This window comes from Micromonospora jinlongensis (genome assembly GCF_013410645.1).
Taxonomy (GTDB): Bacteria; Actinomycetota; Actinomycetes; order Mycobacteriales; family Micromonosporaceae; genus Micromonospora; species Micromonospora zamorensis.
The window spans coordinates 6,671,653-6,785,370 of sequence record NZ_JACCHK010000001.1 but is presented as its reverse complement, the minus strand read 5'-3'; the positions used below and the strand labels follow the sequence as shown (position 1 = coordinate 6,785,370).

The window sequence follows — 113,718 nt, the reverse complement described above, 5'->3', positions numbered from 1 at the left end:
TTGAGTGCGCTCTCGTACTTGAACTTGCCGAAGTCCATGAGCTTGCACACCGGCGGGCGCGCCATCGGCGCAACCTCGACCAGGTCCAGATCGACGTCCGCGGCCAGCTGAAGAGCGCGCTCCAGCGGGACAATGCCCACCTGCTCACCCTCTGGGCCGACCAGTCGGACCTCACGTGCCCGGATCTGCTCGTTCACGCGTGGTTCGACGCTGATGGGGCCTCCTCGAGTCGCTTCTGCTCAGTGCCGACCCCCGCGGCCCCCGGATGGGAACCAACCCGAAAAGCAGAAGGCCCCGGCGCATGCCAGGGCCCGCTCGACCGGTCAGCACGATCACAGGATCGCGCATCCGGCGCCGGGACATGCCCGGAACCGGTGACCGGACCCGGCCACCGTAGCGGCGACTCGGGTGGGAGCAGGCGCTCCGCTTTCAAGGCTGTCTGCTCGCACGCGGAGACAGCCTGGTCGACTCGACAACACTACACCGGCGCCCCGTCCACCCCCAAACCGGGCACCACCTGAGGTCAAGGCGCCGGTCGCGCTCGGTCGTGCCGGGCGGGTCGGGCGCGCTCGGGCGGGTCGGGCCGGCGCCGGCCAAGATCCGCGCAGTTTCCCGGAAAGTGCTGCCTCCGGCGACGCCGAGACAGCAGTTTCGGGGAAGTTGTCCAGATCTTGCCGATGGGGTAAGGGCGGGCGCGTCGGGGCGGGGCGGTCCGACCGGACGGTGCGCGGCAGGCGCGGGCACACGCCGCGACGCGACGCAGACGCCGACTCGGAGCCGCGCAGTCAGGTGCGGGTCAGCGGCCGAGGGCGCGTTCGGCGAGGCGGGCCTGGTGTGCCTCGTGCAGTCGCCGCAGCGCACGGACCCCGTCGACGGCCAGCTCCTTGTCGGCGGCCTGGAGGGCGATCATCGGCAGGAGGTCGTCGTCGTGCAGGTCCAGGCTGGCCCACGGCGCGCCCCGGTCGAACCGGACTCCCCGGACAACCTCCCAGGGCAGCTCGTAGGAGCTGATGATGTTGCGCACCCGGACGCCACGCGCGTCCGCCTCCACCCGCGGACGGGTGAACAGCAGGAAGCCCAGCGCCCCGAAGATGCCCAGGCCGACCATGGCGATCTGGTCGCCGCGCTGGAAGCTGCCGTAACCGTCGCCGGTCGGCCCGCTCAGCGAGGTGGCGACCAGACCGAACACCACCACCAGCGCAACCGCCGCCGACCAGCAGACCACGCGGATGCGGCGGGGCTTCAGTCGGACCAGTTCGGTTTCACTCACCCCACCAGTCTGCCACCCGCACCCGCCCATCAAACGCACCACCCGCCGAGCCACCACCGCGAGCCCACCCCCGAACCCGGGCCCGGTTCGCAGGGGTCCACGCCCGAGGCCTCAAGATCGTGCTCGATCCAGGATCTAGTGGCCTCCGTCGAGATCGACACCACTACTTCAATGATCGAGCGCGATCTTCCCGGTCGGGGCACGGCCGCCAGAGGTTCCTCGCCTCACACCCGCTCCAGGACGCGACAGATCCACTCGGGCTTCGTGAAACGGGGGTGTCCTGGCGCGCGGACACCCCCGTTTCAGCGAACCCGAGTTGATCAAGCGCCGGGCGGCCCGCCGGACGAACCGGTCAGAGGCGACAGGCGTGGATGTTGGTGACGAGGATGGCGCGGGCGCCCAACTCGTACAGCTCGTCCATGATCCGGTGGACGTCGTCGCGGAGCACCATCGCCTGCACCGCCACCCAGCCCTCGCGGTGCAGCGGCGAGACGGTGGGCGACTCGATGCCCGGGGTGAGCCCGCTGGCGCGGTCCAGCAGGCCGGCCGGCACGTCGTAGGCGAGCATCACGTAGCGGCGGGCCACCAGCACACCGTGCAGGCGGCGCAGCAACTGCTCGGCCTGCGCGTTCGCGGGCGCACCGGCACGCCGGACCAGCACCGCCGAGGAGCGCAGCAGCGGCTCCCCGAACACGACGAGGCCCGCCTGGCGCAGGGTGGCGCCGGTCTCCACGACGTCCGCGATCACGTCGGCGACACCGAGGCGTACGGCGTTCTCCACCGCACCGTCGAGGCGGATCACGTCGGCCTTGACTCCCACCTCGCCGAGGTGCCGCTCGACCAGCCCCGGGTACGCGGTGGCGATCCGGTGCCCGCCGAGGTCCTGGACGGAGGCGATGTCGTCGGGGCGGGCGGCGAAGCGGAAGGTGGCCCGGCCGAAGGCGAGGTCGACGACCTCTTCCGCCGGCGCGGCCGAGTCGATCAGCAGGTCCCGGCCGGTGATCCCGAGGTCGAGGTCACCGGAGCCGACGTAGGTGGCGATGTCCTTGGGGCGCAGGTAGAAGAATTCGACGTCGTTGGGCTCGTCCCGGCAGACGAGGTCCTTGGGGTCGGTGCGCTGGCGGTAGCCCGCCTCGCGCAGCATCTGGGCGGCCGGCTCGGCCAGGGTGCCCTTGTTGGGGATGGCGACACGCAACATGACGGAGTGCTCCTTCGATCCGGATGGCGATCAACGGGTGGGGGCACTCACAGATGTCGGTAGACGTCCTTGAGGTCGAGACCACTGGCGAGCATCAGCACCTGGACCTGGTAGAGCAGTTGGGAGATCTCCTCGGCGGTGCGCTCCGGCCCCTCGTGCTCGGCGGCCATCCACGACTCGGCCGCCTCCTCGACGACCTTCTTGCCGATGAAGTGCACCCCCTTTTCCAGGGCGGCGACGGTGCCCGAGCCCGGGGTGCCGGCGGCGGCCTTGGCCTGCAGCTCGGCGAACAACTCCTCGAACGTCTTCACGGGAGAGGATTCTTCCAGCCGGTCGACTCGCACCGTACGTCCGGGTCCGCCAACACCCAGTCAGCGGGACTTCGAGGCGGCAATTCCCTATCGGCATGGTAGGACAATCTTCGATCGATGCTCATGGAGCTCTACGCTGTCGGCCATGGCCAGCAGCTCACGTCTCCTCGCGCTCACCCTCGCCGGTGCCGCCGTCGTAGCCACCGCCGGATGCGCGCCACAGAAGGAGCTACCTACCCCCACTGTCACCACGGGTCCGTCCTGCGCCAAGGACAGCCTGCCCACCCGGACGCCGGGCAAGCTCACCATCGCCACCGACCAGCCCGCGTACGAGCCGTGGTTCTCGAAGGACAAGCCGGAGAGCGGCGAGGGCTTCGAGTCGGCCGTCGCGTACGCGGTGGCGGAGAAGCTCGGCTACGCCCGCGCGGACGTCACCTGGACCCGGGTGAAGTTCGACACCGCGATCGCGCCCGGGCCGAAGGACTTCGACTTCGACATCAACCAGTTCTCCATCACCGAGGAGCGCAAGCAGGCGGTGGACTTCTCCGCGCCGTACTACCTGGTGCGGCAGACCGTCGTCGCGTTGAAGTCCTCGAAGATCGCCGGCAAGACGTCGCTGGCCGATCTTCGCGACGCGCGGCTCGGCGCCCAGGTGGGCACTACCAGCTACCAGGCGATCACCGACGTGATCAAGCCGTCGGCCAAGCCGCAGGTCTACAACAGCAACGACGACGCCAAGAAGGCCCTGCAGAACGGGCAGCTGGACGGGCTCGTGGTGGACCTGCCGACCGCCTTCTACATCACCGAGGCGGAGATCACCGACGCGACGATCGTGGGGCAGGTGCCGCAGGTCGGTACGCCCGAGGCGTTCGGGTTGCTGCTGGACAAGAACTCCCCGCTGACCTCCTGCGTGACCGGCGCGGTCGGTCAGCTCACCGCGGCCGGCACGCTGAAGCAGTTGGAGCAGACGTGGCTCGCTCAGGCGGCGGGGGCGGCCGAGCTGCGGTGACGCTCCTGGATCACGTGCCCTCGGAGGCGCAGCGGCGACGGTCGGCGTACCGGCATCGGCAGACCGTCTACAGCGTGGTGGTCGCGGCCTGTTCCACGGCGGCGCTCGGCACGCTGCTCGTCGTCGCGGTGACCGGTGCGCCCGGCTGGGACCGGGTGCGGCAGTCGTTCCTGGACCCGGAGATCGCCCGGGACGCGTTGCCGGCGGTCCTGAGCGGGCTCTGGCTCAACGTCCGGCTGCTGGTGTGCTGTGCGGTCGGCGCGCTGCTGCTCGGGCTGGTGATCGCTGTGCTGCGGACGTTGCGCGGCCCGGTCTTCTTCCCGGTCCGGGCGCTGGCCGCCGGCTACACCTACACCTTTCGCGGCCTGCCGCTGATCATCGTGCTGTACCTGCTCACCCTCGGCGTGCCCGGCCTGCGACTGCAGGGGATGCCGCCGGTGCTGGTGCTCGGTGGGGCCGCGTTGGTCCTCACCTACAGCGGTTATCTCGCCGAGGTGTTCCGGGCCGGCATCGAGTCGGTGCACCCCAGCCAGCTCGCCGCGGCGCGCTCGCTGGGCCTGACCTACCGGCAGACGATGCGCCACGTGGTGCTGCCGCAGGCCGTCCGCCGGGTCGCGCCGCCCCTGCTCAACGACGTGGTGGCGTTGCAGAAGGACGTCGGGCTGGTCTCGCTCGCCGGGCCCATCGACGCGGTCCGCGCGGCTCAGATCGCGACCGCCCAGTCGTTCAACTACACGCCGTACGTCGTGGCGGGGGTGCTCTTCGTGCTGCTCGCGATCCCGCTGATCGCGGTCACCGACTGGGTGACGCTGCGGGCGGCGCGTCGACAGTCGGGAGGCTGAGGATGGCACTGCTCCGCTGCCGGGGTCTGCGCAAGGAGTTCGCCGGTCAGGTGGTGCTCGACCAGCTCGACCTGACCGTCTCCGAGCATCAGGTGGTGGCGCTGATCGGCGCCTCCGGGTCGGGCAAGTCGACACTGCTGCGGTGCGTGAACCTGCTGGAGGAGTTGGACGACGGCACCATCGAGCTGGACGGGGAGGACATCTCCGATCCCCGGGTGGACCCGGACCGGGTCCGTCGGCGCATCGGCATGGTGTTCCAGGCGTACAACCTCTTTCCGCACCTGAGCGTGTTGGAGAACGTCACCCTCGCCCCGCGCCGCGTACACCGGCGGGGCCGGGCGGAGGCGGAGGCCCAGGCCCGGGAGCTGCTCGACCGGGTGGGGCTCGGCGCCAGGGCGGACGCCTACCCGGACCGGCTCTCCGGCGGGCAGCAGCAGCGGGTGGCGATCGTCCGGGCGCTGGCGAACTCACCTCGGCTGATGCTGCTCGACGAGGTGACCTCCGCGCTGGACCCGGAACTCGTCGGTGAGGTGTTGGCGATGATCCGGGACCTGAAGGCCGACGGGATGACCATGGTGCTGGCCACCCACGAGATGAGCTTCGCCCGGGAGGTCGCCGACGAGGTGTGCTTCCTCGACGCGGGTCGGGTCGTCGAGAGCGGCCCGCCCGAACAGGTGCTGGGCGAGCCGACCCAGCCGCGCACCCGGCAGTTCCTGCACCGGATCATCGAGGCCGGCCGGCTCTGAAGCCAGCCGGTTCTCAAGCCGGCCGCCGGCAAGGACAGGGCGGCCGCCGGCATGGACAGGGCAGCCGCCTGCGAGGATGCCTCAGCCGCCGAAGCCGACCCGCTGGGCGCTGCCGGCGGCGACGGTCCGGACGGCCAGCGCGGCGTCGAGCGCGGCGACGGTCGCGGCCCAGCCCTTGTCCTCCGCCGAGCCGGGCAGACCGGCGCGGTCCCGGGCCTGCTCGATGGTCTCCACGGTCAGCACCCCGTGCGCCACCGGCTTGCCCTCGTCCAGCGCCACCCGGGTCAGCCCATCGGTGACCGAGCGGCAGACGTAGTCGAAGTGCGCGGTGGAACCGCGGACCACCACGCCGAGCGCGACCACCACGTCGCAGCGGCGCGCGAGGGCCTGGGCGACCACCGGCAGCTCGACCGAGCCGGCGACCCGGGCGACCACGGACCGGGCCCCGCACGCCTCGGCGGCCGCCAACGCCCGCTCCAGCATGTGGTCGGTGAGGTCGCCGTGCCAGCGGGCGGCAACAACCCCGACGGTCAGCCCCGCGGCATCCACCGCGTCGACTCCCGGCTCACCGAAACCCGCCATCGTCATGCTCCGATCTCGTCGTTGGCGACCGGGCGCCCCAGCGGCGCCTCGGACAGCTCGTCCAACTCGTCCAGCAGGTGACCCATCCGGTCCCGCTTGGTGCGTAGGTAGCGCAGGTTCTCCGGGTGCGCGCCGGCCGGCAACCCCTCCCGGCCGGTGATGGTCAACCCGTACCCCTCCAACCCGGCCCGCTTGGCCGGATTGTTGGTCAGCAGCCGCATCGAGCGCACGCCCAGGTCGTAGAGGATCTGCGCGCCGGTGCCGTAGTCGCGGGCGTCGGCCGGCAGGCCCAGGTCGAGGTTGGCGTCGACGGTGTCGCGACCGGAGTCCTGCAACTGGTACGCCTGCAGCTTGTGCAGCAGCCCGATGCCGCGCCCCTCGTGCCCGCGGACGTAGAGCACCACGCCCCGGCCCTCCCGCGCGACCCGGGACAGTGCGGCGTCCAACTGCGGCCCGCAGTCGCAGCGCAGCGAGCCGAACACGTCCCCGGTGAGGCACTCGGAGTGCACCCGCACCAGCACGTCCTGGCCGTCGCCGAGGTCGCCCAGCACCATCGCGATGTGCTCGGCCGGGTCGTGCTCCGCGCGGTAGCCGAGGGCCCGGAACACGCCGTGCCGGGTGGGCATCCGGGCGTCGGCGACAAGCTCGACCTGCTTCTCGGTGCGCCGCCGGTAGGCGATCAGGTCGGCGATCGTGATCAGCGTGAGGCCGTGCTCGGCGGAGAACTTCTCCAGGTCCGGCAACCGCATCATGGTGCCGTCGTCGTTGACCAGCTCGCAGAGCACGCCGGCCGGGCGCAACCCGGCCAGCCGGGTCAGGTCGATCCCCGCCTCGGTGTGCCCCGGGCGGCGCAGCACCCCGCCTTCGCGAGCGCGTAGCGGCACGACGTGCCCGGGCCGCGCCAGGTCGGTCGGGTCGGTCGCCGCTGCCGCGAGCAGCCGGCTGGTGTGCGCGCGGTCGGCCGCCGAGATGCCGGTGCTGACGCCCTCCCGGGCGTCCACGGTCACCGTGTACGCGGTGCCGCGCCGGTCCTGGTTGGTGTGGTGCATCGGCGGCAGGTCGAGGCGGTCGGCCTCGCTCTCGGTCAACGCGACGCAGACGTACCCGGAGGTGTAGCGCACCATGAACGCCATCAGCTCCGGCGTGGCCAGCTCGGCCGCGAAGATCAGATCGCCCTCGTTCTCGCGGTCGGCGTCGTCGACGACGACCACCGGCCGACCGGCCGCGATCTCGGCGACCGCCTGCTCGATGCTCCCGAAACTGCTCACGCCACGGCCTCCCGGTAGATGGGCGTACGGGCGAGGGCCGCGGCGCGCGAGGTGCGCCACCAGGCGGCGAAGCCCCAGGCGCAGAGGGCGCCGTAGATCAGGTACATGACCGCCGACGGGTAGAACCCGCCGCGCAGCAGCAGCGGCACGCCGACCGCGTCCACCGCGATCCAGAGCAGCCAGAACTCCACCCAGCCGCGCGCCATGCCGTACGTGGCCAGCAGGCTGCCGGTGAGGATCCAGGCGTCGGGCAGCGGGCCCCACGAGCCCAGCGCCTTGAGCACCGGGTACGCGGCGGCGGTGCCGACCACGGCGGCCAGCAGCAGCATCAGCCGCTCCCGCCCGGTGGCCCAGCGCGGAACGACCGCTGCCTGACCGGCGTCGGCGCGACGGTTGCGCTGCCAGCGCCACCAGCCGTAGACGCTGACCGCGAAGAAGAACACCTGTCGGCCGGCCTGCCCGTACAGGTCGTGCGCCTGCGGGGTGGCGAACACCCCGCCGAGGAAGACGGTCAGGAGCAGCGCGTTACCGACCATGCCGACCGGCCACGCCCAGACCAGCCGGCGCAGCCCGAGCAGCGCGGAGACCAGCCCGAACGCGTTGCCGACGATCTCCCGGGCCAGCACCGGCGAGCCGCCCACCTGCACCTGAGCGTCCAGCAGCCAGCTCAGCGGGCCCATCAGGCCACCCCGCCGGTGATCGAGGCCACCCCGGTGCCGTCGGTGCCGGTGAGCCGGTCGCCGAGAAGCCGCTCGACGTACTTGGCCAGCACGTCGACCTCCAGGTTGACCGGGTCCCCGACGCTCTTCGCGCCGAGCGTGGTCAGCTTGAGCGTGGTCGGGATCAACCCGACGGCGAACTCGTCCGCGCCCACCTCGGCCACGGTCAGCGAGACACCGTCGATGGTGATCGAGCCCTTCTCCACCACGTACCGGGACAGGGCGGCGGGCAGCCGGAACCGGACCGTCTCCCACTGCTCGGCCGGCTCCCGGGAGAGCACCGCGCCGACGCCGTCCACGTGGCCCTGCACCAGGTGCCCGCCGAGCCGGCTGCCGAGCGCGGCGGCCCGCTCCAGGTTGACCGGGTCGCCGACGCTCAGCGCGCCCAGCGCGGAGCGGCGCAGCGTCTCCCCCATCACGTCGGCGGTGAAGACCCCGTCGGCCACGTCCACCACGGTCAGGCACACGCCGTTGACCGCGATGGAGTCGCCGTGCCGGGCGTCGGAGGTGACCAGCGGACCGCGTACGCCGATCAGCGCCGAATCGCCCGCTGTCGGCGTGACCCGGACGATCTCGCCCAACTCCTCGATGATGCCGGTGAACATCTCAGCCCTCCCTTTTGCGGGGCAAAGCGGTGATCCGGAGATCCGGACCGATCTGCGTAACGTCGACGAACTCCAGATCGATGGCCTCAGCGATGGTGCTCACTCCGGCGTCGACCAGGGCGGTCGGGCCGGCGCCGAGCAACCGGGGCGCGACGTACCCGACGATCTTGTCGACCAGGCCGGCCCGCAGGAACGCGCCGGCCAGCCGGGGGCCGCCCTCCAGCAGCACCGCGCGGACCCCGCGCTGATGCAGCGCCGCGAGCAGCGCCGTCAGGTCGACCCGGCCGTCCGGGTCGGCGCCCACCTCGTCGGCGGTCGCGATCCACGTCCGCGCGGCGCCGTCGCGGACCCGGGCGTCAGCCGGGGTACGCCCCGAGCTGTCCACCACCACCCGCAGCGGCTGCCGGATGGCCAGGCTGCCGTCGCGCAGGTTGCGAGCGGTCAACCGGGGGTCGTCGGCGAGCACGGTGCCCACCCCGGCGAGCACCGCGTCGACGGTGCCACGCAGGGCGTGCACGTCGATCCGGGCCGCCTCCGAGGTGATCCACATGCTGGTGCCGTCGAGCGCGGCGGAGCGCCCGTCGACGGTGGCGGCGTACTTCCAGATGACGTACGGCCAGCCCCGGCGCATCGAGGTCAGCCAGGCGACGTTGCCGGCCTCGGCCTCCTCGCCGCGTACCCCCAGGTCGACACGGACCCCGGCGGCGCGCAGGGTGGCGGCGCCGCCGGACGCGACCGGGTTGGGATCGGGCACGGCGATGACCACCCGGGCGACGCCGGCCTGGACGAGCGCGGAACTGCAGGGGCCGGTGCGACCGGTGTGATCGCAGGGTTCGAGAGTGACCACGGCGGTGCCGCCCTTGGCCCGCTGCCCGGCCTGCGCGAGGGCGACGATCTCGGCGTGCGGCCCGCCGGCGTACGCGTGGAAGCCCTCACCCACGACCTGGCCGTCGTCGTCGAGCAGCACGCAACCGACCACCGGATTGGGGCTGGTCGTGCCGAGCCCGCGCGCCGCCAACTCGATCGCACGCCGCATCGCCTCATCGACGGAGACGCTGGCCATCGCGCTGCCCCTGCCCTCTCACTCGCCGGTCCGCGCGCTGGCGGTCAGGGAGGCTGCGGCCATGGGGCCGCGGGCAGGCGGAGGCGGAGTCCGGGAACGGCACAGCCGCCCCGGGGGGCTCGGCACGGCACGCTGAAGCCAGCGGCCGGCTCGAACCCGTCCGTCCCGCGCGCTGTCTCCCATCCGGACTGTCTGGGCGCGGACGAACCGCTCCCAACCGTCGGCCCCGGACTTTCACCAGGTCCACCGGGCGGCCAGAGCCGTCCGGGTCGCGGGCTGACCACGGTTGGACCGTGGATCACCGCCGGTTCGGAATTTCACCGAGTCCCGCCAGCGCGTGGTGGGTTATACCGGCAGTCTTACACGCCGATGCGGGTGCGCCGCCACCTAGGCGAGGTACTTCACAGCGGGATCACGCGTCAGGTGACGCCGCGACGCCGGTCCACTGCCACGTACGAGCCCGGCTGGCTCTTGGCGACCGTCTTCATCTCCGAGGCCACCGCGATCGCTTCGAGGGGGTCGGTGAACCGCTTGCCGGCGTCGGAGAGGGACACCCCGATGGAGAGCGTGACCAGGGCAGCGCGCCGGATGTTGCCGCGCCGGTCCTTCAGCTCGACGAAGCCGCGCTCACGGTCGGTCGCGTCGTAGAGCGTGTCGGCCGACTTCTCGAAGTCGACCACCGCCCGGGACGTCAGCGGGCGGACCTGGTCCGGGGCGCAGACGATGACGAAGTCGTCGCCGCCGACGTGACCGAGGAAGGCCGGTGGCAGCCCCACCGCCACCACCGCCCGGTGCAGGCTGCGGGCCAGCGCGGAGATGAAGTCGTCGCCGCGGACGAAGCCGTACCGGTCGTTGACGCTCTTGAACCGGTCGATGTCGATGTAGCCGACCGCGTAGTCGACACCGTGGCGGACCCGGTCGCTGATCTCCCGACGGATCCGGCTGTTGCCGGGCAGCCCGGTCAGCGGGGAGACCTCCCGGAACTCCTTGTTGCGGCGCAACGTGGACGAGACCCGGGCCACCAGCTCGGCGGTGTCGAACGGCTTGACCAGGTAGTCGTCGGCGCCGGCGCTGAGACCGTGCACCTTGTCCACCGTCATGCCCTTGGCGGTCAACATGATCACCGGAATGGCGGAGGTCATCGGGTCGGCGCGCAGCCGCCGGGTCAGCTCCAGCCCGTCGATCCGGGGCATCATCAGGTCGATCACCGCCAGGTCCGGACGCTGGCGTTCGATGACCTCGAGCGCCTCCTGGCCGTCGCTGGCGTGGATCACCTCGAAGCCGTGCAGCCGCAGGTTGAACTCGACGAAACGAGCGATGTCGTCGTCGTCGTCGACGACGAGGATGATGTCCTTGCGGTCGTCGTCGGAGTCCACGTCAGGCGCCTGGAGCCGCGCGTTCCGCCAGTGCCCGCAGGTGCCGTACGGCCTCCGCCGGGTCGGCGGCGCCGTACACGGCGGTGCCGGCCACGAACGCGTCGGCGCCCGCGGCGGCGGCCTGCTCGATGGTGTCGGCGGCGATCCCGCCGTCCACCTCGATGCGCAGCTCCAGGTGCCCGGCCGAGATGTGCCGGCGGGCGGTACGAACCTTGTCCAGCAGTTGCGGGATGAACCGCTGCCCGCCGAAGCCGGCCTTGATCGTCATGATCAGCAGGGTGTCGAAGCTGGGCAGCAGGTCGAGGTACGGCTCGATCGGGGTGTCCCGGTCGATGGCCAGGCCAGCCTTCGCACCGGCCGAGCGCAGGTCCTTGGCCAGCGCCACCGGGTCGTCGGACGCCTCGGCGTGGAAGGTGACGTTGTACGCCCCGGCGTCGGCGTAACCGGGGGCCCAGCGGCGCGGATCCTCGATCATCAGGTGCACGTCGAACGGCATCGCGGTGACAGCCCGCAGGCTCTGCACGACGGGCAGCCCGATGGTCAGGTTCGGCACGAAGTGGTTGTCCATCACATCGACGTGCAACCAGTCCGCGGCGTCCTCGACGGCACGGACTTCTTCGGCGAGGCGGGCGAAATCGGCGGCCAGAATGCTCGGCGCGACGATCGGCGGCGGTACGGTCACGTGGTCAGTGTACGAACGTTGCGGCCCGCAACCCGCATCGCGGCACCAACACCGACGCGCTGTGACCCAGCAGTGACCAGTGGTGCAGAATGGCTCGCTCCGGACCGCCAATTCCGGACGAACAGACGTCAGTGGCTGGCCGATCGACGGAAAGGCGACGACACTCCAACCGGGACTGTGCCGTAGGCTGCACGCCCGCCGGGGTCTCGCCGCGGGGCGCGGTGACCGGCCGCCAGCTCCCGGAAGGGCGGACGATGCGACGGTGGCTTCCAGCGCTGGCGCTGGCCGGCGTCACCACGATGCTGCTGGCCGGCTGCGCGCCGGCGCGAGGCGCGGACGGTGACCTCACCGACGACTGGCCGGCGCTGCGGGTCCCGAAGCCGTTCGCTCCCGCCACCGACACCTGCCTGCCCCGGATCATCCCGGTGGTGCAGGCCAGCACGTACGAGACGGTGGACTGCGCGCGTAACCACCTGGCCGAGACCATCCACGTGGGCACGTTCGTCGGGCCCGACGCGCTGACCGAGACCCGACCCGAACCCGGGTCGACGGCGCTGCGCACCGCCCGCGCCGAGTGCGACCAGCGGGCCCGGGAGGTGCTCGGCGGCGACTGGCACACCGCCCGGCTGGCGCTGTCGCTCGCGTTGCCGTCCGCGCCCGCCTGGTCCGGCGGCGCGCGCTGGTTCCGCTGCGACCTCAGCGAGACCGGCAGCATCGACAACACCCGCCCGGTCAACCGCACCGGCAGCCTGCGCGGTGCGTTGATCGGCGACAACCCGCTGACGCACCGCTGCTTCGACCCGAAGCTGATCGGCGACAACCTCAACTACATGGCGCCGGTGCTCTGCACCGAACCGCACCGGGCCGAGTTCGTGGGCGTCTACGAGGAGCGGGACATGAGCTGGGCCGACTTCAACAAGTCCCCCGCGCAGGCGCACCAACGTTGCATGCGGTTGATCGCCGAGTTCGCGTCCGTGCCGAACAACAGCGACCTGCCGTACCGGGCCGGGTCCATCTACTACCCACCGTCGCAACGCGAGTGGGAGGAGGGCGACCGGGGCGTGCGGTGTTTCCTGTGGAGCGACGACCGCAAACTCACCCGCTCGATGCGGGGTGCCGGCCCGGAGGGACTACCGGCGATCTGAACATCGGTGCCGTATGCTGCTGCGCCGTGGCGCTACCGACCGACGAGGTCCGGCCGGAGGCCACCAGCGGCGGGAGGTCGGGGATGCGACGGTGGTTGGCGGCGTTCGCCGGGGGTGCGGCCCTGGCCCTGGCACTGGCCGGGTGCGGCGCACCCGCCGGAGTCGACACTGACCTCATCGACGACTGGCCGGCGCCCGTCGCGGCGCAGCAGTTCGTTCCCGCCGCCGACGTCTGCCACCACTCCTCCCAGCAGGTTGGCTTCCTGAGCGGTTACAACCCGATGCCGTGCACCGAGGCGCACCGGGTGGAGACCATGCACGTCGGCACCCTCACCGGCCCGGGCGCCGAGCGCGACGCACCGCCGCAGGCCGGGTCGGTGGGCATGCGGGCCGCGCAGGCCGCCTGCGACACCGAGGTCAACAAGGCGCTGGGCGCCGACTGGCGGTCCGGGCGACTCGGCGTGACCGTCGTGCTGCCCTCGCCGCAGGCGTGGTCGGGCGGGGCCCGCTGGTACCGCTGCGACGTCACCGAGATCGCCAGCATCGACGACACCGCTGTCGACCTGCGCACCGGCAGCCTCCGGGGCGCGCTGTCCGGCGCGGCGCCACTGGCGTACCGCTGCTTCAACCCGAAGCTGGTCAAGGACGACGTCGACGAGATGGTGCCGGTCTCCTGCACCGCCAAGCACCACGCCGAGTTCGTCGGGGTCTGGCAGGCGCCGGACATCACCTACGCCGAGTTCTCCCGCACCATCAAGCGCACCCACCGCGCCTGCCAGTCGATGATCGCCAAGTACGCGAAGGTACCGGACAACTCCCAGCTCGACTTCCGCGCCGGGACGATCTACTACCAGCCGTACGAGGAGGAGTGGAAGAACGGCAACCGTGGCGTGCAGTGCTTCCTCTGGATCTCCGACCGCAACCTGACCCGTTCGATGAAGAACGCCGGCAACAAGGGTCTCCCGGTCACCTGAGCTGAAGGAAGGGCCCCTCGGGGCCCTTCCTTCACGCGTCGGGTGTCGGTGCGACTCAGCCTCGGCGCAGGACGGCGAGGAACATCGCGTCGGTGCCGTGGCGGTGCGGCCAGAGCTGCACGGTCGGCCCGTCGCCCAGACCGGGCATGCCGGCCGGCAGCAGCGGCCGGGCGTCCACGAAGTCCACCGCAACCCCGCTGCGGCGGGCCGCCTCGGTCACCGTCACGTGCGTCTCGACCGTGTGCGGCGAGCAGGTGACGTAGGCGACCAGCCCACCGGGGCGGACCGCCCGCAGCGCCGCGCCGAGCAACTCCCGTTGCAGCCGGGTCAGCGGCGGCAGGTCGGACGGCTGGCGACGCCAGCGCGACTCCGGCCGGCGGCGCAGCGACCCCAGCCCGGTGCACGGGGCGTCGACCAGCACCCGGTCGAAGTGCTGCTCCGGCAGCTTCGGGTCGCCGCCGACCTCACGGCCGTCCATGGTCAGCACGGCCACCGGCAGGTCCCGGGTCGCCAGGGAGACCAGCCGGGCGCGGTGCTCGGCCACCTCCACCGCTGTCACCCGGGCACCACGTTGCGCGGCCAGCGCGCCGAGCAGGCCGGCCTTGCCACCCGGGCCGGCGCACAGGTCCAGCCAACGCCCGTCCGGGCCGTCCAGCGGCGCGTCGGCGAGTGCGGCGGCCACCAGCTGAGAGCCCTCGTCCTGGACGTGGGCACGGCCGTCGACCACCGCCGGGATGTCGCCCGGCGCGCCGCCGGGCAGATAGACGGCGTACGGCGAGAAGGCGCCGGGCGCTCCGCCGACCTGGTCGGCCAACTCGACCGGGTCGATCAGCCCCGGCCGCGCGCACAGGTGCACCGGCGGGCGCTCATTGTCCTCGATCAGCAGTCGGGCGGTCTCACCCAGATCACCGTCGAGCGCCTCGGAGAACGCCCGCACGATCCACTGCGGGTGGCTGTACGCCAGTGCCAGGTGCCCGACCGGGTCGGTCTCCATCGGCGGGGCGAGCTTCGCCACCCAGGCGTCCGCGTCCCGGGTGGACACCTCGCGCAGCACCGCGTTGGCGAAGCCGGTGGCACCCGGTGCGACCGAGCGGACCAGGTCCACTGTCGACGAGACGGCGGCGTGCGCCGGCACCCGGGTGTGCAGGAGCTGGTACGCCCCGAGCCGCAGCGCGTCGCGGACCGGCGGGTCGATCCGGGCCACGTCCCGGCCGGCCGCGTCGGTCAGGATCGCGTCCAACGTGCCGAGGTGGCGCAGGGTGCCGTAGGTCAGTTCGGTGGCGAAGGCCGCGTCCCGACCGAACAGCCCCTCCTCCCGCAGGATCATGGGCAGCACCAGGTTGGCGAACGCGTCGTCGCGGTGCACCGCGGCAACCGCCTCGTACGCCGCACGACGCGGTCGGTCCAGTGGTGGCCGGACCGGCCGGCGGTCCCCGCCACGACCCGCGGGCGGGCCGGAGCGGGTGGGGCGGGTGCCCTCGGGGGCTGTCACGCGAAGTCCTCTCCAGTGCCGACCCGGACGCCGCGCGCCCAGTCGGTCGCGCCCATGGCCCGCTTGCCCGCGGCGCGGACCTCGCCGAGGCGCACCGGCACTGTCGCCGTGCCGCTCAGCACCCGGGACTTCTCCACCAGCAACTCCCCCGGCTTCAACTCTGGGCCGTCGGGCACCGGCACGACCGGGCCGAGCTTCACCCGCTCGCCCCGGAAGGTGGTCCAGCCGCCCGGGGCCGGGGTGCAGGCCCGGATCCGACGGTCCACGGCGAAGGCCGGGTCGCTCCAGCGCACCCGGGCGTCGTCCACCGTCAGCTTCGGCGCCAACGACACCCCGTCGACGGGCTGCGGCTCGGCCCGGGCGGTGCCGTCGGCGATCGCGTCGAGCACCGCCACCAGCAGACCCGCACCGGAGTCGGCGAGCCGCTCCAGCAGGTCACCGGAGGTGTCGGCGGCCCGGATCTCGTCGGTCAGGGTGCCGTAGACCGGGCCGGTGTCCAGGCCCTCCTCCAACTGGAAGACGCTGGCACCGGTCAGCTCGTCGCCGTGCAGCACGGCGTGCTGCACGGGTGCGGCACCCCGCCACGCGGGCAGCAGCGAGAAGTGCAGGTTGATCCAGCCGTGCCGGGGGATCTCCAGGGCGGCCGGCGGCACCAACGCGCCGTAGGCGACCACCGGCACGCAGTCCGGCGCGAGCGCGCGGAGCCGGTCGAGGAACTCGGGGTCGCGGGGACGGGCCGGCGTGAGCACCTCGACGCCGTGCTCGTCGGCCCACTCACCGACCGGGGACCGGGACAGGCCACGCCCGCGTCCGGCGGGCGCGTCGGGCCGGGTGACCACGGCGACCAGCTCGTGCCGGGAGGCGGCGACGGCGGCCAGGGCGGGAACGGCGACGGCCGGCGTGCCGGCGAAGATCACGCGCATCCGGTCACCGACCCAGACCGAACGGGTCGCTGAGGTGCGGGCTGAGCTTGACCGTGGGCGGGGCTGCCGCGTCGTACCAGTCGGCCTGGCGGATCGCCTTCATGGCCTCCTTGCGCCCGGCGGCGTCCAGCCGGTCGAGGAAGAGCACACCGTCGAGGTGGTCGGTCTCGTGCTGCACGCAGCGGGCCATCAGGCCGGTGCCGACGATCTGCATCGGGTCGCCGAACGAGCTGAAGCCCTTGGCGATGACGTTCTGGCGGCGCTTGGTGTCGAAGTAGAGCCCGGGGATGGACAGGCAGCCCTCCGGGCCGTCCTGCTCCTCCTCGTCGGGGAACTCGAGCACGGGGTTGACCAGGTGCCCGAGCACGTCGTCGACGTCGAAGGCGAACACCCGCAGGCTCACACCGAGCTGCGGGGCGGCCAGGCCTGCGCCGTTCTGCTCACGCATCGTGTCGGTGAGGTCGGCGACGAGCCGACGCAGCTCGGCGTCGAAGTCGACCACCGGATCGGCCGGCGTGCGCAGCACCGGATCCCCAAACAGACGGATGGGCTGGACGGTCACGCGGGGTGGCTCCTTCATGGGTCGGACGGGGGTGCCGTACCAGTCTACGGAGTGCCCCGCCACATGCCGGCCGGCGTACCTCGATCGGCGACGGCCGGTGTGCCCAGCGTCACCAGCAGGCTCTCGTAGCCACGCAGGGTCAGCCGGGTCCGGTGCCGGGGCTGCTCGGCGAGCGCCAGGTCGGGGAGGCGGCGCAGCAGCATCGGGAAGGCCAGTTGCGCCTCCAGCCGGGCCAGGCCGGCGCCGAGGCAGTAGTGCGGGCCGGCGCCGAAGGACAGCGGGTGCGCCTGGTCACGGGTCGGGTCGAAACGCTGTGGATCGGGAAACCGGCGCGGGTCCCGGTTCGCCGCGCCGAGCAGCAGCAGCGTCGTGCTGCCGGCCGGCAGGTCGAGCCCGCCGCAGCGCACCGGCGCCGTGCTGTTGCGGGTCGTCAGTTGCACCGGCGAGTCGTAGCGCAGCAGCTCCTCGACGTACGCCGGGGCGAGCGCGGGATCGGCGCGCAGCTCGGCGGCGGCGGCCGGGTGGTCCAGCAGCACGACGAGACCGTTGCCGAGCAGGTTGGTGGTGGTCTCGAAGCCGGCCACCAGCAGCACCACCAGGTTGGCCAGCAGTTCGTCGCCGGTGAGCCGGTCGCCGTCGGCGTCGTGCACCTGGACCAGCGCCGTGGTCAGGTCGTCGGCCGGTGCCCGCCGCCGGGCGACGATCAGCTCGACGAAGTAGTCGCGCAGCTCGGAGGCCCCCGCGTCGGCGACCGTCAACTCCTCGGGGGTTATCTCCGGCTCCAGCACCCCGGTCAGGTCACCGGCCCAGCGGCGGAAGAGCGGCCGGTCGGCGGCGGGTACGCCGAGCAGCTCGCAGATCACCCCGACCGGCAGCGGGTACGCGAAGTCGGCCAGCACGTCAACCGGAGCGCCGTCCTCGGCCCGGGAGACCATCGCGTCGAGCAGTTCCTCGGCCTGCGCCCGCACCACGTCGCGCATCCCGGCGATCCGACGCGGGCTGAACGCCCCGGCGGCCAGCCGACGCATCCGGCTGTGGTCAGGCGGGTTGGTCCGCAGCATGGACCGGGCGATCGACGACACGGCGGGGCTCTCCCGCCAGTTCGGCCAGACCTGGTCGCGCAGCGCGTCGTCGAGCACCCCGAGCCGGGGGTCGCGCAGCAGCTCGTCGGCCTCCGGGTAGCCGGTCACCACGTACAGGCCCGGCAACGCCTGCACCACCGGCCCGTGGGCGCGCAGCCGCTCGTACGTCGGGTACGGGTCGACGCGTCCCTGCGGCGACATGAGCAGTGTGAGCGCTTCGGCAGCCTCCATGGCTGGCCTCCCCCGTCGATGCGTCGGAGGTTCCATCATCCCGGTGCGACCGCCATCCGACAGCCCTCGGCGCCGAGCAGTCGACGCCGAGCACACAGGCACCGACGACTCAGGCGCCGACGCCCAGAGCTCAGGCGCCGACGCCCGGGGGTCAGGCGCTGGCGGCCGGGTCCCCGGCGAGCACCGCGTCACCGCGGAGCAGCGCGGGCTCGGGCAGCGGCAGCTGGATCTTGTGAGCCGCCTCCCAGTCGTAGATCAGGCCGGGGCGGACCTGGGCGGCGAAGTAGTCGATCGCCGTCATCCCACCCACGACCGGCTCGTCGACCTCGGCGACCAGCTGGGCGGGGACCATGGAGAACCCGTTCTGGAGGGCGGCGCTGAGGCGGCGGTGACCGTCGACGACGAAGAAGTACTCGCCGGTGAACCCGATCTTCAGGGGTTCGAGGGCCTCGTCGCCAGCCTCGGCCACGTCGCCGACGAAGTCGGTGTCCCACAGATCGCGCAGCGTGGCGATGTCCTCGGTCGGGTAGACGCGGGCCGGGTCCAGCAGCAGCAGCGGCGGGCCGTCACGCAGCACCTCGGCGCCGAGCTTCCCCTCGTACGCGGCGACGATGTGCTCGATCACCTCGGTGGCGGACGCGCGGGTGGTGTCACAGATCAGGTCGTAGTTGCGCAGCCGGGCCTTGTCCACGCCGTAACGGACGATGAACCGGCTGCGCTCGCTCGCGCTGCGCTCACGGAGCTTGGCCTTGGCCTCCTCCAGCGAGGCGTAGCTCTCCGCCGGACCGGAAGGGCGGGCGAGCACCCGACGGGCCGCCTCGCCCGGCTCGGTGATCATGTGGACCTTGAGCGCGTCGGTGAAGAAGTGCCAGGCCAGCCGGGAGTCCATGATCAGGCGCTCACCGGAGGCGGCGATGTCCCGCTGAAGCTGGTCGACGTAGCCGTCGACAGCCTGGTCGAGCTCGGCGTGCAGGTTGAGCTGCAACGCGGTCATCTGCCGCTGCTGCGCCATCTCCCGGTAGAGGTCCCCCACGCTGACCCGGCGCATGCCGAGCCGCTTGGCGATCTCGACCGACACGGTGCTCTTGCCGCTGCCGAGGTCGCCGTTGAAGACGATCGATTGTCCAACGGTCACGACTGGTCCACCCCTGATCACCGGATCATTGACATCATCGACATCGCGCCCGAGCAACGCGTTACCGCCATTGTCGCGCCATCCTGCGGCGGCCCCGACTCGGCGCGTCCGACGCTCCGTCGCGACCTGGAGCCGCCGTACGCCTCGGCATGACGGGCGATGCTACCACTCTGACACCACCGCTCCGCCGGACGCGGTGTGCGGGGGCTACCCGGCGGACGGGCTGCGGCACCGCCGGCACCGGCGGAAACGCCTCAGAAGAGGCTCAACGGATCGACCTGGAGACGGACCGGGTCGGCGGCCTTGCGGGCGGCACGAACACCGGCAGCCGAGTGCAGCGCCTCGGCGAGCGCGGCAGCCCGGGCCCGGGGCACCCGGACCAGCATCCGCTCCCGGCCCTCCTCGGCCGGCACCGGCCCGAGCACCTCGGCGTCCGCGGGCAGCCGGGCAGCGGTGAGCAGGTCCGCCACCGCCTCGGCCGGGCCGGTGACGCTCGCCATCCGTACCGCCGGCGGGAAGCCCAACTCCCGGCGCTCGGCCAGCTCCCGGCCGGCGAACCAGGCCGCGTCCCAGCGCAGCAACGCCTGCACCGGGGCGAGCGCGCCGTCGGCGACCACCACCACCCGGCCGGCCGGCGCCGGGCGGGCCAGGGCCGCCGCGGCCAGCCAGCGCCGCAGGGCCTCCTCCCCGGCCCGCAGGTCGGCCCGGGTCAGCAGGGCCCACGAGTCGAGCAGCAGCACCGCGCCGTAGCCGCCCTCGGCGACCGGCTCCGCGCCCGGCGTGGCCACCACCAGGGCCGCGCCGCCGGGCACGTCGGTCAGCACCTCCTCGCGCCCCGAGGTGCGCACCGGGACGTCCGGGAACGCCCGGCCCAGCTCCTCGGCGGTCCGCCGGGCGCCGGTCACCGCGGCCCGCAGCCGCCGCCCACCGCACTCCGGGCAGGCGTACGCGGCGGCCACCCGCGCACACCACCGGCAGGCCGGGGTGCCGCCGGCCGAGGGCAGCGCGAGCGGGCCGGCGCAGTGCGCGCAGCGCGCCGGGGTGCGGCAGTCGGCGCAGGAGATCGACGGCAGGTAGCCGCGCCGGGGCACCTGCACCAGCACCGGTTGGTCCTGCCGGAGGGCGTCGCGGGCGGCCGTCCAGGCCAGGCTGGGCAGCCGGGCGGTGGCGGCCCCGGGGTCGCGGGCCAGTTGGGGGTCGTCGCCGGTCGGCGCGATGGCCGGGATGCGGGCCCGCACTGTCGCCCGGTCGGCGACCACCTCCCGAGCCCAGCCGGTCTCCAGCAGCAGCTGCGCCTCGGAGGTCCGGGCGTACCCACCGACCAGCGCCCCGGCCTCGGCGAGCTGGACGCGGGTGAGCAGCACGTCACGGGCGTGCGGGTAGGGGGCCCGGGGTTCGGAGTGCAGGTCGTCGCCGTCGTCCCAGATGGCGACCAGGCCGAGCCGGTCCACCGGGGCGAACATCGCCGCCCGGGTGCCGATCACCACCGGCACCTGCCCGCGGCTGGCGGCGAGGAACGCCCGGTAGCGTCGGGCCGGCCCGAGCGCGGCGGAGAGGCTGACGTGCCGTCCCGGACCGAGCACGCCGGTGAGCGCGGCGTCCAGCCGGTCGAGGTCACGGGCGTCGGGCACCACGACGACCGCGCCACGCCCCCCGGCGACGGTGGCGGCCACCGCGTCGGCGTAGCGGGCCGCCCAGTCCTCGCCGGGCAGCGCCGACCAGACCGCGCGCGGTGCCCGGCCGTCGGTGAGCGCGCGCAGCAGCGCGGGGCCGGTCGGGTAGTCCCGCCAGCCACGCGGGTCGACCGCTGCGGCCCCGGCGGCGGCCGTCGGGCCGGGTTCGTCGTCGCGGGGCTCCTTCTCGACCCGCGCGTGCCGGGGCGGCACGGCGAGCCGGAGCACGTCGGCGAGGTTGCCCGCGTACCGGTCGGCGACCGCCCGGGCCAGCCGGGCGACCTCGGGCGCCAGCACCGGCTCCGGCGAGACCACCTTCTCCAGGTACGCGAGGCGGCCGGTGTGCCCGGAGTCGTCGGCACGGGACAGCAACCACCCGTCGACGAGCTGCCCGGCGAAGCGCACCTTCACCCGGGTACCGGGCACCGCCACCTCGTCCAGCTCGGCGGGCACCAGGTAGTCGAACGGGCGGTCCAGGTGCGCCAGTCCGACATCCACGCAGACGCGCGCGACCGGCGACCCATCCGCGGGTCGCCGGTCGCTGCGCCTGGTGGCGGTCAGGCTCCCGCGGCCGACTTGAGGTCGGCGGCCCGGTCGGTGCTCTCCCAGGTCAGGTCCGGCAGCTCCCGGCCGAAGTGGCCGTACGCGGCGGTCTGCTGGTAGATCGGGCGGAGCAGGTTGAGGTCCCGGATGATCGCGGCCGGGCGCAGGTCGAACACCTCGGTGACGGCCTTCTCGATCGAGGAGACCGGCACGGTCTCGGTGCCGAACGTCTCGATGAACAGGCTCACCGGGTGCGCCTTGCCGATGGCGTAGGCGACCTGCGCCTCGCACCGCTCGGCCAGGCCGGCGGCGACCACGTTCTTGGCAACCCAGCGCATCGCGTACGCGGCCGAGCGGTCCACCTTGGACGGGTCCTTGCCGGAGAACGCGCCACCGCCGTGCCGGGCGTACCCACCGTAGGTGTCGACGATGATCTTGCGGCCGGTCAGGCCGGCGTCACCCATCGGGCCGCCGATCTCGAAGCGGCCGGTCGGGTTGACCAGCAGCCGGTAGCCCTCGGTGTCCAACCCGAGGCTCTCCAGCTCCGGCGCGATGACGTGGTCACGCACGTCCGGGGTGAGCAGCGAGTCCAGCGAGATGTCCGCGGCGTGCTGGCTGGACACGACCACGGTGTTCAGCCGGACCGGGCGCAGCCCCTCGTACTCGATGGTGACCTGGGTCTTGCCGTCCGGACGCAGGTAGGGGATCGTGCCGTCCTTGCGGACCGCGGCGAGCCGGCGGGCCAGCCGGTGGGCGAGGGCGATCGGCAGCGGCATCAGCTCGGGCGTCTCCGAGCAGGCGAAGCCGAACATCATGCCCTGGTCGCCGGCGCCCTGCGCGTCCAGCGCGCTCTCCGACGCCCCGGTACGCAGCTCGAAGGCGTTGTCCACGCCCTGCGCGATGTCCTCGGACTGCGCGCCGATGGAGACGCTGACCCCGCAGGAGGCGCCGTCGAAGCCCTTCTTCGACGAGTCGTAGCCGATGTCGAGGATGGTCCGGCGGACGATCGTCGGGATGTCGGCGTACGCCTTGGTGGTCACCTCACCGGCGATGTGCACCTGGCCGGTGGTGATCATGGTCTCCACCGCCACCCGGCTGTGCGGGTCCTCGGCCAGCAGCGCGTCGAGGATGCCATCGCTGATCTGGTCAGCGATCTTGTCCGGGTGGCCTTCCGTGACCGATTCGGACGTGAAGAGACGGCGTGTCACGGCACTCCTAAGCGTGTGAGGTCGTTCCGCGGCAGTCTAATCACCACTGCGGCCGGTGTCGGGATCGGTCGCGCCGATTACCACTCGTCAGGAACTGCCGGGCAGCCGCGCCACGACGAGATCCCAGACGGTGTCGGCCACGGCCTCCTTGGCCTGCTCGGGAAGCCGGCTGACCGAGCCGTCCGCCCCGATGACCGTCACCGTGTTGGTGTCGGCGCCGAAGACCTTGTCGGGGCCAACCTCGTTGATCACGATCAGGTCGGCCCGCTTCCGGGCGAGTTTTGCTCGGCCGTTGGCCTCGGCGTCGCCGGTCTCGGCGGCGAACACCACCAGCAGCTGCTCCGGTCGCTTGCGCTGGCCGAGCTCTGCTGCGATGTCGGGGTTCGTGACGAGCTCGATGGTGGGCGCGACACCATCGTCGGACTTCTTGATTTTGCCAGCCGCGTACGTCGCCGGCCGGAAATCGGCCGGAGCCGCAGCCATCACCACCGCGTCGGCGTCGACGGCGGCCTTCACCGTCGCCTCCCGCAGCTCGGCGGTGGTGCCCACCCGGATCAGATCGACCCCGGCGGGGTCGGGCAGGGAGACGTTCGCCGCGATCAGGGTGACGCGGGCGCCCCGGGCCACGGCGGCACGGGCGAACGCGTAACCCTGCTTGCCCGAGGAGCGGTTGCCCAGGAAACGGACCGGGTCCAGTGGCTCCCGGGTGCCACCCGCGGTGACGACCACCCGACGGCCGGCCAGGTCGGTGGGGGCGACGTCGCCCCGGGCCAGCACCTGACGGGCGATGGCGAAGATCTCCGCCGGGTCGGGCAGCCGCCCCTTGCCGGTGTCGACGCCGGTGAGCCGGCCGACGGCGGGCTCGATGACCCGGACGCCCCGGGAACGCAGCGTGGCGACGTTGGCGACGGTGGCCGGGTGCTCCCACATCTCGGTGTGCATGGCGGGGGCCAGCAGCACCGGGCAGCGGGCGGTCAGCAGGGTGTTGGTCAGCAGGTCGTCGGCGAGCCCGTGCGCGGCCTTGGCAAGCAGGTCGGTGGTGGTCGGCGCGACGACCACCAGATCGGCCTGCTTACCGAGTCGGACGTGCGGCACCTCGTGGACGTCGGTCCAGACATCGTCGGCGACCGGCTGGCCGGAGAGTGCCGCCCAGGTCGGCGCCCCGACGAACCGGAGCGCCGACGCGGTCGGCACGACACGGACCCGGTGACCTGATTCGGTGAAGAGTCGCAGCAGCTCGCACGCCTTGTAGGCGGCGATGCCGCCGCCGACCCCGAGGACGATCGAGGCGGACATCGGCCGGCGAGTGCTTACGGCTGGTCGGTCGGCTCGGCGGTGAGCAGGCCCGAGTTGATCTCGCGCATGGCGATGGAGAGGGGCTTCTCCTGCGGGGTGGTCTCGACGAGCGGGCCGACGTACTCCAGCAGACCCTCACCGAGCTGGCTGTAGTAGGCGTTGACCTGGCGCGCGCGCTTGGCGGCGAAGATGACCAGCGCGTACTTCGACGTCGTCTTCTCGAGGAGCTCGTCGATCGGCGGGTTGGTGATGCCTTCGGGGTTGGCGATGGATCCCACGAATTAACCTCTGCGTCTTTCGAGCCGCGCGGACGCGGTGCTGAGTCTCAACAGCGGCCGACCGTCAGCCGCGCACTCGCGACCAGGTCGGATCCGGATAAGAAGAACCGAGTAAGCCTACCAGCTCGTCGGCGACCCGCTCGGTGAGGTCGTGCGTGAGCGTGTGCTCGAAGGCGGCCGCCACCACGGCGTCGGGGTGATACCCGGGTGGGCTCAGCAGCACCAGCCGCGAGTCGGGCAGGCGCGCACGCACCAGCGGGGCGCCGGGCAGGTCGAGCGGGAGAAGCACCGGCTGCCCGGCGTCGAGCCGGGCGCGCAGCGGTTGGTACGGGGTGCCCCGGCGGTACGAGCCGATCCGGGACCACTCCAGCAGCTCGCCGGCGACGAGCCGGCGATCGAACTCGGCGGGGGCGAGGAAGACGCGGTCAACGCCGTCGATTTCCGACTCCCGGCGCGGCCGTGTGGTCGCCGGCACCGGCAACCACACGGACGGAGAACGCGCCCGGACGAGCTCGACGACACTCTCCCTGCCGGAACCCGAAGGTCCAGCCAGGACAGTGAGCCGAGCCGCCGGGCGCGCCTCGTCATCCGTGCTCACTGCTTGTTTCTACACGCTGCCAGGTTCAGTTGGCGGCGAACTCTCCAAGCAGTGCCTTGCGCTGCTGCTCGCCGAGGCCACGCAGGCGACGGCTGTCGGCGATCTTGAGCTTCTCCATGATCTGGGTAGCCCGGATCTTGCCGATACCCGGCATGGCCTGCAGGACGGCCGAAACCTTGAGCTTGCCGACGACGTCGTCGCTCTCGGCGCGCTCAAGGACAGCACCGAGGGTGGTCTTGCCCTGCTTGAGCTGCTCCTTCAGCTGAGCACGGGCCTTGCGGATCTCCGCGGCCTTCTCGAGCGCGGCAGCGCGTTGTTCGGGGGTCAGTGACGGGAGCGGCACCAGTTCTCCTCAGGTCCCTATCGCGGCGGGCGGGGCGCACCGCCGCATCTGTGAAACGTGGTGTCGCTGTGAACCAAGGGGTCCGTGGTTCCCAGCGCGGGGAAAACTAGCGGTCAACGGAGCTTTCGGCAACGTGGGGGGCCCATGATCAACGCACAGTGACCGACCCGTCAGTCAGTCACCGGGCAGGCAGAACGGCCCGACAGTCGGCCAGAACCCGGTCCGCGGCGGCCCGCAGGGCAGCGACGTCGGGGCCCGCCGAGAGCACCTCCCGGGAGTACGACGGGAGCACCGAGCCCAGGCTCGAACCGAAGACGGTACGCAGATCGGCTGCCCCGGCACCCTGCGCGCCGAGGCCCGGGGCGAGCAGTGGACCCCCCACGCCGGCGAGGTCGTGGCCGGTGTCGCCGATGGTCGCCCCGACTACCAGACCGAAGCTCCCGAGCGGGGTCACACCCCTGTTGAGCTGGGAAATCTCGTCGATGACGGTCTGCGCCACGGTGCGGCCGTCGGCCGTACGGGCCCGCTGCACGGCCGCGCCCTCGGGGTTGGAGGTGAGGGCGAGCACGAACACCCCGCCGCCGTGCTCGGCGGCCAACTCGAACATCGGCGCCAGCGAACCGACCCCGAGGTAGGGGCTCGCGGTGACCGCGTCGACATACAGCGGGCTGGATGGATCAAGGTACGCGGAGGCGTACGCGCTCACCGTCGAGCCGATGTCGCCGCGCTTGACGTCAAGGAGAACGAGCGAGCCGGCATCCCGTAACTGTCGGATAGTTGACTCAAGAATCGCCACGCCGTGAGACCCGAACCGCTCGAAAAAGGCCGACTGAGGCTTGACCACCGCAACCCGGTCACCGAGGGCTTCCACGACGGTTTGGGTGAAGCGGTCAAGACCCTGAAGGTCGTCGGCGAGGCCCCAGCGGGCCAGTAGACCGGGATGCGGGTCGATGCCGACACAGAGCGGCCCCCGCTCGTCAATCGCCCGGTGCAGCCGGCTTCCGAAGATCTCCATCCGGTACTCCCTCTCTCCTCCTGCCGGGCGGCGAACCGCCTCCCGGGTACCCGTCGACCACGACCGGTTCAGCCGGCCGCCACCGCCGCCGCGACGCCGGCCGCGATCCGAGCCAGGTCGACGTCGTCGGTGACGTACGGCGGCATCGTGTAGACCAGGTCGCCGAACGGGCGCAACCACACCCCCTGCTCGGCCGCGGCCCTGGTGGCCGCGCCGAGATCGACCTCGTGATCGAGCTGCACCACCCCGATCGCGCCGAGCACCCGCACGTCGGCGACGCCCGGCGTGCCGCGCAGCGGCTCCAGGCCGGCACGCAGACCGGCACCGACCCTGGCGACCTGCCCCGCCCAGTCCCCGGCCCGCAGCAGCCCGATGGAGGCGTTGGCCACCGCGCAGGCCAGCGGGTTGCCCATGAACGTGGGCCCGTGCGCCAGCACGCCGGCGGCGGAGATGCCACGGGCCACCTCCGGGGTGCAGAGCGTCGCCGCGAGCGTCAGGTAGCCCCCGGTGAGGGCCTTGCCCACGCACAGCACGTCCGGGGTCACCCCGGCGTGCTCGGCCGCGAACATGGCACCGGTACGGCCGAACCCGGTGGCGATCTCGTCGAAGATCAGCAGCACCCCGTGGGCGCGGGTCACCTCGCGCAGCACCCGCAGGTAGCCCGGGTGGTGGAAGCGCATCCCGCCGGCGCCCTGGACGACGGGTTCGACGATCACCGCGGCCAGTTCGTCGGCGTACCGCTCGACGGTCTCCACCAACGCCGCCACGTACGCGTCGTCGGGCGGGTCGTCGAAGCCGCCCGGCGGGACCGGCGCGAACACCTGCCGGGGCAGCACGTCGCCCCAGAGGTGGTGCATGCCACCCTCCGGGTCGCAGACGCTCATCGGGTGGAACGTGTCGCCGTGGTAGCCGCCCCGCCAGGTCGCCAGGCGGCGTCGCTGCGGCCGCCCGACGGCCCGCTGGTACTGCAGGCACATCTTCACCGCCACCTCCACGCTGACGGAGCCGGAGTCGGCCAGGAAGACGTGCTCCAGGCCCTCCGGGGTCAGCTCGACCAGGGTCCGGGCGAGCTGCACGGCGGGCTCGTGGGTGAGCCCGCCGAACATCACGTGACTCATCCGGCCGAGCTGATCGGTCACCGCCGCGTCCAGCACCGGGTGCCGGTACCCGTGGATCGCCGCCCACCAGGACGACATCCCGTCCACCAGCTCCCGCCCGTCGGCCAGCCGCAGCCGTACCCCCTCGGCGCTGGACACCACGTACGGCGGGTTCGTCGGCGGCAGCGCGGCGTACGGATGCCAGACGTGCGCCCGGTCGGCGGCCAGGATCTCCTCGGGTGTCACACGTACTCCTTTCGGGGCGCGAACCGGCCGAACGGCGGTCGTCCTTCGGCCGGTCGAACCACTCCGTCGCCGCCTTTGCTCTGCACCCACGGGCGCGACACCCCAGGGCGCGACACCCCAGGACGCGACACCCCAGGACGCGACACCCGGCGGCCGGATGCCGCGCTCCGGCGGGCGGTGGTGCACCGACGGGTGCAGAGCAACCGGGTGGTGGTGGTGCACCCACGGGTGCAGAGCAACCGAGTGACGGCTGTGGTGCATCCGCGGGTGCAGAGCAAAGGGTCCGTAGCAGGGGTGGTCTCCTTGGCGCGGAGCCGGCTCGGCGCCGGGTCGGGCCGGGCCGGCACCACGCCGTGTGCGGTCACCGGCCGGCGACCGGATCCGGTGTCACCGCCGTGGCACTCGCCCGGGCGGCGGCCCGGACCAGGGCCGGGCCCCGGTAGATGAAACCGGTGTAGAGCTGCACCAGGGACGCCCCGGCGTCGAACATCCGCGCCGCGTCGTCCGGGTCGAGCACCCCGCCGACGCCGACGATCGGTAGCCGGCCACCGGTCTCGGAGTGCACGAAGGCGACCACGTCGCGGGCCCGCCCGGTCAGCGGTCGACCGGAGAGACCACCCGCCTCGGCGCCGCGCTCAGCGTCCACAGTGGCCAACCCGGTACGGGCCAGGGTGGTGTTGGTGGCGATCACCCCGGCGGCGCCCCGGGCCAGGCACACCTCCAGCAGCTCGGCGATCGCCGCCTCGGTCAGGTCCGGCGCGATCTTGACCAGCACCGGCTTCTCCCCCACCAGGGCGCCGAGCAGCGCGTCCAGGTGGGCGCGGTCCTGCAACGAGCGCAACCCAGGGGTGTTCGGTGAGGACACGTTCACGGCGAAGTAGTCGCCATGCCCGCGCAACGCCCGGTACGAGGCGAGGTAGTCCTCGACCGCCTCGTCGAGCGGGGTCACCTTGGACTTGCCCAGCGAGATACCCAGCGGCACCCCGAGCGGGCGCGGCAGCGCCGCCAGCCGGGTGGCCAGCGCGGCGGCCCCGGCGTTGTTGAAGCCCATCCGGTTGACCACGGCCTCGCTGGCCGGCAGGCGGAACAGCCGCGGCCGTGGGTTGCCCGGCTGGGCGTGCGCGGTGACAGTGCCGACCTCGACGAAACCGAAGCCGAGCGCCGGCCAGGCCGGCAGCGCCGCCCCGTCCTTGTCCATGCCGGCGGCCAGCCCGACCGGGTTGGGGAACCGCACGCCGAACACCGTGCGCGGCGCGTTGACCGCGTACCGGGCCCGCAGCGCGGCGAGGGCCACCGGACGCCGCGACAGGGCGCTCAACCGCCGCAGTGTCCACTCGTGCGCCACTTCGGCGTCCCCACCGCCGAGCCGGAACAACTGGGGCCGCACCACCCGCTCGAACACTGTCACTGGGCCGCCCGCAGGGTGGCGTGCAGATCCTGCAGGGGGCGTACCTGCATGTCACCGCGGATCCGCGCCTCGATGCCCATCACGGCCGCGGCGGCGCCGGGAACCGTGGTGATGCAGGGGATGTCGGCGGTGACGGCCGCGCTGCGGATCTCGTAGCCGTCGGATCGGGCGCTGGCACCCGAGCCCTGCGGCGTGTTGATCACCAGCGCCACGTGGCCGCCGCCGATCAGCGACACCGCGTCGTCGCCCTCACCGGCCTGGTAGTGCTTGCGGATCTGCTCGCAGGCGATGCCGTGCCGGCGCAGCACCTCGGCCGTACCGGCGGTCGCGACGATCTCGAAGCCCAGATCGGCCAGCCGCTTGATCGGGAAGATCATGCCGCGCTTGTCCCGGTTGGCCACCGACACGAAGATCTTCCCGGCGGTCGGCAGCGAGCCGTACGCGGCGGACTGGCTCTTGGCGAACGCGTGCCCGAAGTTGGTGTCGATGCCCATCACCTCACCGGTCGACTTCATCTCCGGCCCGAGCAGCGAGTCGATCCCCTTGCCGGCGCGCGTCCGGAAGCGCTTGAACGGCAGCACCGCCTCCTTGACCGCGACCGGCGCGTCGGCGGGCATCGTGCCCCCGTCCCCGGTCGCCGGCAGCAGGCCCTCGGCGCGCAACTCGGTGACGCTCGCGCCGAGCGCGATCCGGGCCGCCGCCTTGGCCAGCGGCACCGCCGTCGCCTTGGAGACGAACGGAACGGTCCGCGACGCCCGCGGGTTGGCCTCCAGGACGTAGAGCACGTCGTCCTTGAGGGCGTACTGCACGTTGAGCAGACCGCGGACGCCGACGCCACGCGCGATGGCCTCGGTGTAGCGGCGCACCTCGGCCAGGTGCGAGCCGGCGAGGGTGATCGGCGGCAACGCGCAGGACGAGTCACCGGAGTGGATGCCGGCCTCCTCGATGTGCTCCATCACGCCGCCGATGTAGACCTCGCCGTCGGCGTCGCAGAGCGCGTCCACGTCGATCTCGATGGCGTCGTCGAGGAACCGGTCCACCAGCACCGGGTGATCCGGGGAAATGTCGGTGGCCCGTCCGATGTAGTCGCGCAGCGTCGGGTCGTCGTAGACGATCTCCATGCCCCGCCCGCCCAGCACGTACGACGGCCTGACCAGCACCGGGTAACCGATCTCGTCGGCGATCGTCTTGGCCTCGTCGTAGGACGTGGCCATGCCGTGCGCCGGCGCGCGCAGCCCGGCCCGGGCCAGCACCGCGCCGAACGCGCCCCGCTCCTCGGCCAGGTGGATCGACTCCGGGGAGGTGCCGACGATCGGCACACCGGCGTTCTTGAGCCGTTGCGCCAGGCCCAGCGGCGTCTGCCCGCCGAGCTGTACGACCACCCCGACCACGCCCGGCCCGCCGGCCGCCCGGCCGGACGAGTCCTCCGCGTGCCAAACCTCCAGGACGTCCTCGAAGGTCAGCGGCTCGAAGTAGAGCCGGTCGGCGGTGTCGTAGTCGGTCGAGACCGTCTCCGGGTTGCAGTTGACCATGACCGTCTCGTAGCCGGCGGCCCGCAGCGCCTGCACCGCGTGCACGCAGGAGTAGTCGAACTCGATGCCCTGCCCGATCCGGTTCGGGCCGGAGCCCAGGATCAGCACCTTCGGCCGGTCCGACGGCACGACCTCGGTCTCCAGGTCGTACGTCGAGTAGTGGTACGGCGTGGTGGCCTCGAACTCGGCCGCGCAGGTGTCCACCGTCTTGTAGACCGGGCGCACGTCGAGGCGGTGCCGCAGGGTCCGTACGCCGTCCTCGGCGGCCAGCTCCGGGCGCAGCGCGGCGAGCTGCCGGTCGGACAGCCCGGCCCGCTTCGCCACCCGCAACAGGTCGGCGTCGAGCACCGGCGCGTCCACGATCTCCGTGCGCAGCTCGATCAGGGCGGCGATCTGGTCGAGAAACCACGGGTCGATCCCGCCGGAGGCCTCGACGACCTCGGCGATCGACGCGCCGAGGCGCAGCGCCCGCTCGACGGTGTACAGCCGGCCGTCGTGCGGGATCCGCAACGCGGCGAGAGTGTCCGCGAGGGTGACGCCAGCCGGGTCCGGCACGGTCCAGAAACCGGCGGCCTTGGTTTCCATCGAGCGCATCGCCTTGTTCAGCGCCTCGGTGAAGTTGCGCCCGAGGCTCATCGCCTCGCCCACCGACTTCATCGTGGTGGTCAGCTCCGGGTCCGCGCCGGGGAACTTCTCGAACGCGAACCGGGGGATCTTCACCACCACGTAGTCCAGGGTCGGCTCGAACGCCGCCGGGGTCTTCAGGGTGATGTCGTTGGGGATCTCGTCGAGGGTGTAGCCGATGGCCAGCTTCGCGGCGATCTTCGCGATCGGGAAGCCGGTCGCCTTGGAGGCCAGCGCCGAGGAGCGCGACACCCGGGGGTTCATCTCGATCACGACGATCCGGCCGTCGACGGGGTTGACCGCGAACTGGATGTTGCAGCCGCCGGTGTCCACCCCGACCTCGCGCAGCACGGCGATGCCCAGGTCACGCAGGCGCTGGTACTCCCGGTCGGTGAGCGTCATGGCCGGGGCCACGGTGACGCTGTCGCCGGTGTGCACACCCATCGGGTCGATGTTCTCGATCGAGCAGACCACCACGACGTTGTCCCGCCGGTCACGCATCAGCTCAAGCTCGTACTCCTTCCAACCGAGCACGCTCTCCTCGATGAGCACCTCGTGCACCGGGCTGGCGGACAGGCCGTCGCCGGCGATGCGGGCCAGGTCCTCCGGGGTGTGCGCCATGCCGGAGCCCAGGCCACCCATGGTGAACGACGGCCGGATCACCACCGGCAGACCCAGCTCGGCGACGGTCGCCTCGACCTCGTCCATCGAGTGGCAGACCCGGGAGCGGGGCACCAGCCCGGTCGGGTCGTCGACGCCCAGACGGACCCCGGCCTTCGCCACGATCTCCTTGAACAGCTGCCGGTCCTCGCCGCGGTTGATGGCGTCGATGTTCGCGCCGATCAACTCCACGCCGTACTTCTCCAGGACGCCGCCCTCGTGCAGGGCGACGGCCGTGTTCAGCGCGGTCTGCCCGCCGAGGGTCGCCAGGATCGCGTCGGGGCGCTCCTTGGCGATGACCAGCTCCACGAACTCCGGGGTGATCGGCTCGACGTAGGTGGCGTCGGCGAACTCCGGGTCCGTCATGATCGTCGCCGGGTTGGAGTTGACCAGGCTGACGCGGATCCCCTCACTGCGCAGCACCCGGCACGCCTGGGTGCCGGAGTAGTCGAACTCGCAGGCCTGCCCGATGACGATCGGCCCGGAGCCGATCACGAGGATGTGCTTGAGATCGGTCCGCTTAGGCATTGCTGCGCCCCCTGCTGTGGGTCCGGCCCTCACTGGGCCGCCGGTCGAGGGCACGGCCCTCGATCAGATCGGCGAATCGGTCGAAGAGATAGTCGGCGTCATGCGGGCCGGCCGCCGCCTCCGGGTGGTACTGCACCGTGAACGCGGGCACGTCCACGGCCCGCAGCCCCTCGACCACGTTGTCATTGAGGCAGACGTGCGACACCTGGACGCCGCCGAAGTCGGTGTCGATCACCTGGTCGGGGACCACCGCGCCAGCGCCCGCGCCCGGCACCTGCACCGCGAAGCCGTGGTTGTGGCTGGTCACCTCGACCTTGCCGGTGACCCGGTCGAGCACCGGCTGGTTGATCCCCCGGTGGCCGTAGCCCAGCTTGTAGGTGCCGAAGCCGAGCGCCCGGCCGAGGATCTGGCTGCCGAAGCAGATGCCGAACAGCGGCACCTCCCGCCGCAGCGCCTCCCGGGCCAGCGCCACCGGGGCGTCGGCGGTGGCCGGGTCGCCCGGACCGGGCGACAGGAAGATCGCGTCGGCGCCGGTGGCGAGCAGGTCGTCGATGCTCGACGAGGCCGGCAGCACGTGGGTGGTCACCCCACGGCTGGCGAGCCGGCGCGGCACGTTGCGCTTGATGCCCAGGTCGAGGGCCGCCACGGTGAACCGGTGCTCACCGAGGGCCTCGACGACGTACGGCTGGGCGGTGGTCACCTCGGCGGACAGGTCCGCGCCGACCATCTGCGGCGCCTGGCGGACGCGGGTCAGCAGGCTCTGCGGGTCGTTGTCGACGCTGGAGATGCCCACCCGCATGGCGCCACGCTCGCGCAGGTGCCGGGTCAGCGCCCGGGTGTCCACCCCGCTGATGCCCACCACACCCTCGGTGGCGAGCCGGTCCTCCAGGCCGCCGGTGGCGCGCCAGTTCGAGCCGATCCGGGCCGGGTCACGTACGACGTAACCGGCCACCCAGATCCGGCCGGACTCGTCGTCCTCGCCGTTGACTCCGGTGTTGCCGATGTGCGGCGCGGTCTGCACCACCACCTGCCGGTGGTACGACGGGTCGGTGAGCGTCTCCTGGTAGCCGGTCATGCCGGTGTTGAAGACCGCCTCACCGAAGGTCTCCCCGACGCTGCCGTACGCCTCACCGGGGAACGTGCGCCCGTCCTCGAGGACCAGGATTGCGGGTCTGCGCTTGACCATTACTTGACAGCCTTTCCGTCCAGGACCGTCGGCTCGCCACGCAGGAAGGTCGCCACGATGCGACCCGGCAGCGTCATGCGGGCGTACGGGGTGTTGCGACTGCGACTGGCCAGCTCCGCCGGCTCGATGGTGCGGCGGGCTGCCGGGTCGATCACTGTCAGGTTGGCCGGCACGCCGGGTGCCGGGTCGACGCCGTGCCCGGTCAGCCCCGCGATGCGGGCGGGGGTGCGCGACATCCGCTCGGCGATCAGGTCCCACTCGGGCCCGAGCACGTCGAGCGCGATGGACAGGGCCGTCTCCAGACCGAGCATCCCCGGCCGGGCGTACGCCCACTCGCACTCCTTGTCCTCCACGGCGTGGGGGGCGTGGTCGGTGGCGATGATGTCGATGACCCCGTCGGCGAGCGCGGCGCGCAACGCGGCGATGTCCGCGGCCGTCCGCAGCGGCGGGTTCACCTTGAAGACCGGGTCGTAGCTCTCCGCACGCTCGTCGGTGAGCAGCAGGTGGTGCGGGGTGACCTCGGCGGTGACGCGTACCCCGCGTGCCTTTGCCTGGCGCAGCACCTCGACGCTGCCGGCGGTGGAGACGTGGCAGACGTGCAGTCGGCTGCCGACGTGTTCGGCGAGCAGCACGTCGCGGGCGATGATCGCCTCCTCGGCGACCGCCGGCCAGCCGATCAGCCCGAGCCGGGTGGAGACCTCGCCCTCGTGCATCTGGGCGCCCTCGGTGAGCCGGGGCTCCTCGGCGTGCTGGGCGATGATCCCGTCGAACGCCTTGACGTACTCCAGGGCCCGGCGCATCAGCAACGGGTCGGCCACGCAGTGCCCGTCGTCGGAGAAGATCCGCACCCGGGCCGCTGAGTCGGCCATCGCGCCCAGCTCGGCCAGCCGCTCGCCGGCGAGCCCGACGGTGACCGCGCCGATCGGCTGCACGTCGACCAGCCCGGCCTCGCGGCCGAGCCGCCAGACCTGCTCGACCACGCCGGCGGTGTCCGCGACCGGGGAGGTGTTGGCCATCGCGCAGACCGCCGTGTAGCCACCCATCGCCGCCGCGCGGGACCCCGACTCGACGGTCTCGGCGTCCTCCCGGCCGGGCTCACGCAGGTGGGTGTGCAGGTCGACGAGGCCGGGCAGGGCGACCAGCCCGGTGCCGTCGACGACGGTGGCATCGGGCGCGGACAGGCCGACGCCGACCTCGGCCACCACGCCGTCGCGGATCAGCAGATCGGTCGGCGGGCCGCCGACGACGCTCACGCTGGTGATCAGGTACGCGCTCACCGGTTGTTCCCTCCGAGCAGCAGGTAAAGGACGGCCATCCGCACGGAGACCCCGTTGGTGACCTGTTCGACGATGGTGGAGCGGGGTGAGTCGGCGACCTCGGGGGTGATCTCCATCCCCCGGTTCATCGGGCCGGGGTGCATGACGATCGCGTGCTCCGGCAGCCGGCGCATCCGCGGGCCGTCCAGCCCGTAGCGGCGGGCGTACTCGCGCGCGGAGGGGAAGTAGGAGTCGTTCATCCGCTCCCGCTGCACCCGCAGCATCATCACCACGTCGACATTCGGCAGCACCGAGTCCAGGTCGTAGGAGACGTCGGTGGCCGGCGCCAACGCTCCGGCGATGTCGACCGGGATGAGGGTGGGCGGGCCGACCAGGGTGACCTTGGCGCCGAGGGTGGAGAGCAGCAGCACGTTGGAGCGGGCGACCCGGGAGTGCAGGACGTCCCCGACGACCGCGACGGACAGGCCGGCCAGTCGGCCCAGCCGGGACCGCATGGTGTACGCGTCCAGCAACGCCTGGGTGGGGTGCTCGTGGGTGCCGTCGCCGGCGTTGACGACCGACCCGTCGACCCAGTTGGCCAGTCGGTGCGGCGCGCCGGAGGCCGGGTGCCGAACGACGACGGCGTCGGCGCCCATGGCCTGCAGGGTCAGCGCGGTGTCCTTCAGGCTCTCGCCCTTGGTGACGCTGGACCCCTTCGCGGAAAAGTTGATCACGTCGGCGCTGAGCCGCTTCGCCGCCGCCTCGAAGGAGATCCGGGTGCGGGTGGAGTCCTCGTAGAAGAGGTTCACCACGGTCCGGCCGCGCAGCGCGGGCAGTTTCTTGATCTCCCGGCCGGCGACGGTGGCCATCTCGGCGGCGGTGTCCAGGATCTCGGTGGCGGTCGCGGCGTCCAGGTCGGCCCCGGAGAGCAGATGCTTGATCATGAGGTGGGTCCCCCGTAGAGCTTGACCTCGTCCGTTCCGTCGGTCTCGGCGAGCGTCACCTTCACGCTCTCGGCGAGCGAGGTCGGGATGTTCTTGCCGACGTAGTCGGCGCGGATCGGCAGCTCCCGGTGGCCACGATCGACCAGGACAGCGAGCTGCACGGACGCTGGGCGGCCCACGTCGTTGAGCGCGTCGAGCGCGGCCCGGACGGTGCGGCCGGAGAACAGCACGTCGTCGACGAGGATGACCCGCTTGCCGTCGATGCCGCCGGGCGGCAACTCGGTCGGGCCGATCGCGCGGGTGGCGTGCCGGCGCAGGTCGTCGCGGTAGAGGGTGATGTCGAGCACACCGACCGGAACGGCGACGTCCTCGAAGGTGCTGATCCGGTCGGCGAGCCGCCGAGCGAGGGGGGTTCCTCTGGTGGGAATCCCAAGAAGCACCGTGTTGGCGGCGCCCTGGGTCTTCTCCAGGATCTGGTGGGCGATGCGGTCGACCACGCGTTGCACGTCGGCGCTGGCGAGGATCACCTTCACCGAGGGTTGTCGCGGTGGTGACGAGCGGGCAGCCGGTGGGTATGCCACGGCGGACCTCCTTCCCCGCCTCACTGGACGGGTCGTTAAAGGATGTCGGGCACCTCCGGCCGGACCGCAGAGCGCTCCTGAGCCGGGGCTTCACGCCACGTTACCAGTGGTCACCGGGCCGATGGACGGCGGCCACTGACCACCGGATCAGCACCACGAAAAGGGGATAACTTCCCAGACGCTCCCCAACGGTAGGGTCACGACCACTTGACCAGGTGTCCCATTCCCCGTACCGTCACGCTCCGTAGCGATCGACGGGAGAACCCCGAGCAGCACTGGGAGTGTCCGAATGCCCTCTGAATACGCCAAGTCTCTGGGCGCCCGCCTGCGCTCCATCCGCCAACAGCAGGGTCTCTCCCTGCAGGGTGTGGAGGAGAAGTCGAACGGGCGGTGGAAGGCCGTGGTGGTCGGCTCGTACGAGCGTGGCGACCGGGCCGTGACGGTGTCCCGTCTGGCCGAGCTGGCCGAGTTCTACCGTGTCCCCGTCTCGGAGCTGCTGCCTGACGGCAGTGGTGTCCGTCACGAGCCCACCAGCAAGATCGTCCTGGACCTGGAGCGGCTCTACGACGAGGCCTCGGAGGACCTGGCCTACGTCGCGCGCTACGCCCGCGCCATCCAGCAGCAGCGCGGCGACTACAACGGCCGGGTGCTCTCCATCCGCGCCGACGACCTGCGGGCACTCGCGATCGTGTACGACGCCTCACCGTCGGGCCTGATCGAGCGGCTCACCGAGCACGGTGTGCTGGTGGCCGACCCCCGGGCGTTCTTCGCCTCCTGATCTGCTGCCTCACCTGATCTGCCGCAACACCCGAAAGGGCCCGTGCCGGATGGCACGGGCCCTTTCGCGTTGCGGCGTTCGTCGGTGCGACGCTCAGCGGGTGGCGTACTCGGCGATCCGGCCGAGCACCCCGTTGAGGAAGCGCGGCGAATCGTCGGTGGACATCTGCCGGGCCAGCTCAACGGCCTCGCTGATCGCCACCGCGTCGTCGATCTCGTCGACGTAGAGCAGCTCGTAGACGGCGATCCGGGCCAGATTCCGGTCGACGACCGGCATCCGCCCCAGCGTCCATCCCTCGGCGTAACTGGCGATGAGCTCGTCGATCCGGTCGAGGTGCTCGGCGACACCCTCGACCAGGCCCACCGCGTAGCCCAGGTGCTCCGGTCGGGGCTGCTCGATCCGCTGCACGTAGCCGGCGAGCACCTCCACCGGAGGCTTGTCTCGTAGGTCGGACTCGTAGAGGACATCCAGCGCCCGCTTGCGCGCCTTGCGGCGCGCCGGCATCTGCTGCTTGGAACCCTCAGCCATCAGGCGCGGCCGAGGTAACGGCCGTCGCGGGTGTCGACCTTGATCTTCTCACCGGTGGTGATGAACAGCGGAACCGGCACGGTGGCGCCGGTCTCCACGGTCGCCGGCTTGGTGCCACCGGTCGAACGGTCGCCCTGCAGGCCCGGCTCGGTGTAGGTGACCTCCAGCACGACACTGGTGGGCAGCTCGATGTAGAGCGGCACCCCCTCGTGCTGGGCGACGGTCGCCTCCGCCTCGGGCAGCAGGTAGTTGGCTGCCTCACCGACGGTGCCACCGGGCACGGTGATCTGGTCGAAGGTCTCCAGATCCATGAAGACGAAGTCTTCGCCGTCGGCGTACAGGTATTGCATCGTGCGCTTGTCAACGGTCGCGGTTTCGACCTTGGTGCCCGCGTTGAAGGTCTTGTCGACCACCTTCCCGGACAGCACGTTCTTCAGCGTGGTGCGCACGAAGGCACCACCCTTACCGGGCTTGACGTGCTGGAACTCGACGACGGCCCAGAGCTCGCCGTCCAGGTTGAGAACCAGGCCGTTTTTGAGGTCGTTGGTGGAGGCCATTTCCTGCCTTGATCATCAATTGGCGGACAGACCTGCCGAGTCTACTAGCTGCGCCGACCGGGTGACCTGCCGTGGTTCGCGCATCGACGCCACACCGCCAAGCCGGAGACGTCAATGGTGACATCGAGTCACTTTCCGGCCGGCCCAACCCCCGACCCGCACATCCTTTGCTCTGCACCCACGGATGCGACAGTCACCCTTCGTGGCGGGAGTGTGCCCGGGCCAACCCAGGCGAACATCACAGATCCGCAGCTCAGCACCTCTGGTGCATCCGTGGGTGCAGAGCAAAGGATGTGGGTAGCGGACGGCGGCCCGGTTGGCGGGTCACCCAAGGGAAACCCACGGTAACGGTGACAGGCGGTAAGGGCTGCGAATGTCAGTTGGTCGTGGCAGCCAGATGGTGCAGGGCGAGGCGATAACCGTCGATGCCCAGACCGCAGATGACCCCGGTCGCCACCGCGGAGACCACCGAGTGGTGTCGGAACTCCTCGCGGGCGTGGATGTTGGAGAGGTGCACCTCCACCAGCGGCCCCCGCAGCATCGCGCAGGCGTCCCGCACCGCGTACGAGTAGTGCGACCAGGCCGCCGGGTTGAGCACCACGGCGGCACCCTCGTCAGCGGCGCCGTGCAGCCAGCCGAGCAGCTCGTGCTCGGCGTCGGTCTGCCGGACCGTCACGTCCAACCCCAGCTGCTTCCCGGTGTGCTCGCAGAGCGCCACCAGGTCGGCGTAGGTGGTCGCGCCGTACACCTCGGGCTCGCGGGTGCCCAGCCGGCCCAGGTTCGGCCCGTTCAACACATAGACCTTCACGCCGCAGAGACCTCCTGGTAGGCGGCCTCCAGCAGCGCGTCGTCCGGGCCCTCCAGCATCGCCGGGCGGGCCAGCCCGTCCAGGACCACGAAGCGCAGCCGACTGCCCCGGGTCTTCTTGTCCACCCGCATCGCGGCCAGCAGCTGCGGCCAGGCGTCGGCCGGGTAGCTCACCGGCAGACCGAGCGCGGTCAGGGTGACCCGGTGCCGGTCGGCGGTCGGGGCGTCGAGCCGGCCGGCGAGCCGGGCCAGCGCGGCGGCGTACACCAGACCGACGGCGACGGCGTGACCGTGCCGCCAGCGGTAGCCCTCGTTCTGCTCGATCGCGTGGGCGAGGGTGTGACCGTAGTTGAGCACCTCCCGCACGCCCGACTCGCGCAGGTCACCGGCGACCACGTCGGCCTTGACCCGGATCGCCCGCTCGATCAGCTCCCGCGTCACCGGCCCGCGCGCGTCGGTGGCCGCCTCCGGGTCGCGCTCGACGAGGTCCAGGATCGTCGGGTCGGCGATGAACCCGCACTTGACCACCTCGGCGAGCCCGGCCGCCAGGTCGACCGCGGGCAGACTGTCCAGGGTGGCCAGGTCGGCCAGCACACCGACCGGCGGGTGGAACGCGCCCACCAGGTTCTTGCCGGCGGCCGTGTTGATGCCCGTCTTGCCGCCGACGGCGGCGTCGACCATGCCCAGCAGCGAGGTCGCCACCGGCACCCAGCGCACCCCGCGCAACCAGCAGGCCGCGACGAACCCGGCCAGATCGGTCACCGCGCCGCCGCCCACCCCGACGACCGCGTCGGTGCGGGTGAAGCCGGCCGCCCCGAGCCGGTCCCAGCAGGAGGCGGCCACGTCGATCTGCTTGCCCGACTCGGCGTCGGGCACCTCGATCGGCAGCGGCTCGATGCCGGCGGCGCGCAGCCGCCCGCCGAGCGCGTCCGCCAGGGCCTTGAGCGGGGGCGCGTGCAGCACCGCCGCACGGCTCGCGCCGGGCAGCAGGCCGGGCAGCGCGCCCAGCAGGTCACGCCCCACCAACACGTCGTACGGCCGCTCGCCGCCGACCGGAATCCGGGTCACCTCGTCCATCGCCGGCAGCCTAGTCGAGCGGACGACGCGGTGGAGGCGGCTGCCCACCTGCTGGCCGGGCCGCCCAGTCGGCGAGCAGTCGGGCGTGCTCGGCCACCGCGGCGCGCAGCGCGTCCGGATGTCGCACCGTGAACGGGCAGCCCAGCCCGGCGAGCAGCGCGGCCATGCCGGGCAGGCTCTCCGCCCGGGCCCGCAGCAGCACCCCGTCGGTGGTGGCGGTCAGCTCGGCCACGCTGGGCGGGATGCGGCGACGGGCGGTGACCAGGTCGGTCTCCAGCAGCACCTCGACCTCGTGTGTGTACGGCACACCGGCCAGTGACCGGGTCACCCGTGCCACCGGGTCGAAGCCCTCCGGGACGGTGAACGATGCCCCGTCCGGCGTCACGGCGCCGATGCGGTCCAACCGGAAGGTGCGGACCTCGCCGCGCCGGTGGTCGTGGCCGGTGACGTACCAGCGGCCGGAGTGGAAGACCAGACCGTACGGGTCGAGCTCCCGGTGCGACTGCTCACCGCGCCAGGAGCGGTAGTCCAGTGCCACCCGCTGCCGGTGCCGGGTGGCTGCGGCCAGGGCGAGCAGGGTGCCCGACGCCGGCCGCAGCTCCGGCTCGGGGCGTCGCAGAGTGAAGCCGAGATGCTCCTGCACGGCCGCGAGTCGGTCGGCGAGCGCCGCCGGCAGCACCCGACGGATCTTCGCGAGTGCCGTGGCCGTGGCGGGCTGCTCGGTGGCCAGCCCGACCCGCTCGGCGACGACCAGGCCGAGCAGCACGGCCACCGCCTCGTCGTCGGTGAGCATCAGCGGTGGCAGCTTGTAGCCCGGGTGCAACCGGTAACCGCCGTGGCGGCCCCGGTCGGCGGTGACCGGGATGCCCAACTCGACCAGTGTGGCCACGTAGCGGCGCACGGTCCGGTCGTCGACGCCGAGCCGTGCGGCCAACTCGGCGGCGGTCGCGCGGTGCCGAGCCTGGAGCAACTCCAGCAGAGCCAGCACCCGACCGGCGGGATGTGACACGGGCCACTCCTCCAAACCGGGCGGATCCTGTCCGGATTCAATCGTACGGTCTGTCGGTAACCGAGAGAAGGAGCGACAGATGGCGACGTTCGTACTGGTGCCGGGCTTCTGGTTGGGGGCCTGGGCGTGGCGGGAGGTCACCGCGACCCTGCGCGCGCAGGGTCACGACGTGCACCCGATGACGCTGACCGGGTTGGCCGAGCGCGACCACCTGGCCGGGCCGGAGGTGAGCCTGGAGACGCACACCCTCGACATCGTCCGGCTGATCGAGGTCGAGGACCTGCGCGACGTACTGCTGGTCGGGCACTCCGGTGGCGGCATGCCGGTCGCCCAGGCGGCGGACCGCATCCCGGACCGGATCGCCCGGGTGGTCTACGTGGAGAGCGGTCCGCTGCCCGACGGCACCGCGCAGTTCGACACAGTGCCCCCCGAGGAGCAGCAGCACCTGCGGGCCGCGATCGGCGACGGGCACCTGCTGCCGCCGCCGGCCTGGGATCCGGCCGCCGACCCGACGAACCTGGCCGGTCTGGACGAGCCCACGCTGGCTCTGCTCCGCGCCCGGGCCACCCCGCAGCCGCTGCGGGCCGCCACCGACCCGGTGCGGCGCACCGGCGGGCGTCCGGTGCCGACCGCTCTGGTCGCCAGCACCTTTCCGCTGGCGGTGGTGGAGCAGATGATCAGCGAGGGACACCCGTACTTCACCGGGTTGGCCGGTGGTCAGCTGTTCGCACTGCCCACCGGGCACTGGCCGATGCTCAGCGAGCCGAAGGCCCTCGCCGACATCCTCGACGCGGCCGCCCGAGGCTGAGCGCGGCCACGGGAAGGGCACCGTCGCCCGGCCGGTAGCTCACCGGCCGGGCCGACGTCAGCGGGGCAGCAGGGCGGTGATCTCGTCGACGATCGCCGCCGGGGCCCGCCCGTCGGTGGTCACCGTCGCGGTGGCGACCTCGGCGTAGAGCGGCCGGCGCTGGTCCATCAGGTGCTTGAGGGTGGCCCGCGGGTTGAGCGCCAACAGCGGCCGGCCAGTGCCGAGGCCGACCCGCTTCACCGCGTCGGGTAACTCGACCGAGAGGTGCACCACCCGGTGCCCCACCAGGGCGGCCCGGGTCTCCTCGGCCAGCACCGCGCCGCCGCCGAGGGCGAGCACGCCCGTGCCGGCAGCCAGCGCCGCGGCCACCGCGGCCCGCTCCAGGGTACGGAAGTGCGCCTCGCCCTCGTCGATGAAGATCTCCGGGATCGGCTTACCGGCCATCTGCTCGATGTCGGTGTCGGTGTCGCGGAACTCCACCCCGAGGGCGTCGGCGAGCGCCCGCCCGACGGTGGTCTTGCCGCAGCCGGGCGCGCCGACCAGCACGACGAGCGGGGCCATCAGCGGATGACCAGCGCGTCGAGGTATCCGGCCAGGTTGCGGCGGATCTCGGCGATCGAGTCCCCGCCGAACTTCTCGGTGGCCGCCTCGGCGAGCACCAGCGCCACCATCGCCTCGGCGACGACCGCCGCGGCGGGCACCGCGCACACGTCGGACCGCTGGTTGATCGCGGTGGCCGGCTCGCCGGTCGTGACGTCCACGGTGGCCAGCGCCCGGTTGAGCGACGAGATCGGCTTCATCGCGGCGCGGACCCGCAGCGGCTCACCGGTGGTGATGCCGCCCTCCAGCCCGCCGGCCCGGTCGGTGACCCGGCGGACGCCGGTGGCCGACGGAATGATCTCGTCGTGCGCCTGCGAGCCACGGGACCGGGCCTGCTGCCAGCCGTCACCGATCTCCACGCCCTTGATCGCCTGGATGGACATCAACGCGGTGGCCAGTCGGGCGTCGAGCTTGCGGTCCCACTGCACGTGGCTGCCCAACCCCGGCGGCACCCCGTACGCCAGGACCTCGACCACGCCGCCGAGGGTGTCGGCGGCCTTCTTCGCGGCGTCGACCTCGGCGACCATCAGGGCGCTGGCCTCCGCGTCGAGGCAGCGCAGCGGGTCGGCGTCGATGCGGGCGGCGTCGGACGGGGTGGGGCGCAGACCGGGCTTCGCGGCCACCGGGCCCAGCTCGACGACGTGCGAGACGATCTCGATGCCGAGCGCCTGACGGATCAGGGCCTTGGCGACCGCGCCGACAGCGACCCGGGCGGCGGTCTCCCGGGCGCTGGCGCGTTCCAGGATCGGCCGGGCGTCGGTGTGGCCGTACTTCTGCATGCCGGCCAGGTCGGCGTGGCCCGGCCGGGGGCGGGTCAGTGGGGCGTTGCGGGCCTGCCGGGCCAGCTCGTCGGGGTCGACCGGGTCGGCGGCCATCACGGTCTGCCACTTCGGCCACTCGGAGTTGCCGACCCGGATGGCCACCGGGCTGCCCAGTGTGACGCCGTGCCGCAGGCCGCCGAGCAGCTCGACCTCGTCGCGTTCGAACGACATCCGGGCGCCACGGCCGTAGCCCAGCCGCCGGCGGGCCAGCTCGTCGGCGATCACGGTGGTGGTCACCTCGATGCCGGCCGGCACCCCCTCCATCATCGCGACGAGGGCGGGACCGTGCGATTCACCTGCAGTCAGCCAGCGCAACACGTCGGTCAGTCTGTCACGGCCGGTGGCCGGCCCGCCGTGCTGCCCGGCGCGTCCCGCCCTGCGGACGCCGGCACCCGGTCGGCCCGGGTGCCGGCGGCGGCTCAGATCCCCCGACCGCGCTTGTGCAGGGTGCGCAGCACCGCGTCGGCCCGAACCACCCGCCCGGCGACGGCGAGGGCCAGGTAGGCGCGCGGCTCCCGGGGATTGCTGCGCAGGGTGCGTCGCGCCCAGCGCAACGCGCCCCGGCGGTCACCGGAGGCGGCCTGGGCGAACGCGATCTGCCCGGCGACGCGGGCCGCGCCGGCCGGTTGGGTGGCGAACTCCGGGTAGCGCTGCAGCAACCACTGCAACGCCTCGGAGATGGTGTCCCACCGCTGCGCGAAGTACGAGCGCTTGTGCCAGCGGACCAGCACCGACGGCGTACGCAGGTTGATCAGCGGCGCGCTGCGCGCCGCCCGGAGCAGGAACTCGTAGTCCTCCGCGTAGCTGCCCGGGATCTCCTCGTCGACCAGACCGAAACCGTCGCGCAGGGCGCTGGCGCGGATCAGGAAGGTCGACGGGTGCAGCTCCGTCATCCGGTCACGCAGCAGGTCGTCCAGGGTGATCCGGTCCCTGTCGAGCACCCGGTCGACGGTGTGCCCGTCGTAGCTGACGCGGATGCCGCAGCAGACGAACTCGGATTCCGGGTGGGCGGCCAGCGCGTCGACCTGGGCTGCCAGCTTGCCGGGCAGCCACTCGTCGTCGTCGTCGCAGAACGCGACCAGCTCACCGCCGGACGCGACGGTCCCGCTGTTGCGCGCCCCGGCCAACCCCGGCGTACGGGAGTTGTGGATCACCCGCACCGCGCGGTCCGGGCCGTTCGCCAGCTCGGTCAGCGACTCGTCCGGCGCGGACTGGTCGAACACCACCACGGCCTCGATCGGGCCCGGGTATTCCTGGGCCAGGATCGCGCGCACCGCTGCCCGCAACAGCTCGGGACGGTCCCGGGTGGGCACCACGACGCTGACGCTGGGCTGCTGGGTCATCGGGTCTCCTTCGTGCCCGGACGCGGCCGGGGCCGGACCCGCCACCGGGATGGGCGCGGGGTCGAACCGGCAACCAGGTCGTCGACGATCCGTCCGACCCGGGCCACCGCCGCCCGTCGCGCCTCGTGTGCGCCGGGGTCGGCGGCCACCGCGTACCGGGATGGGTCGGCCAGCCCGGTCGTCAACGCGTCGTGCAGTGCCTCCCGGGTCTCGCAGAGCGCCACCAGCCCGGCCGCGCCGAGGCGGCGGGCGAAGAGGAGCTGGTGGTCGTCGACGTGCTCACCGCGCGTCGGGTCCCGGGGAACCACGATGGGCAGGTGGCCGTGCCGGCGGGCTTCCAGGATGGTCGCCGGGCCGCCGTGGCAGACCACCAGGTCGGCGTGGACCATCGCCTGCTGCAGCTCGTCGTGGCCGAGGAACGGCACCGCGCCGGGCAGCGACGGCGCGCTCGTGTGCCCGTGCTGCACGGTCAGCCCGACCGGGCCGGTGACCTGCGCGTGCCACTGCGCCAGCCAGTCGACGAGCCGGTCGAAGGGGTGCTTGTCGGTGCCGACCGCCACCAGCAGCTTGAGCTGGGCCGTCGACGCGCTGTCGCGCTGACGTGGCAGGCGGGACGACTCCACTGTCGGCTGCGGCTGGGGACGCCGGGCGGTGCCCGTCTCCCCGGTCACAGCAGCGTCCCGACGACGGTCGCCTCGGGGTACTGCCGGCGCTGCTCGTCCCACTGCACGAGCATCGCGGACAGGAACGGGCGGCAGAGCCGGGCGGTCAGCGTCGGGGTGTCGATCCGGTCGTACACCTCGATGTAGACGGTCGGGATGCGCCGCAGCCGGGCCAGCACCACGAACGGCACCGCCACCCCGGCACCGGTGGTGACCACCGCTGCGACCCGCCGGGCCCGCAGGACCCGCCAGGCCAGCAGCGCGTTGCGCAGCAGGTTCGGCACGTTGCGGGTGGTCGGGTGGTGCGCGGGCACCAGATCCTCACCGTTGAGCAGGGACAGCGCCTCCGGGGTGTCAAAGGTGACCCAGCAACGCTGCCACTGTTCGTACCAGGGCCGCAGGGCGAGTAGTTGGGCCAGGTGTCCGCCGCTGGATCCGACCAGCAGCAGCACCGGCGCCGTACCGTCATCGTTCTTCGTGTCCACGCGACTCCCCACAAGTTCGCTTGGAATTTCAGTTCACGCCACGCAGAAGCAGATCACACGTTTCCCGGTCCTTGAATAGCGCGACCGGACGAGATGTCGATCTCCACATCGGGCCGTCCGGCGCACCGATCGCCCGAGAACCCATCGATCGTCATCACCACCTGCGAGTTTGTCGTCACTCTGCGCCGCATCCTCGACGCCGCGATTCCCCGGATCAGCCGCTATGTCTTTTCTCTATGACGTCCAGCAGTGCGGGATGCAGCGCGGCGTTCCAGCCGGCGCCCGCGTCGGCCAGCCGCCAGGTGCGCAACCACATCTCCACCAGGTACGCGTCCGCGACCAGCCGGCGCTGCGCCGCGTCGAGACCGAGTCGGTCGCCGTGCCGGCCCAGGTGCCCGTCGACGGCCGATGCCGCCGCGTCGGCCGGCTCCCCCCGCAGCACCAGCGCCCGTTGGAACGCGTCGTGCGCCAGGTCGAACCCGACCGGCACGTCCGGACCGCTGTGTTCCCAGTCCCAGGCGACCAACTGGCCGGCATGCCAGCCCAGGTTCCATGGCACCCAGTCACCATGCCAGTGGCCGAACTCGACACGGGTGTCGCCATGCCGGCGGCCCAACGCGGAAACCGCGGCGACCGCCCGCGCACCGGCCGGCTCGGCCGCGGCGGCCCGGTCCGCCAGCCCGGCCAACCGGGTCAGGAAGGTCGAGCCGGCCAGTGGTCGGGGCGTACCCGCCGGGCCGCCGCGTCGGGCGACCGCGAGCAGCGCCGCGATCCGCGGCGGGTCGTCGACCGGCACACCGCGTACGCCGGGTGGCAGCGGCTCGATCACCGCGACCACCTGACCCGACCACGCCGTCTCGGTGAGCAGCCCCGGCGGCGTCGGATGATCCGGCACGCCGGTCACCGCGCGCAACGCCCGCAACGCCGCCGCCTCCGCGGTGACCAGCGCGCGGGTCGCGTCGTTCCAACCGATCTTCGCGTACCCGCGCGGACGACCATCGGCGGTGAAGAGTTGCAGGGTCGGCTTGGCGTTCGGGTCGGGTGGTCGGACCCCACAGGCGGCCAGCAGCGGCGCGCCGCCCAGATCCGCGGCGAGCCGCTCGGTCAGCAGCAGCTCGGCCGCCGACGCTCCGGCGGGCACCGAGACGGTCAGCGTCGGAAAGGGCGCGAGCCCCACCTGACCGAACCGGGCCAGGCCGCCCAGCACCGCCCGTAGCGCGCGCACCTTCGGTGGCCGGAGGGCGTTGTACGCCAACAGCGACGCCGCTCCGGCCCGGGATGAGCCCAGCGGCACCAGGAACCTCGCCCGGGCGACCGACGGCACCACCGCGTACCGGGCCACCGCCTGGTGGCCGGCCGGCAGGGCACCGCCCACGGTCAGACCGACCCGGTCGTCCGGGAAGACCGCGCGACTCACCCAGCCCAGACCGTCCACCCGCGAGCGCGGGTCCGTGGTCGGGCCCACCCGCGTCGTCACGCCGGACGGTCCGACCAGTCGAGGTCCAGCCCGAGCCGCTGACGCAACGCGTCGTTGTACGGCCGGTAGTAGTCGGTCAGCTCCGCGCGCACCGCCGGCTCCAACGGCGACGAGCGCCGGTCGTTGTAGACCTTGAAGTTGGGCAGGTCGTACGCCGGCAGCCCGAGGAAGTCGAGCGTGCGCCGGTAGGTCGCGCGGGAGTCGCGGTAGAGGTCCTCGCTGGGCAGGAAGAGGATCTGCTGTCGGTCGAAGCGCTCCAACCACGGCTCCAGGTGTTCCAGGTAGCGCCCCCGGGCCCGGTACGTGTACCAGTCGTACGCCTCGCTGAACGACTCCGGCTCCGCGATCAGCCTCTCCCGCTCTCCCGCCGTACGCGCCGGCTCGGCGGCCAGCGCGTCGGGGAAGTCCAACGGCTCGATGCCGTGGGTGCGGCGTTCCTTCCAGTGCGAGTACGCCCGCTCCACCGGGTCGCGCAGCAGGACGATCAGCTTCACCGTCGGCATCAGCGCGGCGACCCGCTGCGCGGCGAGGGGATGGAACATGTACAGCGGGGCGGCCTCACCGACCCGGACCGGCCCGCCGTGCCGCTTGGCCAGCGCGTCCCGCTGCCGCTCGGTCGGGAAGTGCGAGCGGTACCAGGACTCGCCGCGAGCCCAGTGCTCCTCGAAGTAGTGCGCCGACTTGGTGTTCCACGCGGGAAAGAGGCGCGGCACCAGCGGGTGCTGGATGAGGTAGTTCCACAGGGAGGTGGTGCCACCCCGCTTGGTGCCGATGATCAGGAAGTCCGGCAGCGGCCGGCGATCACTGGTGCGTACCCCGTAGTCGACCAGCGACTCCTTCACCCGGGTGGTCACCTGGGTCGGGACCAACTGCTTGACCCGGTCACGGATGGACGCCACGACGGACCTCACCTGCCTCTCGTCGATGCCGGAGTGGGCTCGGCGGCCGTGGCCGCGTTGTCCCCTGCACGGATCTGCCTCATGGTCCCCCGGATGCCGGCGCGCACCCGGGGCAACGTCAACATGCCGACGCAGCCGGCCAGCAGCACCGCCAGCGCCACCAACAGGCCGGGCAGGCCGCGACCGCCCGCCAGCACGCCGGCGCCGGCCGCCAACCCCACACCGGCGACCGTGACCGCCGCGGCACGCACCATCGCGGCGTCGAACAGCGGCTCCCGAACCACCGACCGGGCGAACCCGGCGGCGGTGAGGTTCTCGGTGGCGATGCCGGCGGCCCAGGCCACCGCCGCGCCCGTGGCGCCGTAGCTCGGGATCAGCCAGAGGCCCAGCGAGACGGTCACCGTCAACCCGGCGACCGTGGCCACCAGGTGCAGCCCGCTGCGCCCACCCATCAGCAGCAGGCTCTGCACGTTGCCCACCCCGGTGTTGACCAGCATCGCCAGCGCGAGCACCGTCATCGCCGGCACGCCAGCGGTGAACTCCGGCCCGAACAACTGGAGGAAGGCCAGCGCGAACACCGCCAGCAGCAGGTACACCGGCCAGGACAGCACCAGCCCCCAGATGGTCAACTGCCGGTGCACGGCTGCCGCCGCCGCCCGCTCGCCACGCCCGAGCAGCCGGGACAACTGCGGCGACACCGCCACCCGCAGGCCCTGCATGGCCAGTTGGCCGGCCAGCACGTACCGGCCGACCGCGCCGAACACGCCCGCGTCCGCCGGGCCGGCCAGCACCGAGGTGAGCAGCACACCCACCCACATGCTGCCCGCGTCGATGGCCGCCGAGGCGGCCCGGGGCAGCGCGAAGCGCCAGAACGTCGACCAGTCGGAGCGAACCGGACGGAGCGTCGCGCCCCGGCCCAACCCGAGCGGGCCGGCGACGAGGGTGAGGCAGGCCAGCAGCGCCAACGCCGCCGGCACCAACCAGCCGGTCATGCCGGCGAGCAGGCCCCCACCGGCGAGCGCCGCGGCACCGACCAGCACCGGGCGGGCCACCGGCAGAAGGAGGAACTGCACCCCGACGTACGCCCGGATGGGTCGCACGCAGCGCAGCGCGGCCAGCAACAGGGTCATGGCGACCACCACCGGCACCGCGGCGAACGTGACGGTGAGCAGCGCGTCGCCGCTCGCACCGGAACCGCCCAGCAGCCGGGGAGCGAGCGCGTCGGCGACCAGCACGCCGACCCCGGCGACCAGGAGCCCGGCCAGCAGCGGCGGGATCAGCGCCACCGGGAGCAGCCGCGCCGCGTCCCCGCGCACCCCGGCCGTACGGCGGGGCAGCGCCCACATCAGACCCGTCTCCGCGCCGAGCGTGCACACCGCGGTGGCCACGGTGACCACCCCGATCGCGGCGAAGAACGCGCCCGCGCCGGCCGTGCCGTACCCCCGGGTGATCACCACGGCCAGCACGAAGCCGAACAGGCCGCTGGTGGCCGCGCCGAGCAATCCGGCCACGCCGCTGCGGGCGCTGCGGCGTGTCTCGGCCGAGCCCGTGTCCGCCGCCACGCCGGCGGCCGGAGCCACCGGCTCGTCCGGGCCGACCGGCGTCGGGCCGACCGGAGGTCGGGTGGCGGCGGTCATGCGAGCACCACCGGGTCCCGCGTGGCCGGCGGTCGCGGTACGGCCAACCGGGTCAGCCGTTCGCGTTCGCTGAGCGCCATCGCGAAGGCGACAGCGAAGAACGCGACCGCCAGGTTCTGGTTGGCCATGCCGTAGAACGGGACCTGGACCAGGCAGACCACCGGCACCACCGCCAGCCACTGCCCGGCCGCCGAGGTCGCCCGCGCGCAGATCACCGCGGCGGCGACGAACCAGGCCAGGAAACAGATGAGCGCGGGCACGCCGTGGCTGAACAGCACCATCCACAGCTGACCCTGGGTGCCGATCGGCGCGGCCGCCGAGACGGTGTCGACGTTCACCGGCGCGCCGTAGCCCAACCACGGCGACTCCTGCACCCGGCGGATCACCTCTGTGTAGAGCGAGAGCCGGTCGGTGTTGGTGTCGCTGGAGTCGACCCGTTGGCTGATCAGGTCGGTGATCGGAATGAACAGCGTGGTCAACGCGCCGATCACCACCACCCCGACGATGGAGGCGGCGACCCGGACGTTGCCGCGCAGGCTGGCCCGCACCCCGAGCACCGCCAGCCCGGCGCCGAGGCTCAGGAACATCGCCCGGTTGAGGGTGAGGAACGCCGGTGCCAGCGACAACGGCAGCGACGCCAGCAGCGCCCAGCGCAGCGCCCCCCGCCGACACAGCATCGCGTAGGCGACCATGCACGGCAGGGTCATGGCGTACGCGCTGCCGTAGTTGTTCGTGTACGCGAAAGGCGCGGCCGGTCGATAGATCGGGTTCAGCGACCGGGCGCTGTATTCCGCCGTGGTCAGGTGCACCATGTCCTGGATGAACGGGGTGCCGGCCACCCCTGAAGGCAGCAGCACCTCCATCGGTGTGGTCATCGCCAACCGGGGCACCAGCACCCCGAGCCAGCCCAGTGCCACCAGGCCGAACCAGAACGCGCAGAGCGGGGTGAGCACCGCCATCAGGCTGGCGCGTTCCCGCGCGGCGGCGTAGACGTAGACCCCGACCACCAGCGCGGTCAGGTAGAACGCCAGGCGCAGCGCGAACGTCAGCAGCGAGGCGGGCGACGAGAGCTGGGTGGCACTGACCACCACGATGGCCAGGAACAGCAGCCAGATGCCCACCGCCGGCGGCAGCGGCACCCGCCCCCGGGTGAGCAGCAACGCGAACAGCAGCGCACCCAGCAGGGGCCAGCCGAGGTAGAACGCGCCGAGCAGCCACCAGAGCGGCACCAGGCCGAACATCAGCGACAGCGGCCAGAGCGGCAGTCGGGGCGGCGCGGGCCGCGGCACCGGCGCGACGGCGGCCGGAACGCCTCCGGGCGGCGGTTCGGTCGCCGGGGCGCGGGTGACCGACACCGTCAGACCCGGCCGTTGCGCGTGAGCACGAAGCCCAGCGGGGTGACGCCGGCCGCACGCAGCCGCTCGACCAGGCGGCGCAGGTCGCTCTGCCGGGTGCGGTCCCGCTCGACGACCACCACCGCGCTGCCCTGCCGGGCCACCGCGACGCCGCGCTCGTCGGACTCCGCCGGCGGGGCGTTGAACAGCACCAGGCCGTGGTCCGCACCCTGCCGCCAGGTGCCGAACCGGACGCTGCCCACGCCCACGGCCACCTCGTCCGGGTCGACGACCCGGCCACTGTCCGGGCGGCCGGACGACACCCGGGGCAGTGTCAGCGTGGCGTCCGGGTCGGTGGACGGGCGGGCGCCGGGCGGGTGCGGCGAGGGCCGGCGGGCGGCCGTGCCGTCCGCGGCGCCAGCGACGGTCGTGGTGCTGCCGGCCGGGCGGGGCTTGGGCACCAGCGGCCGGGACGGGTCGATGGGCAGCCGCCCCCGGTCGGCGAGCACTGTGGCGCGCAGCCGCTCGGTGCGCCCGCTGTCGTCGGCGACGAAGACCTCCCGACCGTCAGCGGCGAGCGCCACCGCGAGCCCCGCGGTGAGCGCGGTGGCGTCCTCCCGGGCGGTGACCAGCGCCACCCGGGCGGGCTGACGGACCCGCTCGGCGACGGCCATCGCCACGTACCGGATGTCGGCGTCGACCGCCCGGGCGCTGCCCCGCAGCGCCGGGCGGCGCACCGTGCCGAGCAGCGGCAGGCCGGTGGCGTCCCGCCCGTCGGCGACCGAACGGACCCGCCGGTCGGTCGACTCCCAGGCGTACGCCAGCACGATGCCGATCAGCGCCCCACCGAGCAGCCCGGCGACCAGATAGAGCGGTCGGTGCCCGGCGGAGGTGACCAGCGCCTTCTCGGCGGTCTGGGTGACCCACCCGGGGTTGACGTCCACCGCGGCGATCTCGGTACGGGCGGCGTTGAGCTGTGTGAGCTGGTTGTTGATCCCGGCCAGCTCGGCCACCAGCGCATCCCCGGCGGCGGTGTCCTTGGCGGTGTTCGCCCGCTTCTGCAGCGCGGCCTGCTGGGCGACGACCTTGGTGATGCTGTCGTCGTAGGAACGCAGCATCTCGGCGCGCTGGCGCTCGTACATCGTGCGGCGCACGTCCAGGTAGGCCTGGGCGGCCATGTTGGCGCTCTGCACCGCCCGCTGCGCTTCGCCCGCCTGGTAGGTGAAGCGCAGGATCTGCCCACCGGTGGGCACCTCGACCTCGAGCGCGTCGCGGATGTCGCGCGGGTCGCCGCCGGCGGAGTCGGCGAGCCGCTGCACGACCTCGGTGCCGGTGGCGATGCCGCTCTCCACGTTCATGTTCACCGCGCGGTCGGCGCCCGCGCCGCTGGGTGTGAACGCGTCGGTCACCACCGGCCGGACCGCCACCACGGCGCTCGCGCTCATCGCCGCCGGCACCAGCAGCACGTAGCCGAGCGCGGCGAGCAGACCGACCATCGCCACCGCCGCCACCAACCGCAGCCGGTGCATCGGCACCCGCAGCAGGTCGGTCAGTGTCACCGTGCCGGAGGTCCCGGAGGACGGGGCGTCGGTGGACCAGGGGCCGGGAGCTGCATCAGTCATGGAACTTCTTCACCGTCTGTTGAGGATTACCGACGACCACGACGCCGGGCGCGACGTCCGTCCGGACCACCGTGGCCGCGCCCACGACGCTGTCCCGGCCGATCCGTACGCCCTTCATGACCAGGGCGTGCGCGCCGACCCACACGTTGTCCTCGAGGACGATCGGAGCGCGGGTGGCGGGGCCGGGCGGCGCGTGCCGCTGCGCGGGCGGCAGGTTGTGGAAGTCGTTGTCGAGCAGCTCGCAGTCCGACAGGAGGCACCGGTCCCCCACGGTCACCGACGTCCAGGTGCCGATCCAGGTGGCGTTGAGCAGACAGTCGGCGCCGACGCGTACCTCGCCGGGGCCCGCGAAGCGGACGAGCTTGTTCAACCGGGTGCGGTCACCGATGGTCACCCGCACGCCGCGGCGCAGCCGGATCCGACCACGGATCTCCACGTCCCGGCCGAGTGTCAATCGCCGGTAGCGGAGCCGGTACCAGCCGCGTTTGACCGCGAAGAGCAGACGCACCGCGCGTCTCGTACGGATGCCTGCGGCGCCGAGCAACGACCCTCCCCACGTCGCGGGGCCGGCGACGGATGAACCACCGCCGCCGGCCCAACGTGAACAATCTACCGATGCTCCGTTACGAACGGTTGACCGTTACTGTACGGAGAAGAATGTCGATGGGGTAGACCAGGACAACTCGGGCGTCGCCGTGCTGATGACAGTCGCCGTGGCACCATCGACCGCCGCGCTCGGCCCGGCCGTCGGGTCGAACGGCACGCTGCGCAGAGCGCCGTCAGTGGCACCGTAGACGATCCGGCCACCCACCCAGGCCATGCCACGCACCGTCGACCAGGTCACGCCAGTGGTCGGCAGGGTGAACTCGGTGGCACCGAGGTAGTTGCCGTCGATCTCGAAGTAGCGGTAGTAGAGACCGTTGGCCCCGGTACGGGTGTAGTAGAGCCGACCGTCGAGGAAGAAGGCGCCGGTCAGCAACGCCGGGTTGTACCAGTCGTTGTAGCCGGACGCCTCCCACGGGGAGCCGATCGCTCCGCCGTTGAACAGCGACACGTCGATCCGGCTGCCGGTCGGCGTGCCGGCCACCGTGTGCGACCAGTAGATCCGGTCGTCCACCCGCCAGGTCGCGCCGGCCGCCGTGTACGCGGGCTGGCTGACCGTGGCCGGGGTGCCCAGCGCGACGCCGTCGAACGGCACCTTCGCCAGGGTGCCCGGAGCGGTGTTCAGGTAGAGGTTGCCGGTGGTGGCTGCGGGCGGGTTCTTCGGGGTGAAGGTACGCCCGCCGGCGAGCGGGAACATGCCGAGGCGGCCGTGGTATTCCTCGCCCATGCCATCGGAGTTGTGCCCGAAGTACAGGCCGTCCGAGCCTCGCCAGAGCACCGGCACCGACGAACCCCAGGTGCTGGTGCCCGAGGGCATCGAGGCGCCGCCGCTGCGGCGCGGGTTCCAGTTCACCGGCATACCCGTCGCCGGGGTGACGGCGGCGATGCCGAGCCGGTCGACCGCGCCCGCGCCGGCGGTGTCGCTGGCGTTCGGGTTGTTGAGCCAGCGGAAGTGCCCACCCAGGTAGATCACGTTGTCCGCGACCTCGACCGAGGTGATGGTGTCGTTGCCGGTGAAGTCGGCCCAGGTGGCGAGCTGGCCGCTGCCCCGCGCGGCGGTCTCGAAGCGGACCAGGGCGTCGCAGTACGCGGACGGCCAGCCGCTGCCACCGTTGGTGCCGACCACGAACCAGCTGCCGTCGGCACCGAACTTCACGTCCTGCACGTAGTGCACGAAGGTCGTCGGCGCCGCGCACGGCGCGACGAACTTGTCGGTGCTCCAGTCGATCAGCGTGGGCGTCGCGGAGACGTCCACCAGTGCCATCTGGTTGCGCGCCACGCCGTTGACGAGCGTGAAGTTGCCGCCGACGGCCAGCGTGTTGCCGTCCGGGGTGACGTCGATGGTCCAGACGTACGACGTGGTGCTGTGCCGCCCGACGGTGGCGTCGATGACGAAGCTCGGGTCGATCGCGCCGGTGGTCGCGTTGAGCCGGCCGAGACCGGCGTGCGCGGTGCCGTTGAGCCAGTTGAACGCGCCGGCCACGTACAACCAGTTGCCGTGCAGCACCAGGTCACGGACCGTGCCGCCGTCGGAGCGCCCGACCCAGCTGTCGATGATCGCGCCGGTCGACGGGTTGAGCGCGACCAGGTTCTTGCGCGAGACGCCGTTGACGTTCTTGAAGGTGCCGCCGACGATCAGCGTGCCGCCCGGGCCGGCGATGAGCGTGTTGACCGCGCCGTCGAGCACCGGAAGGAACGTGGTGGACATGGTGCCGGTGGTCCGGTCGTACGCGAAGAGGTAGCGCTGGGTGACCCACGCGGAGCCGGCGGTCTGCCGGAGCTGGGTGAAGCTGCCGCCGACGAAGACGGTGTTGCCCACCTGCGCGAAGGCACGGGTCTCACCGTCTCGCGCGTGCGGAGTCACGTCGGCGGGGTTCGCCGACACCAGGGTCGCCGTCTCCGGGACCGGAACCACCGCAGCCGACGTGGGCGTGGGCACGCCCAGAACCGCGGCGACGATCGCCAATGCGACCACCCCCGCCCGAGCACGACGTCGTCCTGCAAAACGCCACAAGTGCGAGAGTTTGGGCACGCTTCGCCTCCAAGATGGATGAGAACCCGAGGTAGCGTGCCTCGTCCAGCCTGGTAAACAAAATCCGCCGATTGGGCGGTGCATGAATCTGCAAGCCGACAGAACGCCGGAGGTCGGATGTCCGACCCCGGCGAACGGCGTCCCGTCAGCGCGTCATGGTCGTCAGCGGCTCCCCCCGGTGGGCTGCCGCAGGTACGGGTCCTGACCGGCCTTCGCGAAGCCGGCCACCGCCGCGGCATCGTGGTTCATCGTCATGTCGCAGGTCGACGTCCGGCTGGTCATGCCGGCCGAGTTGAAGTAGATGGCGGCCTTGATCTTGGGGTGTGCCTTCAGCGCCGCCGGGAACTCCTGGAACCAGCGCTGCTTGGCGCCCGGGTCGGCGGCGTCGAAGTTGGTGCCGAACTCGGCGAGCATCCGGGGCTTGCCGGCGCCGATGCCGTTGTCGTCCAACCAGCGGTAGAAACCGCTCACCGTCGTGCTCGGGCTCTTCCACACAGTGCTGCCGTTGCAGACGTGGAAGTTGTACGGGTCGTAGGCCACCCAGTCGACGTACTGGTCACCGGGGTACAGGCCGGCGTACCGGGAGTAGTGGCCGGACCAGCCCATCATCGTCCAGACCCATACCGCGTTGGTCGCGCCGGCCCGGGCGAACCGCTCGTGGACGTAGCGCCAGGCGCGGACGAAGTCGGCGTCGCTGCCCTTGTTCGGCTCGTCCTCGGGCTCGTGGTCGAAGCCCATGAAGACCGGCACCTTGGCGGCGCGGATACGGCCGGCGACCGCGTCGATGGTCTCGTCCTGCTTGCCGTTGTAGACGTCGGACCACTTCAGCGTGGTGCCGGCCGAGAAGTTGCGCGACTCCCAGGCGAAGAACATCAGCCGCCCCTCGCGCATCTGCTGCTGCTCGTACGCGTCCGGGAAGGCGCCGTTGCTGCCGGCGTTGGAGAAGTCGTGGTAGCGGTGCACGATGTCGAACTTGCGGCCGACCTGCGCCTCCACGTCGGCGACGGCCTTGCCGTGGTCCCAGCCACCGGCCGATCCGGCGGGCGAGTACATGCCCCACCACGCGCCGCAGGAGGGAACGAGCTTGGCCGACACGGACCCGCACTGGCCGGACGGAAGGGTGCCGCTCGCGCTCGGGGTCGCCGTCCGACTCGGGGCCACGGTCGGCGAGGGCTTCGGCGAGGCGGAGGTCGGCGAGGCGCTCGGTGCCGGCGGCGGCGCGGGCCGGGTGGTCGTCACCGGCGACGGCCGGGACCCGAGGTCGTAGCTGATCAGCAGGCTCGGGCGCAGATCCGGGCTGCGATTCTCGACCGACGCCCAGTAGATCCGGCTCTCCAGGCCCGTCTGGGCCAGCGAGACCGTCCAGGTGCCGTTGCCGGTGACCAGCTTCGAGACGTCCCACTCGTTGAAGCCCTTGGACACACCGGTCACGCTGTCCAGCGCGTCGCCGGCCGCCGCCAGACCCGGTCGGGCCTCACGGGCGCTCAGCGGCGAGGCGTGCGCCGTCACCGTGGCGGCGAACTGCTGCCAGGCGTGCACCCGCAGCGTCGCCCGGACGTTGACCGCAGCGGCCGGCACGGTGGTCACCGCGAACTCGATGACCGCCTCGCGGCCACCACGCGGGTTGCCGTCGCAGCGCGTCGGGCAGGTGGCCAGCGTCGTCTTGGCGGCGTTGTCCCCGTCCTGCGTCACCGCGGTCGCGGTGGTGTCCGCCGCCGCCCGGATCGACAGGTCGTCGCTGGCCAGCAGCGGCATCATGGTCGCCACGATGCCTGCCACCACCGATCCGCCGACCACACCGATGGCGATGGCCTTGCGCCGGGGTCCGGAGCGGAACCGGGTGATGCGGTGCAGTCCGTGCCTGGTCAAGGAAACTCCCTGTGTCTGCGTCCGTAACGGTGAGCAGCGTATCGATGACCAGGACTTGTCGCCGGGACGACAGTTTCCCGTAAGCGCGTCTTAATCGTCAGCTAAGAAAGTCGGCTGACGTCGCCTCCCCCAGCGCTTTCCGCATCGCCCCGACGGGGGCGACCACGCCGGTGAACTGCTCGAACTGACCGACCGCCTGCGCCAGCAGAAGGTCCAAACCGGACACCAGCCGGAGGCCGGCCGCGGCGGCGGCAGCGGCCAGCGGCGTCGGCCACGGGTCGTAGATCGCGTCGAAGAGCACCCTCCCCGGCCGCCACGCCACCTCGCCGGCCAACGGGTCGGCGACGCCCTTAGGCACTGTGGAGACGACCAGGTCAGCGGAGGAGAGGCACCCGGGCGCGTCGGCCCAGCCGGCGGGGGTCAGCGCGACGCCCAGGGCATCGGCCACCGGCCGCAGCTCGTCGATCGCCTCCGGCCGGCGGGCGACCACCGTCACCGACGGGCAGCCCAACTGGGCGGCGGCGGCCAGCGCGGCGCGGGTCGTGCCACCGGCGCCGAGCACCGTCACGGCGGCATCCGCGCTCACCCCGGCGGCGGTGAGCACCTGCACCATGCCGGCGACGTCGGTGTTGTCGGCATACCAGGAGCCGTCCGGACGGCGTACCAACGTGTTGGCCGCGCCGACGGCGGCGGCGACCGGCGAGGCCTGCGCGGCCACGGCGAGCGCCGCCTCCTTGCCCGGCATGGTCACCGACAACCCGGCCCACTCCGGGCCCAGGCCGGCGACCAGATCCGGCAGCTCCGCCGCCGCGCACTCGATCCGGGTGTACGACCACCCGGTCAACCCGGCGGCGGCGTACCCAGCGGTGTGGATCACCGGGGAGAGGGAGTGTGCGATCGGTTTGCCCAGCACCGCGGCCCTACGGGTCGTATCGCCCGGGACCCCTGCCGTGTTCCGCATCACTCTCCGCCCTCCGCAATGTTCGGATCGACCCTACCCAGCACGCAGGCCAGGCCACCAGAGAACGGGGCCGCGGACGATGATCGGCGGCCTGACCATCGCTTGACGGACATCGATGGCGGTGAAAGCATTCTTGCGACGGTACGGCCGATCTAAACCTGGGGGGAACCTTGAACAAACGCATTCTGCGTGCCCTTGTCGCGATTGCCGCGGTCTTCAGTCTTTCGCTGATGATCGCCGCGCCCGCCCGTGCGGACGCCGCGGCGGGCAGCTGGTCGGACAACCACCAGCTCTGCCAGTCCAGCTCCTGCGTGCGCAGTGGCAACATCGTGCGGCTCTGGCAGTCCATCGTCTGGGCCGACGACCTGACCGGCAACATCGGCACCAGCTTCATCGACGGAGAGTTCGGCTCCAACACCGCCGCCAAGACCCGGACCTGGCAGGACGTGATGAACGTCGGCATCGACGGCTCGGTCGGGCCGGAGACCTGGGGCGAAGCGTACGGCGCGGTCAACCGGAACACCGGTTACGACACGAGCACCCAGACCGGTTACTTCTACTACGGTTACAATCGCACATTCGCTCTGCGAAAGCAGAACAGCAACGGCGTGTGGACGTTCCTGAACCCGCGCACCGGTTCGTGGACGGGAACGAGTCACTGACAATGACGCGATAAATGCGTCAGCATTGACTAGAAAGGCTCCCTTCCCGGCGAGACCGCAATTTCGGTCACCGTCGGGAAGGGAGCCTTTCCAGTCTGCCGTGACCGGTCAGATGATGCCGGCCTCCCGGGCCTTGGCCTCGTTGCGCTGGTGCTGCTCGTACGTCTCGGCGAACTCGGAGTGGCCCTGCTTGTCGATCGCCACGAAGTAGAGCCACTTGCCCGTCGGCGGGGCCATCGCCCCTTCCAGGGCCTGCTTACCCGGGTTGTTGATCGGGGTGGGCACCAGACCCCGCAGCTTGCGGTTGTACGGGTTCTTCTGGTCGTCCAGCTCGGCCGCCGTCATCTGCTTGGACGACTTGGTCGGCTTGCCGATCGACTCCAGGTAGTAGTTGACCGTGACGTCCATCTCCAGGCAGTTGCAGTTGAACTCGCCGTACACCCGGTTGTACGCCACCCGGGCGACCTTGCCCAGGTCGTCCTTGTTGCCCGCCTCGGCCTGGGCCAGCGAGGCCACGATCAACGCCTCGTACGGGCTGACACCGCCCCGCTCCTTCTGCACCCGGTCGGCGAACTTCATCTCCTCGGTGACCGTGAGGAAGTTGTCCACCATCAGCTTGAGGATGCTCTCCGCGGTGGCCTTCGGCGGGATCTCGTACGTGTCCGGGTAGAGGAAGCCCTCGACCGACTTGGCGATCTTCTTGCCGTCGCCGCGCGTGAACCACCAGTCCGGGATGCCGAGCCCCTCCGGGTCCTTCGCCGCGGCCTCGAACTCCTTGGCCGGGATCTTGGTCTTCTCGGAGAGCAGCTTGTAGATGTTCTTGGCGGTGCGGCCCTCGGGGATGGTGAGCCCATTGACGATCTTGTTCTTCAGGTCGAGCATCGCGGTGACGGCACTCTCGCCACTCATCTGCTTGCGCAGCTTGTACGTGCCCGGCTGGATGTTCTTGCTGCGGGAGTTGGCCTCGGCCGCCTCGATGAACGCCTTCTGGCTCTTCACCACGTCGGCCGCGACGAGGGCGTCCGCCATGTCGGCGATCAGCGCCCCGTTCTTGATCTCGACGGTGATCTCACCGGACCCGGCGCCGTCGTAGTCGGGGGTGACGAAGTAGTTCTGGATGCGGTCGAAGCCGTAGAACGCGCCACCACCGATGCCGCCCAGCAGGACCAGCGCCATCAGCAGAGCCAGGAACGTCTTGCCCCGGCCGCCGCCACCCGACCCACCGTTGCGCTTACGGAAGCTGCGCCGATGCCGGCCCTTCTCCCCCCGCTCCGGCTCGTCGAACCCAAGGTCCAGATCGTCGATCATTACGTCCGCCTCCGCTGCGCATCCAGCCAGCTCTGCAGGATCTCCACCGCGGCCGCCTGGTCGACAACCGCACGTTGACGTTTACCTCGGACGCCACGCTCGGCAAGCCTACGAGAAGCGACCACGGTCGACATCCTCTCGTCAGTGAGCGTTACCGGGACGGGCGCTATCACATCGACCAGTCGGTCAGCGTACGCCTTCACATGGACCGCCGCAGGGCCGTGCCTACCCGCGAGATTGACCGGAAGGCCGACGACAACCACAACGGCCTCGTGCTCGGCCACCAGCGCGGCCAACTCGGCGAGATCACTCGGCACCGCGTCCGGCGCCGCCGTCAGATCACGGGCCAGCGTGACCAGCGGCGTTGCCAGGATCCCGTCCGGATCCGAGCGGGAGACCCCCACCCGCACCTGGCCGACATCCACACCGATCCGCACACCGCGCTCGAACTCAACCACCGAGGGTCACCGCTCGGTGGGTACGAACCAGGGCGGACCAGATGGCCCGCCCTGGCTGAGAGTGATCACCCATCACGCCTCGGTGATCGCCTTCTCGACGGTGAGCAGCAGGTTCGGTGCCTCGGTCGCCGGCAGTCCGCCACCCTGGGCCAGGTCGGGGCTGCCACCGCCGCGCCCGGAGAACGCCGCCTTCACCAGCTCCGATGCGGCCAGGCCCCGGCTGCGCGCAGCCGCGTTGACCGCCACCACCAGGGACGCCTTGCCGTTCGACCGGGCCGCCACCGCGACCACCGCCGGCCGCGCCGGGTCGATCTTGCCGCGAATTTCCTGGGCCAGGGTCCGCACGTCGTTCCCGGCCGCACCCTCCGGCGCCTCGGTGCCCACGTACGCGACCCCGCGCACGTCCTTGGCCTGCGCGGCGAGCGCCGCCGCGCCACCCAGCACCAGCTGGGCGCGCAGCTTCTCCAACTCCTTCTCCGCGTCCCGGAGCTGGGTGACGGTCTGCTCCACCCGGTCGGCCACCTGGTCGTTGGGCACCCGGTACAGCTCCGCCAACCGGGAGACCAGCAGGTGCTCACGGGCCAGGAAGCCGAAGGCGTCCATGCCGACCAGCGCCTCGACCCGGCGGACGCCGGAGCCGATGGACGACTCGGAGAGGATCTTCACGAGGCCGAGCTGGGCCGAGCGGGCCACGTGCGTGCCGCCGCACAGCTCCCGGGCGTAGTCACCCACCTCGACGACCCGCACCTCCTCGCCGTACTTCTCGCCGAAGAGCGCCATCGCCCCGATCCGCCGCGCCTCGTCCAGCGAGGTGATGAAGGCGTGCACCTCCAGGTCGGCCAGGAGCACCTCGTTGACCTGCTGCTCCACGTCCCGCAGGACGGTCGGCGACACCCCGGTCGGGGTGTTGAAGTCGAACCGCAGCCGACCGGGCGCGTTCAGCGACCCCGCCTGCGTCGCCGACTCACCGAGGAAGTTGCGCATGGTCTGGTGCACCAGGTGCGTGGCGGTGTGCGACCGGGAGATCGCCCGCCGCCGGGTCGTGTCGATCTCGGCGTAGCCGGCCTCACCGGCGCGCACCTCACCCCGGATCACCCGGGCGCGGTGCACGATCAGGCCGGGCACCGGCTGCTGCACGTCGAGCACCTCGACCTGGCCGCCACCGACGGTGATCATGCCCTGGTCGGGCTGTTGACCACCGCCCTCGGCGTAGAACGGCGTCGTGTCGAGAACCAGCTCGATGGTGTCGCCCTCGGTCGCCGCCTGGCGCGGGCCGTCGGCACCGAGCAGCGCCCGGACCGTCGACTCGCGGGCCACCTCGCTGTAGCCGGTGAACGTCACCGGGCCACCCGAGTCGAGCACCGACCGGTACGCCGACAGGTCGGTGTGACCGGTCTTGCGGGCCTGCGCGTCCGCCTTTGCCCGGGTCCGCTGGTCGGCCATCAGCCGCCGGAACCCCTCGTCGTCCACCTGGAGGCCCTGCTCGGCGGCGATCTCCAGGGTCAGGTCGATCGGGAAGCCGTACGTGTCGTGCAGCTGGAACGCCTTCGCCCCGGACAGCGACGTGCCTCCCGCGGTGCGGGTCTCGGCGATCGCGGTGTCCAGGATCGTCGTGCCGGCACGCAGAGTGGACAGGAACGCCTCCTCCTCCGCGTACGCGTAGTCCGCGATCCGGTCGAAGTCGGTCGCCAGCTCCGGGTACGACGGGGCCATGCAGTCCCGGGCCACCGGCAGCAGCTCGGGCAGCGCGCGATCCTGCCAGCCGAGCAGCCGGATCGACCGGATCGCCCGGCGCATGATCCGGCGCAGCACGTAGCCACGCCCCTCGTTGCTGGGGTTCACACCGTCGCCGATCAGCATCAGCGCGGTGCGCACGTGGTCGGCGATCACCCGCAGCCGGACGTCGTCCGGGTGCGACTCACTCGCCACGTGCCCGGAGTGCGCGCCGTACCGCTTACCGGTCAGCTCCGCCGCCCGCGCCAGGATCGGCCGGACCTCGTCGATCTCGTACAGGTTGTCGACGCCCTGCAGGATCGAGGCCATCCGCTCCAGGCCCATGCCGGTGTCGATGTTCTTCGCCGGCAGGTCACCCAGGATCGGGTAGTCCTCCTTGGTGGTGCCCGGACCCCGCTCGAACTGCATGAACACGAGATTCCAGTACTCCATGTACCGGTCCTCGTCGACCGCGGGGCCGCCCTCGGCGCCGTACTCCGGGCCCCGGTCGTAGAACAGCTCCGACGACGGGCCGCACGGCCCGGGAATGCCCATCGACCAGAAGTTGTCCGCCTTGCCCCGACGGACGATCCGCTCGGCCGGCACACCCACCGACCGCCAGATCTCGTACGCCTCGTCGTCGTCGAGGTAGATCGTCGGCCAGATCCGCTCGGGGTCCAGGCCGTAGCCACCCTCGGCGATCGGCTTCGTGGACAACTCCCAGGCCAGCGGGATCGCGCCGGCCTTGAAGTAGTCACCGAAGGAGAAGTTGCCGTTCATCTGGAAGAACGTGCCGTGCCGGCTGGTCTTGCCGACCTCGTCGATGTCCGGGGTGCGCAGGCACTTCTGCACACTGACCGCCCGCTGGTACGCGGGAGTCTGCTGCCCCAGGAAATACGGAACGAACTGCACCATGCCGGCGTTGACGAACAACAGGTTCGGGTCGCTGATGGCGGGCAGCGGAGCGGACGGCACCACGGTGTGGCCATTCGCCTCGAAGTGCGCGAGGTACCGTCGCTTGATCTCCGCCGTCTTCATCGCTGGTGTTCCTCCGGAAAGATTTCCCGATCGCCGATCCGCGGGTCTTCCCGCAGCTCGGCGAACTGATCGTCGAACGCCTCGCCCTGGGCGAACGCCTGGTGGATCTCCTGCTCGCGCTCGGCCATGCCGACCCGCACGTCCTCCACGAAGCTACGCAGCGACTCGACCAGCCCGCCAGCGGATTCCGTCAACGTGCTGGCGATGCCGGCCGGTGTGTACGCCTGGGCGGTCCGGGTCGCCTTGCGGACCACGATCACGCCGACGGCCACTCCGATACCGAGCCAGAACAGACGCCTCATGTCTCGTTACCTCCTGGTGCGCCGGCCGGTCAGCGGTTGCCGCGCCGCGCGGCCCGCCGCTGCTGCTTGATGGTGTCGCGGACCTCACGCTCGGTCTCGGCGTGCCGACGGCCGGCAGCGGCCTTGCGCACGCTGTAGCCGAACGCGGCCACCTTGACCAGCGGGTTGGCAGCCGCCGCGGAGACGACGGTGGCCAGGTTGGCGACATTGGCGGTGACGTTCTGCGCGTGGCTGGTCATCGTGTCGACCTTCGCGAGCTGCAGGTTGACGCCGTCGAGCGAGGTCTGCACCTGCTCCAGCGCCGTGTTGACGTTCTTCACCGTGGTGTTCACGTCACCGAGCAGCGGCGCGGTCCGGTCGTTGAGGTCGTTGATCATGCGGGTGGTGGCGTCAACCGTGTGCCGCAGCCGCAGGATGGGCAGCGTCAGGATGAGCACCAGCACCGCGAACGCACACGCCGCGATCAGCGCCGCGATGGCTCCAATGTCGCCCACGCCTGTCCTCCTCAAGCAGAGTTCCGCAGGACCCGACGTCCTCGGAACGCACAACGATGGCACCCGTACCGGTCGTCGAGTCGTCGACGCTCACCGGTAGCGGGCATGCCCGCCAGCCCCAGACCCTACCGTCCGTGATGGAGGCCGGCTCAGGACGGTGAGGGTGTCAGCTCCCCCAGCGGATCACCGCTGACCGTCGGGAACGGATCCTCTCCGGTCAGTGACGGGTCGGTCGTCGGCTGCGGCCTGGTCCGCTCGTCGTCGATCGCGTTGCGTACCTTCACCGACACCAACGAGCCGGTGCACCCTGTCGCAGCGGCCGACGGATCGGCAGACGGATCGGTCGACGGCACGACGGCCGGCTCGCCGTCGACCGGCGGCGGCACACAGGTCGGATCGCGGACCCACAGGTCGAGCGTCAACTCGTCGCGCCGCCAACAGGTGTAGCTGCCCTTCGTCTCCTGCTCCGGGCAGCGGCTCACCTTCCACGGCTGCCAACCGTCCTGACGCAACGCGTCCTCGTAGGCCTTCGCCGTCTCGTCCGGCGCCTTCTCCGAGGTCACGGTGCGCTCACGCAGCCGGCAGTCGAGCAGACACCACCGGCTGCCGCTGACGTCGTCGACCGTCTTCGCGGCAGCCCAGCCGGGCACGTCGAGCTGGTCCAGGTTGTCGAAGACCGGGTCACGGCTCAGCGTCCGGATGCCGAAGAAGAGCGGCACCGCACCGAGCAGCACGATGCTGACCAGCGCCAGCACCGCCGCACGCAGCCGGCTTCGTTCACGCGACTCGCGGCGCGCCTCGGCCCGGGCACCCGCTGCGGCGCCGTCGTCGGGCGAGTCCTGATCCGCCGGGCGCAGCGCGGGCCCGCCGGACGGATCCGGTGTCGGGCGGTCCACCGGGCCGGACGGGGACGGCACCACGGCGGCGGCGCGGGCCACACCGACGGGATCGCCGGGACGGCCGGGCGGCGGCACCGGGGCGACACCGCTCGGCTCGGCGCGGCCGGGCTCCCGATTAGGAGGCAGGGCACGGCCGGCGGCACGGTCGGGCGGCACGGGTCGACCGACCTGCGCACCACCACGGGCCGGCGCGGGAGAACCGGGTCCGCCGCCCGGCGCACCGCTCGCCCGTTCGTCGGCGGGGGGCGGTTGCATGCCACCGGGTGGGCGGACGGCGGCGCGGGCCGGACCGTCCGAACGCGGACGCGGCGGCCCGTCTCCACCCGGAGGCGCGGCGGCACGAGCCGGGCCCTCCGAACGGACGGCGTCGCGGGGGGCGGCGTCGGCACCGGGGCGAGCTGGGCCGTCGACGACGCCACGACGCCCGGCGCCCGGTCCCTCACCCGCACCGGGCCGGGCCCGGCCGGGCGGAGTGGAGCGGGCGGCGTCCCGAGCCGGTGCGGCGGTGCCGGCGTCGGGCGCGGGTCGCCCGGCGGCGTAAGGGTCGTCGCCCCGGTCGGTCGCCGGCCCGGGTCGACCCGGGCCACCCTCGACGGGCGCACGTCGCCGACCGGCCGGATCCGGAGCAGGCATCCCGTCCGGGCCAGGGCCAGCCGCCGTACGGCCACGCCGCACTGTGGGATCCGGAGCAGGCATGCCGTCCGGGCCAGGACCAGCCGCCGTACGGCCCCGCCGCACCGTGGGATCCGGAGCAGGCGCCGCAGTGCCCCTGCCCCGGCCGGGACGGTCGCCGGTCGCCGGCGGATAGGGCGTCGCCTGTTCTCCGGTGGAACCCGACGCGTCGGGGCGTACGGCACGACGACCGGTGGGTCCCTCCGCGCCCGGGTCGGTCGGCGACCCAGCGGGCCGACGGCCAGCCGGGCGCTCCGCGGCCGGGTCGGGTACGCCGAGCCGACCGGCGGCCGGGTCGACGATGTCACCGGTGCCGGCGGGCGGTGCGGGACGCCGGCCCTCGGCCGGTGGGGGGCCGCCTCGGCGGTTGACCACCGGCAGGCCCGGGTCGGTGTGCGGTAGGCGACCGGCCTGGCGCAGCCAGTCGGCGGGCCGCTCCGGGCGGTCCGGTCGAGGTTCGCCGCCGGCCGGCGGACGCCGCTCCGGCTCGTCGGAGGTGGCCCGGCGGCGACCCGTGCCGTCGGTGGGCGTGACGGTGGGCGTCGCGCCGCTGTGACCGCCGGACGCTGCGGGCACCGGCGGCGCGTTGCCTGAGCGGGGAACCACCGGCTCGTCGGGTTCGGCCGCGCGGCGGTGGCCGCCGGCTACCGGGCGGGAGCGTTCGGCGGCACGGCGGCCGGTGGGCTCCGGCGCTCCGGGGTCGACGGGGCCTGGCCGACGCCGGGCGGTACGCGGGTCACGGTCGATGGCGGGGTCGGGTCGCAGGCCATCCGCGACCGGCGGGACGGCGCCGGCCGGCGGGCCGTCGAACCGCGCCGCGCCAGCGGGGGACGGCCCGGCGGCCCGCGCCCGATCGGGTGCTGGACCGGCGGACCGGCGACCGGCGGGCGTGCCGTCGGCAGGCGGCACCGCGCGGCCGGGCTCGACGGGCTCGGGGCCCGGTCGGCGGCCCGGCGCTCCGGCGTCCGGTCGGCGCAACGGTGGCACCGCGTTCGGGTTACCCCCGGGCCCGGCAGCGCCCGGACGGCGACCAGTCGGGGCGGCGGCATCCGGACGGCGACCGGTCGGGGCGCCGGAGGTCGGAGGGCCCACGGGTGGGCCGGGCGGAACCGCCGCGGGGCGGGAGCGGACCGGGCCGCCAGGCGCGTCGGGGCGGGACCCCGGTGGGCCGGCCGGGTCACCGCCGAGGGGTCGGGCGGTGGGTGGCGCCGGCGGTACGGCGGCGCGAGCAGCGGGTGCCGGCTGCACTCCTCGGCGCGCCGGCTGGCCCGGGGCGGGTGCACCGGGGCTGGCCGCGGGTGGCCGGTCATCCGGGCGGCGGCCGGCGGGCGGCACCTCCCCCGGCCAGGGGCCGTCGACCGGTCGACGCGGGCCGGCACCCGGGTCGGTCTGGCGCGGCGCCGGTGGAGCCGGGGCCTCCGACGGCACCGGTGCACCTCCGCGCCCACCGGCCGGCGCACCCGTACGCGGCCCCGCCGGTTCGGCCGGCGCACCGGCAGCGGGACGGCTCGGCTCCGCCGGGGCGCCGTCCGGGCCCAGCTCGGTGCGTTGCTGCTTGGCAGAGCGCAGGTCGTCGATCCAGCCGAACTCCTCGCCGGCGACCGGCTCCTCGGGCTCGGGCTCGGCCGCCCGCCCCCGACCCCAGCGACGCGTCTTGGCGCGGGGATCGCGCCGCTCGTCCGGGCCCTCGTCCGGGCGGTCCCCACCACGCGATTTCACTGTTGACCCTCTCCTGCGGCGTCAGTGCCGCTGTCCTGCATCGTGCCGAGTGCGCCCGTGCCGGTCGCCGGGCGACCGGTCTCGCCAGGTAGCGCCGACGCGGCCTGTGCCGTTACAGGTGGCTCGGCTGTCGGAGTGTCCGGACGGGCGGTCGGGGCCGGCAGACCCCGCACGATCCGGCGCAGCAGCGGCAGCCGGGTGGCCACCGACCGTTCGGCGCCGTGCGGGCTGGGCTGGTAGTAGTCGGTGCCCACCAGGTCGTCCGGGACGTACTGCTGGGTGACCACACCGCGCTGGTCGTCGTGCGGGTAGCGGTAGCCGGTGCCGTGGCCCAGCCCCCGGGCACCGGCGTAGTGCGCGTCGCGCAGCCCTCGCGGCACCGGACCGCCACGACCGGCCCGCACGTCGGCGATCGCGGCGCCGATGGCGGTGGTGGCGGAGTTCGACTTGGGCGCCGTCGCGAGGTGGATCACCGCTTGGGCCAGGTTGAGCTGGGCTTCGGGCAGCCCGACGTACTCGACGGCGTGGGCGGCGGCGGTGGCCACGCTCAGGGCCCCGGGGTCGGCCATGCCCACGTCCTCGCTGGCGAAGATGACCAGGCGGCGGGCGATGAACCGGGCGTCCTCGCCGGCGACCAGCATGCGGGCCAGCCAGTGCACCGCGGCGTCCACGTCCGAACCGCGCATGCTCTTGATGAACGCGCTGACCACGTCGTAGTGGGCGTCGCCGTCGCGGTCGTAGCGCACCGCCGCCACGTCGACGGCCTGCTCGGCGGTGGCGAGGTCGATCCGCCCGGCGCCGAGCGCCGTGGCGGAGGCCGCCGCCGCCTCCAGCGCGGTGAGTGCCTTGCGGACGTCACCGGCGGCCAGCCGGACCAGGTGGTCCTCGGCCTCCGGGGTCAGGGTCAGGGCGCCGTCCAGGCCGCGCTTGTCGGTGACCGCGCGGCGCAGCAGGCCCCGCACCGCCGCGTCGTCCAACGGTTGCAGGGTGAGCAGCACGCACCGCGACAGCAGCGGCGAGATGACCGAGAAGTACGGGTTTTCGGTGGTCGCCGCCAGCAACGTGACAGTGCGGTCCTCGACGGCGGCGAGCAGTGAATCCTGCTGGGTCTTGCTGAACCGGTGCACCTCGTCGATGAAGAGCACGGTCTGCGGGCCGCCCGAGCGGCGCTGGCGGCGGGCCGCCTCGATCACCGCCCGCACGTCCTTGACGCCGGCGGACAGCGCCGACATGGCGACGAATCGGCGGTCGGTCGCACCGGCCACCAGGTGCGCGATGGTGGTCTTGCCGCTTCCCGGCGGGCCCCAGAGGATCACCGACATCGGGGCGCCGCCGGAGACCAGCTGCCGTAGTGGGGCGCCGGGGGCGAGCAGGTGATCCTGACCGATCAGCTCGTCGAGGGTCACCGGGCGCATCCGGACGGGCAGGGGCGAGTCGTCGGCCACCGCGGTGAAGCCGTCGACACCGGCGGGGCCGTCGGGCGCGCTGCGCGACCCGGCGGGTTCACCGAGGGAGAAGAGGGCGTCGGACTCCATCACGAAGACAGTACCGGGCCGGGCCCACGACGCCGGAATCGCGCCGCGGGCCCGCCACCGGTGATCGGTTCCGGTCAGCCGCGACCGGGGCGACGGCCCCGGTACCAGCGGCCGCCGCCACCGCCGCCACCGCCACGCGGGCCGCTGCCCACGCCGGCCAGGTAGAGCGAGAGCAGGAGCAGCCCGATGAGCACGAGGGTGTTCCAGTTGAACAGGTCAGGTGCGCCGAAGTCGGTGTTCAGCAGGTCGAGCAGCAGGGCAAAGCCAAAGACGATGGCCGCGAGAATGGCGAGCATGTCGGTCCTCCGGTGGGGGTTCCCAGTAGGTCGGCGCGTGATGTACCCAATCGGTCCACTCGTCAATCTCCACGGTGGATCTGGTTGCCTAGCCGCTGCCCCACGCGGGCGTCGTACCGCTGGCTCCTAGGCTGATGAGCATGATCATCGACGACGAGGTGCTCCAGGACACCCGTGCCATCCTGGCCGCCGTCGGCCACCACCCGTTCGCCCGGCACGCGCTCGGACCGGGCACGCCGGCTCGCGGCTACCGGCGCGACGGCGCCGTGGTGTGGTTGGTGCCGGCCGAGAACGGGCCGGCCGGCTGCGCGATCGGCCCGGCCGGGGCGGCGATCGAGACCTGTGCCGCGCTGGCGGCCGACGGGCTGCTGCAACCGGGGCAGCGGCTGCACCTGCCCCGCCACGGTCGCGGTCTGCTGGCCGACCGGCTGACGGTGACCGAGCACCGCGACTGGGACTTCCACTGGACCGACACGGCGCCGCCCGCACAGGCCGACGAGCACCGGGTGGTGCGACTCGCCGAGGCGGACCGTCCCGCGCTGGAGGCGCTGATCGACGTGGCGTTCCCGAGCATCACCTCCCGGCCCGGCGACCCACGGGTGGTGGCCTGGTACGGCATCCGGGCCGGCGACCGGCTGGTGGCCTGCGGCGCGGACCGCAGTCAGAGCGACGTGGGCTTCCTCGCCGGCCTGACCGTGGCCCCGGACCAGCGGGGTCGGGGCCTGGGTGCCGCCCTGACCGCCGGCATGACCCGGGCGCTGCTGGCCCGCCACGACACCGTCGCGCTGGGCGTCTACACGGACAACGTCGGGGCCGCACGCCTCTACCGTCGGCTGGGCTTCACCAACACCCTCCCGCTCAGCTCGGTCCGCCTCGGGTGAGACGCGAGGTGCCCCCTGCCGTGACAGGGGGCACCTCGTCCTCACCTGTCGGCCGGTACGGGAACCGCCGTCGGCTCGGCCGCGGGTGCGCGGCGGCGCCCGGCCAGCCAGGCGGGCAGGTAGAGCGGGGCGGCGACGGCGAGCACCACCGCGCCGACCACCATCGCGGTGCCGACGCTGGTGGCGGCGGCCAGCGCGGTCAGCGCCACCCCGCCGAGAGCGCCGGCCGGCTGCGCCATCATCGAGTTGAGGGACAGCACGCTGGTCCGGTACGGGCCGTCGACCTGCCGGTGCAGCAGCCCACTGTGCAGCGGGTTGGACGCGCCGTGCACGGCGTAGCAGGCCAGGTAGGCCACGAGCACCCCGACCGGCCCGGCGAACAGCCCCATCCCGACCACCGTCACCCCCTGCAGGATGCGCAGCAGGGCCGCTCCCGGTGCGGCACCGAACCAGCGCAGCAGCAGCGGGGTCAGCGCCGCGCCGGCGGCCGAGGCGAGCCAGGCGGCCGAGTTGGCCGGCCCGAGCAGCGCGGCGGCGCGTTCCGAATCGCCGATCACCTCGGCGAGCCGCACCGGCAGCAGCGACTCGAAGGTGACCATGCCGAAGCCCCAGAACAGCTCCACCGCGACCAGGGCCAGCAGCACCCGGGAGCGGCGCAGCAGGCCGACCGCCTCGCCGATCATCCGGGGCGCCTGAACCACCGAGGCCCGCAGGGCCGCGAACCCGGTGGCCGGCCGCTGCTCAACCAGCAGCACGACCAGCGCCACGAGCGCCGCCGCCTGCGCGACGATGGCGACCAGCACGGGCACCGTGAGCGCCGTGACCGGCCCGATCGGACCGAGCGCGATGAGACCACCGCTGAGCAGCGCGCCCCCGGCGATGGCGCCGCCGATCACGGTGCCGGCGTAACCGAGGCCCTTCTCGTACTCGGCATCCGGGTCGGCGGCCAGTGTGGCGTCGACGTACCAGGACTCCAACGGGCCGCTGTCCAACGCCCGGTAGACGCCCTGCAGCGCCCAGACCACGAAGAACAGCACGAACGAGTCGGCCACCGCGAACAGCGCCAACGACACGAGGTTGATCGCTCCGGCGGCCAGCAGCACCGGCCGGCGGCCGAGGGCGTCGGCGAGCCCGCCGGTGGGCAACTCCAGCGCCAGCACCAGCAGGCCCTGCGCGGTGCCGACCAGGCCGATCTGCGGCAGCGACAGGCCACGCTCCTGCATCAGCAGGATCATGACCGGGATCATCAGGCCCGTGGGCAGCCAGCGCAGGCCGTAGAGCGTGAGGTAACGACGCCGGACCTGGCGTACGGTCAGCGCGCTCATGCCAGACCCTCGCGCAACGGGTAGGCGGCCATGAACACCTGCACCGGCTTGGCCTCCGGGTCCACGGCGTCGGCGGAGTCGGCCTCGCGGTGGTAGCGCTCCAGCAGCTGCCACATCTCCGTCTTGAGTTCCTCCAGCCGGGCGGGCGGGATGGTCATGAAGATGTCGCTCATGCCGAAGCCGTCCCGCCAGGCGGGCGACCATTCGTGCTGGGTGGCGAACCAGTGGTCGGCAGTCTCGACGAGCAGACGCACCTGGTCGCCCTGGATCCACTCGATCGCGGCCCGGGCGTCGGGGTCGTCGTCGAAGTCGCTCGGATCCCAGTTGGTGACGTCGTGCGCGGCCTGCCACCAGCGCTGCCGCCCGCCGCCCCGGTCGGGATCCTCGATGACCAGCCCGACCTCGGCGAGTTGGCGCAGGTGGTAACTGGTCGCGCCGGTGTTGGTGCCGAGCAGCTCCGCCAGGGTGGTGGCGGTGGCGGGGCCCTTCACCCGCAGGGCCCCGACCAGCCGCATCCGCAGCGGGTGCGCCAGCACCCGGACCTGCCGTTTGTCGATCCGTACCTCACGCGGCGCCGGCCGCGGGATCGCTTCGTCGTTCGCCATGACCGCACACTATCTCTGCACACTTCTTGTGCACAAGAGTTATGCACAAGAAGTGTGCAATGGCGATCAGGCTGCCAGGAGTTCGCGTACCCCCCGCAGTCGCGTACGCAGCAGACCGGCGGCGCGAGCGGAGTCGAGGCGTACGTCGAGGGGGCGGGACAGGCCGACGGCGGCCCCGGTGGTGGTCTTGAGCCCGGCCGCGTCGAGGCCGAATCGTTCGGCGACGAGCAGGCCCAGCTCGGCTCGGCTCACGGCGTCCGGGCCGGCCACGTTGAGCAGACCGGCGTACGAGGAGGCGACCAGTTCCAGTACGGCGTCCGCCAGGTCGGTGACGTCGATCGGGCAGCGCAGCTCGTCGCTGAACAGGACGGCCCGGCCGGCGAGCGCGTCCCGGCAGAGCTGGATCTGCTTGCTGCCCTCCCCAAGGATCAGCGAGGTACGCACCACTGCCGCGCCGGGGTCGATCGCCCGCACGGCGGTTTCGGCGGCGGCCTTCGCGGCGCCGTAGGCGTGCACCGGCGTGGGCGGGTCGTCGTCGGCGTACGGCGTGGGACGGCCGGCGTGCAGCGCGTCACTGGACACGTGCACCAGCCGGGCACCCGCCTCGGCGGCGGCGACCGCCACGTTCGCGGCCCCGTCGGCGGTGACCGCCCAGTCGTCGTACCGGTAGGGGGTCCCGACCACGGCGTCCGGCCGCACCTGGGCGACCAGCGCGCGCACGGCGGCCCGGTCGGTCACGTCCAGCCGGCGCTCCGCAACGCCCGGCACCCCAACCGAACCCGCGTGGTAAGTCCCGACAACGGACAACCCGGCGCGGGAACCCCGCCAACAAACGGCACGCCCCAGAAGCCCACTGCCCCGACAACAAGCACCCGCATCCCGGCCCACTCCCCCGTTGATCAAGAGGTTTGCGTCATCTCGCGGGGCGATGATGACGCAAACCTCTTGATCAACCAAGCATGGCGCGGGGGCGCGGTCAGACCGGGTCGGCTACCGGGGCTGCTCCGCCCGCGGTGCCGGTGTGGGCCGTTGCGGGCGGCTTGGGCTTGGCGTCGATGCCGGCCTCGGCGCGCTGCTGGGCGGTGATCGGGGTGGGAGCGCTGGTCAGCGGGTCGAAGCCACCCCGGGTCTTCGGGAAGGCGATGACCTCGCGGATGGAGTCGGCACCGGCGAGCAGCATGCACACCCGGTCCCAACCGAAGGCGATGCCGCCGTGCGGCGGGGCGCCGTACTTGAACGCCTCCAGCAGGAAGCCGAACTTGTCCTGCGCCTCCTCGGGGGTGATGCCGAGCAGGTCAAAGACGCGCTTCTGCACGTCACCCCGGTGGATACGGATCGACCCGCCGCCGATCTCGTTACCGTTGCAGACGATGTCGTACGCGTAGGCGAGGGCCCGGTCCGGAGCCTCCTCGAACCGGTCGACCCACTCCGAGTTCGGCGAGGTGAACGGGTGGTGCACGGCCGTCCAGCCGCCCTCGTCCGTACGCTCGAACATCGGTGCGTCGACCACCCAGCAGAACGCCCAGGCGCTCTCGTCGATCAGCCCGGTCCGCTTGGCGATCTCGACGCGGGCCGCGCCCAGCAGCTCCTGCGCCTCCCGGGTGGTGGCGCTGGCGGCGAAGAAGATCGCGTCGCCCGGCTTGGCGCCGACCGTGTCGGCGAGCCCGCCCAGGTGCTCGGCGGAGAGGTTCTTCGCCACCGGGCCACGCGCCTCGCCGGTCTCGGCGTCCAGCACCACGTACGCCAGGCCGCGCGCACCGCGCGCCTTGGCCCAGTCCTGCCAGCCGTCCAGCTCCTTGCGGCTCTGCGCCGCACCGCCCGGCATCACGACCGCGCCGACGTAGCCGCCCGCGTCGATCGCCCCGGCGAAGACCCGGAACTCGGTGCCACGCAGGTAGTCGGTCAGCTCGGTCAGCTCGACCCCGTAGCGCAGGTCCGGCTTGTCGGAGCCGTACCGGGCCATCGCGTCGTGCCAGGTGATCCGCGGGATCGGCTGGCTGATCTCGTGCCCGGCCAGGTCCTTCCAGAGCGCCGAGACGATCGCCTCGCCGAGGTCGATCACGTCGTCCTCGGTGACGAACGACATCTCGATGTCGAGCTGGGTGAACTCGGGCTGCCGGTCGGCGCGGAAGTCCTCGTCGCGGTAGCAGCGGGCGATCTGGTAGTACCGCTCCATGCCGCCGACCATCAGCAGCTGCTTGAACAGCTGCGGCGACTGCGGCAGCGCGTACCAGCTGCCGGGCTGAAGTCGCACCGGGACCAGGAAGTCGCGGGCGCCCTCGGGCGTCGAGCGGGTCAGGGTCGGCGTCTCGATCTCCAGGAAGTCCCGCTCGTGCAGCACGCCCCGGGCCAGGTGGCTGGCACGCGAGCGCAGCCGCAGCGCGTTCGCCGGGCCGCTGCGGCGCAGGTCCAGGTAGCGGTACCTGAGCCGGATGTCGTCGCCGGCCTCGATCTGGTCGTCCACCGGCAGCGGCAGCGGCGCCGCCTCGGAGAGCACCTCCAGGTCGGTGACGGTCACCTCGACCTCACCGGTGGGCAGCTCCGGGTTCTCGTTGCCGGCCGGTCGGCGGGTCACCTCACCGACGACCTTCACGCAGAACTCGTTGCGCAACGCGTGCGCATCTTCCTCACGGAACACCACCTGGACAACACCGGAACCGTCGCGCAGGTCGACGAAGATGACCCCGCCGTGGTCGCGCCGGCGGGCCACCCAGCCGGCGAGCGTCACCGTCGAGCCGGCGTCCGCGGCGCGCAGGCTTCCGGCATTGTGGGTACGGATCACGGCTGGCAACTCCTCATCGTGGAACAGTCCTCACCGGCATTCTGTCAGGGGTGGCCGCCCCGCCTCCGGGGCACCCGTCGGGTCGGCCACACTGGGCGAACCGAACTCAATCGGCCGTCTCGCCAGTTAACGTGGCGAAATGCGCGCCGTACCGAACTGGGCCGTCGCCACGGCGGCTGCCGCGCCCCTGCTACTGGTGGGTGGTTGGACGGTCGCGGAGGCGCGACAGCCCGCCGGTTACGACCCGGTCCGGGACACCATCAGTGAGTTGGCCGGGCAGGAGGCCGTCGACGCCTGGATCATGATCACCGCGCTGGTGCTGCTCGGGTGCTGCTATCTGGCCGTCGCCGCCATCCTGCACGCGGCCGGGTTGCCCAGCCGTTTCCTGCTCGCCGTCGGCGGGGTGGCGACCATCGCGCTGGTCGCGTTCCCCCGCCCCACGGTCGGTGGTTCGCTCAGCCACGGCATCGCGGCGACAGTGGCGGTGCTCGCCCTGGCGCTCTGGCCGGCCGGTTCGGCACTGTGGCTTCCGCGCGGGCACGACACCGAGCACCCGGGCAGGCCGGAGCCGCCCTGGGCGTTTCGCCGGGCGGTGGGGCTGAGCGCCACGGTGGTGCTGCTCGCGCTCTTCGGGTGGTGCGCGTACGAGGTGACCAGCGGGTCGCGCACCGGGCTGGCCGAGCGGGTGACGGCGGTGGCGGTCTCACTGTGGCCACTGCTGGCGATCCTCTCCGCCCGGCGGGCACACCTGGCCTGGGCCGTCGGCGGTGCGACAGCCATCGGCCCGACGTTGCCGACCGGCGGCGTCGTACCCCCGGATCCGCTCGGACCCACTCGCGGGCCCGCCCCTCGGCGGCCCGATCGGCTGCCGTAGGTCAGGTCCGGCGGCCGGATGCCAGGCCTCGGCCCCGGGCCTGGGGCCGGTCGCACCGCTACGCTCACCCGATGTCCGCCGTTCCCCGTTGGGCCCTGCTGTCGGCCGCTGGCGCACCGTTGTTTCTGATCGGGGGCTGGACGCTGGCGCAGGCCACCCAACCCGACGGGTTCGACCCGGTCCGGCAGACCATCAGCGCGCTCGCCGCCGCGGACGCGGACCACCGCTGGATCATGACGGTGGGGCTGGCCGGCCTGGGCATCTGTCACCTGGCAACCGCGCTCGGCCTGGTCGTGGCCGCACCGGCGGGTCGTGGGCTGCTCGCCCTGGGCGGCCTTGCCACACTGGTGCTGGTCGCGTTCCCGCAACACCCGGGAGGCGGCTCGACGACGCACGTCGTCGCCGCTGGCGTGGCGTTCGTGGCGTTGGCTGTCTGGCCCGCCCTGGCGGTGCCCCGCCGAGCAGCGCCGTCCCTCGACCGGGTTCGGCGCGATCCAACGGACGGCTCGGCACCGCGCGTCCGCTGGACAGCGCTCGCGGTGACGGCGGCGCTCCTCGGTCTGCTCGGCTGGTTCGCCGTCGAGTTCTTCACCGACGGCGCGCGGATCGGGTTGACGGAACGGCTGGTGGCGGCTGCCGAGGCGGTCGTACCGCTGGCCGTCGTGCTCGCCGCACTGGCCTCCGGGCGGCGGCCGGGACCGTCCGCGCAGCGCTGACCGCTCGTCGCTGCCTTTCCGGGGGTACGCCGAGCGCACCGTGGCGGGTAGCCAGGACAGCGAACGGGCCGCCGGAGGAATCCGGCGGCCCGCTGGCGGTGACTGGATCAGAAGACGCTGACGCCGTAACGGCTGAGCGCCTCGGTGACCGGCTGGAAGTAGGTCGTACCGCCGGTGCGGCAGTTGCCACTGCCGCCGGAGGTCATGCCCAGGGCGGTGCCACCGGCGAACAGCGAGCCGCCGCTGTCGCCCGGCTCGGCGCAGACGTTGGTGCGGATCAGGCCGGAGACCGAGCCCTCGGCGTAGTTCACCGTGGCGTTGGTCGCGTTCACCGAGCCGCTGCGCAGGCCGGTGGTGCTGCCGGAACGCTGCACCGACTGGCCGACCGACGCGTTGCCGGAGCCGGTGATGTCACGGAAGCTGCCGTTGTAGAGCGAGACGTTGCCGGCCGCGTTGGCCGAGTTGCTGTGCCGCACGATGCCGTAGTCGTTACCCGGGAAGCTGGTGCCGGTACGGGTGCCGAGCAGCGAGGTCTGGGCGGAGTTCGAGTACCAGCTGGCCGAGATGTTGGTGCAGTGCCCGGCCGTCACGAACGAGTAGGTGCTGCCACTGCGCACGTTGAAGCCGAGCGAGCAACGCCCGCCCCCGCCGGCGTAGATGGCCTGACCGCCGGAGATCCGGGTGCTCAGCACGCCGGCCTCGGCCTCGACCCGGACCGCGCCGTTGGCCCGCGCGGCGGCGGCCTTGACCCGCTCCAGCTTCGCACCGGTGACGGTGCTGTCCACGGAGACGACGACCTGGTTGGTGACCGGGTCACTCCACCAGGCGGTGCCCGGGATCTTGGCGGACCGCTCCAGGTCCGCGGTGGCCCGGTTGAGCTCGCCGGCACCACGGGTGACGTAGCGGACGACGGCGCCGGCCTTGCTCGCCTTGCTGGCGGCGGCGGCGTCGGTCACCGTGACGACGGACTTGCCGCTGGCGTCGATGTACGAGCCGGCGGAGCGGTCACCGAGGGCAGCGGAGAGCGCCGCGGCGGCATCGGGCGAGGCGGCGGGAGCGGCCTGGGCGGGTGCGCCGATGAGCGCGCCGACGACCAGGGATCCGGACACGGCGACGGTGGCCGCGACGCGGAACGAGGACCTCGTGGGTCGCATGTAACAAACCTCCTGGGCGGGGGGACGGGTCACGCCGGGGGGAACGGCTGACCCGAGGGCAACCCGGCCGATCTGCGAAAACCGGTCGAGTGAACTGAAGTATTCACATACTTAAGATCATTGACAAGGCTTGATTTCGCCCGGATTTGCCGATCTTGGTAGGCCGCAATGCCGCAACACCCCTGACACGCTGGTGAACAACCACCGTCACACCCACATCGTTTTTCGCGCGCACGATCGTCGATGCCTTCTCCGACGCAGGGTGCCGGGTGGGTGCGGGCGCCGCGCGTCAGGGCGTACGGCGGCGGGCACCGGGGCCCGGGCGCGGCAGCACGTCGCGCGACTGGTCCACGTCGTGCCCCTCGGCACAGCGCAGGTCCACACGAACCGGCGCGCCACAGTCACGGTGAGCGACGCTCAGCGGTGGACCCTCCGGGCCGGCGAGATACCGGTCGCCCCACCCGAGCACGGCGACCAGCACCGGCCACAGGTCCAGACCCTTCTCCGTCAGCCGGTACTCGTGGCGCAACCGGCTGCCAGGCTCGCGGTACGGCTCACGGCCCAGCACGCCCTGCTCGACCAGAGTGGCCAGCCGGTTGGTCAGCACCTGACGGGGGATGCCGGTGCGCACCCGCATGTCGTCGAAGCGGCGCACGCCGGTGAACACCTCGCGGAGCACCACCAGGGTCCACCGCTCACCGAGGATCTCCATCGCGCGGGCGATGGTGCAGTTGTCCACCGACCAGTCCAGTGCCGCGGGTCGCATCCGACCAGGCTAGGTCTCGTTGACAGACTCAGCAACCTGCTGCCAGGCTGCGTCCATGACGCAGACGCAGGAACCGGCGCGCAGCCGGACCTTCAGCTGGGCGGACCCGGCGGCCAACGCCGCCCAGGTCGGTCGACGCAGCGGCATCGACATGCTGCGGGCGATGATCGCCGGCGAGCTGGCCGCGCCGCCGGTGATGCACCTTCTCGACATGAGCCGGATGGAGGCCGACGAGGGCCGGGTCAGCGTCGAGTTGACCCCGCAGGAGTTCCACTACAACCCGCTCGGCACCGTCCACGGTGGCGTTCTCTCGACGCTGCTGGACACCGCCGCCGGGTGCGCCGTGCACACCACCCTGCCCGCTGGCGTCGGCTACACCTCGCTGGACCTGAACGTGAAGTTCCTCCGCCCGGTCACTGTCGACAGCGGCACGCTGCGCTGCGAGGGCACAGTGCTGCAACGTGGCCGGCGCACGGCCCTGGCCGAGGCCCGCATCACCGACGCGGACGCCCGCCTGATAGCCCACGCCACCAGCACCTGCCTGATCCTCCCCCTCCCCTAACCCCCAACCCCACCCCTCTTGGGTTGATCAAGAGATTTCCGTCAGGAAACGGGCTCACAGTGACCGAAAGCTCTTGATCAACCCGGGTGGGGCGGAGGCAGGGGGCAGGGGGCAGGGGGCGGGGGGCGGGGGCGGGGCGGGGCGGGGCGGGGCGGGTGGGGGTTTAGCGGAGGGCCAGGCGGGCGGCTCGGGCGTCGCGCTTTTCCTCGAAGCGGCTCGCGGCGCGCTCCAGGTTTTCCAGCTGGGTGGCGAGCTGCTCGCGGGCGGCTTCGCCGTCGGCGTTGAGGCCGGTCACGTTGAAGACGTCCCACTGGCGCAGCACCGGCTGCAGCACGTCGTCGCGGTGCTGACGCAGGTCGTAGATGCCGGCCAGGGCGATTGCCACCGACTTGCGGGCGAAACCGTCGATGCCGTTGCCCGGCATTTGGAAGTCGGCGACCACGTCGGCGACGGCCCGCATCGCCTGGCTCGGGGCCAGCTCGAACGCGGCGGCGAGCAGGTTGCGGTAGAAGACCATGTGCAGGTTCTCGTCGGCCGCCACCCGGGCCAGCAGCGCCTCGCAGGCCGGGTCGCCGGTGGCCTTGCCGGTGTTGCGGTGCGAGATTCGGGTGGCCAGCTCCTGGAACGAGACGTACGCCAGCGAGTGCAGCACCTCGTCGCCGTGGGCGTTGGTGTAGCCCTCCGACATGTGCGTCATCCGGGCCCGCTCCAACGCCACCGGGTCGACGGCCCGGGTGACGGTCAGGTAGTCGCGGATCGCGACGCCGTGCCGGCCCTCCTCGGCGGTCCACCGGTGCACCCAGGTGCCCCACGCGCCGTCACGGCCGAACAGGGTGGCGATCTCGTGGTGGTACGAGGGCAGGTTGTCCTCGGTCAGCAGGTTCACGATCAGCGCGGTGCGAGCCACGTCCGGGATGGTCGAGTCGGTCGGCGACCACGCCTCGCCGCCGAGCGGCCCGTCGAAGGTCCGCCCTTCGCTCCACGGCACATACTCGTGCGGGAACCACTCCTTGGCGAGCGTGAGGTGGCGGTCGAGGTTGCGTGCGACCACCGGCTCCAACTCGACGAGGAGAGCGGTCTGACTGAGTGTGGTGCTGACGGTCACAAGAAACTCCCTACGGTGGCGTAACTTACGCTACCGTAGGTCCCCCCGGCCGTCAGCGCCAGTGGAGAGACTCACCCAACCGTCGGCTTGAGGTCCTCCACAGGGGGCATCCACTCCTGCGCACCGGCCGTGACCTGCTCACCGGAGCGGATGTCCTTCACCTCGTCCGGCGCTCCGTCGACGCCGGGGAACCAGACGTACGGGATGCCGCGCCGCTCGGCGTAGCGGATCTGCTTGCCGAACTTCGCCGCGCTCGGCGACACCTCGGTCGGCACCGCGCGCCGCCGCAGCGCCTCGGCCACCCGGTTGCTGGCCGTCCGCTGCTCCTCGCTGGTCACCGCGACGAGCACGGCGGTCGGCACCTCCCGGGACACCGACAGCTCCCCCGCGCCGAAGAGCAACCCGAGCAGCCGGGTCACCCCGATCGAGATCCCCACCCCGGGGTACGAGACGGCGCCAGCGGTGGCCAGGTTGTCGTACCGGCCGCCGGAGCAGATCGAGCCGAACCGCTCGTAGCCGCGCAGCTGGGTCTCGTAGACGGTGCCGGTGTAGTAATCCAGGCCACGGGCGATGCGCAGGTCCGCCACGCAGAGGCCGGGCGAGTGCTCGGCGGCGGTCTCCACCACCCGGACCAGCTCGTCGATGCCCTCGTCGAGCAGTGGGTTGCTCACCCCGAGCGCGCGGACGGCGTCGGCGAACGATGCGTCCGGGGCGGAGATCTCAGCCAGGGCCAGACACGCCTTGGCCTGCGCCTCGCTCGCCCCGGCGGTCTGGGCCAGCAGGTCGGTCACCTTCGCCGGGCCGATCTTGTCGAGCTTGTCCACCGCGCGCAGCGCCGCCTCCGGGTCGGTCAGCCCGATGCCCCGGTAGAAGCCCTCACAGATCTTGCGGTTGTTGACCTGGATCGTCACCGGCGGGATCGGCAACGAACGCAGCGCGTCGCCGATGACGAGGGGCATCTCCGCCTCGTGGTGCGGGGCCAGGGTGTCCCGGTCGACGATGTCGATGTCGGCCTGCACGAACTCCCGGTAACGGCCCTCCTGCGGCCGCTCACCGCGCCACACCTTCTGGATCTGGTAGCGGCGGAACGGGAACGCCAGCTTGCCGGCGTTCTCCAGCACGTACCGGGCGAACGGCACGGTCAGGTCGAAGTGCAGGCCGAGCTGGTCGTCACCACCGGAACCCTCCGCGTCGGCGTGCAGCCGCCGGATCACGTAGACCTCCTTCGAGGTCTCGCCCTTGCGCAGCAGCTGATCCAGCGGCTCCACCGCGCGGGTCTCCAGCGGCGCGAAGCCGTACAGCTCGAAGGTGGCCCGGATCCGGTCGAGCACGAACTGCTCGATCATCCGCTGACCGGGGGTCCACTCCGGGAAACCGGAGATGGGCGTGGGCTTGCTCATCGGCGTACTCCTTGCGGTGCCGCGCCCGCGGCGCGGTGGTGTCGTGGGTCCGCGCGCGGCGCGGAGAAGGTCTAGAGGCCCCGGGTGGGCGCCGGTCGGCCGCCGCCGACCTGCGCCACCTCGATGAGGTACGGGTTGCTGGCGCGCTCGCGGCCGATGGTGGTGGCGGGGCCGTGGCCGGGCAGCACGACGGTGTCGTCGGCCAGCGGAAGGATCTTGTCGCGCAGGCTGGTGAGCATGGCCGGCATGCTCCCGCCCGGCAGGTCGGTGCGGCCGATCGACCCGGCGAAGAGGACGTCACCGGAGAGGCACAGCTCGTCGGCCTCCCAGTCCGACCCGGCGCCCGGCAGCCGGAACAGCACCGACCCGCCGGTATGGCCCGGGGCGTGGTCGACGGCGATCTCCAGGCCGGCGAGCGTGAGGGTGGCGCCGTCGGTCAGCTCCGCCACGTCCTCCGGCTCCGTATAGCTCAACCGGCCGCCGAAGAGCGACGTCAGGTCGGCCGAGAGGCCCTTGGACGGGTCGGCCAGCATCTCCCGGTCGCCCGGGTGCACGTAGGCGGTGACGCCGCGCGCACCACAGACCGGCGCGACCGAGAAGGTGTGGTCGAGGTGGCCGTGGGTGAGCAGCACGGCGGCCGGATGCAGGCGGTGCTCGGCGAGCAGCGCGTCGAGCTGGTCGAGCACCCCGATCCCGGGGTCGACCACCACGCACTGCTCCCCCGGCGCGGTGGCAACCACGTAGCAGTTGGTGCCGAAGGCGTCCGCGGGAAAGCCGGCCACGAGCACAGGCGCTGTCCTTTCCGTCGAGCAGCTGTCGTCCTGCCAGCAGCCTAACGGGCGTGCCGAGCGACTTTGCCGCGTCCGCCCCTCGCGCCCCGTACGGCACAGTGACAACGCCCGATAAGCGCTGCTCGGGATGGGGTGGACCTCGTACACCACATTCCCAGTCGCTAGCCGTACACTCTGGCGGGCGTGTGGCGCGACACACGTGGCGCCCGGACGGGCCGGGACGCCCGGTCGCCGGCGACGACCAGGTAGAGGAAAGGGGAGCACGGGTGGCTTCCAGCAGGGACCGGCAGCGCAAACTGGCACGGGAAAAGCTCGACCGGCAGTTGGCTCGCCGGGCTGCCGCGACGCGGCGCCGTCGGCAGATCCAGGCCGGTGTCGGTGCCGCCCTGATCCTCGTGTTGGTGGTGGCCGGCTCGGCCTGGGCGCTCGGGGCGTTCGACTCCGACTCGAAGCAGAACACGGCCGCGGCGGACACCTGCCTCTGGACGCCGCAGGACGCGACGGCCAACACCAACCTGAAGGACGTCGGCACGCCGGCGACCAGGGATCTGCCCACCGACGGCACCCGGGCGATGACGGTGACCACCAACCAGGGTGGGCCGATCACCGCGGAGCTGAGCCTGACCAACTCCCCGTGCGCGGCGGCGAGCATCGCCCACCTGGCGAGCCGGTCGTTCTATGACAACACCAAGTGCCACGAGATCACCGCCGAGGGCGCGCTGCACTGCGGCGATCCCAGTGGCACCGGCCTCGGCGGGCCCACCTACTCGTTCTACGACGAGGAGGTGCCGACCGTGCCGTCGGCGTCCCCGTCGGCCAGCCCGGCCCCCGGCCAGCCGCCGACGTACCCGAAGGGCACCGTGGCGATGGTCTCCAACCCGCCGGGCAGCAACGGCAGCCAGTTCCTGATCTTCTTCAAGGACTTCACCACCGCCGACCCGAAGTACCCGGTGATCGGCCGGGTGACCGGCGGGCTGGACGTGGTGGAGAAGATCGGGGCCCTCCCGACCGTGGACAATGGGACCGGGGCCAAGGTCAAGCCCAGCACCGACGTGACGATCCAGAGCCTCACGGTCGGTGAGCCGGTCACCGGCGCCGCACCCTCGGCCTCCGGCGCCCCGGCCAGCAGCCCGAGCGCCGGCTGACCGGGCGCCACCACCCACCCCAAGCGGCACTCAGCAGCAGACAGCCCAGGAGGATCCAGGCGTGACGTCCACCAGAGAGCGGCAGCGCGCGGCGGCACGCGCCCGGCTCGAGAAGGAGATGGCCGAGCGCTCGGCCAAGGCCCGCAAGCGCCGGCAGACGCAGGCGATCGTCAGCGCGGCTGCCGCGCTGGTGCTCGTGGTCGCCGGCACCGTCTGGCTGGCGATGAGCCTCGGCGGCGACGACGACGACGACAAGAACGACACCGCCGCGCCCGCGGTCGGGGCGTCCGAGTGCGTGTTCAACGCGCTGCCGGCCGAACAGCGGCCCCCGCAGATCAAGGACGTCGGGGTGCCGAGCAACGAGCAGTACGCCAAGGGCGTGCAGACCATGACGATCGACACCAACCTCGGCCCGATCACGGCCAAGGTCGACCGGTCGCTGGTGCCGTGCACGGCGGGCAGCTTCACCTACCTGGCGGAGAAGAACTTCTTCGACAACACCAAGTGCCACCGCCTGGTGACCGAGGGCATCAAGGTGTTGCAGTGCGGTGACCCCAGCGCCACCGGCAACGGCTGGCGGGAGACCGACGGTCAGGGTGGCCCGAGCTACCGCCTGCCCGAGGAGAACCTGCCCACCGACAAGCGCCCGCCGTACCCGGAGGGTGTCATCGCGATGGCCAACTCCGGCCAGCCGGGCAGCACCGGCAGCCAGTTCTTCATCGTCTACGGCGACTCGCCGCTGGACCCGGCGTACACGGTGCTGGGCACCATCACCGGCGGCCTCGACATCGTCAAGGACGTGGCCAAGGCCGGCGACGACGGGGCGTTCGCCCAGCAGGCCGGCGGTGGCCACCCGAAGAAGGAGGTCATCATCAAGGACCTCACCATGAGCAACCCGCAGGGCTGACGCCCGAGCACACGACACAGCGCCCGTCGGCTGAGCCGGCGGGCGCTGTCGTGTCCGGGGTACGCGTCAGGCGCCGGAGGTGACCCGGTACGCGTCGAAGACGCCGTCGACCTTGCGGACCGTGGCCAGCAGGTGGCCCAGGTGCTTCGGGTCGGCCATCTCGAAGCTGAACCGGCTCACCGCCACCCGGTCGCGGGTCGTGGTGACGGTCGCGGAGAGGATGTTGACCCGCTCGTCGGAGAGCACCCGGGTGACGTCGGCCAGCAGCTTGTGCCGGTCCAGTGCCTCGACCTGGATCGCGACCAGGAACGTCGAGGCGGAGGTGAGCTTCCAACTCACCTCGACCACGCGCTCGCTCTGCGCCCGCAGGTCCTCGGCGTTGGCGCAGTCGTCGCGGTGCACGCTCACCCCGCCGGAGCGGGTGACGAAGCCGAACACCGAGTCCGGTGGGACCGGGGTGCAGCAGCGGGCCAGCTTGATCCAGACGTCGCTGACGCCCCGCACCACCACACCGGGGTCGCTGCTGCTCTGCCGGCTACGCGGTGGCCGGGTGGCGACGGCGGTCTCGGCGATGTCCTCCGCCGCGCCCTCCTCGCCGCCGTACGCGGCCATCAGCTTCTGCACCACCGACTGGGCGGAAACCTGGCTGTCGCCGACCGCCGCGTAGAGCGAGGCCACGTCGGCGAGGTGCAGGTCCCGGGCGATCGACATCAGCGCGTCGGAGGTGAGCATCCGCTGCAACGGCATGCCCTGCTTGCGCATCGCCTTGACGATCGCGTCCTTGCCGGCCTCGATCGCCTCCTCGCGCCGCTCCTTGTTGAAGTACTGCCTGATCTTCGTCCGGGCGCGGGGGCTCTTGACGAAGCCCAGCCAGTCCTGCGTGGGGCCGGCCGTCTCGGACTTCGACGTGAAGATCTCGATCACGTCGCCGTTGGACAGCGTCGACTCCAACGGCACCAGCTTGCCGTTGACGCGCGCCCCGATGCACTTGTGCCCAACCTCGGTGTGCACCGCGTACGCGAAGTCCACAGGCGTCGACCCGGTCGGCAGCGGGATGACGTCACCCTTCGGGGTGAAGACGTACACCTCCTGGCTGGACAGGTCGAAGCGCAGCGCGTCCAGGAACTCGCTCGGGTCGGCCGCCTCACGCTGCCAGTCGAGCAGCTGCCGCAGCCAGGTCATCTCGTCGATGTGCGCGGGCGGCCCGACGATCTGGGTGCCCTTGTGCTCCTTGTACTTCCAGTGCGCGGCGATGCCGAACTCCGCGGTGCGGTGCATCGCGTACGTGCGGATCTGCATCTCCACCGGCTTGCCGGTGGGCCCGATGACCGTCGTGTGCAACGACTGGTACATGTTGAACTTCGGCATCGCGATGTAGTCCTTGAAGCGGCCCGGCACCGGCTGCCAGTTGGCGTGGATGACACCCAGCGCCGCGTAGCAGTCCCGAACCGTGTCGACCAGGATCCGCACCCCGACCAGGTCGTAGATGTCGTTGAAGTCCCGACCCCGCACGATCATCTTCTGGTAGATCGAGTAGAGGTGCTTCGGCCGCCCGGTGGTCTCCGCCTTGATCTTGGCGGCCTTCAGGTCGGTGCCGACCTTCTGGGTGACCTGCCGCAGCAGCGTCTCGCGCTGCGGCTGGTGCTCCCCGATCAGCCGGTTGATCTCCTCGTAGCGCTTCGGGAACAACGTGCCGAAGGACAGGTCCTCCAGCTCCCACTTGATCGTGTTCATACCGAGCCGGTGCGCGAGAGGCGCCAGGATCTCCAGCGTCTCCTTGGCCTTCTGCTCCTGCTTGGGGCGGGGCAGGAAGGTCAGGGTGCGCATGTTGTGCAGCCGGTCGGCCAGCTTGATCACCAGCACCCGGGGGTCCTTGGCCATCGCCACGACCATCTTGCGGATCGTCTCGGCCTTGGCCGCGTCACCCAGCTTGACCTTGTCGAGCTTCGTGACGCCGTCGACCAGGAGGGCGACCTCGCCACCGAAGTCGGCGCGCATCGCATCGAGGGTGTACTCGGTGTCCTCGATGGTGTCGTGCAGCAGCGCGGCGACCAGCGTGGTGGTGTCCATCCCCAGGTTGCCGAGGATCGTCGCCACGGCGAGGGGGTGGGTGATGTACGGGTCGCCGGACTTGCGGTACTGCCCGGAGTGCCACCGCGCGGCCGTGTCGAAGGCGCGCTGGAGGAGCCGGGCGTCGGCCTTGGGGTGGTTGTCCCGGTGGCTCGCGATGAGCGGCTCCAGCACCTCGCTGACCTGCGAGGTCTGCCAGGGCGCGTTGAACCGGGCCAGCCGGGCCCGGACCCGCCGGCCGGTGGGCGCGTTGGACAGCCCGAAGCCACCGCTCGGCGACGGGTCGATGCCCGCGTCGGTCGGGAACGGCACCACAACCCCGTCGGCGCCGGGCGCGGCCTCGACGCTCGGCGGGCCGCTGATCGGGCGGACAGTGCTCTCGCCCGTAGCCCTGCCGGAGCCGTTGCCCGTCACCCGGGCCGGCGCGTCGCCTGTCCGGTCAGTCACCGAGCCGTCCGCGTCGCCTGTCGGGTGCACCGTGCCCTCCGCCGGAGGGACGACATCGTGGGACACCGGCCTCCTCACCGCTCGCCGGAAACACACCGACCGAACATCGGTCGGCCTGGTCTCGCCTCGCCGGACGTGTGCGGCCGGCGTCAGCAAAGGGCAATGCTACCCGCACCGAAGGCCCCCTGCCGCTCCGCCGGACGGTCGACGCCGGCAGTGTCCGCCGGATCTGGGATTAAACGGTCAGTTGCGTGTCGAACGGCTCAAACGGTCAGCAGGGCGTGCACCGGACGCTGCGCCAACCGCTCGCGCCCGCCCAGGAACCCGAGCTCCAGCAGCACCGTGAAGCCGGTGACGGTGCCGCCGGCCCGCTCGACCAGGTCCAGCGTCGCCTCGGCGGTGCCGCCGGTGGCCAGCACGTCGTCGACGACCAGGACCCGGTGCCCGGCGGTGAAGGCATCCTCGTGCACCTCCAGGGTGGCCTCGCCATACTCCAGGGCGTAGGACACCGAGTGCGCCGGGCGGGGCAGCTTGCCGGCCTTGCGCACCGGCACCACGCCCACCCCGGCCGCGTAGGCGACGGCCGCCGCGACGACGAAGCCGCGCGCCTCGATGCCGACCACCACGTCGAAGGCGTCCCGGCCGTGGTACGCGACGATCCCGTCGATCACCTCACGGAAGACCTTCCCGTCGGCGAACAGCGGCATCAGGTCCTTGAACATGACGCCGGGCTTGGGGAAGTCGGGCACGTCCAGCACCCGGCTGGCGACCAGTCGGGCGGCCTCCGGGCCGCTGTCCCCGCGCGCCTCGGTGCTGTGGGTCTCCGTCACGGCTGTTCCGCTCTCCTTCAACGACGACGGCGTCCGGCAGTGCTGCTCACACAGCATGCCGGACGCCGTTCGGGTGTTTCCGTTCGGGTCAGCGCCGCTTGGCGCCACCCGGCCGGTTGCCGCCGCCACCCGGGCGACCGCCCCGGGCGCCGGTCGGCCGCTTGCCCGCCGGCCGGGCGCCCACCTTGGGGGCGGCACCCGCCAGTGCGGCGGCGTCCGGGTCGAGCGGCTCGTCGGTCGCGTCGGCCTGGGCCGGGCTCGCGGCCCCCTTCGGGGTGACCTCGCCGCGGGCGAGGGCGCCCCGCCGGGTCAGGACGCGCTTGTTGTGCGCCTGGATCCGCGGGTCGTAGTTCTTCAGCAGCGCCAGCAGCGGGGTGGCCACCAGGATGGAGGTCAGGAACGCCACCGCCATACCGACGAACAGCACCAGGCCGAGGTCCTTCAGCGTGCCGGCGCCGAGCAGGCCGGCACCGATGAAGAGCAGACCGCCGACCGGCAGCAGGGCGACCACCGAGGTGTTCAGCGACCGCATCAGGCTCTGGTTGACGGCCAGGTTGGCCGCCTCGCCGTACGTCTGGTTGTTGTTGGCGGTGATGCCCCGCGTGTTCTCCTGCACCTTGTCGAAGACCACCACCACGTCGTAGAGCGCGAAGCCCAGGATCGTGAGGAAGCCGATGATCGTCGACGGGGTGACCTCGAAGCCGACCAGCGAGTAGATGCCGGCGGTGAGGATCAGGTTCGTGATCAGCGAGGCGACCGCGGCGACCGCCATCCGCCACTCGAAGCGCAGGATCAGGTAGACCATCACCAGCGCGATGAAGATGACCAGACCGAGCACGGCCCGCTCGGTCACCTGGCTGCCCCACGCCTCGCTGACCTGGTTGCTGCTGATCTGACCCGCGTCGATGCCGAGGTCCTCGGCGATCTGGGCCTTGACCGCAGTGGTCTGGTCGGCGTCGAGCTGCGCGGTACGCAGCTCGTAGGTGTCGCCGCCGGTGCCGCCGACCTTCTGGGCGGTGACCACCTCGACGCCGGTGTTCTCCGTCGCGAGGGCCGAGTTGACCTCCCGCTCGGCGTCCTCGAGGGTGCCGACGCTCGCCGGCACCTGGAACGAGTTGCCGCCGGCGAACTCGATGCCGAGGCTGAAGCCACGCAGCCCGAAGCTGAGGAGCGCGATCAGGATCAGGACCCCGGCGACGCCGAACCAGACCTTGCGCTTGCCGACGACGTTGAGACCGGCTTCGCCGTTGTAGAGGCGGCTCGCCAGACCGTTTTGAGCCATCTCAGGCCTCCTTGGCGCGCGGGTTGCGGGGCTGAGTCGGCTGGTTGCGGGCCGGGAGCGCCCGGCCCAGACCGCTGACCCGCGGGGACAGGAACGCCCGGGTCCGGGCGAACATGGTCATGATCGGGTGACGGAAGAGGAAGACCACGACCAGGTCCAGGACCGTGGCCAGACCGAGTGCGAACGCGAAGCCCTTGACCGTGCCGACCGAGACCACGTAGAGCACCACCGCGGAGAGCAGGGTGATCGCGTTGGCCGAGATGATCGTCCGGCGGGCGCGGATCCAGGCACGGGGCACCGCGCTACGCGGGCTGCGCCCCTCCCGGATCTCGTCCTTCAACCGTTCGAAGTAGATGACGAACGAGTCCGCCGCCACACCCAACGACACGATCATGCCGGCGATGCCGGCGAGGGTGAGCGTGAAGCCGATCTGCCGGCCGAGCACCACCAGCGCGCCGAAGACGAGCAGCGCGGAGAGGATCAGGCTCAGGAAGATCACCGAGCCGAGCAGCCGGTAGTAGAAGAACGCGTAGATGATGACCAGCAGCATGCCGATGCCGGCCGCGAGCAGACCGGCGCGCAGGTGACTGGCACCCAGCGTGGCGGTGACGTTCTGCGCCTCCTGCTGCTCGAAGGTCACCGGCAGCGCGCCGTAGCGCAGCTGACCGGCGAGGGTGCTGGCGTCCTTCTGGTTGAAGTTGCCGGTGATCTGGGAGTTGCCGGTCAGCACGCCCTGGATCTCCGGGGAGGAGACGATCTCGTTGTCCAGCACGACGGCCACCCGGCACTTGCCGTCCTGGCCCAGCGCGGTCGCGTCGCAGGCCTGACCCTCGTTGTTGAACGCCTCACGGGTCAGCGCCGTCCACTTGCCCTGGCCGTTGCCGGTGAAGTCGAGGCTGACCACCCAGGCGTTGGTCTGGTCGAGCACCGCGTCGGCGTCGTCCACGTCGGTGCCCAGCACCTTGGCCTGGTCGAGCAGGTACTTCGAGGCGCCGTCCTCGCAGGAGACCACCTGCTGCTTCGGGTCGGAGATCGACGCTGGCGGGCGCTTGTCGAGCTGCGCGCAACCGATCGTCGGCACGTTGAACTGCATCTGCGCCGGCAGCACGGCCACCTCTTGCGGCGTCAGCGTGCCGAACGGCTTGAGCTTGTCGGCCAGCGACGGGTCGGCCGCCAGGTCGGCGGGGGCCTGCAGACCGTTGGCGGCCTGCCAGGACGCCGCGCCCACCTTCTGCTCGACGGCCTTGCGCTGCTGCTCGATGCTGGCCGGCACCGGCTCGGTGCTGGCGCTCGCCGTGGGGGCGGCGGCAGTCGGCGAGGCGGACGCGGACGCGGAGGGGGTCGGCGTGGCGCTCGGCGACGCCGGGGCCATCCCGCCCTGACCGCCGCTGGGCGAGGAGGTCGCCTTCGGCGCGCCACTGCCCGACGGGGTCGGAACGGCGCTGCCGGACGGGGTCGGTACGGCGCTGCCGGACGGGGCCGGCGTGGCGGCCGGCGGCGGCACGGCGGCCGTCCCGCTGCCGTCGGCCGCCTTGAGCACCTTGCGGAAGCGCAGCTCGGCGGCGCTGCCCACGTCGGTGAGGTCCCGGTTCTCACCGGGCAGGGAGATGACGATGTTGCGGTTGCCCTCGGTGACCACCTCGGCCTCGGCGACGCCGAACGCGTTGACGCGGCTCTCGATGATCTGGCGGGCCTCCTCGAGGTTCTCCGCCGTCGGAGGCTTGCCGTCGACGCTGTTCGTCGCCTCCAGCGTCACCCGGGTCCCGCCGATGAGGTCCAGACCGAGCCGGGGCTCGAGCCGGTCCTTCAGGCTGCCGCTGGCACCCGAGAAGAACACCAAAAGGTAGAGGACGACGAAGATGAACCCGAGCACGGCGAGCTGCCGCCCGGGGCGCATCTGTCCCTGAGGTGGTGCCACGGCTGTCCTGTCTCCCTGTACGGTCGCGCCGCTGCGCGCAGCGGCGGCGGTGTCGGGCCGGGGGTCCCGGCCGACGGGTCGGCCCTGGGTCGACGAGGTGCCGACACGAGGACCGGTCACACGGCGTGGGACGCCGACGGTCACGGGAACGTGCCGACGCCCGGCGTCGACCCAACTATCCAGTTTTCACGTCTCGTCCGCTGCCCCGTCGGGCGCGGCGGCCCGGAAGCCGGTCGACCGGCCGTACGCCGGACTCGCCACCCCCGGGAGGGAGGGTCACTCCTTGACGGTGTCCGCGTCCTCGGTGACCGGCTCGCTCGGCAGCTCCGCGCGGGTGACCACCCGGGCGATGGCCGGTCGGGCGTAGCGGGTCTGCACGCCCGGGGCGACCTCGATCAGGACGGTGTCGTCCTCGATGCCGGTGACCGTGCCGTAGAGCCCACCGATGGTGACGACCTCGTCGCCGGGGCCGAGGTTGGACTGCATCGCCTCTGCCTCTTTGCGGCGCTTCTGCTGGGGTCGGATCATCATGAAGTACATGACACCGAAGAGCAGGGCGATCATCAGGATCGGCGTGAAACCGCCGGCCCCGCCACCCGCTGCTGCCAAATGCACGGTTACTGACCTTCCCATTGGCCACCTGCCCGGCACCTGGATGCCGGAGCGGAGGCGGATTCTCACGTCCTGTACAGACCGCGGCGAAGTCTAAACCCTGCACCTGAGAACGCCGAATGCGGCACAGATCACGTTCACATCACGGCTGATCGGTGTCCAAGGAGAACAGATCGGGCGCAGGCGGACTATCCATGCCAAATGTACCATTCGGCGGGGTACGTCCCAGATGCCGCCAAGCCCCTTCGGTCGCCACCCGGCCCCGGGGCGTACGGGCCAACAGGCCAGCACGCACCAGGAACGGCTCACAGACCTCCTCGACCGTGTCCGGCTGCTCCCCGACCGCCACCGCGAGGGTGGACAGCCCCACCGGGCCGCCCCGGAACGAGTCGACCAGCGCGGTCAGCACCGCCCGGTCCAGCCGGTCCAGGCCGAGCGCGTCCACGTCGTACACGATCAGGGCCGCCCGGGCGGTGTCGAGATCGACCACCCCGTCGGCCCGCACCTCCGCGTAGTCGCGGACCCGGCGCAGCAGCCGGTTGGCGATCCGGGGCGTGCCCCGGGACCGACCGGCGATCTCGGTCGCGCCCTCGGGGGTGATCGGCACGCCGAGAATCCGCGCCGAGCGGTGCAGCAGCGTCTCCAGATCCGCCGGGGCGTAGAAGTCGAGGTGCGCGACGAACCCGAACCGGTCCCGCATCGGCCCGGTCAACAGGCCCGAACGGGTCGTCGCCCCGACCAGGGTGAACGGCTCCACGTCCAGCGGGATCGCCGTCGCCCCCGGACCCTTGCCGACCACCACGTCGACCCGGAAGTCCTCCATCGCGCTGTAGAGCAGCTCCTCCGCCGGCCGCGCGATGCGGTGGATCTCGTCGATGAAGAGCACGTCGCCCTCGGCGAGGCTGGTCAGGATGGCCGCCAGATCACCGGAACGCTCGATCGCCGGGCCGCTGGTCACCCGGATGCCCGCGCCCAGCTCGGCGGCGACGATGTTGGCCAGACTCGTCTTACCCAGCCCCGGTGGGCCGGAGAGCAGGATGTGGTCCGGTGGTGACCCCCGCCGCATCGCGCCCTGCAACAACAGGTCGAGCTGATCGCGCACCCGGTCCTGGGCGATGAACTCGGCCAGCCGCTTCGGCCGTACCGTGGCCTCCGCGTCCCGTTCCGCGTCGCTGACGTACGCCGAGACAAGCCCGTCGATCTCGCTCATCGGGTACGGCCCAGCAGGCGGATGGCCTGCTTGAGCAGGACCGGCACCGGCGGCGTCGGGCCGTCGATGGTCTCCGCCACGGCGGCCACCGCCTGATCGGCCTGACCGGCGGACCAGCCCAGCCCGACGAGCGCCTGCCGGACCTGGTCGGGCCAGGCGCCAGCGGTCACCCCGCCCACGCCGTCGGCGCCGATCGACACCGGACCGATCCGGTCGCGCAGCTCCAGCACCAGGCGCTCGGCGCCCTTCTTGCCGATCCCGGGCACCCGGGTCAGCGCCGCCGTGTCGGCGTTGGCGATCGCCTTGCGCACCGCGTCCGGGGTGTGCACGGCCAGCACCGCCTGGGCCAGTCGCGGACCCACCCCGCTGGCGGTCTGGAGCAGCTCGAACAGCGACTTGGCGTCGTCGTCGGCGAAGCCGTAGAGGGTCAGCGAGTCTTCCCGCACGATCAGGCTGGTCGCTAGGCGGGCGACCTGACCGACCCGCAGCTCGGCGAGCGTGCCGGGAGCGCAGTGCACGGCGAGACCTACACCACCGACCTCGATCACGGCCTGGTCCGGACCCGTCGCGGTCACCGTGCCGCGCACGCTGGCGATCATCGTGCTCCTCCTCGTCGTACCCGGTCGGCCGCCTCGGCCAGCTTGGAGCGGGTGCCACCGCGCCACACGTGGCAGATGGCCAGGGCCAGCGCGTCGGCGGCGTCAGCCGGCTTCGGTGGCTCGGCCAGCCGCAACAGCCGGGTCACCATGGCGGTCATCTGCGCCTTGTCGGCCTGACCGGACCCGGTCACGGCCGCCTTCACCTCGCTCGGGGTGTACGTCTGCACCGGCAGCCCGGCGCGCGCCCCCGCCAGCACGGCGATGCCGCTGGCCTGCGCGGTGCCCATCACCGTGCGCACGTTGTGCTGGCTGAACACCCGCTCGACGGCGACGCTCTCCGGCTGGTGCTCGGCGACCAGCTTGGTCAGCGACCGGTCCAGGTGCAGCAGGCGCAGCGACAGGTCGTCGGCTGGGTCGGTGTAGACCACGTAGTAGGCGATGAGAGTGCAGGGCCGCCCCGGCACACCCTCGACCACGCCCACCCCACACCGGGTCAACCCCGGGTCCACACCGAGCACGCGCACGCCGCCCCCTTCCCAGCCGTCAGCAGTACGTGTGTTCGACACCCTAACCGGCGCCCTTCCCACGAGCCCCACGGGACACGCCCTCCGCACCCCGCCCCCGCACCCCCGCGTCACGCCCCACGCCCCACGCCCACGCCCACGCCCACGCCCACGCCAAGATCTACGCAACTTCCCGGATGTTGCTGCCTCCGACGCGCGAGAGACAGCAACATCCCTGATATTGCGCGGATCTTGACGAGGAACGCCGTGCCCGAGAGAGCGGAGCGGGGTCTGGGCGCCTCCGGCCGCCAAGGTCACGCTCGATCCAGGATGTAGTGGCCACGAAGCGCCGGGAAGCCACTACATCCAGGATGTTGCGCGATCTTGAGGCACGAGGCGCGGCGGGACGGGGCCGGAGCGGGGCCGGAGCGGGGTGGTCGCGAGCGGCGGCGGGGCGGGAGCGGGCGGCACGGGCAGGTGGAGCCACACAGCTTTGCGCCGGAGTATGTGTCGCTGGCCCATGTGCCGGGGAGCACACAGCTCGTAACTTCTTGCGCCATGACGGCAGAACCCGTGGCGGTCCCCCACGTCGTACAGGTCGACCTCGCCGGTCGGACCGCCCTGGTCACCGGGGGCGGCAGCGGCATCGGGCGGGCGTGCGCCCTGCGGCTGGGCGCGGCCGGCGCCAAGGTGCTCGTGGTGGACCGCAACCTGGAGGCGGCCAAGGCGGTCGCGGCCGAGGCCGGCGGCCGGGCCGAGGGCGTGGACCTGTCCGACGCCGCGGCGGTGGACCGCCTCGACGTGGACGTGGACATCGTGGTCAACAACGCCGGGCTTCAGCACGTCGCGCCGGTGCAGGACTTCCCCGTCGAGCGATTCGAGTACATCCAGCGGGTGATGGTGGAGGCGCCGTTCCTGCTGATCCGCCGGGCGCTGCCGCACATGTACGCCCGGAGCTGGGGCCGCATCGTCAACATCTCCTCGGTGCACGGGCTGCGCGCGTCGCCGTACAAGGCGGCCTACGTCTCGGCCAAGCACGCCCTGGAGGGGCTGTCGAAGGTGGTCGCGCTGGAGGGCGCCGCGCACGGGGTGACCGCCAACTGCATCAACCCCGCGTACGTGCGCACGGCGCTGGTGGAGAGCCAGATCGCCGACCAGGCGGCCAGCCACGGCATCGACGAGACCGAGGTGATCGAAAAGATCATGCTGGCCCGGGCCGCGATCAAGCGACTGATCGAACCGGAGGAGGTCGCCGAGCTGCTGGCGTACCTCTGCTCGCCGCCTGCGGCCTTCATCACCGGCGCGTCGATCGCCCTCGACGGGGGCTGGACGGCCAACTAGTGGGCCCGAGCACAATGTCGACCATGTCTTCGCCGGTGGAGTTCCTGGAACTGCTCGCGCGGGAGGCCGCCGCGGTCGAGTTCGAGGGGCCGTTGGTGGCCGCGCGCGCTGCCGGGCTGCCGCCCGACAAGCTGGCCGAGCTGGAGCAGGCCAAGTCGGTGGCGTTACGGGTCCGCGCGCTGCTGGAGCGTCGGCGCCGGCGCGAGACCGAGCTGTCCGGCCTGTACGACACGGTCAGTGACCTGGCCGGGCTGCGCGACCTGGACGACGTGTTACGGGCGATCGTGCACCGGGCCCGCAACCTGCTCGGCGCGGACGTGGCCTACATGACGCTCAACGACGACGAGCGCGGCGACACCTACATGCGGGTGACCGACGGGTCGGTTTCGGCCCGTTTCCAGCGGCTGCGCCTGCCGATGGGTGCCGGCCTCGGTGGGCTGGTGGCCCAATCCGGGGCCCCGTACGTCACCGCCAACTATGGCGAGGACGCGCGCTTCCACCACACCGGTGAGATCGACGCCGGGGTCGGGGAGGAGGGCCTCGTCGCGATCCTCGGGGTGCCGCTGCGGCTCGGCTCCACCTCGATCGGTGTGCTCTACGCGGCCAACCGCTCGGCCCGGCCGTTCGTCCGGGAGGAGGTGGCGCTGCTGGTCTCGCTCGCCGCGCACGCCGCGGTGGCGATCGACACCGCCCGGCTGCTGACCGAGACGCGCTCGGCGCTGGGCGAGCTGTCGGCGGCGAACACCACCATCCGGGCCCACAGCAGCTCGGTGGAGCGGGCCGCGGCGGCGCACGACCGGATGACGGCGCTGGTGCTGCGCGGCGGTGGTGTGGAGGACGTGGCGGCCGCGGTGACCGAGGTGCTGGGCGGTGCGCTGCTGGCACTGGACGCCGAGGGCCGCCTGCTGGCCCGGGTGGGTGAGATCGACGAGCCGGACCGGGCGGACATCGTGGAGGCGGTCGCGGCGTCGCGCACCGAGGGGCGCAGCGTGCGCCGCAGCCCGCTCTGGTACGCGGCGGTGGTGGCCGGCGCGGAGAACCTGGGTGCCCTGGTGCTGCGTCCGGACGACGAGTTGGTCGACGCCGACCAGCGGATCCTGGAGCGGGCCGCGCTGGTGACCGCGCTGCTGCTGTTGTTCCGTCGTACGGTCGCCGAGGCGGAGGGGCGGGTCCGGGGCGAGCTGCTGGACGACCTGATCGCCCGCCCGTTGCGGGACACCGACGCGTTGCGCAGTCGGGCCCGCCGGCTCGGGGTGGACCTGGACGCGCCGCACGTGCTGGTGGCGGTGGGCGACGACGCGATCGCCGCGACCGGCTCGGCGAGACAGCGGGTGCTCTCCTGGGCCACCACGTACGCCTCCGCGCGCGGCGGGCTGGCCGCGGCGCGGGACGGCCGGGTGGTGCTGATGCTGCCGGGGCTGGACGCCGGTGGGAGTGCTCGCGCGGTCGCACGGGACCTGTCCCGGGTGACCGGCCGACCGGTGACCGCCGGCGCGAGTGGTCCGTCGAACGGGCCGGCGGCGCTGGCCGCCACGTTCCACGAGGCGGATCGGTGCCTGACGGCGTTGGGCGCTCTGGGGCGCGACGGGCAGGGTGCGAGCACCGCGGAGCTGGGCTTCGTCGGGTTGCTGCTGGGCACGGTCGGCGATCGGGGTGAGAAGGACGTGACCCAGTTCCTCGCCACGACCGTCGGGCCGGTGGTCGACTACGACGCCCGGCGGGGCACGGCTCTGGTGAAGACGCTGGAGGCGTACTTCGGGGTGGGTGGCAGCCTGGCCCGGGCCGCCGAGCAGTTGCACGTGCACGTCAACACGGTGACCCAGCGGTTGGAGCGGGTCGGGCAACTGCTCGGCGCCGACTGGCAGCGGCCCGAGCGGGCGCTGGAGGTGCAGCTCGCGCTGCGCCTGCACCGGCTGCGCGCACCGGCCGGCTGACCGACGACGGCCAGCGGGCGGGCTTAGCGCCCAGGCGGCCAGCGGGCGGGCTCGGCGCCCAGCTGGCCAGCGGGCGGGCTCGGCGCCCGGCTCAGCGGACCTGAATGCCCTCCAGCACGGCGTCGACGACCCGCTCGGGCAGGGTCTGCTCGTCCAGGTCGGGGTTCCACTGGAGCACCCGTTGGATCAGCATCGGCCCGGTGAGCAGCGCCATCGTCACCTCGACGTCGATGTCGGCCCGGATCACCCCTTCGTCGATGCCGCGCCGCAGCACCTCGCGCATGAGCTGCCGCCGGGGCGAGATGATGTTCTGGTAGAGCTGGAACTGGTCCGGGCTGCGGTTCACCGCGGGCACCAGACAGGGCATGATCTTCGCCGCGCGCGGGTCGACGTTCTTGCCGATCGCGCCGACCAGCAGCACCAGGTCGTCGCGGACGGAGTGGCCGGTGGGCTGCGGCAGGACGCCCTTGAGTCGCCGCAGCGCGTCCAGCAGCAGGGCGTCCTTGCCGGCCCAACGGCGGTAGATGGTGGCCTTGCCGACGCCGGCGCGGGCGGCGATCGCCTCGATCGACAGTGCCTCGATGGTGCTGCCCTCGGCGAGCAGGTCGAGGGTCGCCTCGATGATCGCCTCGTCGGCGCGGACGCTCCGCGGTCGCCCGGGCGACCGCGGAGCATCGGCAGTGGACGTCATGTCCGACATTCTTCCCGCACCTACGCCGTGCCGGCCAACTCGGGCTCGGCGACCGGCGCCACCGGGGCGAGGTTGGTCTCCTCCCGACCGGGCATCCAGCGCAGTACCACGATGATTCCGAGTGCGGCGATGATCCCGGAGAGCCCGGCCGCCCAGTGCATGGCGGTGACGAAGGCGTCGTTGGCCGCCGAGATCAGCGCCGGCGCCGCCGGGCCGAGCTGGCCCGCCGCCGCGTACGCCCCGGAGATCGACTCGTTGGCCGCGTCGCGGGCCGGAGCGGGCAGGCCGGTCAGCGCGTCACCGATGTTGCTGCGGTAGACCGCGGAGAGCACCGAGCCGAGGACCGCGACGCCGAGCGCGCCGGCCACCTGACGGATGGTGTTGCTGACCGCGGAGCCGACACCGGCCTTCTCGCGGGGCAGCGCCGACATGATCGACTCGGTGGCCGGCGGCATGATGTTGGCCATCCCGGCGCCCTGGATGAGGAAGACGAGCAGCACCACCCAGATCGGGGTGGAGGCGCCGATGAACACGAACGCGGCGAGCGAGATCATGGTCAGCACCAGCCCGACGGTGGCGACGGCCCGGCCGCCGTAGCGGCGGACCATCGCGGCGCTGCGCGGCGCGAAGATCAGCTGGGCGCCGGCGAAGGGCAGGAAGAGCAGACCGGTCTGCAGCGGGCTGTAGCCCCGCACCAGTTGCAGGTAGAACGAGCCGAAGAACAGCGAGCCCATCGCGGCGAAGAACACCAGGCCGACGATGACGACCGGGGCGGCGAACCGGGGCACCTTGAACAGCCGGACGTCCAGCGACGGGTGGTCGCTGCGCCGCTCGTGCTGGACGAACCAGGCCAGCACGGCGAGGCCGACGAGGATCGAGCCCCAGGCCAGCGGGCGGTCGAAGCCGTGCTCGCCGCCGTCGATGATGCCGTAGGAGAGGGCGACCAGGCCGACCACGGAGAGCAGGACGCCGAGCACGTCGACCCGGCCCGGCCGCGGGTCACGCGACTCGGGGACCAGCAGGGCCACCAGGATCACGCCGGCGACGACCACGGGCACGTTGATCAGGAAGACCGAGCCCCACCAGAAGTGCTCCAGCAGCGCGCCGCCGAGGATCGGGCCGATGGCCACGGCGAGACCGACCGCGCCGGCCCAGACACCGATGGCCCGACCGCGCTCACGCGGGTCGAAGACGTTGGAGATGATCGACAGCGTCACCGGCATGATGGCCGCGCCGCCGACACCCATCAGGGCGCGGGCCGCGATGAGCTGGCCGGGGCTCTGCGAGTACGCGGAGAGCAACGATGCCAGACCGAACATCGCCAGACCGATCATCAGGAAGCGCTTGCGGCCGGACCGGTCGCCGAGGACTCCGAAGGTGAACAGCAGCCCGGCGAAGACCAGCGTGTAGGAGTTGATGGCCCACTCCAGCTCGCCCTGGCTGGCGCCGAGGCCGTGCACCGGGTCGGCCAGGGTGCGCAGGGCCACGTTGAGGATCGTGTTGTCGAGGACGACCACGAGGAGGCTGATCACCAGCACCCCCAGGATCGCCCACCTCCTCGGGTGGCCCGTGTTGTTGTGCAGCTCCATACCTGGTTTTCCCCCCACGCTTCACCCGCACCGCAATACGATACGGGTCAGACTCGTAACGTGGGTCAGCCTACGACGCGTATTAACGATACGGCACGGGTCCGTATCGTATGTGGTGCGCATCACTTCCTGGTCGCACCGCCAGGCAGGCGGCGACCGCGTCCGACAGCGAGTCGAGATGCGCTGACGGCGCGGTGAGCGGTTCGATCCAGCCCGGCCCGGCGCCGTACACCCGCAGCGCCGGGAAGTCCCGGGCGAAGCGCACGAGGCGGTACGCGCGGCCGGTGACCGGCGTCTGCGACCACAGCACCACGGTGTGCGGGCGGGCCCGGTGCACCGCGCTGGTCAACGCGTGCCAGGGCAGCGCGGGGCCGAGATGCAGACACCCCCGGTCCTGCTCGCGCAGCGCGGCGGCGAGGGCGTGCAGGCCCAGGCAGTGCGTCTCCTGCTCGGCTCCGGCCAACAGCACACCGCCGGTGGGCAGTGACCGGCCCGGCTTGCGGCGGTACACGTCCAGCCCGACCCGCACACCCTCGGCGAGGGCGTGTTCGATGGCGATCTCACTGGCGGTGCGCCCCGGCAGTCGGGCCAGCAGCGGCCGGCAGACCTGCTCCCAGAGCGCCGGCACGCCCCAGGCTTCGGCCATCTCCAACAGCACCGTGGCGACACGGCTACCGTCCAGGTCCTCGGCCGCCAACGAGACGCGCTTGTACGCGACCTGCACGGCATCCGCCGGCATCGGATGGGTCAGCACCAGACGTCCCCCCGGGTAGATGGTTTCCACCCGGGGATTCGCTGAAACGACGCGCGGCGGATGCGCCCTCGCGGGATTTACCGGCGGCGGGCCGCCAGCCGCTGGGCCAGTGCGGCGACGCTGCCCCAGATGCCACGGCGGAACAGCACCACCACGAGGACGAAGATGCCGCCGGTCACCAGGCCGATCGCCTCGAACCCGGAGAACGACAGCCAGTCCTCCAGCCGCACCACGATGCCGGCGCCGAGCACCCCACCCCAGAGGGTGCCGATACCACCGAGCACCACCACGATGACCGCCTTGCCGGAGGTGGTCCAGTGCAGCACGTCCAGGGAGACGAACCGGTGGCCGACCGCGAACAGCCCGCCGCCGAGGCCGGCGATGAACCCGGAGAGCACGAACGCGGTGAGCTTGTAGCGGTGCACCGGGTAGCCCAGCGCCCGCGCGCGGGCCGGGTTGTCCCGGATGCCGACCAGCACCCGACCGAACGGCGAGTGCACGATCCGCCAGGCGGCGGCCAGCCCGAGCAGCACGATCGGCAGGATCGCGTAGTAGAAGAAGTAGTCGTCGGTCAGATCCAGGCCGAAGAACGAACGGGGCACCCCCTGGAGACCGTTCTCACCCTGGGTGACCGAGCGCCACTCGTTGGCCACGTAGTAGACCATCTGCGCGAACGCCAGGGTCACCATGGCGAAGTAGATGCCGGTCCGCTTGACCGCCAGGTAGCCGATCGGCACCGCCAGAACGGCCGCGGCGAGCGCCCCGGCCAGCACCGCGAGCGGGAACGGCAGGCCGGCGTGGATGGCCACCAACCCGGTGACGTACGCCGAGGTGCCCCAGAACGCGGCGTGCCCGAAGGACATCAGCCCGGTGAAGCCGAGCAGCAGGTCCACCGCGACGGCGAACAGTGCCCAGCAGAGGATGTCCACCGCGACCGCCGGGTAGAGGCCGTTGGGCAGCCACGCCGCGACTGCCAGCCCGACGGCGAGCAGCGCGTACCGCACCCAGCCGGGAGCCCGGGCCACGGCGATCAACCCGGACGGCGGCGTCGAGCGGGACGCGTCGGCGGCGGCAGTGTCCACGGTGCTGGTCACGCGGGAGCCTCCTCACGACCGAACAGGCCGGCCGGGCGCCAGAGCAGCACGCCGGCCATCACGACGAAGACGATGGTCTGCGAGACGATCGGGAAGGCCGACAGGTACGCCTCACCCCACGCCTGCACGAGGCCGATACCGAAGCCGGCGGCGACCGAACCGAAGATCGAGCCCAGCCCGCCGATCACGACCACCGCGAACACCACGATGATCAGGTCGGCCCCCATCAGCGGGTTGACCGCGCGCATCGGTGCGGCCAGCACACCGGCGAGACCGGCCAGCCCGATCCCGAAGCCGAAGACCGGTGTCACCCACCGTCCGACGTCGATGCCGAAGGCGCGGGTCAGGTCGGGCCGCTCGGTGGCCGCGCGGACCACCATCCCGATCCGGGTACGGGTGAGCACCCACCACACCGCGACGCAGAGCAGCACCGCGAAGCCGAGGATGAACACCCGGTACGTCGGGAAGTCGAAGAGCCCGAAGTTGACCGACCCGCTCAGCAGCGACGGCGTCTCGTACGGGCTGGACTGCACGCCGTAGCGCAGCTTCACCAGATCCTGGAGGATCAGGGTCAGGCCGAAGGTGAGCAGGAAGTTGTAGAGCGGGTCGAGCCTGGTCAGCCGTTGGATCACCGCGCGTTCCAGCGCCATGCCGAGCAGACCCAGCCCCACCGGCATGATCACCAGGGCGGCCCAGAACGGCACTCCCGCCTCGGTGAGCAGCACGTACGCCCCGAACGCGCCGAGCATGTAGAACGCGCCGTGCGCGAAGTTGACCACCCGCAGCATGCCGAAGATGACGGCGAGCCCGAGGGCGAGCAGGGCGTAGAACGCCCCGCTCACCAACCCGTTGAACGTGTTCTGCGCGAAGCCGGTCACAGCTTGCAGTCCGCGGAGGGCGCGCGGAACGCCTCCGCGGCGGGGATCGTCTTGAGCACCTTCACGTAGTCCCACGGCTCGGTGATCTCGGCCTGAGGCTTCACCTGGGCCAGGTACGCGTCGTGCACCACCCGGTGGTCCTCGGCGCGGATCTTGCCGTTGCGCAGGAAGACGTCCTCGACCGTCTTGCCCTCCAGCCCCTTGACCACGGCGTCCGCGTCGTCGGTGCCGGCGGCCTGCACCGCCTCCAGGTACTGCAACGCCGCGGAGTAGTTGGCCGCGTGCGCGAACGTCGGCCGGGTGCCGGCCTTCTGCTGGAAGCGGTCGGCGAACTCCCGGTTCTTCGCGTCGAAGTTCCAGTACCAGGCGTCGGTGTACGTGGTGCCGGCCAGCGCGGCCGGGGTGAGCGAGTGGATGTCGGTGAGGAACATCAGCCCCACCGCGAGACCGACGCCCTTGTCGCGCAGCTTGAACTCGTTGTACTGCTTCACCACGTTGACCAGCTCGGCACCGGCCTGCATGGTGCCCAGCACGTTCGGCTTCGGGTTCAGGTTCGGTGCCTTGAGCAGGAAGGTGGAGAAGTCACCGCTGGTGTTCGGGAACGGCGCGCCGTCCCTGCCCACCACCGTGCCGCCGGCCGCCGTGATCGCGGTGGAGAAGCTCTTCTCCATGTCCTGACCGAAGGCGTAGTTCGGGTACAGGATGTACCAGTTCTTGCCGATCTGCTCGGTGGTGGTCTTCCCGGTGCCGTTGGCCAGCATGTACGTGTCGTACGCGTAGTGGAACGTGTACCTGTTGCAGCTCTTGCCGGTCAGGTCGGTGGTCGCCGCGCCGATGTTGAAGTAGAGCTTCTTCTTCTCCTTCGCCACGTCGGCGACCTTCAGCGCCGCCGACGAGGTGGGCACGTCCAGGATCAGGTCGACGCCCTTGCGGTCGTACATCTCCTGGGCCTTGGAGTTGGCCACGTCCGGCTTGTTCTGGTGGTCGGCGGTCTCCACTGTAATGTCCTTGGTCACCGCCTTGTCGCCGTACTTCGCGGTGAAGTCGGCGATGGCCAGCTCGACCGCCGCCACCGAGTTCTTCCCGGACAGCTCCGAGTACGCCCCGGACTGGTCGTTGAGCACGCCCAGCACGATCTTGTCGCCGGTCAGTTTCTGGTCCCCACCCGACTGGGGGCCACCGCCGCCGCAACCGGCGACCAGCAGCACCACCGCGGCTGACGCCACGGCCACACCCACCGTCCTGCGCATGCCCACTCCATCCATCCGGCGCGTCGTCGCGCGGGTCGTCGTTGAGAAATTCAGATCCCGAGGTACGCGAGCAGTTCGCGTTCGCGCGAGCGCACCTCGGAGTTGTCCATCGCCTCGGCGATTCGCCCCTCGGCCAGCAGGTAGTGCCGGTCGGCGACACCCGTGGCGAAGTGCAGGTTCTGTTCGACCAGCAGCACTGTCACCCCGTGCCGCTTGGCCTCGCGCAGCAGCTCACCGACCTGCTGCACCAGCAGTGGCGACAGCCCTTCGGTGGGCTCGTCGCAGAGCAGCAGCCGGGCGCCCATCCGCAGCACCCGGGCCAGCGCGAGCATCTGCTGCTCGCCGCCGGAGAGCATGGTGGCCGCGGAGTCCCGCCGGGTGTGGAGGGCGGGAAAGGCCTCGTACACCCGCTCCAGCGGCCACGGGTCGGGGCCCACGGTGGGCGGCAGGGTGAGGTTCTCGGTGACGGTCAGGGTGGCGTAGCTGCCCCGGTCGTCGGGCACCCAGCCCAGCCCCAGACGGGCCCGTCTGTGCGCCGGCAGCCGGGAGATGTCGCGGCCGTCCAGCTCGACAGTGCCGCGCTGACCGGGATGCAGCCCCATGACGCAGCGCAGCAGGGTGGACTTGCCGGCGCCGTTGCGCCCGACCAGGGTGACCACCTCGCCGGCGGCCACCTCGAGGCTGACGTCGCGGAGCACCTGCGCCTCGCCGTAGAAGGCGGAGAGGTTCTCAATGCGCAGCATCAGCGGCTCCCAGGTAGGCGGTGATCACGCGCTCGTCGGCCCGGACCTGCTCGTACGGGCCCTCGACGAGGACCTTGCCGGCCTGCAGGACGGTGACGGTGTCGGCGAGTCGGCCGACCACGCTCATGTTGTGCTCGACCATCACCACGGTCCGGCCCTGGCGGACCTGGCTGATCAGCTCGACGGTGCGGTCCACGTCCTCCATGCCCATCCCGGCGGTCGGCTCGTCGAGCAGCAGCACCTTCGGGTCCAGCGCCAGGGCGATGGCCAGTTCCAGGGCCCGCTTGCGCCCGTACGCCAACGACTCGGACGGCGCCTGCGCCAGGTCGGCCAGCCCCACCATGGCCAGCAACTCGTCGGCCCGCGATGTGTAGCGACCCATCAGCTTCGCCGACCGCCAGAACCGCCAGCCCAGCCCGCTGGGCGACTGGAGGGCCAGCGCGACGTGCTCCCGGGCGGAGAGCTGCGGAAAGAGGCTGGTGATCTGGAACGAGCGGGCCACCCCGAGCCGGGCCACCCGCTCCGGGGGCAGGCCGGTGACGTCCCGCCCGTCCAGCTCGATCCGCCCGGCGGTGGGACGCAGAAAGCCGGTGAGCAGGTTGAACAGGGTTGTCTTGCCCGCGCCGTTCGGGCCGACCAGCGCGTGCACACTCTCCGGCGCGACGTCGAGGTCGACGTCGTCGACCGCCCGGAAGCCCCGGAAGTCGCGGGTCAGCCCACGGGCCGACAGGAGCGCTTGCCCGGCCATCGCCTCATCCTCCGCACCGTCGCCGCGACGGTCGGTTCGGTGACCGTGGTCACAGCCCCGTCGCGTGGACGAAACCTACGGCGGGCCGCGCGAGTCGAGCCATGTCGATGGGCTCCATATTCGACCGGTCAATGACGTGCGCCGACTCCACCGCACCACGCCTCCGACTTGACCGGACCTCCTAGATTGAAGATCCACACAGCCCAGCGGAAGGCCTCCACCCCATGCCCGTCGGCTTCACCATGGCGATCGTCTTCGCCGTCGTCCTGGCGGTCTGCGCCGTCCTGGCCCTCGTCGCCCCCAAGGGCTCGCTGAAGCGGACGGCCGCTCTCGCCGCGCTCGGCTTTCTCGCCCTCACGCTCGTGGTCGGCATCGCCTCCAGCGCCCACTCGGTGCCCATCCGGTCGGTCGGCATCGTCACCAGCTTCGGCAAGCCCACCGGCGAGGTGACCGGTTCCGGCCTCAAGTGGGTGGCGCCGTGGCAGAAGGTCGGCGAGTGGGACGCCGGCCGGCAGAAGTACGACCACATCGGCGGCAACAACTGCGTACGGGTGCGCACCGGCACGCTCGCCGACGCCTGCGTCGAGGTGCTCATCGAGTGGCAGGTCAAGCCGGAGAACGCGCCGAAGCAGTTCATGGACTACAAGGGCGACTTCACCAGCTTCCGGGGCCAGCGGGTGGGTGTGCAGCTCGACAGCGCCGTCAACGACGCGTTCGCCGCGTACAACCCGCTGGAGAAGATCGACGCCCAGACCGGTGACCTCAACGTCGACCTCAAGCCGTTCGCCGCGAACATCAAGACCAGCGCGGAGACCCGGCTCGCTACGGACGTGGACATCCTCTCGGTGACCATCACCCGGGTGAACCACGACGACAAGACCGAGGGCAACATCAAGGCGTTCCAGGACAAGCTGGCGCAGACCCGCAACCTGGAACAGGACCGCAAGAACGCCGAGATCTCCAAGCAGATCACCGAGACCAACGCGAAGGTCGACAAGGTGACCCGCTGCCTGGAGATCGCCGAGAAGAACGGCGCCAACCCGGGGCTCTGCATCAACCCGGGCATCGTCACCGGCAAGTGACGGAGAAGCCGGCCCACCCGTGGCGGGTGGGCCGGCTTCCGCGTCGCGTTGGTGGCGCTGGCTAGGCGTAGCTGAACAACGGTGGGAAGACGAGGACCACGATCCAGGCCCACGCGGCGTACACCGGCAGGTAGCCGGTCTGCCACCGTTCGAGCGCCGCGAACGGTGTGCGCCGACGGATGAAGGCCATCAGGAGCCACGCCGACCACGCGAGGTTGACCAGCAGGATGACGTTCTCACCGAGCGCGGCCGCCCGGTTGGGCGTTCCGCCGTACTCGTCGGTGATGCGTCCGGTGATCTCCCACAGCACCAGCACGTCGATGGCCAACGCACTGACCACGAGCGCGAGCTGGAGCTTGTCGAACGGGCCGGGCGGGGCCAGCGGATCGCGGGCCGAGAGCGCGTAGAGCAGCAGCCCCAGCACCACGACGAGCAGCAGGTCGAACAGGATCAGAGCTTCGCGCTCGACCTCGATGCCGTGGCTGGTCCAGACGACAGCGACGAGGAAGGCGAGCAGGGCGGCCGTGAAGAGCGGGGTGAACAGCCGGGTGAGGACCGGCGCGATGTTCTCGACGACACTCTGCTTGGCCTCGACCAACCACCCGGCCACGACGACCGCGGCCGCGGCGCCGCAGGGCAGCAGCCACTGCGAGATGAACGCCTCCGGGACGATTCCGATGGCCGCGAAGGTGTTGAACAGGAACGCGGCCAGCACGCCGCCGCCGAGCGCCATCAGTACGAAGTAGATGAACCACTCGCCGGTGAAGCGGATGAAGTCCATGCGTCGACGAGACGAGCGCCAGTCGTCGGCGACGTAGGCCAGACCGACCACGAGCCACAGGGCGATGGGGAGATGGACGCTGCTGACGACCACGGACTGCGAGTCGTCCGCCAGGGGATAGGCGTTGGCCGCCACCGCGCCGAGGGCGAACAGCGCCACCAGCACCGCGATCATCACCGGTCGGGCCTGCCGGCGCCAGGCCAGGAACGCCGCCAGCCAGGGCAGCGCGAACAGGGTGGCGTTCCGCGCGTAGAACGAGCCGTCGTCGTCGAAGGTCAGCCCGAACAGCGCTGGCGCCTTGACGGACACCACCGCACCCGCCGCGCAGCCGAACATGACCCACAGGTCCCGCCGGGAGCGCGCGCCGGCAGCCGGGCTGCCGGAGTCGCCGGTCAGCACCAACTGCTTCCACAGTCGCTCGGAATGTTCCCGGGCGAACTCGCGGGAGATGTCGTCGAGGCTGCCCATCCGCTTCACCGCGACCAGGAACGCCTCATCCGGGCTCAGGCCCGCCGCGACCAACTCGTCGACGGAGCCGCGAAGGTGGTCTTCGAGCTCGTCGGCGTCCGACGGTTGCAACTCCCTGCGACGCAGCACGTACTGTCGCCACTGCGCGAACTGCGCCTCCAGCTCATCCGGCCCGTCGTGTGCCGTCATGCGAGGCCCTCCAGTGGGTTCGCCGTCAGCGGCGCACGGTCGTGCCAGATCTCCTTGAGCGCGCCCACGACGGTGTCCCACTGCCGGCGCTGCTCGGCCAGCTCGGCCAGACCCCTGTCGGTGATGCGGTAGTACTTGCGTTTCCGCTCGCCGACGGCCGACTGCCAGCTCGCCTCCACATAGGCGAGGCGCTCGAGCCGGTGCAGCAACGGGTACAGCAGCCCCTCGGTCCAGTCCAGTTCGCCACCGGACAGCTCGTTGATCCGCCGGAGGATGGCGTAGCCGTAGCTCTCACCCTCGGCCAGGATGCCGAGCACCATCGGTGTCGCCGAGGCGGCCACCAGATCTTTAGCGACCTTCACGAGACCTCACCGCGCTCCTCCAACCCAAGCCTAGAATCATTATGCATAGTAGTGCTAGGTATAGGAGGGCGCAACGGGCCGATCACCTTGGTCAAGAAGCGGCGCCTGGGGTCCGCCCAGCTCGACGACGTCCGATCGTCTGGTCAGAACGGACCGGCGTACGGATGGCCCGTGCCGCGGTCGTAGATCGCGCGCAGCCACGGCTGGCGGACTCGCGCAGCCCGCGCCAGCGTGGACAGAGCGGCCCCGACCGGGCCGGCGACGCCGGTCGGGACAAGGGAGGGATCTGACAGGGTAGATCTTGGACAGTTTCCGTTCTGCCAGAACGGAAACTGTCCAAGATCGCCAGGTGTGGCGGATGAGTTGGGCTGGGTCACGCCGCGTTCGGCGGGCACCGGGGCCGAGCAACCTCGGCTCAGTCCGGGGTGACCACCCAGCGAGCGCCCTCGCCCCGGGCCAGCCGGTCGAACGCCGAGGGCGCGTCGTCCAGCGGGAGCGTGCCGCTGACCAGCACGCCCAGATCCAGTGCACCGTCGGCGAGCTCGGCGGCCAGCACGGGCACCTCCCGGTCCGGGTCGGATGAGCCGTACACCGAGGAGCGCAGGGTCCGCGCGGAGTGGAAGATGTCCAGCGCGCCGAGGCTGACCATGTCGTCCTTGGCACCCATGCCGACCACGGTCACCGATCCCCCGCGCCGGGTGAGACGCCAGGCCGCCCGGATGGTGGCGGCGCGACCGACGCACTCGAAGGCGTGGTCGGCGCCCCGGCCCTCGGTACGCGCCCGCACCTCCTTGGAGAGCCGGTCGTCGGAGAGCAGGAAGTCGGTCGCCCCGGCGGCGAGCGCCAGGTCGCGTTTCGCCTCGGCGACGTCGACGGCCAGGATCGTGGTGGCGCCGGCCCGGCGGGCGGCGGCAAGCACGGCGAGGCCGACCCCACCGAGGCCGATCACCGCGACCGATTCACCGGGTGCGACGCGGGCGGTGTTGCGCACCGCGCCCGTGCCGGTGAGCACCGCGCAGCCCAGCAGGGCGGCCTGCTCCGGGGGCAGCCCGGCGGGGACCTCGATGACGGCGTTCTCCGGTACGACCACCGCCTCGGCGAGCGCGCCGAGGCCGAGGGTCAGGTGCAGCGGGGTGCCGTCGTCGGTCTCGCCACGCGCCACGGTGGGCGCGGTGGTGGCGGCGCACAACCAGGGCTCGCCGTGCCGGCACCACCAGCAGGCCCGGCAGGCCGGCGCCCAGTTGAGCACCACCGGGGTGCCGACCGCCAGCCGGCTGCCGGGGCCGGTCTCGGCCACCACCCCGGTCGCCTCGTGTCCGAGCACCAGCGGGAACCTCGCGGCGAGGGTGCCGTTCACCATGGACAGGTCGGAGTGGCAGACGCCCGCTGCGCGGATCGTCACCCGCACCTCGCCGGGGCCGGGCGCGGGCAGGCGTACCTGCTCGATTCGCAGCTCGGCGCCGGCCCCACGCGCCACCAGGGCGCGGACGGTGACCGGCGCGCCCGCCGGCTCGGTGCCGCCGCCCAGCGCGGCCGGGGCCGAATCGGGGGCGCTCATCGCTGGATCGCCTTCAGCTCGCAGAACTCGGCGAGCCCGTGCACGCCCAACTCCCGGCCCAGGCCCGACTGCTTGTAGCCGCCGAACGGGGCGAGCGGGTTGAACGAGGCGCCGTTGATGTCGACCGCCCCGGTGCGCAGCCGGCGGGCCACCGCGAGCGCCGCGTCGGTGTCGGCGGACCAGACCGCGCCGGCCAGCCCGTACTTCGAGTTGTTGGCGATGGCGACCGCCTCGTCGGTGTCGGCGAACGGGAGGACGGCGAGCACCGGGCCGAAGACCTCCTCCTGGGCGAGCGCGCTGTCGGGGTGCACGTCGGCGAAGACGGTCGGGGCCACGAAGTGCCCCGCAGACGGCACCGGGGCGTCGGGACCACCGGCGACCAGTCGGGCGCCGTCGGCGAGGGCCCGGTCGATGTGACCGCGGACCCGCTCGGCCTGGGCGGCGGAGACCAGCGGGCCGAGGCGGGTGGCCGGATCGAACGGGTCGCCGAGCCGGTAGCCGGCCACCGCCGTGGCGACCAGGTCGAGTGCTTCGTCGTACCGGTCGCGGTGCACGAGCATCCGGGTCCACGCGGTGCAGGTCTGCCCGGAGTTGAGCAGGGCGTTGCCGACGCCCACCTTGACCGCGGTGGCCAGGTCGGCGTCGGGGAGGATCACGTTGGCGGACTTGCCGCCCAGCTCCAGCGCGACCCGCGCGATCCGGTCGGCGGCCAGCCGCATGATCCGCGCGCCGGTGGCGGTGGAGCCGGTGAACGAGACGAGGTCGACGTCGGGATGCCCGGCCAGGGCCTCGCCGACCACCGGCCCGGTGCCGGGGACCAGGTTGAGCACCCCCGGCGGCAGGCCGGCCTCGGTGACCGCGTCGAAGAGCAGGTACGCGGTCAACGGGGTCAACTCGCTGGGCTTGAGCACCACCGTGCAACCGGCGGCCAACGCGGGCGCCAGCTTCGCCATCACCTGGTGCAGCGGGTAGTTCCACGGGGTGATCGCACCGACCACGCCGATCGGCTCGCGGACGACGAGGGAGTTGCCGATCGTCTCGTCGACCGGTGCGCGGGCGGCGAGCGCGACGTGGTCGCGCAGCACTGTCAACGGCAGTCCGACCTGCACCCTGGTGGCGAGCTTGAGCGGCGAGCCCAGCTCGACGGCGATGGTGCGGGCGAGGTCGTCGGCGCGTGCGGCGAGCGCGGTGTGCAGCCGGTCGAGGTGGGCGGAGCGCTCGGCGGGAGCGGTGGCCGACCAGCCGGGGAAGGCGGCACGGGCCGCGGCCACGGCGCGGTCCACGTCGGCCGGGGTGCCGGCCGGCACCTGGCCGATCAGCTCGCCGGTGCTCGGGTTCTCCACGTCGATCAGGTCGGTGCTGGCGGGAGACGACCATTCGCCGCCCAGGTGCAGGTGGCGCCGGAGGCGCAGGGCGTCGGACAGCTGCGACGGCGGGGCGGCGAGGTCCATGTCGTCCCTTCGGGGGTGGGGTCGCGACGGGCGATGGCGACGGGGTCGCGGCGGGCGGTGAAACTAGCGCTGGGAGTTTGGACGCTACCCGTTGGGCCGCCCGGACTCCACAGCGCCGACGGTGCGGGCGTACTCGGCGGCCAGCCCGTACAGCAGGGCGTCGAGGCCCAGCGCGAAGGCGCCCTCGTCCACGCTCTGCTGGTGCTCGGCGAGCCGGTGCGCCTGACGCAGGTGCGGGTAGTGCGCGGCGTACAGCTCCGGGTCCTCGACGAAACCACGGGCGAACGAGCCGAGCGCCGACCCGGCCACGAAGTAGCGCAGGGCGGCGCCGATGTGGGTGGCTCGCGCGGGCGGCCAACCGGCACGGACCAGCCCGCCGTAGACCGCGTCGGCCATGGCCAGCGCGGCCGGTCGACGGCCCGGCCCCTGCGCCAGGTACGGCACGATGTTCGGGTGCGCGGTGAGCGCCCGCCGGTACGACCAGGCCCAGTCGAGCAGCGCGGCGGCCCAGTCCCGGCTGGCGAAGCCACTGGTGTCGACGGCGCCGGTGACCGCGTCGGCGACCGCGTCGAGGATCTCGTCCTTGGTGGCGAAGTGGTTGTAGAGCGACGGCCCGCGTACGCCCAACTCGGCGGCGAGCCGTCGGGTGGAGAAGGCTGGCAGGCCCTCGGCGTCGATGAGCGCGGTGGCTGTCTCGACGATCAGCTGCCGGGTCAGCCGGGGCTGGCGGGGTCGGGGCACTGCGCTCCTCGCGGGTCTCGGGCCGTCAGGTCTGGACGCGGCAAAACTTGCACCGCTAGTTTAAGGGTGACCGGCTGCGCCGACGCCAGGAGGACCACGTGGACTTTTCGCTGACCGACGAGGAGCGGGCGGTGCGGGACACCGTCCGATCGTTCATCCGCCGCGAGGTGATGCCCCTGGAGGCGGAGGTGCTCCGCCGGGAGAGGGCGCACCAGCCGGGCCTGGACCACTCCGAGGTGCGTGAGCTGCAACTCAAGGCGCGCAAGTTCGGCTTCTGGGGCCTGGCCACGCCCGAAGAGTACGGCGGGATGAACCTGCCGGCGGTGCTCCAGTCGTTGATCTGGACGGAGCTGGGCCACACCTTCGTGCCGTTCCGCTTCGGCGGCGAGGCGGACAACATCCTGTTCCACGCCACCGAGGAGCAGAAGCAGGAGTTCCTCATCCCGACCATCGAGGGTGAACGGCGCTCCTGCTTCGCGATCACCGAGCCGGGTGCCGGCTCCGACGCCGCGAACATCCGGCTCTCCGCCCGCCGTGACGGCGACGACTGGGTCCTGGACGGCGAGAAGACCTTCATCACCGGTGGCCACGACGCCGACTTCGCCATCGTGGTCGCGGTGACCGACCGGGAGAAGGGCGCCCGCAACGGCGGGGCCACCGCGTTCCTGGTGGACCGTTCGATGGGCTGGCGCTCGGAGTTCATCCAGACCATGGGCGAGGGCGGGCCCGCGTCGCTCATCTTCGACGGCGTACGCGTGCCGCACCGCAACATCCTCGGCGAGATCGGGCAGGGCTTCACGCTGGGCATGGAGTGGATCGGCAAGGGCCGCTACACCATCCCGTCGCACGCCATCGGCATCGCCGAGCGGGTCCTGCAGATGGCCATCGACTACGCCAACACCCGGGAGACCTTCGGCGCGAAGATCGGCACCAACCAGGCCATCCAGTGGATGATCGCCGACTCGGAGACCGAGCTGGAGGCGGCCCGCTGGCTGGTGCTGCGCTCGGCGTGGACGGTCGATCAGGGCCTGGACCCCCGGCACGCGTCGTCGATGGGCAAGCTCTACGGCGCCGGCATGGTCAACCGGGTGGTCGACCGGGTGCTCCAGATCCACGGCGGCATGGGCTACACCCGGGAGTTGCCCATCGAACGCTGGTACCGGCAGGTCCGGCTCTACCGGATCTTCGAGGGCACCGACGAGATGCAGCGACTGATCATCTCCCGGGACCTGCTGCGCGGCTACACGAAGATCGGTGGCCACCTGGCCTGAGACCGAATGTCAGTCCGTCGTGAACAAAGTGGGTCCGCCAGCCATCTACCCCAATGACACCTACCCAGGGATCAGAGGGGGAAGCTCATGCACCGACGAATCAAGGCCGCTGCGCTGGCGATGGTCGTGGCCACGTTCAGCGCCGTCGCCGTCGCGGCCGTACCGGCGTCCGCGAGCGTCAGCCAGGGTTACGTCGCCGGTTCCGGCACCTGGACCGACGACTGGAACGACGAGGGTCCGATCTCCGCGTCGACCCGCTCGTACAGCAACGTGGTCGCCATGTGGCAGATGATCCTGTGGGCGGACGGCTACCTCGCCTACTCGGGCGTCGACTGCCAGTTCGGGCCGGTGACGACGGCCGCCACCAAGAAGTGGCAGACCGCCCGAGGTCTCGTCGCCGACGGCGTCGTCGGCCCGAAAACCCTGGCCAAGGCGGCCACCCGGCTCGGTGTGTACGAGGGCGAGGGGTGGTACTACTACGACGGCGCCGGCAGCGAGATCGTCCACTTCGGCCGCCTCGCTGACGGTCGGTGGGACATGAGCATCGGCATCGATCTGGAGTGGCAGCCGCTCTCCTACGCCGCTGCGACCTTCGACCGCTGCTCCTGACGGCACGGAGGGCGGCCGGGCCGTGCTCGGCCGCCCTCCGCACCGGGGTCAGCCGGTCAACGCCGCCAGGGCCGCGTCCACATCGGCGTCGGTGGAGTAGAGGTGGAACGAGGCGCGGACCCGCCCGGCGCGGACCGCCGCCCGGATGCCGGCCGACGCGAGGCGCTGCTCCGCGTCGGGCACGTCGACGCTCACGATGGCGCTGTCCCCCGGCGGTCGGCCCAGCCCGGCCAGGAACCGGTTGGCCAGCGCCACGTTGTGCTCCCGGATCGCCGGCACCCCGATCTCGGCGACCAGCTCCAGGGCGGGCGCGGCACCGACCCAGCTGAACCAGGCCGGTGAGATGTCGAACCGGCGGGCGTCGTCGGCCAGCCGCAGCGGCGGGCCGTAGTAGGAGGCGTGCGGGTCGCGGCCCGCGTACCAGCCGGCCGCGTCCGGACGCAGCCGCTCGCGCACCGCCGGGG

General features: G+C 72.1%; 106 protein-coding genes, 1 pseudogene and 1 riboswitch (2 of these 108 cut by a window edge). Of the genes and pseudogenes, 19 read left to right on the top strand and 88 right to left on the bottom strand.

Features of this window, described 5'->3' with window-relative positions:
• From infC to HNR22_RS30575, 4 genes are all read right to left on the bottom strand, one after another.
• On the bottom strand, positions 1-197 hold the 5' end (the start) of the coding sequence (gene infC, locus HNR22_RS30590; protein WP_088947485.1) for a translation initiation factor IF-3. The gene continues 454 nt to the left of window position 1, outside the view; 197 of the gene's 651 nt are visible here — the first part of the coding sequence; it begins with the start codon at positions 195-197; its stop codon lies off the left edge, out of view.
• 599 nt (positions 198-796) lie between these two features.
• Positions 797-1,270 carry a PH domain-containing protein gene (locus HNR22_RS30585; protein ID WP_179783290.1) on the bottom strand — a complete coding sequence of 158 codons (474 nt, stop codon included), beginning with the start codon at positions 1,268-1,270 and terminating at the stop codon, positions 797-799.
• 352 nt (positions 1,271-1,622) lie between these two features.
• Positions 1,623-2,468, bottom strand: coding sequence for an ATP phosphoribosyltransferase (gene hisG / locus HNR22_RS30580; protein WP_179783289.1), 846 nt, complete (start codon positions 2,466-2,468; stop codon positions 1,623-1,625).
• A gap of 47 nt (positions 2,469-2,515) precedes the next feature.
• Positions 2,516-2,779 carry a phosphoribosyl-ATP diphosphatase gene (locus HNR22_RS30575; protein ID WP_088947482.1) on the bottom strand — a complete coding sequence of 88 codons (264 nt, stop codon included), beginning with the start codon at positions 2,777-2,779 and terminating at the stop codon, positions 2,516-2,518.
• Positions 2,780-2,924: 145 nt separating this feature from the next.
• Here HNR22_RS30575 and HNR22_RS30570 point away from each other — a divergent pair, with 145 nt between their 5' ends.
• From HNR22_RS30570 to HNR22_RS30560, 3 genes are read left to right on the top strand one after another with little or no spacing between them, the layout of a single operon-like run.
• Positions 2,925-3,788, top strand: coding sequence for an ABC transporter substrate-binding protein (locus HNR22_RS30570; RefSeq protein WP_179783288.1), 864 nt, complete (start codon positions 2,925-2,927; stop codon positions 3,786-3,788).
• The gene (locus tag HNR22_RS30565) at positions 3,785-4,630 is read left to right on the top strand and encodes an amino acid ABC transporter permease (protein ID WP_099857298.1); all 846 of its coding nucleotides are present in this window, start codon (positions 3,785-3,787) and stop codon (positions 4,628-4,630) included. The genes HNR22_RS30570 and HNR22_RS30565 overlap by 4 nt, the downstream gene beginning before the upstream one ends.
• Positions 4,631-4,632: 2 nt before the next feature.
• Positions 4,633-5,376 (top strand): amino acid ABC transporter ATP-binding protein, encoded by a 744-nt coding sequence (locus HNR22_RS30560; protein ID WP_179783287.1) that lies wholly within the window; start codon positions 4,633-4,635, stop codon positions 5,374-5,376.
• A gap of 81 nt (positions 5,377-5,457) precedes the next feature.
• Here the strand turns inward: HNR22_RS30560 and ribH are convergent, their stop codons facing one another.
• The 7 genes from ribH to rpe form a co-directional block, all read right to left on the bottom strand.
• A complete protein-coding gene (ribH, locus tag HNR22_RS30555; protein ID WP_088947478.1) occupies positions 5,458-5,958 on the bottom strand; it encodes a 6,7-dimethyl-8-ribityllumazine synthase in 501 nt (166 codons plus the stop codon).
• A gap of 2 nt (positions 5,959-5,960) precedes the next feature.
• The gene (locus HNR22_RS30550; protein WP_179783286.1) at positions 5,961-7,226 is read right to left on the bottom strand and encodes a bifunctional 3,4-dihydroxy-2-butanone-4-phosphate synthase/GTP cyclohydrolase II; all 1,266 of its coding nucleotides are present in this window, start codon (positions 7,224-7,226) and stop codon (positions 5,961-5,963) included.
• Positions 7,223-7,906 carry a nicotinamide riboside transporter PnuC gene (gene pnuC / locus HNR22_RS30545; RefSeq protein ID WP_179783285.1) on the bottom strand — a complete coding sequence of 228 codons (684 nt, stop codon included), beginning with the start codon at positions 7,904-7,906 and terminating at the stop codon, positions 7,223-7,225. The genes HNR22_RS30550 and pnuC overlap by 4 nt, the downstream gene beginning before the upstream one ends.
• A complete protein-coding gene (locus HNR22_RS30540) occupies positions 7,906-8,550 on the bottom strand; it encodes a riboflavin synthase (RefSeq protein ID WP_179783284.1) in 645 nt (214 codons plus the stop codon). Before HNR22_RS30540 ends, pnuC begins: the two co-directional genes overlap by 1 nt.
• Before the next feature lies 1 nt (position 8,551).
• Positions 8,552-9,613, bottom strand: coding sequence for a bifunctional diaminohydroxyphosphoribosylaminopyrimidine deaminase/5-amino-6-(5-phosphoribosylamino)uracil reductase RibD (ribD, locus tag HNR22_RS30535; protein WP_179783283.1), 1,062 nt, complete (start codon positions 9,611-9,613; stop codon positions 8,552-8,554).
• A gap of 167 nt (positions 9,614-9,780) precedes the next feature.
• Positions 9,781-9,952, bottom strand: a riboswitch (FMN riboswitch).
• Between the two features lie 80 nt (positions 9,953-10,032).
• Positions 10,033-10,989, bottom strand: a complete 957-nt coding sequence (locus tag HNR22_RS30530; RefSeq protein WP_179783282.1) for a response regulator — start codon at positions 10,987-10,989, stop codon at positions 10,033-10,035.
• A 1-nt stretch (position 10,990) separates the two neighbouring features.
• Positions 10,991-11,671, bottom strand: a complete 681-nt coding sequence (rpe, locus tag HNR22_RS30525; protein ID WP_179783281.1) for a ribulose-phosphate 3-epimerase — start codon at positions 11,669-11,671, stop codon at positions 10,991-10,993.
• Between the two features lie 254 nt (positions 11,672-11,925).
• Here rpe and HNR22_RS30520 point away from each other — a divergent pair, with 254 nt between their 5' ends.
• Entirely contained in the window at positions 11,926-12,816 is an 891-nt protein-coding gene (locus tag HNR22_RS30520) for a septum formation family protein (protein WP_179783280.1), read from the top strand.
• 83 nt (positions 12,817-12,899) lie between these two features.
• Positions 12,900-13,790, top strand: coding sequence for a septum formation family protein (locus tag HNR22_RS30515; protein ID WP_179783790.1), 891 nt, complete (start codon positions 12,900-12,902; stop codon positions 13,788-13,790).
• Positions 13,791-13,845: 55 nt separating this feature from the next.
• Here HNR22_RS30515 and HNR22_RS30510 read toward each other — a convergent pair whose 3' ends face one another.
• The 19 genes from HNR22_RS30510 to pyrR all read right to left on the bottom strand — a co-directional run bounded on the left by HNR22_RS30510 (position 13,846) and on the right by pyrR (position 36,231).
• Complete coding sequence (locus HNR22_RS30510) at positions 13,846-15,324, bottom strand: RsmB/NOP family class I SAM-dependent RNA methyltransferase (RefSeq protein ID WP_246382813.1); 1,479 nt, start codon at positions 15,322-15,324, stop codon at positions 13,846-13,848.
• Complete coding sequence (gene fmt / locus HNR22_RS30505; protein WP_179783278.1) at positions 15,279-16,205, bottom strand: methionyl-tRNA formyltransferase; 927 nt, start codon at positions 16,203-16,205, stop codon at positions 15,279-15,281. The genes HNR22_RS30510 and fmt overlap by 46 nt, the downstream gene beginning before the upstream one ends.
• A gap of 4 nt (positions 16,206-16,209) precedes the next feature.
• A complete protein-coding gene (def, locus tag HNR22_RS30500; RefSeq protein WP_179783277.1) occupies positions 16,210-16,767 on the bottom strand; it encodes a peptide deformylase in 558 nt (185 codons plus the stop codon).
• Between the two features lie 44 nt (positions 16,768-16,811).
• Positions 16,812-18,080: a cytochrome P450 gene (locus HNR22_RS30495; RefSeq protein ID WP_179783276.1), complete on the bottom strand. Its 1,269-nt coding sequence runs from the start codon at positions 18,078-18,080 to the stop codon at positions 16,812-16,814.
• A 151-nt stretch (positions 18,081-18,231) separates the two neighbouring features.
• The gene (locus HNR22_RS30490) at positions 18,232-19,215 is read right to left on the bottom strand and encodes an AAA family ATPase (protein WP_179783275.1); all 984 of its coding nucleotides are present in this window, start codon (positions 19,213-19,215) and stop codon (positions 18,232-18,234) included.
• A 254-nt stretch (positions 19,216-19,469) separates the two neighbouring features.
• Positions 19,470-21,449 carry a primosomal protein N' gene (locus HNR22_RS30485; protein WP_179783789.1) on the bottom strand — a complete coding sequence of 660 codons (1,980 nt, stop codon included), beginning with the start codon at positions 21,447-21,449 and terminating at the stop codon, positions 19,470-19,472.
• Positions 21,446-22,639 carry a methionine adenosyltransferase gene (metK, locus tag HNR22_RS30480; RefSeq protein ID WP_088947464.1) on the bottom strand — a complete coding sequence of 398 codons (1,194 nt, stop codon included), beginning with the start codon at positions 22,637-22,639 and terminating at the stop codon, positions 21,446-21,448. The genes HNR22_RS30485 and metK overlap by 4 nt, the downstream gene beginning before the upstream one ends.
• An 87-nt stretch (positions 22,640-22,726) precedes the next feature.
• On the bottom strand, positions 22,727-23,935 hold the full coding sequence (coaBC, locus tag HNR22_RS30475; protein WP_179783274.1) for a bifunctional phosphopantothenoylcysteine decarboxylase/phosphopantothenate--cysteine ligase CoaBC: 1,209 nt from the start codon (positions 23,933-23,935) through the stop codon (positions 22,727-22,729).
• A 14-nt stretch (positions 23,936-23,949) separates the two neighbouring features.
• Complete coding sequence (rpoZ, locus tag HNR22_RS30470; RefSeq protein ID WP_030335666.1) at positions 23,950-24,213, bottom strand: DNA-directed RNA polymerase subunit omega; 264 nt, start codon at positions 24,211-24,213, stop codon at positions 23,950-23,952.
• Between the two features lie 64 nt (positions 24,214-24,277).
• A complete protein-coding gene (locus HNR22_RS30465) occupies positions 24,278-24,811 on the bottom strand; it encodes a nucleoside/nucleotide kinase family protein (RefSeq protein ID WP_179783273.1) in 534 nt (177 codons plus the stop codon).
• Between the two features lie 25 nt (positions 24,812-24,836).
• Positions 24,837-25,154: an integration host factor, actinobacterial type gene (gene mihF, locus HNR22_RS30460; protein WP_030335662.1), complete on the bottom strand. Its 318-nt coding sequence runs from the start codon at positions 25,152-25,154 to the stop codon at positions 24,837-24,839.
• Between the two features lie 178 nt (positions 25,155-25,332).
• On the bottom strand, positions 25,333-26,169 hold the full coding sequence (pyrF, locus tag HNR22_RS30455; RefSeq protein ID WP_179783272.1) for an orotidine-5'-phosphate decarboxylase: 837 nt from the start codon (positions 26,167-26,169) through the stop codon (positions 25,333-25,335).
• A 68-nt stretch (positions 26,170-26,237) separates the two neighbouring features.
• Complete coding sequence (locus HNR22_RS30450) at positions 26,238-27,512, bottom strand: adenosylmethionine--8-amino-7-oxononanoate transaminase (RefSeq protein WP_179783271.1); 1,275 nt, start codon at positions 27,510-27,512, stop codon at positions 26,238-26,240.
• A gap of 361 nt (positions 27,513-27,873) precedes the next feature.
• Complete coding sequence (locus HNR22_RS30445) at positions 27,874-28,920, bottom strand: quinone-dependent dihydroorotate dehydrogenase (RefSeq protein WP_179783270.1); 1,047 nt, start codon at positions 28,918-28,920, stop codon at positions 27,874-27,876.
• Positions 28,917-32,264, bottom strand: a complete 3,348-nt coding sequence (gene carB / locus HNR22_RS30440) for a carbamoyl-phosphate synthase large subunit (protein ID WP_179783269.1) — start codon at positions 32,262-32,264, stop codon at positions 28,917-28,919. Before carB ends, HNR22_RS30445 begins: the two co-directional genes overlap by 4 nt.
• On the bottom strand, positions 32,257-33,450 hold the full coding sequence (carA, locus tag HNR22_RS30435; protein ID WP_179783268.1) for a glutamine-hydrolyzing carbamoyl-phosphate synthase small subunit: 1,194 nt from the start codon (positions 33,448-33,450) through the stop codon (positions 32,257-32,259). Before carA ends, carB begins: the two co-directional genes overlap by 8 nt.
• Positions 33,450-34,727: a dihydroorotase gene (locus tag HNR22_RS30430; RefSeq protein WP_179783267.1), complete on the bottom strand. Its 1,278-nt coding sequence runs from the start codon at positions 34,725-34,727 to the stop codon at positions 33,450-33,452. Before HNR22_RS30430 ends, carA begins: the two co-directional genes overlap by 1 nt.
• A complete protein-coding gene (locus tag HNR22_RS30425) occupies positions 34,724-35,650 on the bottom strand; it encodes an aspartate carbamoyltransferase catalytic subunit (protein ID WP_088947455.1) in 927 nt (308 codons plus the stop codon). The genes HNR22_RS30430 and HNR22_RS30425 overlap by 4 nt, the downstream gene beginning before the upstream one ends.
• A complete protein-coding gene (gene pyrR, locus HNR22_RS30420) occupies positions 35,647-36,231 on the bottom strand; it encodes a bifunctional pyr operon transcriptional regulator/uracil phosphoribosyltransferase PyrR (protein WP_088947454.1) in 585 nt (194 codons plus the stop codon). Before pyrR ends, HNR22_RS30425 begins: the two co-directional genes overlap by 4 nt.
• A 289-nt stretch (positions 36,232-36,520) precedes the next feature.
• On the opposite strand from pyrR, the gene bldD reads away from it, so the two are divergent.
• Entirely contained in the window at positions 36,521-37,009 is a 489-nt protein-coding gene (gene bldD / locus HNR22_RS30415; protein ID WP_007458348.1) for a transcriptional regulator BldD, read from the top strand.
• 93 nt (positions 37,010-37,102) lie between these two features.
• Here the strand turns inward: bldD and nusB are convergent, their stop codons facing one another.
• From nusB to HNR22_RS30390, 5 genes are all read right to left on the bottom strand, one after another.
• On the bottom strand, positions 37,103-37,513 hold the full coding sequence (gene nusB, locus HNR22_RS30410; RefSeq protein WP_179783788.1) for a transcription antitermination factor NusB: 411 nt from the start codon (positions 37,511-37,513) through the stop codon (positions 37,103-37,105).
• Positions 37,514-37,536: 23 nt separating this feature from the next.
• Positions 37,537-38,094 carry an elongation factor P gene (gene efp / locus HNR22_RS30405; RefSeq protein WP_007458344.1) on the bottom strand — a complete coding sequence of 186 codons (558 nt, stop codon included), beginning with the start codon at positions 38,092-38,094 and terminating at the stop codon, positions 37,537-37,539.
• A gap of 376 nt (positions 38,095-38,470) precedes the next feature.
• Positions 38,471-38,902, bottom strand: coding sequence for a type II 3-dehydroquinate dehydratase (gene aroQ, locus HNR22_RS30400; RefSeq protein ID WP_179783266.1), 432 nt, complete (start codon positions 38,900-38,902; stop codon positions 38,471-38,473).
• On the bottom strand, positions 38,899-39,978 hold the full coding sequence (gene aroB / locus HNR22_RS30395) for a 3-dehydroquinate synthase (protein ID WP_179783265.1): 1,080 nt from the start codon (positions 39,976-39,978) through the stop codon (positions 38,899-38,901). Before aroB ends, aroQ begins: the two co-directional genes overlap by 4 nt.
• A 10-nt stretch (positions 39,979-39,988) precedes the next feature.
• Positions 39,989-40,987, bottom strand: coding sequence for a WYL domain-containing protein (locus HNR22_RS30390; RefSeq protein WP_179783264.1), 999 nt, complete (start codon positions 40,985-40,987; stop codon positions 39,989-39,991).
• 79 nt (positions 40,988-41,066) lie between these two features.
• On the opposite strand from HNR22_RS30390, the gene HNR22_RS30385 reads away from it, so the two are divergent.
• A complete protein-coding gene (locus HNR22_RS30385; protein WP_179783263.1) occupies positions 41,067-41,795 on the top strand; it encodes an alpha/beta fold hydrolase in 729 nt (242 codons plus the stop codon).
• Positions 41,796-41,852: 57 nt separating this feature from the next.
• Here HNR22_RS30385 and HNR22_RS30380 read toward each other — a convergent pair whose 3' ends face one another.
• The 14 genes from HNR22_RS30380 to HNR22_RS30315 all read right to left on the bottom strand — a co-directional run bounded on the left by HNR22_RS30380 (position 41,853) and on the right by HNR22_RS30315 (position 58,140).
• Positions 41,853-42,356, bottom strand: coding sequence for a shikimate kinase (locus tag HNR22_RS30380; protein ID WP_099852257.1), 504 nt, complete (start codon positions 42,354-42,356; stop codon positions 41,853-41,855).
• On the bottom strand, positions 42,356-43,534 hold the full coding sequence (gene aroC / locus HNR22_RS30375; protein WP_099852256.1) for a chorismate synthase: 1,179 nt from the start codon (positions 43,532-43,534) through the stop codon (positions 42,356-42,358). The genes HNR22_RS30380 and aroC overlap by 1 nt, the downstream gene beginning before the upstream one ends.
• A gap of 101 nt (positions 43,535-43,635) precedes the next feature.
• Complete coding sequence (locus HNR22_RS30370; RefSeq protein ID WP_179783262.1) at positions 43,636-44,559, bottom strand: glycosyltransferase family 2 protein; 924 nt, start codon at positions 44,557-44,559, stop codon at positions 43,636-43,638.
• Positions 44,556-45,230 (bottom strand): glycosyltransferase, encoded by a 675-nt coding sequence (locus HNR22_RS30365; protein WP_179783261.1) that lies wholly within the window; start codon positions 45,228-45,230, stop codon positions 44,556-44,558. Before HNR22_RS30365 ends, HNR22_RS30370 begins: the two co-directional genes overlap by 4 nt.
• On the bottom strand, positions 45,227-45,706 hold the full coding sequence (locus HNR22_RS30360; protein ID WP_088947445.1) for a glycosyltransferase family 28 protein: 480 nt from the start codon (positions 45,704-45,706) through the stop codon (positions 45,227-45,229). The genes HNR22_RS30365 and HNR22_RS30360 overlap by 4 nt, the downstream gene beginning before the upstream one ends.
• 214 nt (positions 45,707-45,920) lie before the next feature.
• Complete coding sequence (locus HNR22_RS30355) at positions 45,921-47,183, bottom strand: phosphotransferase (protein ID WP_179783260.1); 1,263 nt, start codon at positions 47,181-47,183, stop codon at positions 45,921-45,923.
• On the bottom strand, positions 47,180-48,082 hold the full coding sequence (locus tag HNR22_RS30350) for a sulfotransferase domain-containing protein (protein WP_179783787.1): 903 nt from the start codon (positions 48,080-48,082) through the stop codon (positions 47,180-47,182). Before HNR22_RS30350 ends, HNR22_RS30355 begins: the two co-directional genes overlap by 4 nt.
• 8 nt (positions 48,083-48,090) lie before the next feature.
• Positions 48,091-49,719, bottom strand: a complete 1,629-nt coding sequence (locus HNR22_RS30345) for a lipopolysaccharide biosynthesis protein (RefSeq protein WP_218906806.1) — start codon at positions 49,717-49,719, stop codon at positions 48,091-48,093.
• Entirely contained in the window at positions 49,716-51,008 is a 1,293-nt protein-coding gene (locus HNR22_RS30340) for an O-antigen ligase family protein (RefSeq protein ID WP_343060058.1), read from the bottom strand. Before HNR22_RS30340 ends, HNR22_RS30345 begins: the two co-directional genes overlap by 4 nt.
• 68 nt (positions 51,009-51,076) lie before the next feature.
• Positions 51,077-52,675: a P-loop NTPase family protein gene (locus HNR22_RS30335; RefSeq protein WP_179783258.1), complete on the bottom strand. Its 1,599-nt coding sequence runs from the start codon at positions 52,673-52,675 to the stop codon at positions 51,077-51,079.
• Entirely contained in the window at positions 52,668-53,183 is a 516-nt protein-coding gene (locus HNR22_RS30330; RefSeq protein WP_231927317.1) for an acyltransferase, read from the bottom strand. Before HNR22_RS30330 ends, HNR22_RS30335 begins: the two co-directional genes overlap by 8 nt.
• Positions 53,184-53,315: 132 nt before the next feature.
• On the bottom strand, positions 53,316-55,292 hold the full coding sequence (locus HNR22_RS30325) for a hypothetical protein (protein WP_425488085.1): 1,977 nt from the start codon (positions 55,290-55,292) through the stop codon (positions 53,316-53,318).
• A gap of 180 nt (positions 55,293-55,472) precedes the next feature.
• Positions 55,473-57,179: a glycoside hydrolase gene (locus HNR22_RS30320; protein ID WP_179783256.1), complete on the bottom strand. Its 1,707-nt coding sequence runs from the start codon at positions 57,177-57,179 to the stop codon at positions 55,473-55,475.
• A gap of 97 nt (positions 57,180-57,276) precedes the next feature.
• A complete protein-coding gene (locus HNR22_RS30315; protein WP_179783255.1) occupies positions 57,277-58,140 on the bottom strand; it encodes a shikimate dehydrogenase in 864 nt (287 codons plus the stop codon).
• A 230-nt stretch (positions 58,141-58,370) separates the two neighbouring features.
• On the opposite strand from HNR22_RS30315, the gene HNR22_RS30310 reads away from it, so the two are divergent.
• Entirely contained in the window at positions 58,371-58,802 is a 432-nt protein-coding gene (locus HNR22_RS30310; RefSeq protein ID WP_179783254.1) for a peptidoglycan-binding domain-containing protein, read from the top strand.
• A gap of 108 nt (positions 58,803-58,910) precedes the next feature.
• Here HNR22_RS30310 and mltG read toward each other — a convergent pair whose 3' ends face one another.
• The 8 genes from mltG to HNR22_RS30270 all read right to left on the bottom strand — a co-directional run bounded on the left by mltG (position 58,911) and on the right by HNR22_RS30270 (position 69,236).
• Positions 58,911-60,110 (bottom strand): endolytic transglycosylase MltG, encoded by a 1,200-nt coding sequence (mltG, locus tag HNR22_RS30305; RefSeq protein WP_179783253.1) that lies wholly within the window; start codon positions 60,108-60,110, stop codon positions 58,911-58,913.
• The gene (gene ruvX / locus HNR22_RS30300) at positions 60,110-60,568 is read right to left on the bottom strand and encodes a Holliday junction resolvase RuvX (protein WP_179783252.1); all 459 of its coding nucleotides are present in this window, start codon (positions 60,566-60,568) and stop codon (positions 60,110-60,112) included. Before ruvX ends, mltG begins: the two co-directional genes overlap by 1 nt.
• 72 nt (positions 60,569-60,640) lie before the next feature.
• Positions 60,641-63,319, bottom strand: coding sequence for an alanine--tRNA ligase (alaS, locus tag HNR22_RS30295; protein WP_179783251.1), 2,679 nt, complete (start codon positions 63,317-63,319; stop codon positions 60,641-60,643).
• Entirely contained in the window at positions 63,316-63,621 is a 306-nt protein-coding gene (locus tag HNR22_RS30290) for a hypothetical protein (protein ID WP_088947436.1), read from the bottom strand. The genes alaS and HNR22_RS30290 overlap by 4 nt, the downstream gene beginning before the upstream one ends.
• A gap of 29 nt (positions 63,622-63,650) precedes the next feature.
• Entirely contained in the window at positions 63,651-64,115 is a 465-nt protein-coding gene (locus tag HNR22_RS30285) for a DUF948 domain-containing protein (protein WP_088947435.1), read from the bottom strand.
• Between the two features lie 149 nt (positions 64,116-64,264).
• Positions 64,265-64,972, bottom strand: coding sequence for a hypothetical protein (locus HNR22_RS30280; RefSeq protein WP_179783785.1), 708 nt, complete (start codon positions 64,970-64,972; stop codon positions 64,265-64,267).
• Between the two features lie 2,429 nt (positions 64,973-67,401).
• On the bottom strand, positions 67,402-68,940 hold the full coding sequence (locus HNR22_RS30275; RefSeq protein ID WP_179783250.1) for a replication-associated recombination protein A: 1,539 nt from the start codon (positions 68,938-68,940) through the stop codon (positions 67,402-67,404).
• Between the two features lie 74 nt (positions 68,941-69,014).
• Positions 69,015-69,236 (bottom strand): hypothetical protein, encoded by a 222-nt coding sequence (locus tag HNR22_RS30270; protein ID WP_053658556.1) that lies wholly within the window; start codon positions 69,234-69,236, stop codon positions 69,015-69,017.
• 140 nt (positions 69,237-69,376) lie between these two features.
• Here HNR22_RS30270 and HNR22_RS30265 point away from each other — a divergent pair, with 140 nt between their 5' ends.
• Entirely contained in the window at positions 69,377-70,117 is a 741-nt protein-coding gene (locus HNR22_RS30265; protein WP_179783249.1) for a GNAT family N-acetyltransferase, read from the top strand.
• A gap of 41 nt (positions 70,118-70,158) precedes the next feature.
• On the opposite strand, the gene HNR22_RS30260 is transcribed toward HNR22_RS30265, so the two are convergent.
• The 4 genes and pseudogenes from HNR22_RS30260 to aspS form a co-directional block, all read right to left on the bottom strand.
• Positions 70,159-71,442 carry an MFS transporter gene (locus HNR22_RS30260; RefSeq protein ID WP_179783248.1) on the bottom strand — a complete coding sequence of 428 codons (1,284 nt, stop codon included), beginning with the start codon at positions 71,440-71,442 and terminating at the stop codon, positions 70,159-70,161.
• Positions 71,439-72,047, bottom strand: coding sequence for an ArsR/SmtB family transcription factor (locus HNR22_RS30255; protein ID WP_179783247.1), 609 nt, complete (start codon positions 72,045-72,047; stop codon positions 71,439-71,441). Before HNR22_RS30255 ends, HNR22_RS30260 begins: the two co-directional genes overlap by 4 nt.
• A 66-nt stretch (positions 72,048-72,113) precedes the next feature.
• Positions 72,114-72,925, bottom strand: a pseudogene (locus HNR22_RS30250) (sugar nucleotide-binding protein).
• A gap of 98 nt (positions 72,926-73,023) precedes the next feature.
• Entirely contained in the window at positions 73,024-74,829 is a 1,806-nt protein-coding gene (gene aspS, locus HNR22_RS30245) for an aspartate--tRNA ligase (RefSeq protein WP_179783245.1), read from the bottom strand.
• A 139-nt stretch (positions 74,830-74,968) separates the two neighbouring features.
• Here aspS and HNR22_RS30240 point away from each other — a divergent pair, with 139 nt between their 5' ends.
• Positions 74,969-75,703: a DUF998 domain-containing protein gene (locus HNR22_RS30240; protein WP_179783244.1), complete on the top strand. Its 735-nt coding sequence runs from the start codon at positions 74,969-74,971 to the stop codon at positions 75,701-75,703.
• Positions 75,704-75,774: 71 nt separating this feature from the next.
• Positions 75,775-76,419, top strand: a complete 645-nt coding sequence (locus HNR22_RS30235; protein ID WP_179783243.1) for a DUF998 domain-containing protein — start codon at positions 75,775-75,777, stop codon at positions 76,417-76,419.
• Between the two features lie 107 nt (positions 76,420-76,526).
• Here HNR22_RS30235 and HNR22_RS30230 read toward each other — a convergent pair whose 3' ends face one another.
• Positions 76,527-77,573: a S1 family peptidase gene (locus HNR22_RS30230; RefSeq protein ID WP_179783242.1), complete on the bottom strand. Its 1,047-nt coding sequence runs from the start codon at positions 77,571-77,573 to the stop codon at positions 76,527-76,529.
• A 289-nt stretch (positions 77,574-77,862) separates the two neighbouring features.
• Entirely contained in the window at positions 77,863-78,339 is a 477-nt protein-coding gene (locus HNR22_RS30225) for a winged helix-turn-helix transcriptional regulator (RefSeq protein WP_179783241.1), read from the bottom strand.
• Between the two features lie 55 nt (positions 78,340-78,394).
• On the opposite strand from HNR22_RS30225, the gene HNR22_RS30220 reads away from it, so the two are divergent.
• Complete coding sequence (locus HNR22_RS30220) at positions 78,395-78,901, top strand: PaaI family thioesterase (RefSeq protein WP_179783240.1); 507 nt, start codon at positions 78,395-78,397, stop codon at positions 78,899-78,901.
• 163 nt (positions 78,902-79,064) lie between these two features.
• Here HNR22_RS30220 and HNR22_RS30215 read toward each other — a convergent pair whose 3' ends face one another.
• The 3 genes from HNR22_RS30215 to HNR22_RS30205 all read right to left on the bottom strand — a co-directional run bounded on the left by HNR22_RS30215 (position 79,065) and on the right by HNR22_RS30205 (position 82,194).
• Complete coding sequence (locus HNR22_RS30215) at positions 79,065-80,006, bottom strand: acyl-ACP desaturase (protein ID WP_179783239.1); 942 nt, start codon at positions 80,004-80,006, stop codon at positions 79,065-79,067.
• A gap of 71 nt (positions 80,007-80,077) precedes the next feature.
• Entirely contained in the window at positions 80,078-81,406 is a 1,329-nt protein-coding gene (gene hisS / locus HNR22_RS30210; protein ID WP_179783238.1) for a histidine--tRNA ligase, read from the bottom strand.
• A 71-nt stretch (positions 81,407-81,477) separates the two neighbouring features.
• Positions 81,478-82,194 (bottom strand): MBL fold metallo-hydrolase, encoded by a 717-nt coding sequence (locus HNR22_RS30205; protein ID WP_088947419.1) that lies wholly within the window; start codon positions 82,192-82,194, stop codon positions 81,478-81,480.
• A gap of 269 nt (positions 82,195-82,463) precedes the next feature.
• Here HNR22_RS30205 and HNR22_RS30200 point away from each other — a divergent pair, with 269 nt between their 5' ends.
• Positions 82,464-83,342 (top strand): peptidylprolyl isomerase, encoded by an 879-nt coding sequence (locus HNR22_RS30200; RefSeq protein ID WP_179783237.1) that lies wholly within the window; start codon positions 82,464-82,466, stop codon positions 83,340-83,342.
• Positions 83,343-83,403: 61 nt separating this feature from the next.
• Positions 83,404-84,249 (top strand): peptidylprolyl isomerase, encoded by an 846-nt coding sequence (locus tag HNR22_RS30195; protein WP_179783236.1) that lies wholly within the window; start codon positions 83,404-83,406, stop codon positions 84,247-84,249.
• Positions 84,250-84,315: 66 nt separating this feature from the next.
• On the opposite strand, the gene HNR22_RS30190 is transcribed toward HNR22_RS30195, so the two are convergent.
• The 8 genes from HNR22_RS30190 to ruvC form a co-directional block, all read right to left on the bottom strand.
• Positions 84,316-86,832, bottom strand: a complete 2,517-nt coding sequence (locus HNR22_RS30190; RefSeq protein WP_179783235.1) for a RelA/SpoT family protein — start codon at positions 86,830-86,832, stop codon at positions 84,316-84,318.
• Between the two features lie 197 nt (positions 86,833-87,029).
• Positions 87,030-87,596, bottom strand: a complete 567-nt coding sequence (locus HNR22_RS30185) for an adenine phosphoribosyltransferase (protein WP_179783234.1) — start codon at positions 87,594-87,596, stop codon at positions 87,030-87,032.
• Positions 87,597-87,684: 88 nt separating this feature from the next.
• Entirely contained in the window at positions 87,685-88,878 is a 1,194-nt protein-coding gene (secF, locus tag HNR22_RS30180; protein ID WP_179783233.1) for a protein translocase subunit SecF, read from the bottom strand.
• Position 88,879: 1 nt separating this feature from the next.
• Positions 88,880-90,796 carry a protein translocase subunit SecD gene (gene secD / locus HNR22_RS30175; protein WP_179783232.1) on the bottom strand — a complete coding sequence of 639 codons (1,917 nt, stop codon included), beginning with the start codon at positions 90,794-90,796 and terminating at the stop codon, positions 88,880-88,882.
• Positions 90,797-91,072: 276 nt separating this feature from the next.
• Positions 91,073-91,429 (bottom strand): preprotein translocase subunit YajC, encoded by a 357-nt coding sequence (gene yajC / locus HNR22_RS30170; RefSeq protein WP_218906795.1) that lies wholly within the window; start codon positions 91,427-91,429, stop codon positions 91,073-91,075.
• A 121-nt stretch (positions 91,430-91,550) separates the two neighbouring features.
• Entirely contained in the window at positions 91,551-92,618 is a 1,068-nt protein-coding gene (gene ruvB, locus HNR22_RS30165; RefSeq protein WP_141908817.1) for a Holliday junction branch migration DNA helicase RuvB, read from the bottom strand.
• Positions 92,615-93,217 carry a Holliday junction branch migration protein RuvA gene (gene ruvA, locus HNR22_RS30160; RefSeq protein WP_099852214.1) on the bottom strand — a complete coding sequence of 201 codons (603 nt, stop codon included), beginning with the start codon at positions 93,215-93,217 and terminating at the stop codon, positions 92,615-92,617. Before ruvA ends, ruvB begins: the two co-directional genes overlap by 4 nt.
• Positions 93,214-93,741, bottom strand: coding sequence for a crossover junction endodeoxyribonuclease RuvC (gene ruvC, locus HNR22_RS30155; protein ID WP_179783231.1), 528 nt, complete (start codon positions 93,739-93,741; stop codon positions 93,214-93,216). Before ruvC ends, ruvA begins: the two co-directional genes overlap by 4 nt.
• 537 nt (positions 93,742-94,278) lie before the next feature.
• Between ruvC and HNR22_RS30150 the strand changes: the two genes are divergently transcribed.
• Both HNR22_RS30150 and HNR22_RS30145 read left to right on the top strand, forming a co-directional pair.
• The gene (locus HNR22_RS30150; RefSeq protein WP_179783230.1) at positions 94,279-95,061 is read left to right on the top strand and encodes a 3-hydroxybutyrate dehydrogenase; all 783 of its coding nucleotides are present in this window, start codon (positions 94,279-94,281) and stop codon (positions 95,059-95,061) included.
• A 14-nt stretch (positions 95,062-95,075) separates the two neighbouring features.
• Positions 95,076-96,995 (top strand): helix-turn-helix domain-containing protein, encoded by a 1,920-nt coding sequence (locus HNR22_RS30145; RefSeq protein WP_179783229.1) that lies wholly within the window; start codon positions 95,076-95,078, stop codon positions 96,993-96,995.
• Positions 96,996-97,086: 91 nt separating this feature from the next.
• On the opposite strand, the gene HNR22_RS30140 is transcribed toward HNR22_RS30145, so the two are convergent.
• From HNR22_RS30140 to HNR22_RS30105, 8 genes are all read right to left on the bottom strand, one after another.
• Positions 97,087-97,695, bottom strand: a complete 609-nt coding sequence (locus tag HNR22_RS30140; RefSeq protein ID WP_179783228.1) for a TetR/AcrR family transcriptional regulator — start codon at positions 97,693-97,695, stop codon at positions 97,087-97,089.
• Positions 97,696-97,706: 11 nt separating this feature from the next.
• Complete coding sequence (locus HNR22_RS30135) at positions 97,707-99,275, bottom strand: MFS transporter (RefSeq protein ID WP_179783227.1); 1,569 nt, start codon at positions 99,273-99,275, stop codon at positions 97,707-97,709.
• 82 nt (positions 99,276-99,357) lie between these two features.
• The gene (locus tag HNR22_RS30130) at positions 99,358-100,059 is read right to left on the bottom strand and encodes a transcriptional regulator (RefSeq protein WP_343060020.1); all 702 of its coding nucleotides are present in this window, start codon (positions 100,057-100,059) and stop codon (positions 99,358-99,360) included.
• Positions 100,060-100,106: 47 nt separating this feature from the next.
• On the bottom strand, positions 100,107-101,123 hold the full coding sequence (locus HNR22_RS30125) for an ABC transporter permease subunit (RefSeq protein WP_179783226.1): 1,017 nt from the start codon (positions 101,121-101,123) through the stop codon (positions 100,107-100,109).
• Positions 101,120-102,001, bottom strand: a complete 882-nt coding sequence (locus HNR22_RS30120) for an ABC transporter permease subunit (protein ID WP_179783225.1) — start codon at positions 101,999-102,001, stop codon at positions 101,120-101,122. Before HNR22_RS30120 ends, HNR22_RS30125 begins: the two co-directional genes overlap by 4 nt.
• Positions 101,998-103,251: an ABC transporter substrate-binding protein gene (locus HNR22_RS30115; protein WP_179783224.1), complete on the bottom strand. Its 1,254-nt coding sequence runs from the start codon at positions 103,249-103,251 to the stop codon at positions 101,998-102,000. Before HNR22_RS30115 ends, HNR22_RS30120 begins: the two co-directional genes overlap by 4 nt.
• Before the next feature lie 50 nt (positions 103,252-103,301).
• Complete coding sequence (locus HNR22_RS30110) at positions 103,302-103,994, bottom strand: ABC transporter ATP-binding protein (RefSeq protein ID WP_179783223.1); 693 nt, start codon at positions 103,992-103,994, stop codon at positions 103,302-103,304.
• Positions 103,981-104,742, bottom strand: a complete 762-nt coding sequence (locus tag HNR22_RS30105) for an ABC transporter ATP-binding protein (RefSeq protein ID WP_179783222.1) — start codon at positions 104,740-104,742, stop codon at positions 103,981-103,983. Before HNR22_RS30105 ends, HNR22_RS30110 begins: the two co-directional genes overlap by 14 nt.
• Before the next feature lie 224 nt (positions 104,743-104,966).
• Between HNR22_RS30105 and HNR22_RS30100 the strand changes: the two genes are divergently transcribed.
• A complete protein-coding gene (locus HNR22_RS30100; protein WP_179783221.1) occupies positions 104,967-105,824 on the top strand; it encodes an SPFH domain-containing protein in 858 nt (285 codons plus the stop codon).
• 61 nt (positions 105,825-105,885) lie between these two features.
• Here the strand turns inward: HNR22_RS30100 and HNR22_RS30095 are convergent, their stop codons facing one another.
• From HNR22_RS30095 to HNR22_RS30075, 5 genes are all read right to left on the bottom strand, one after another.
• Positions 105,886-107,262, bottom strand: a complete 1,377-nt coding sequence (locus HNR22_RS30095; protein ID WP_179783220.1) for a permease prefix domain 1-containing protein — start codon at positions 107,260-107,262, stop codon at positions 105,886-105,888.
• Positions 107,259-107,624, bottom strand: a complete 366-nt coding sequence (locus HNR22_RS30090; RefSeq protein ID WP_179783219.1) for a helix-turn-helix transcriptional regulator — start codon at positions 107,622-107,624, stop codon at positions 107,259-107,261. The genes HNR22_RS30095 and HNR22_RS30090 overlap by 4 nt, the downstream gene beginning before the upstream one ends.
• A 415-nt stretch (positions 107,625-108,039) precedes the next feature.
• Positions 108,040-109,182 carry an alcohol dehydrogenase catalytic domain-containing protein gene (locus HNR22_RS30085; protein ID WP_246381021.1) on the bottom strand — a complete coding sequence of 381 codons (1,143 nt, stop codon included), beginning with the start codon at positions 109,180-109,182 and terminating at the stop codon, positions 108,040-108,042.
• Entirely contained in the window at positions 109,179-110,633 is a 1,455-nt protein-coding gene (locus HNR22_RS30080) for an aldehyde dehydrogenase family protein (protein ID WP_179783218.1), read from the bottom strand. Before HNR22_RS30080 ends, HNR22_RS30085 begins: the two co-directional genes overlap by 4 nt.
• A gap of 84 nt (positions 110,634-110,717) precedes the next feature.
• Positions 110,718-111,374 carry a TetR/AcrR family transcriptional regulator C-terminal domain-containing protein gene (locus HNR22_RS30075; RefSeq protein ID WP_179783217.1) on the bottom strand — a complete coding sequence of 219 codons (657 nt, stop codon included), beginning with the start codon at positions 111,372-111,374 and terminating at the stop codon, positions 110,718-110,720.
• Between the two features lie 98 nt (positions 111,375-111,472).
• Here HNR22_RS30075 and HNR22_RS30070 point away from each other — a divergent pair, with 98 nt between their 5' ends.
• Complete coding sequence (locus HNR22_RS30070; protein ID WP_179783216.1) at positions 111,473-112,645, top strand: acyl-CoA dehydrogenase family protein; 1,173 nt, start codon at positions 111,473-111,475, stop codon at positions 112,643-112,645.
• A gap of 87 nt (positions 112,646-112,732) precedes the next feature.
• Positions 112,733-113,254: a peptidoglycan-binding domain-containing protein gene (locus HNR22_RS30065; RefSeq protein ID WP_179783215.1), complete on the top strand. Its 522-nt coding sequence runs from the start codon at positions 112,733-112,735 to the stop codon at positions 113,252-113,254.
• 48 nt (positions 113,255-113,302) lie between these two features.
• Here the strand turns inward: HNR22_RS30065 and HNR22_RS30060 are convergent, their stop codons facing one another.
• Positions 113,303-113,718, bottom strand: the 3' end of a protein-coding gene (locus tag HNR22_RS30060) for an aminotransferase class V-fold PLP-dependent enzyme (protein WP_179783214.1). 622 nt of this gene lie beyond the right edge of the window; 416 of the gene's 1,038 nt are visible here — the last part of the coding sequence; its start codon lies off the right edge, out of view — the gene reads right to left on this strand; it ends in the stop codon at positions 113,303-113,305.

Excerpts from the sequence above, each read along its gene's own strand:
- hisG (WP_179783289.1), bottom strand. The coding sequence starts at position 2,468 with ATGTTGCGTGTCGCCATCCCCAACAAGGGCACCCTGGCCGAGCCGGCC.
- HNR22_RS30570 (WP_179783288.1), top strand. The coding sequence starts at position 2,925 with ATGGCCAGCAGCTCACGTCTCCTCGCGCTCACCCTCGCCGGTGCCGCC.
- HNR22_RS30560 (WP_179783287.1), top strand. The coding sequence starts at position 4,633 with ATGGCACTGCTCCGCTGCCGGGGTCTGCGCAAGGAGTTCGCCGGTCAG.
- ribH (WP_088947478.1), bottom strand. The coding sequence starts at position 5,958 with ATGGCGGGTTTCGGTGAGCCGGGAGTCGACGCGGTGGATGCCGCGGGG.
- pnuC (WP_179783285.1), bottom strand. The coding sequence starts at position 7,906 with ATGGGCCCGCTGAGCTGGCTGCTGGACGCTCAGGTGCAGGTGGGCGGC.
- HNR22_RS30540 (WP_179783284.1), bottom strand. The coding sequence starts at position 8,550 with ATGTTCACCGGCATCATCGAGGAGTTGGGCGAGATCGTCCGGGTCACG.
- ribD (WP_179783283.1), bottom strand. The coding sequence starts at position 9,613 with ATGGCCAGCGTCTCCGTCGATGAGGCGATGCGGCGTGCGATCGAGTTG.
- HNR22_RS30520 (WP_179783280.1), top strand. The coding sequence starts at position 11,926 with ATGCGACGGTGGCTTCCAGCGCTGGCGCTGGCCGGCGTCACCACGATG.
- HNR22_RS30515 (WP_179783790.1), top strand. The coding sequence starts at position 12,900 with ATGCGACGGTGGTTGGCGGCGTTCGCCGGGGGTGCGGCCCTGGCCCTG.
- fmt (WP_179783278.1), bottom strand. The coding sequence starts at position 16,205 with ATGCGCGTGATCTTCGCCGGCACGCCGGCCGTCGCCGTTCCCGCCCTG.
- HNR22_RS30495 (WP_179783276.1), bottom strand. The coding sequence starts at position 18,080 with ATGGAGGCTGCCGAAGCGCTCACACTGCTCATGTCGCCGCAGGGACGC.
- coaBC (WP_179783274.1), bottom strand. The coding sequence starts at position 23,935 with ATGTCCGCCTCGATCGTCCTCGGGGTCGGCGGCGGCATCGCCGCCTAC.
- pyrF (WP_179783272.1), bottom strand. The coding sequence starts at position 26,169 with ATGGAGATCTTCGGAAGCCGGCTGCACCGGGCGATTGACGAGCGGGGG.
- carB (WP_179783269.1), bottom strand. The coding sequence starts at position 32,264 with ATGCCTAAGCGGACCGATCTCAAGCACATCCTCGTGATCGGCTCCGGG.
- carA (WP_179783268.1), bottom strand. The coding sequence starts at position 33,450 with ATGGTCAAGCGCAGACCCGCAATCCTGGTCCTCGAGGACGGGCGCACG.
- HNR22_RS30425 (WP_088947455.1), bottom strand. The coding sequence starts at position 35,650 with ATGATCAAGCATCTGCTCTCCGGGGCCGACCTGGACGCCGCGACCGCC.
- bldD (WP_007458348.1), top strand. The coding sequence starts at position 36,521 with ATGCCCTCTGAATACGCCAAGTCTCTGGGCGCCCGCCTGCGCTCCATC.
- nusB (WP_179783788.1), bottom strand. The coding sequence starts at position 37,513 with ATGCCGGCGCGCCGCAAGGCGCGCAAGCGGGCGCTGGATGTCCTCTAC.
- efp (WP_007458344.1), bottom strand. The coding sequence starts at position 38,094 with ATGGCCTCCACCAACGACCTCAAAAACGGCCTGGTTCTCAACCTGGAC.
- aroB (WP_179783265.1), bottom strand. The coding sequence starts at position 39,978 with ATGGACGAGGTGACCCGGATTCCGGTCGGCGGCGAGCGGCCGTACGAC.
- HNR22_RS30385 (WP_179783263.1), top strand. The coding sequence starts at position 41,067 with ATGGCGACGTTCGTACTGGTGCCGGGCTTCTGGTTGGGGGCCTGGGCG.
- HNR22_RS30380 (WP_099852257.1), bottom strand. The coding sequence starts at position 42,356 with ATGGCCCCGCTCGTCGTGCTGGTCGGCGCGCCCGGCTGCGGCAAGACC.
- HNR22_RS30370 (WP_179783262.1), bottom strand. The coding sequence starts at position 44,559 with ATGACCCAGCAGCCCAGCGTCAGCGTCGTGGTGCCCACCCGGGACCGT.
- HNR22_RS30345 (WP_218906806.1), bottom strand. The coding sequence starts at position 49,719 with ATGACCGCCGCCACCCGACCTCCGGTCGGCCCGACGCCGGTCGGCCCG.
- HNR22_RS30335 (WP_179783258.1), bottom strand. The coding sequence starts at position 52,675 with ATGACTGATGCAGCTCCCGGCCCCTGGTCCACCGACGCCCCGTCCTCC.
- HNR22_RS30315 (WP_179783255.1), bottom strand. The coding sequence starts at position 58,140 with ATGCGGAACACGGCAGGGGTCCCGGGCGATACGACCCGTAGGGCCGCG.
- HNR22_RS30310 (WP_179783254.1), top strand. The coding sequence starts at position 58,371 with ATGATCGCCGCGCCCGCCCGTGCGGACGCCGCGGCGGGCAGCTGGTCG.
- mltG (WP_179783253.1), bottom strand. The coding sequence starts at position 60,110 with ATGATCGACGATCTGGACCTTGGGTTCGACGAGCCGGAGCGGGGGGAG.
- alaS (WP_179783251.1), bottom strand. The coding sequence starts at position 63,319 with ATGAAGACGGCGGAGATCAAGCGACGGTACCTCGCGCACTTCGAGGCG.
- HNR22_RS30290 (WP_088947436.1), bottom strand. The coding sequence starts at position 63,621 with ATGAGGCGTCTGTTCTGGCTCGGTATCGGAGTGGCCGTCGGCGTGATC.
- HNR22_RS30275 (WP_179783250.1), bottom strand. The coding sequence starts at position 68,940 with ATGGAGTCCGACGCCCTCTTCTCCCTCGGTGAACCCGCCGGGTCGCGC.
- HNR22_RS30270 (WP_053658556.1), bottom strand. The coding sequence starts at position 69,236 with ATGCTCGCCATTCTCGCGGCCATCGTCTTTGGCTTTGCCCTGCTGCTC.
- HNR22_RS30265 (WP_179783249.1), top strand. The coding sequence starts at position 69,377 with ATGATCATCGACGACGAGGTGCTCCAGGACACCCGTGCCATCCTGGCC.
- HNR22_RS30260 (WP_179783248.1), bottom strand. The coding sequence starts at position 71,442 with ATGAGCGCGCTGACCGTACGCCAGGTCCGGCGTCGTTACCTCACGCTC.
- HNR22_RS30255 (WP_179783247.1), bottom strand. The coding sequence starts at position 72,047 with ATGGCGAACGACGAAGCGATCCCGCGGCCGGCGCCGCGTGAGGTACGG.
- HNR22_RS30240 (WP_179783244.1), top strand. The coding sequence starts at position 74,969 with ATGCGCGCCGTACCGAACTGGGCCGTCGCCACGGCGGCTGCCGCGCCC.
- HNR22_RS30235 (WP_179783243.1), top strand. The coding sequence starts at position 75,775 with ATGTCCGCCGTTCCCCGTTGGGCCCTGCTGTCGGCCGCTGGCGCACCG.
- HNR22_RS30230 (WP_179783242.1), bottom strand. The coding sequence starts at position 77,573 with ATGCGACCCACGAGGTCCTCGTTCCGCGTCGCGGCCACCGTCGCCGTG.
- HNR22_RS30225 (WP_179783241.1), bottom strand. The coding sequence starts at position 78,339 with ATGCGACCCGCGGCACTGGACTGGTCGGTGGACAACTGCACCATCGCC.
- HNR22_RS30220 (WP_179783240.1), top strand. The coding sequence starts at position 78,395 with ATGACGCAGACGCAGGAACCGGCGCGCAGCCGGACCTTCAGCTGGGCG.
- hisS (WP_179783238.1), bottom strand. The coding sequence starts at position 81,406 with ATGAGCAAGCCCACGCCCATCTCCGGTTTCCCGGAGTGGACCCCCGGT.
- secF (WP_179783233.1), bottom strand. The coding sequence starts at position 88,878 with ATGGCTCAAAACGGTCTGGCGAGCCGCCTCTACAACGGCGAAGCCGGT.
- yajC (WP_218906795.1), bottom strand. The coding sequence starts at position 91,429 with ATGGGAAGGTCAGTAACCGTGCATTTGGCAGCAGCGGGTGGCGGGGCC.
- ruvB (WP_141908817.1), bottom strand. The coding sequence starts at position 92,618 with ATGAGCGAGATCGACGGGCTTGTCTCGGCGTACGTCAGCGACGCGGAA.
- ruvA (WP_099852214.1), bottom strand. The coding sequence starts at position 93,217 with ATGATCGCCAGCGTGCGCGGCACGGTGACCGCGACGGGTCCGGACCAG.
- HNR22_RS30150 (WP_179783230.1), top strand. The coding sequence starts at position 94,279 with ATGACGGCAGAACCCGTGGCGGTCCCCCACGTCGTACAGGTCGACCTC.
- HNR22_RS30145 (WP_179783229.1), top strand. The coding sequence starts at position 95,076 with ATGTCGACCATGTCTTCGCCGGTGGAGTTCCTGGAACTGCTCGCGCGG.
- HNR22_RS30140 (WP_179783228.1), bottom strand. The coding sequence starts at position 97,695 with ATGTCGGACATGACGTCCACTGCCGATGCTCCGCGGTCGCCCGGGCGA.
- HNR22_RS30135 (WP_179783227.1), bottom strand. The coding sequence starts at position 99,275 with ATGGAGCTGCACAACAACACGGGCCACCCGAGGAGGTGGGCGATCCTG.
- HNR22_RS30115 (WP_179783224.1), bottom strand. The coding sequence starts at position 103,251 with ATGCGCAGGACGGTGGGTGTGGCCGTGGCGTCAGCCGCGGTGGTGCTG.
- HNR22_RS30110 (WP_179783223.1), bottom strand. The coding sequence starts at position 103,994 with ATGCTGCGCATTGAGAACCTCTCCGCCTTCTACGGCGAGGCGCAGGTG.
- HNR22_RS30105 (WP_179783222.1), bottom strand. The coding sequence starts at position 104,742 with ATGGCCGGGCAAGCGCTCCTGTCGGCCCGTGGGCTGACCCGCGACTTC.
- HNR22_RS30100 (WP_179783221.1), top strand. The coding sequence starts at position 104,967 with ATGCCCGTCGGCTTCACCATGGCGATCGTCTTCGCCGTCGTCCTGGCG.
- HNR22_RS30095 (WP_179783220.1), bottom strand. The coding sequence starts at position 107,262 with ATGACGGCACACGACGGGCCGGATGAGCTGGAGGCGCAGTTCGCGCAG.
- HNR22_RS30085 (WP_246381021.1), bottom strand. The coding sequence starts at position 109,182 with ATGAGCGCCCCCGATTCGGCCCCGGCCGCGCTGGGCGGCGGCACCGAG.
- HNR22_RS30080 (WP_179783218.1), bottom strand. The coding sequence starts at position 110,633 with ATGGACCTCGCCGCCCCGCCGTCGCAGCTGTCCGACGCCCTGCGCCTC.
- HNR22_RS30065 (WP_179783215.1), top strand. The coding sequence starts at position 112,733 with ATGCACCGACGAATCAAGGCCGCTGCGCTGGCGATGGTCGTGGCCACG.